The organism is Cronobacter condimenti 1330 (genome assembly GCF_001277255.1).
Taxonomy (GTDB): Bacteria; Pseudomonadota; Gammaproteobacteria; order Enterobacterales; family Enterobacteriaceae; genus Cronobacter; species Cronobacter condimenti.
The window spans coordinates 229,372-344,714 of sequence record NZ_CP012264.1 but is presented as its reverse complement, the minus strand read 5'-3'; the positions used below and the strand labels follow the sequence as shown (position 1 = coordinate 344,714).

93 protein-coding genes, 10 tRNA genes, 5 rRNA genes and 1 riboswitch (2 of these 109 only partly in view) are annotated in these 115,343 nt (G+C 56.0%); of the genes, 26 read left to right on the top strand and 82 right to left on the bottom strand.

What is annotated here, in order from left to right; all coding sequences use genetic code 11:
* From AFK62_RS01605 to pepQ, 8 genes are all read right to left on the bottom strand, one after another.
* Positions 1–2,467, bottom strand: a 23S ribosomal RNA gene (locus tag AFK62_RS01605) (it extends 438 nt beyond the left edge of the window).
* A 168-nt stretch (positions 2,468–2,635) separates the two neighbouring features.
* Positions 2,636–2,711, bottom strand: a tRNA-Ala gene (locus tag AFK62_RS01600).
* 34 nt (positions 2,712–2,745) lie between these two features.
* Positions 2,746–2,822: transfer RNA gene (locus tag AFK62_RS01595), tRNA-Ile, on the bottom strand.
* Between the two features lie 70 nt (positions 2,823–2,892).
* A 16S ribosomal RNA gene (locus AFK62_RS01590) occupies positions 2,893–4,434 on the bottom strand.
* Together the 16S and 23S rRNA genes with 2 tRNA genes alongside form the textbook arrangement of a ribosomal RNA operon.
* Positions 4,435–4,809: 375 nt before the next feature.
* Entirely contained in the window at positions 4,810–5,343 is a 534-nt protein-coding gene (gene hemG / locus AFK62_RS01585) for a menaquinone-dependent protoporphyrinogen IX dehydrogenase (RefSeq protein WP_007671188.1), read from the bottom strand.
* Positions 5,344–5,356: 13 nt separating this feature from the next.
* Positions 5,357–6,808, bottom strand: coding sequence for a Trk system potassium transporter TrkH (gene trkH / locus AFK62_RS01580; protein ID WP_007671185.1), 1,452 nt, complete (start codon positions 6,806–6,808; stop codon positions 5,357–5,359).
* Between the two features lie 39 nt (positions 6,809–6,847).
* Positions 6,848–7,459, bottom strand: coding sequence for an IMPACT family protein (locus AFK62_RS01575; protein WP_007671182.1), 612 nt, complete (start codon positions 7,457–7,459; stop codon positions 6,848–6,850).
* Positions 7,459–8,790 (bottom strand): Xaa-Pro dipeptidase, encoded by a 1,332-nt coding sequence (gene pepQ, locus AFK62_RS01570; RefSeq protein ID WP_007671180.1) that lies wholly within the window; start codon positions 8,788–8,790, stop codon positions 7,459–7,461. The genes AFK62_RS01575 and pepQ overlap by 1 nt, the downstream gene beginning before the upstream one ends.
* A gap of 189 nt (positions 8,791–8,979) precedes the next feature.
* Here pepQ and fadB point away from each other — a divergent pair, with 189 nt between their 5' ends.
* The 3 genes from fadB (at position 8,980) to AFK62_RS01555 (ending at position 12,989) form a co-directional block, all read left to right on the top strand.
* Positions 8,980–11,169, top strand: coding sequence for a fatty acid oxidation complex subunit alpha FadB (gene fadB, locus AFK62_RS01565; protein ID WP_053531681.1), 2,190 nt, complete (start codon positions 8,980–8,982; stop codon positions 11,167–11,169).
* A 10-nt stretch (positions 11,170–11,179) separates the two neighbouring features.
* Positions 11,180–12,343, top strand: a complete 1,164-nt coding sequence (gene fadA, locus AFK62_RS01560; RefSeq protein WP_007671174.1) for an acetyl-CoA C-acyltransferase FadA — start codon at positions 11,180–11,182, stop codon at positions 12,341–12,343.
* A gap of 298 nt (positions 12,344–12,641) precedes the next feature.
* A complete protein-coding gene (locus AFK62_RS01555; protein WP_007671171.1) occupies positions 12,642–12,989 on the top strand; it encodes a hypothetical protein in 348 nt (115 codons plus the stop codon).
* Positions 12,990–13,017: 28 nt separating this feature from the next.
* Here the strand turns inward: AFK62_RS01555 and fre are convergent, their stop codons facing one another.
* Positions 13,018–13,719, bottom strand: a complete 702-nt coding sequence (gene fre / locus AFK62_RS01550; protein ID WP_007671168.1) for an NAD(P)H-flavin reductase — start codon at positions 13,717–13,719, stop codon at positions 13,018–13,020.
* A gap of 45 nt (positions 13,720–13,764) precedes the next feature.
* Entirely contained in the window at positions 13,765–15,249 is a 1,485-nt protein-coding gene (ubiD, locus tag AFK62_RS01545; protein WP_053531680.1) for a 4-hydroxy-3-polyprenylbenzoate decarboxylase, read from the bottom strand.
* A 183-nt stretch (positions 15,250–15,432) separates the two neighbouring features.
* Here ubiD and rfaH point away from each other — a divergent pair, with 183 nt between their 5' ends.
* Complete coding sequence (rfaH, locus tag AFK62_RS01540; RefSeq protein WP_007671162.1) at positions 15,433–15,921, top strand: transcription/translation regulatory transformer protein RfaH; 489 nt, start codon at positions 15,433–15,435, stop codon at positions 15,919–15,921.
* 44 nt (positions 15,922–15,965) lie between these two features.
* On the opposite strand, the gene AFK62_RS01535 is transcribed toward rfaH, so the two are convergent.
* The 10 genes from AFK62_RS01535 to udp form a co-directional block, all read right to left on the bottom strand.
* On the bottom strand, positions 15,966–16,298 hold the full coding sequence (locus AFK62_RS01535; RefSeq protein WP_032984349.1) for a hypothetical protein: 333 nt from the start codon (positions 16,296–16,298) through the stop codon (positions 15,966–15,968).
* A gap of 122 nt (positions 16,299–16,420) precedes the next feature.
* A complete protein-coding gene (tatD, locus tag AFK62_RS01530; protein WP_226991895.1) occupies positions 16,421–17,212 on the bottom strand; it encodes a 3'-5' ssDNA/RNA exonuclease TatD in 792 nt (263 codons plus the stop codon).
* Positions 17,213–17,252: 40 nt separating this feature from the next.
* A complete protein-coding gene (gene tatC / locus AFK62_RS01525; protein WP_007671155.1) occupies positions 17,253–18,014 on the bottom strand; it encodes a Sec-independent protein translocase subunit TatC in 762 nt (253 codons plus the stop codon).
* A 1-nt stretch (position 18,015) separates the two neighbouring features.
* Positions 18,016–18,588: a Sec-independent protein translocase protein TatB gene (tatB, locus tag AFK62_RS01520; RefSeq protein ID WP_007671153.1), complete on the bottom strand. Its 573-nt coding sequence runs from the start codon at positions 18,586–18,588 to the stop codon at positions 18,016–18,018.
* 3 nt (positions 18,589–18,591) lie between these two features.
* Positions 18,592–18,855, bottom strand: a complete 264-nt coding sequence (locus AFK62_RS01515; RefSeq protein WP_007671151.1) for a Sec-independent protein translocase subunit TatA — start codon at positions 18,853–18,855, stop codon at positions 18,592–18,594.
* Between the two features lie 76 nt (positions 18,856–18,931).
* On the bottom strand, positions 18,932–20,572 hold the full coding sequence (ubiB, locus tag AFK62_RS01510; RefSeq protein WP_007671149.1) for a ubiquinone biosynthesis regulatory protein kinase UbiB: 1,641 nt from the start codon (positions 20,570–20,572) through the stop codon (positions 18,932–18,934).
* Positions 20,569–21,174 carry a ubiquinone biosynthesis protein UbiJ gene (ubiJ, locus tag AFK62_RS01505; protein WP_007671147.1) on the bottom strand — a complete coding sequence of 202 codons (606 nt, stop codon included), beginning with the start codon at positions 21,172–21,174 and terminating at the stop codon, positions 20,569–20,571. Before ubiJ ends, ubiB begins: the two co-directional genes overlap by 4 nt.
* A gap of 11 nt (positions 21,175–21,185) precedes the next feature.
* Positions 21,186–21,941, bottom strand: coding sequence for a bifunctional demethylmenaquinone methyltransferase/2-methoxy-6-polyprenyl-1,4-benzoquinol methylase UbiE (gene ubiE / locus AFK62_RS01500; RefSeq protein ID WP_004385518.1), 756 nt, complete (start codon positions 21,939–21,941; stop codon positions 21,186–21,188).
* Between the two features lie 89 nt (positions 21,942–22,030).
* Positions 22,031–23,464 (bottom strand): DNA recombination protein RmuC, encoded by a 1,434-nt coding sequence (rmuC, locus tag AFK62_RS01495; protein WP_007671143.1) that lies wholly within the window; start codon positions 23,462–23,464, stop codon positions 22,031–22,033.
* Between the two features lie 152 nt (positions 23,465–23,616).
* Entirely contained in the window at positions 23,617–24,372 is a 756-nt protein-coding gene (gene udp / locus AFK62_RS01490; RefSeq protein WP_007671135.1) for a uridine phosphorylase, read from the bottom strand.
* Positions 24,373–24,631: 259 nt separating this feature from the next.
* On the opposite strand from udp, the gene AFK62_RS01485 reads away from it, so the two are divergent.
* Positions 24,632–25,450, top strand: coding sequence for a dienelactone hydrolase family protein (locus AFK62_RS01485; protein ID WP_007671131.1), 819 nt, complete (start codon positions 24,632–24,634; stop codon positions 25,448–25,450).
* Between the two features lie 147 nt (positions 25,451–25,597).
* Here AFK62_RS01485 and metE read toward each other — a convergent pair whose 3' ends face one another.
* Positions 25,598–27,859: a 5-methyltetrahydropteroyltriglutamate--homocysteine S-methyltransferase gene (gene metE, locus AFK62_RS01480; protein WP_007671128.1), complete on the bottom strand. Its 2,262-nt coding sequence runs from the start codon at positions 27,857–27,859 to the stop codon at positions 25,598–25,600.
* A 323-nt stretch (positions 27,860–28,182) separates the two neighbouring features.
* On the opposite strand from metE, the gene metR reads away from it, so the two are divergent.
* A complete protein-coding gene (metR, locus tag AFK62_RS01475) occupies positions 28,183–29,136 on the top strand; it encodes an HTH-type transcriptional regulator MetR (protein WP_032984347.1) in 954 nt (317 codons plus the stop codon).
* Here metR and AFK62_RS01470 read toward each other — a convergent pair.
* The 3 genes from AFK62_RS01470 to pldB all read right to left on the bottom strand — a co-directional run bounded on the left by AFK62_RS01470 (position 29,024) and on the right by pldB (position 31,875).
* On the bottom strand, positions 29,024–29,923 hold the full coding sequence (locus tag AFK62_RS01470; RefSeq protein WP_032984351.1) for a carboxylate/amino acid/amine transporter: 900 nt from the start codon (positions 29,921–29,923) through the stop codon (positions 29,024–29,026). The two genes, metR and AFK62_RS01470, sit on opposite strands and share 113 nt — an antisense overlap.
* A gap of 109 nt (positions 29,924–30,032) precedes the next feature.
* Positions 30,033–30,833: a sugar/pyridoxal phosphate phosphatase YigL gene (gene yigL / locus AFK62_RS01465; RefSeq protein WP_007671119.1), complete on the bottom strand. Its 801-nt coding sequence runs from the start codon at positions 30,831–30,833 to the stop codon at positions 30,033–30,035.
* Between the two features lie 49 nt (positions 30,834–30,882).
* A complete protein-coding gene (pldB, locus tag AFK62_RS01460; protein ID WP_032984345.1) occupies positions 30,883–31,875 on the bottom strand; it encodes a lysophospholipase L2 in 993 nt (330 codons plus the stop codon).
* Positions 31,876–31,985: 110 nt separating this feature from the next.
* Here pldB and rhtB point away from each other — a divergent pair, with 110 nt between their 5' ends.
* Positions 31,986–32,606: a homoserine/homoserine lactone efflux protein gene (gene rhtB, locus AFK62_RS01455; protein WP_007671113.1), complete on the top strand. Its 621-nt coding sequence runs from the start codon at positions 31,986–31,988 to the stop codon at positions 32,604–32,606.
* Here the strand turns inward: rhtB and rhtC are convergent, their stop codons facing one another.
* The 3 genes from rhtC to pldA all read right to left on the bottom strand — a co-directional run bounded on the left by rhtC (position 32,607) and on the right by pldA (position 36,053).
* On the bottom strand, positions 32,607–33,227 hold the full coding sequence (rhtC, locus tag AFK62_RS01450; RefSeq protein ID WP_007671111.1) for a threonine export protein RhtC: 621 nt from the start codon (positions 33,225–33,227) through the stop codon (positions 32,607–32,609).
* 59 nt (positions 33,228–33,286) lie between these two features.
* Positions 33,287–35,116: an ATP-dependent DNA helicase RecQ gene (gene recQ, locus AFK62_RS01445; RefSeq protein WP_007671110.1), complete on the bottom strand. Its 1,830-nt coding sequence runs from the start codon at positions 35,114–35,116 to the stop codon at positions 33,287–33,289.
* Between the two features lie 67 nt (positions 35,117–35,183).
* Positions 35,184–36,053, bottom strand: coding sequence for a phospholipase A (pldA, locus tag AFK62_RS01440; protein ID WP_007671108.1), 870 nt, complete (start codon positions 36,051–36,053; stop codon positions 35,184–35,186).
* Positions 36,054–36,231: 178 nt separating this feature from the next.
* Between pldA and yigI the strand changes: the two genes are divergently transcribed.
* The 4 genes from yigI (at position 36,232) to AFK62_RS01420 (ending at position 38,682) form a co-directional block, all read left to right on the top strand.
* On the top strand, positions 36,232–36,702 hold the full coding sequence (gene yigI, locus AFK62_RS01435; protein ID WP_007671104.1) for an acyl-CoA thioesterase YigI: 471 nt from the start codon (positions 36,232–36,234) through the stop codon (positions 36,700–36,702).
* 52 nt (positions 36,703–36,754) lie between these two features.
* On the top strand, positions 36,755–37,648 hold the full coding sequence (gene rarD / locus AFK62_RS01430; RefSeq protein ID WP_007671102.1) for an EamA family transporter RarD: 894 nt from the start codon (positions 36,755–36,757) through the stop codon (positions 37,646–37,648).
* A 184-nt stretch (positions 37,649–37,832) separates the two neighbouring features.
* The gene (locus AFK62_RS01425; RefSeq protein ID WP_032984343.1) at positions 37,833–38,219 is read left to right on the top strand and encodes a hypothetical protein; all 387 of its coding nucleotides are present in this window, start codon (positions 37,833–37,835) and stop codon (positions 38,217–38,219) included.
* A 58-nt stretch (positions 38,220–38,277) separates the two neighbouring features.
* Entirely contained in the window at positions 38,278–38,682 is a 405-nt protein-coding gene (locus AFK62_RS01420; protein WP_007671096.1) for a DUF2628 domain-containing protein, read from the top strand.
* A 56-nt stretch (positions 38,683–38,738) separates the two neighbouring features.
* On the opposite strand, the gene corA is transcribed toward AFK62_RS01420, so the two are convergent.
* From corA to lptM, 8 genes are all read right to left on the bottom strand, one after another.
* Positions 38,739–39,689, bottom strand: coding sequence for a magnesium/cobalt transporter CorA (gene corA / locus AFK62_RS01415; RefSeq protein WP_007671093.1), 951 nt, complete (start codon positions 39,687–39,689; stop codon positions 38,739–38,741).
* A 152-nt stretch (positions 39,690–39,841) separates the two neighbouring features.
* Positions 39,842–39,898: a YsgD/CorL family protein gene (ysgD, locus tag AFK62_RS23040; RefSeq protein ID WP_366927576.1), complete on the bottom strand. Its 57-nt coding sequence runs from the start codon at positions 39,896–39,898 to the stop codon at positions 39,842–39,844.
* A gap of 278 nt (positions 39,899–40,176) precedes the next feature.
* Complete coding sequence (uvrD, locus tag AFK62_RS01410) at positions 40,177–42,339, bottom strand: DNA helicase II (protein ID WP_032984341.1); 2,163 nt, start codon at positions 42,337–42,339, stop codon at positions 40,177–40,179.
* Positions 42,340–42,475: 136 nt separating this feature from the next.
* Positions 42,476–43,192, bottom strand: coding sequence for a 5-amino-6-(5-phospho-D-ribitylamino)uracil phosphatase YigB (yigB, locus tag AFK62_RS01405; RefSeq protein ID WP_007671088.1), 717 nt, complete (start codon positions 43,190–43,192; stop codon positions 42,476–42,478).
* Positions 43,192–44,097: a tyrosine recombinase XerC gene (gene xerC, locus AFK62_RS01400; RefSeq protein WP_007671085.1), complete on the bottom strand. Its 906-nt coding sequence runs from the start codon at positions 44,095–44,097 to the stop codon at positions 43,192–43,194. The genes yigB and xerC overlap by 1 nt, the downstream gene beginning before the upstream one ends.
* Positions 44,094–44,798 (bottom strand): DUF484 domain-containing protein, encoded by a 705-nt coding sequence (locus AFK62_RS01395; protein WP_007671082.1) that lies wholly within the window; start codon positions 44,796–44,798, stop codon positions 44,094–44,096. Before AFK62_RS01395 ends, xerC begins: the two co-directional genes overlap by 4 nt.
* Positions 44,795–45,619 carry a diaminopimelate epimerase gene (gene dapF / locus AFK62_RS01390; protein WP_007671075.1) on the bottom strand — a complete coding sequence of 275 codons (825 nt, stop codon included), beginning with the start codon at positions 45,617–45,619 and terminating at the stop codon, positions 44,795–44,797. The genes AFK62_RS01395 and dapF overlap by 4 nt, the downstream gene beginning before the upstream one ends.
* A 33-nt stretch (positions 45,620–45,652) precedes the next feature.
* The gene (gene lptM, locus AFK62_RS01385; protein ID WP_007671070.1) at positions 45,653–45,856 is read right to left on the bottom strand and encodes an LPS translocon maturation chaperone LptM; all 204 of its coding nucleotides are present in this window, start codon (positions 45,854–45,856) and stop codon (positions 45,653–45,655) included.
* A 166-nt stretch (positions 45,857–46,022) separates the two neighbouring features.
* Between lptM and cyaY the strand changes: the two genes are divergently transcribed.
* Positions 46,023–46,343, top strand: a complete 321-nt coding sequence (gene cyaY, locus AFK62_RS01380; RefSeq protein WP_007671066.1) for an iron donor protein CyaY — start codon at positions 46,023–46,025, stop codon at positions 46,341–46,343.
* On the opposite strand, the gene cyaA is transcribed toward cyaY, so the two are convergent.
* A complete protein-coding gene (cyaA, locus tag AFK62_RS01375; RefSeq protein WP_007671063.1) occupies positions 46,344–48,890 on the bottom strand; it encodes a class I adenylate cyclase in 2,547 nt (848 codons plus the stop codon).
* A gap of 281 nt (positions 48,891–49,171) precedes the next feature.
* On the opposite strand from cyaA, the gene hemC reads away from it, so the two are divergent.
* From hemC to hemY, 4 genes are read left to right on the top strand one after another with little or no spacing between them, the layout of a single operon-like run.
* On the top strand, positions 49,172–50,113 hold the full coding sequence (gene hemC / locus AFK62_RS01370; protein ID WP_053531679.1) for a hydroxymethylbilane synthase: 942 nt from the start codon (positions 49,172–49,174) through the stop codon (positions 50,111–50,113).
* On the top strand, positions 50,110–50,850 hold the full coding sequence (hemD, locus tag AFK62_RS01365) for a uroporphyrinogen-III synthase (RefSeq protein ID WP_007671055.1): 741 nt from the start codon (positions 50,110–50,112) through the stop codon (positions 50,848–50,850). The genes hemC and hemD overlap by 4 nt, the downstream gene beginning before the upstream one ends.
* 20 nt (positions 50,851–50,870) lie before the next feature.
* Complete coding sequence (gene hemX / locus AFK62_RS01360) at positions 50,871–52,064, top strand: uroporphyrinogen-III C-methyltransferase (RefSeq protein WP_007671054.1); 1,194 nt, start codon at positions 50,871–50,873, stop codon at positions 52,062–52,064.
* Entirely contained in the window at positions 52,064–53,260 is a 1,197-nt protein-coding gene (gene hemY, locus AFK62_RS01355; protein ID WP_007671053.1) for a protoheme IX biogenesis protein HemY, read from the top strand. Before hemX ends, hemY begins: the two co-directional genes overlap by 1 nt.
* A gap of 754 nt (positions 53,261–54,014) precedes the next feature.
* Here the strand turns inward: hemY and AFK62_RS01350 are convergent.
* The 19 genes from AFK62_RS01350 to trxA all read right to left on the bottom strand — a co-directional run bounded on the left by AFK62_RS01350 (position 54,015) and on the right by trxA (position 71,159).
* Positions 54,015–54,091, bottom strand: a tRNA-Pro gene (locus tag AFK62_RS01350).
* Between the two features lie 36 nt (positions 54,092–54,127).
* Positions 54,128–54,213, bottom strand: a tRNA-Leu gene (locus AFK62_RS01345).
* Between the two features lie 15 nt (positions 54,214–54,228).
* Positions 54,229–54,304, bottom strand: a tRNA-His gene (locus AFK62_RS01340).
* Between the two features lie 55 nt (positions 54,305–54,359).
* A tRNA-Arg gene (locus AFK62_RS01335) sits at positions 54,360–54,436 on the bottom strand.
* Between the two features lie 102 nt (positions 54,437–54,538).
* Positions 54,539–55,924, bottom strand: coding sequence for a bifunctional threonine/serine APC transporter ThrP (thrP, locus tag AFK62_RS01330; RefSeq protein WP_007677457.1), 1,386 nt, complete (start codon positions 55,922–55,924; stop codon positions 54,539–54,541).
* Between the two features lie 223 nt (positions 55,925–56,147).
* On the bottom strand, positions 56,148–56,888 hold the full coding sequence (gene wecG, locus AFK62_RS01325) for a lipopolysaccharide N-acetylmannosaminouronosyltransferase (RefSeq protein ID WP_007677453.1): 741 nt from the start codon (positions 56,886–56,888) through the stop codon (positions 56,148–56,150).
* A gap of 13 nt (positions 56,889–56,901) precedes the next feature.
* Positions 56,902–58,266 (bottom strand): ECA oligosaccharide polymerase, encoded by a 1,365-nt coding sequence (gene wzyE, locus AFK62_RS01320; RefSeq protein ID WP_007677450.1) that lies wholly within the window; start codon positions 58,264–58,266, stop codon positions 56,902–56,904.
* Complete coding sequence (locus tag AFK62_RS01315) at positions 58,263–59,339, bottom strand: TDP-N-acetylfucosamine:lipid II N-acetylfucosaminyltransferase (protein ID WP_007677446.1); 1,077 nt, start codon at positions 59,337–59,339, stop codon at positions 58,263–58,265. Before AFK62_RS01315 ends, wzyE begins: the two co-directional genes overlap by 4 nt.
* A complete protein-coding gene (wzxE, locus tag AFK62_RS01310; RefSeq protein ID WP_007677443.1) occupies positions 59,336–60,586 on the bottom strand; it encodes a lipid III flippase WzxE in 1,251 nt (416 codons plus the stop codon). The genes AFK62_RS01315 and wzxE overlap by 4 nt, the downstream gene beginning before the upstream one ends.
* Position 60,587: 1 nt before the next feature.
* Positions 60,588–61,718 carry a dTDP-4-amino-4,6-dideoxygalactose transaminase gene (rffA, locus tag AFK62_RS01305; RefSeq protein WP_007677441.1) on the bottom strand — a complete coding sequence of 377 codons (1,131 nt, stop codon included), beginning with the start codon at positions 61,716–61,718 and terminating at the stop codon, positions 60,588–60,590.
* A gap of 5 nt (positions 61,719–61,723) precedes the next feature.
* Positions 61,724–62,407 (bottom strand): dTDP-4-amino-4,6-dideoxy-D-galactose acyltransferase, encoded by a 684-nt coding sequence (gene rffC / locus AFK62_RS01300; protein ID WP_007677439.1) that lies wholly within the window; start codon positions 62,405–62,407, stop codon positions 61,724–61,726.
* Positions 62,385–63,266, bottom strand: a complete 882-nt coding sequence (gene rfbA / locus AFK62_RS01295) for a glucose-1-phosphate thymidylyltransferase RfbA (RefSeq protein WP_007677437.1) — start codon at positions 63,264–63,266, stop codon at positions 62,385–62,387. Before rfbA ends, rffC begins: the two co-directional genes overlap by 23 nt.
* An 18-nt stretch (positions 63,267–63,284) precedes the next feature.
* Positions 63,285–64,352, bottom strand: coding sequence for a dTDP-glucose 4,6-dehydratase (rffG, locus tag AFK62_RS01290; RefSeq protein WP_007677435.1), 1,068 nt, complete (start codon positions 64,350–64,352; stop codon positions 63,285–63,287).
* Entirely contained in the window at positions 64,349–65,611 is a 1,263-nt protein-coding gene (wecC, locus tag AFK62_RS01285; RefSeq protein ID WP_007677433.1) for a UDP-N-acetyl-D-mannosamine dehydrogenase, read from the bottom strand. The genes rffG and wecC overlap by 4 nt, the downstream gene beginning before the upstream one ends.
* Entirely contained in the window at positions 65,608–66,738 is a 1,131-nt protein-coding gene (gene wecB / locus AFK62_RS01280) for a non-hydrolyzing UDP-N-acetylglucosamine 2-epimerase (RefSeq protein ID WP_032984697.1), read from the bottom strand. Before wecB ends, wecC begins: the two co-directional genes overlap by 4 nt.
* A gap of 57 nt (positions 66,739–66,795) precedes the next feature.
* Positions 66,796–67,845: an ECA polysaccharide chain length modulation protein gene (wzzE, locus tag AFK62_RS01275; protein WP_007677424.1), complete on the bottom strand. Its 1,050-nt coding sequence runs from the start codon at positions 67,843–67,845 to the stop codon at positions 66,796–66,798.
* A 17-nt stretch (positions 67,846–67,862) separates the two neighbouring features.
* The gene (gene wecA / locus AFK62_RS01270) at positions 67,863–68,963 is read right to left on the bottom strand and encodes a UDP-N-acetylglucosamine--undecaprenyl-phosphate N-acetylglucosaminephosphotransferase (protein ID WP_053531678.1); all 1,101 of its coding nucleotides are present in this window, start codon (positions 68,961–68,963) and stop codon (positions 67,863–67,865) included.
* A 250-nt stretch (positions 68,964–69,213) separates the two neighbouring features.
* Positions 69,214–70,473: a transcription termination factor Rho gene (gene rho, locus AFK62_RS01265; RefSeq protein WP_004386383.1), complete on the bottom strand. Its 1,260-nt coding sequence runs from the start codon at positions 70,471–70,473 to the stop codon at positions 69,214–69,216.
* A 356-nt stretch (positions 70,474–70,829) separates the two neighbouring features.
* Positions 70,830–71,159 carry a thioredoxin TrxA gene (gene trxA / locus AFK62_RS01260; protein ID WP_006179218.1) on the bottom strand — a complete coding sequence of 110 codons (330 nt, stop codon included), beginning with the start codon at positions 71,157–71,159 and terminating at the stop codon, positions 70,830–70,832.
* Between the two features lie 117 nt (positions 71,160–71,276).
* On the opposite strand from trxA, the gene rhlB reads away from it, so the two are divergent.
* Complete coding sequence (rhlB, locus tag AFK62_RS01255) at positions 71,277–72,542, top strand: ATP-dependent RNA helicase RhlB (RefSeq protein ID WP_053531677.1); 1,266 nt, start codon at positions 71,277–71,279, stop codon at positions 72,540–72,542.
* Between the two features lie 5 nt (positions 72,543–72,547).
* Positions 72,548–74,032: a guanosine-5'-triphosphate,3'-diphosphate diphosphatase gene (gene gppA, locus AFK62_RS01250; RefSeq protein ID WP_007677410.1), complete on the top strand. Its 1,485-nt coding sequence runs from the start codon at positions 72,548–72,550 to the stop codon at positions 74,030–74,032.
* Between the two features lie 61 nt (positions 74,033–74,093).
* On the opposite strand, the gene rep is transcribed toward gppA, so the two are convergent.
* On the bottom strand, positions 74,094–76,115 hold the full coding sequence (gene rep / locus AFK62_RS01245; RefSeq protein ID WP_032984692.1) for a DNA helicase Rep: 2,022 nt from the start codon (positions 76,113–76,115) through the stop codon (positions 74,094–74,096).
* A 118-nt stretch (positions 76,116–76,233) separates the two neighbouring features.
* Here rep and ppiC point away from each other — a divergent pair, with 118 nt between their 5' ends.
* The gene (ppiC, locus tag AFK62_RS01240; RefSeq protein ID WP_001140255.1) at positions 76,234–76,515 is read left to right on the top strand and encodes a peptidylprolyl isomerase PpiC; all 282 of its coding nucleotides are present in this window, start codon (positions 76,234–76,236) and stop codon (positions 76,513–76,515) included.
* Between the two features lie 245 nt (positions 76,516–76,760).
* Here ppiC and ilvC read toward each other — a convergent pair whose 3' ends face one another.
* Entirely contained in the window at positions 76,761–78,236 is a 1,476-nt protein-coding gene (gene ilvC, locus AFK62_RS01235; RefSeq protein ID WP_007677379.1) for a ketol-acid reductoisomerase, read from the bottom strand.
* Positions 78,237–78,460: 224 nt separating this feature from the next.
* Here ilvC and ilvY point away from each other — a divergent pair, with 224 nt between their 5' ends.
* On the top strand, positions 78,461–79,393 hold the full coding sequence (gene ilvY / locus AFK62_RS01230) for an HTH-type transcriptional activator IlvY (RefSeq protein ID WP_226991929.1): 933 nt from the start codon (positions 78,461–78,463) through the stop codon (positions 79,391–79,393).
* On the opposite strand, the gene ilvA is transcribed toward ilvY, so the two are convergent.
* From ilvA to ilvL, 6 genes are all read right to left on the bottom strand, one after another.
* Entirely contained in the window at positions 79,390–80,934 is a 1,545-nt protein-coding gene (gene ilvA / locus AFK62_RS01225) for a threonine ammonia-lyase, biosynthetic (protein ID WP_007677374.1), read from the bottom strand. The genes ilvY and ilvA overlap by 4 nt on opposite strands.
* A 2-nt stretch (positions 80,935–80,936) precedes the next feature.
* Entirely contained in the window at positions 80,937–82,787 is a 1,851-nt protein-coding gene (ilvD, locus tag AFK62_RS01220) for a dihydroxy-acid dehydratase (protein ID WP_007677372.1), read from the bottom strand.
* A 66-nt stretch (positions 82,788–82,853) separates the two neighbouring features.
* Entirely contained in the window at positions 82,854–83,783 is a 930-nt protein-coding gene (locus AFK62_RS01215; protein ID WP_007677369.1) for a branched-chain amino acid transaminase, read from the bottom strand.
* Between the two features lie 20 nt (positions 83,784–83,803).
* Entirely contained in the window at positions 83,804–84,067 is a 264-nt protein-coding gene (ilvM, locus tag AFK62_RS01210; protein WP_007677367.1) for an acetolactate synthase 2 small subunit, read from the bottom strand.
* A complete protein-coding gene (gene ilvG, locus AFK62_RS01205) occupies positions 84,064–85,710 on the bottom strand; it encodes an acetolactate synthase 2 catalytic subunit (RefSeq protein ID WP_032984691.1) in 1,647 nt (548 codons plus the stop codon). The genes ilvM and ilvG overlap by 4 nt, the downstream gene beginning before the upstream one ends.
* Before the next feature lie 138 nt (positions 85,711–85,848).
* On the bottom strand, positions 85,849–85,947 hold the full coding sequence (gene ilvL / locus AFK62_RS20690; protein WP_071601137.1) for an ilv operon leader peptide: 99 nt from the start codon (positions 85,945–85,947) through the stop codon (positions 85,849–85,851).
* A gap of 351 nt (positions 85,948–86,298) precedes the next feature.
* Between ilvL and AFK62_RS01200 the strand changes: the two genes are divergently transcribed.
* On the top strand, positions 86,299–87,819 hold the full coding sequence (locus tag AFK62_RS01200) for a YifB family Mg chelatase-like AAA ATPase (RefSeq protein ID WP_007677358.1): 1,521 nt from the start codon (positions 86,299–86,301) through the stop codon (positions 87,817–87,819).
* 79 nt (positions 87,820–87,898) lie between these two features.
* On the opposite strand, the gene AFK62_RS01195 is transcribed toward AFK62_RS01200, so the two are convergent.
* Positions 87,899–88,237, bottom strand: a complete 339-nt coding sequence (locus AFK62_RS01195; RefSeq protein WP_007677355.1) for a DUF413 domain-containing protein — start codon at positions 88,235–88,237, stop codon at positions 87,899–87,901.
* 119 nt (positions 88,238–88,356) lie between these two features.
* On the opposite strand from AFK62_RS01195, the gene hdfR reads away from it, so the two are divergent.
* On the top strand, positions 88,357–89,178 hold the full coding sequence (gene hdfR, locus AFK62_RS01190; protein ID WP_007677352.1) for an HTH-type transcriptional regulator HdfR: 822 nt from the start codon (positions 88,357–88,359) through the stop codon (positions 89,176–89,178).
* Between the two features lie 107 nt (positions 89,179–89,285).
* Here the strand turns inward: hdfR and AFK62_RS01185 are convergent.
* The 9 genes from AFK62_RS01185 to btuB all read right to left on the bottom strand — a co-directional run bounded on the left by AFK62_RS01185 (position 89,286) and on the right by btuB (position 97,589).
* Positions 89,286–89,361 (bottom strand) — tRNA-Trp (locus AFK62_RS01185).
* An 8-nt stretch (positions 89,362–89,369) separates the two neighbouring features.
* Positions 89,370–89,446, bottom strand: a tRNA-Asp gene (locus tag AFK62_RS01180).
* A 54-nt stretch (positions 89,447–89,500) separates the two neighbouring features.
* Positions 89,501–89,616, bottom strand: a 5S ribosomal RNA gene (gene rrf, locus AFK62_RS01175).
* 89 nt (positions 89,617–89,705) lie between these two features.
* Positions 89,706–92,610 (bottom strand): 23S ribosomal RNA (locus tag AFK62_RS01170).
* 168 nt (positions 92,611–92,778) lie between these two features.
* Positions 92,779–92,854 (bottom strand) — tRNA-Ala (locus AFK62_RS01165).
* 34 nt (positions 92,855–92,888) lie between these two features.
* Positions 92,889–92,965 (bottom strand) — tRNA-Ile (locus AFK62_RS01160).
* A 70-nt stretch (positions 92,966–93,035) separates the two neighbouring features.
* Positions 93,036–94,577 (bottom strand): 16S ribosomal RNA (locus AFK62_RS01155).
* A 365-nt stretch (positions 94,578–94,942) separates the two neighbouring features.
* Positions 94,943–95,794, bottom strand: a complete 852-nt coding sequence (gene murI, locus AFK62_RS01150) for a glutamate racemase (RefSeq protein ID WP_032984132.1) — start codon at positions 95,792–95,794, stop codon at positions 94,943–94,945.
* Positions 95,739–97,589 (bottom strand): TonB-dependent vitamin B12 receptor BtuB, encoded by a 1,851-nt coding sequence (btuB, locus tag AFK62_RS01145; protein ID WP_053532107.1) that lies wholly within the window; start codon positions 97,587–97,589, stop codon positions 95,739–95,741. Before btuB ends, murI begins: the two co-directional genes overlap by 56 nt.
* Before the next feature lie 70 nt (positions 97,590–97,659).
* Positions 97,660–97,843: riboswitch (cobalamin riboswitch) on the bottom strand.
* 118 nt (positions 97,844–97,961) lie between these two features.
* Here btuB and trmA point away from each other — a divergent pair.
* Complete coding sequence (trmA, locus tag AFK62_RS01140) at positions 97,962–99,065, top strand: tRNA (uridine(54)-C5)-methyltransferase TrmA (RefSeq protein ID WP_032984138.1); 1,104 nt, start codon at positions 97,962–97,964, stop codon at positions 99,063–99,065.
* 35 nt (positions 99,066–99,100) lie between these two features.
* Here the strand turns inward: trmA and AFK62_RS01135 are convergent, their stop codons facing one another.
* Both AFK62_RS01135 and fabR read right to left on the bottom strand, forming a co-directional pair.
* The gene (locus tag AFK62_RS01135; protein WP_007667878.1) at positions 99,101–99,460 is read right to left on the bottom strand and encodes a YijD family membrane protein; all 360 of its coding nucleotides are present in this window, start codon (positions 99,458–99,460) and stop codon (positions 99,101–99,103) included.
* 10 nt (positions 99,461–99,470) lie between these two features.
* Positions 99,471–100,109 carry an HTH-type transcriptional repressor FabR gene (fabR, locus tag AFK62_RS01130; protein WP_007667875.1) on the bottom strand — a complete coding sequence of 213 codons (639 nt, stop codon included), beginning with the start codon at positions 100,107–100,109 and terminating at the stop codon, positions 99,471–99,473.
* 193 nt (positions 100,110–100,302) lie between these two features.
* Here fabR and sthA point away from each other — a divergent pair, with 193 nt between their 5' ends.
* On the top strand, positions 100,303–101,703 hold the full coding sequence (gene sthA, locus AFK62_RS01125; protein ID WP_007667873.1) for a Si-specific NAD(P)(+) transhydrogenase: 1,401 nt from the start codon (positions 100,303–100,305) through the stop codon (positions 101,701–101,703).
* Here the strand turns inward: sthA and oxyR are convergent.
* The 5 genes from oxyR to argC all read right to left on the bottom strand — a co-directional run bounded on the left by oxyR (position 101,686) and on the right by argC (position 107,426).
* On the bottom strand, positions 101,686–102,603 hold the full coding sequence (gene oxyR, locus AFK62_RS01120; RefSeq protein WP_007667871.1) for a DNA-binding transcriptional regulator OxyR: 918 nt from the start codon (positions 102,601–102,603) through the stop codon (positions 101,686–101,688). The two genes, sthA and oxyR, sit on opposite strands and share 18 nt — an antisense overlap.
* A 284-nt stretch (positions 102,604–102,887) precedes the next feature.
* Entirely contained in the window at positions 102,888–104,261 is a 1,374-nt protein-coding gene (gene argH, locus AFK62_RS01115; protein ID WP_053531676.1) for an argininosuccinate lyase, read from the bottom strand.
* Between the two features lie 126 nt (positions 104,262–104,387).
* On the bottom strand, positions 104,388–105,605 hold the full coding sequence (locus tag AFK62_RS01110) for an argininosuccinate synthase (protein WP_007667865.1): 1,218 nt from the start codon (positions 105,603–105,605) through the stop codon (positions 104,388–104,390).
* Positions 105,606–105,630: 25 nt separating this feature from the next.
* Entirely contained in the window at positions 105,631–106,407 is a 777-nt protein-coding gene (gene argB, locus AFK62_RS01105) for an acetylglutamate kinase (protein WP_129232845.1), read from the bottom strand.
* A gap of 14 nt (positions 106,408–106,421) precedes the next feature.
* Positions 106,422–107,426, bottom strand: coding sequence for an N-acetyl-gamma-glutamyl-phosphate reductase (argC, locus tag AFK62_RS01100; protein ID WP_007667861.1), 1,005 nt, complete (start codon positions 107,424–107,426; stop codon positions 106,422–106,424).
* A 180-nt stretch (positions 107,427–107,606) separates the two neighbouring features.
* Here argC and argE point away from each other — a divergent pair, with 180 nt between their 5' ends.
* Together argE and ppc are read left to right on the top strand one after the other, a co-directional pair.
* Entirely contained in the window at positions 107,607–108,758 is a 1,152-nt protein-coding gene (gene argE / locus AFK62_RS01095) for an acetylornithine deacetylase (protein ID WP_007667859.1), read from the top strand.
* A gap of 561 nt (positions 108,759–109,319) precedes the next feature.
* Entirely contained in the window at positions 109,320–111,971 is a 2,652-nt protein-coding gene (ppc, locus tag AFK62_RS01090) for a phosphoenolpyruvate carboxylase (protein WP_007667857.1), read from the top strand.
* Positions 111,972–112,036: 65 nt separating this feature from the next.
* Here the strand turns inward: ppc and AFK62_RS01085 are convergent, their stop codons facing one another.
* Both AFK62_RS01085 and AFK62_RS01080 read right to left on the bottom strand, forming a co-directional pair.
* Complete coding sequence (locus tag AFK62_RS01085; RefSeq protein WP_081590325.1) at positions 112,037–113,167, bottom strand: fimbrial protein; 1,131 nt, start codon at positions 113,165–113,167, stop codon at positions 112,037–112,039.
* A 67-nt stretch (positions 113,168–113,234) separates the two neighbouring features.
* A protein-coding gene (locus tag AFK62_RS01080; protein ID WP_007667853.1) for a fimbria/pilus outer membrane usher protein crosses the window boundary here: on the bottom strand, positions 113,235–115,343 show its 3' portion. 561 nt of this gene lie beyond the right edge of the window; 2,109 of the gene's 2,670 nt are visible here — the last part of the coding sequence; the start codon falls outside the window, past its right edge — the gene reads right to left on this strand; the stop codon is at positions 113,235–113,237.

Sequence of the window (115,343 nt, the reverse complement as noted above, 5' to 3'; positions counted from 1 at the left end):
GGCGGTATCAGCCTGTTATCCCCGGAGTACCTTTTATCCGTTGAGCGATGGCCCTTCCATACAGAACCACCGGATCACTATGACCTGCTTTCGCACCTGCTCGAGCCGTCACTCTCGCAGTCAAGCCAGCTTATGCCATTGCACTAACCTCCTGATGTCCGACCAGGATTAGCTGACCTTCGTGCTCCTCCGTTACACTTTGGGAGGAGACCGCCCCAGTCAAACTACCCACCAGACACTGTCCCCACGCCGGATCACGGCGCCAGGTTAGAACATCAAACATTAAAGGGTGGTATTTCAAGGTTGGCTCCACGCAGACTGGCGTCCACGCTTCAAAGCCTCCCACCTATCCTACACATCAAGGCTCAATGTTCAGTGTCAAGCTGTAGTAAAGGTTCACGGGGTCTTTCCGTCTTGCCGCGGGTACACTGCATCTTCACAGCGAGTTCAATTTCACTGAGTCTCGGGTGGAGACAGCCTGGCCATCATTACGCCATTCGTGCAGGTCGGAACTTACCCGACAAGGAATTTCGCTACCTTAGGACCGTTATAGTTACGGCCGCCGTTTACCGGGGCTTCGATCAGGAGCTTCTCTTGCGATAACCCCATCAATTAACCTTCCGGCACCGGGCAGGCGTCACACCGTATACGTCCACTTTCGTGTTTGCACAGTGCTGTGTTTTTAATAAACAGTTGCAGCCAGCTGGTATCTTCGACTGACTTCAGCTCCACCCGCAGGGGCTTCACCTACATGTCAGCGTGCCTTCTCCCGAAGTTACGGCACCATTTTGCCTAGTTCCTTCACCCGAGTTCTCTCAAGCGCCTTGGTATTCTCTACCTGACCACCTGTGTCGGTTTGGGGTACGATTTCGTGTTACCTGATGCTTAGAGGCTTTTCCTGGAAGCAGGGCATTTGTTACTTCAGCACCGTAGTGCCTCGTCATCACGCCTCAGTGTTAAAGTGAACCGGATTTACCTGGAACACACACCTACACGCTTAAACCGGGACAACCGTCGCCCGGCCAACATAGCCTTCTCCGTCCCCCCTTCGCAGTAACACCAAGTACAGGAATATTAACCTGTTTCCCATCGACTACGCCTTTCGGCCTCGCCTTAGGGGTCGACTCACCCTGCCCCGATTAACGTTGGACAGGAACCCTTGGTCTTCCGGCGAGCGGGCTTTTCACCCGCTTTATCGTTACTTATGTCAGCATTCGCACTTCTGATACCTCCAGCATGCCTCACAGCACACCTTCGCAGGCTTACAGAACGCTCCCCTACCCAACAACACATAAGTGTCGCTGCCGCAGCTTCGGTGCATGGTTTAGCCCCGTTACATCTTCCGCGCAGGCCGACTCGACCAGTGAGCTATTACGCTTTCTTTAAATGATGGCTGCTTCTAAGCCAACATCCTGGCTGTCTGGGCCTTCCCACATCGTTTCCCACTTAACCATGACTTTGGGACCTTAGCTGGCGGTCTGGGTTGTTTCCCTCTTCACGACGGACGTTAGCACCCGCCGTGTGTCTCCCGTGATAACATTCTTCGGTATTCGCAGTTTGCATCGGGTTGGTAAGCCGGGATGGCCCCCTAGCCGAAACAGTGCTCTACCCCCGAAGATGAGTTCACGAGGCGCTACCTAAATAGCTTTCGGGGAGAACCAGCTATCTCCCGGTTTGATTGGCCTTTCACCCCCAGCCACAGGTCATCCGCTAATTTTTCAACATTAGTCGGTTCGGTCCTCCAGTTAGTGTTACCCAACCTTCAACCTGCCCATGGCTAGATCACCGGGTTTCGGGTCTATACCCTGCAACTTAACGCCCAATTAAGACTCGGTTTCCCTTCGGCTCCCCTATACGGTTAACCTTGCTACAGAATATAAGTCGCTGACCCATTATACAAAAGGTACGCAGTCACCCTCTTACGAAGGCTCCCACTGCTTGTACGTACACGGTTTCAGGTTCTGTTTCACTCCCCTCGCCGGGGTTCTTTTCGCCTTTCCCTCACGGTACTGGTTCACTATCGGTCAGTCAGGAGTATTTAGCCTTGGAGGATGGTCCCCCCATCTTCAGACAGGATATCACGTGTCCCGCCCTACTCATCGAGCTCACAACCTGTGTGCCTTCGTGTACGGGGCTGTCACCCTGTATCGCCGGCCTTTCCAGACCGTTCCACTGACACACAAACTGATTCAGGCTCTGGGCTGTTCCCCGTTCGCTCGCCGCTACTGGGGGAATCTCGGTTGATTTCTTTTCCTCGGGGTACTTAGATGTTTCAGTTCCCCCGGTTCGCTTCACAGCACTATGTATTCATGCTGAGATAGTGCAACGAATTGCACTGGGTTTCCCCATTCGGACATCGCCGGCTATAACGGTTCATATCACCTTACCGGCGCTTTTCGCAGATTAGCACGTCCTTCATCGCCTCTGACTGCCAGGGCATCCACCGTGTACGCTTGTTCGCTTAACCTCACAACCCGAAGAAGTCTTCGTGCTGCGAGTTTGAGAGACTCTGACACACCGCGCATTCCTGATTACGGAAGAATGCAACAGCGTGTCTGTTTCAATTTTCAGCTTGTTCCGGATTGTTAAAGAGCAAATACTTCGCAGTATACTCAGTGAGTACACTCTGAAGTGATGGTGGAGCTATGCGGGATCGAACCGCAGACCTCCTGCGTGCAAAGCAGGCGCTCTCCCAGCTGAGCTATAGCCCCATCGTAGTTAAACCTCAGCAACTCCGTGGGGAGTTGGTAGGCCTGAGTGGACTTGAACCACCGACCTCACCCTTATCAGGGGTGCGCTCTAACCACCTGAGCTACAAGCCTGTAGAGGTTTTGCTTCTTTACTTTCTATCAGACAATCTGTGTGAGCACTACGAGGTTGTATCTTTACAGGTAAGGAGGTGATCCAACCGCAGGTTCCCCTACGGTTACCTTGTTACGACTTCACCCCAGTCATGAATCACAAAGTGGTAAGCGCCCTCCCGAAGGTTAAGCTACCTACTTCTTTTGCAACCCACTCCCATGGTGTGACGGGCGGTGTGTACAAGGCCCGGGAACGTATTCACCGTGGCATTCTGATCCACGATTACTAGCGATTCCGACTTCATGGAGTCGAGTTGCAGACTCCAATCCGGACTACGACGCACTTTATGAGGTCCGCTTGCTCTCGCGAGGTCGCTTCTCTTTGTATGCGCCATTGTAGCACGTGTGTAGCCCTGGTCGTAAGGGCCATGATGACTTGACGTCATCCCCACCTTCCTCCGGTTTATCACCGGCAGTCTCCTTTGAGTTCCCGGCCGAACCGCTGGCAACAAAGGATAAGGGTTGCGCTCGTTGCGGGACTTAACCCAACATTTCACAACACGAGCTGACGACAGCCATGCAGCACCTGTCTCAGAGTTCCCGAAGGCACTCCCGCATCTCTGCAGGATTCTCTGGATGTCAAGACCAGGTAAGGTTCTTCGCGTTGCATCGAATTAAACCACATGCTCCACCGCTTGTGCGGGCCCCCGTCAATTCATTTGAGTTTTAACCTTGCGGCCGTACTCCCCAGGCGGTCGACTTAACGCGTTAGCTCCGGAAGCCACGCCTCAAGGGCACAACCTCCAAGTCGACATCGTTTACGGCGTGGACTACCAGGGTATCTAATCCTGTTTGCTCCCCACGCTTTCGCACCTGAGCGTCAGTCTTCGTCCAGGGGGCCGCCTTCGCCACCGGTATTCCTCCAGATCTCTACGCATTTCACCGCTACACCTGGAATTCTACCCCCCTCTACGAGACTCAAGCTTGCCAGTTTCAAATGCAGTTCCCAGGTTGAGCCCGGGGATTTCACATCTGACTTAACAAACCGCCTGCGTGCGCTTTACGCCCAGTAATTCCGATTAACGCTTGCACCCTCCGTATTACCGCGGCTGCTGGCACGGAGTTAGCCGGTGCTTCTTCTGCGAGTAACGTCAATGAATGAGCGTATTAAGCTCACTCCCTTCCTCCTCGCTGAAAGTACTTTACAACCCGAAGGCCTTCTTCATACACGCGGCATGGCTGCATCAGGCTTGCGCCCATTGTGCAATATTCCCCACTGCTGCCTCCCGTAGGAGTCTGGACCGTGTCTCAGTTCCAGTGTGGCTGGTCATCCTCTCAGACCAGCTAGGGATCGTCGCCTAGGTGAGCCTTTACCCCACCTACTAGCTAATCCCATCTGGGCACATCTGATGGCATGAGGCCCGAAGGTCCCCCACTTTGGTCTTGCGACGTTATGCGGTATTAGCTACCGTTTCCAGTAGTTATCCCCCTCCATCAGGCAGTTTCCCAGACATTACTCACCCGTCCGCCGCTCGTCAGCAGAGAAGCAAGCTTCTCCCTGTTACCGCTCGACTTGCATGTGTTAGGCCTGCCGCCAGCGTTCAATCTGAGCCATGATCAAACTCTTCAATTAAAGTTTGATGCTCAAAGAATTAAACTGTTAGTTCGTAATGAATTAACTGTTGTTCACTTGAGACTTGATATTCATTTATCGTCCGAAGACGTTAAGATATCAGTGCCCCGAGTGCCCACACAGATTGTCTGATAAATTGTTAAAGAGCGGTGCGACGCGGCTTACAGCCTGCTGTCGCGAGGTGGCGTATATTACGCTTTCCTCCTGCAGAGTCAAGCGTTTATTTTCGCTTTCGTCTGCCTGACGGGCCGGCTCGTTTGCCGTTGTGCCGTGTCAGTGGAGGCGCATTATAGGGCCTTCTTTCCTGCTGACAACCCCTAATTTCAAAAAAGTTTTTGTTCGCTTATTTTCCAGGCAAGACGCCTGGAAATGATACTAATTACGGGTCAGACGGGCCACTTCTTGTGCAAAAATGACCACCTGAGGCCAGTCCGTATAAACCACTTCTTTCGACGTATCGGTTTCCCCACCTGTCATTTTCATAATCAGGCGAATCATAAAGCGATCAAACCAGCGATAGCGCGGGTAACGGAGCGCGCCAGCAAACACCGCACAGTGATCGGGTCTCCACGGCGAGTTCAACAAGAACTTCCGCGTATAGCTATTTGTTTGTGGGGTCCGTTTTTCCGGTTTACGCGCGACAAGATTTACTGAGAAGAAAGCGCCAGGGATCGCATTGAGCGCCTGCTGATGCGTCTTCACAAACGCATCCAGCGTAGGATGGAAATGTCCGTAGCGAATCGAGGCGCCGATAACGACCTTATTATAGTGCGTCCAGTCTATTTCTTCGGCCCGCTGCAGGTTAACGACATCCGCCGCTTCCCCCATCTCCTGCAACTGTGAGGCAATATAAAAAGCGATTTCGCGCGTTTGCCCATCGCGAGTGGAAAACAGAATTAAGGTTTTCATTATTATCTCCCTGTTATTCACGCCAGAAGGTTGGCGTGAACAGCACCAGGAGGGTAAATACCTCCAGGCGCCCGAAAAGCATATTGCCGATCAATATCCACTTGGCGATGGGATTCATACTGGCAAAGTTATCCGCCACGACCCCAAGGCCCGGCCCCAGGTTATTGAGCGTTGCCACCACGGAGGCGAACGCGGAGAAGTCGTCCACGCCAGTTGCGATAATCGCCAGCATGCTGACGAGAAAAACCAGCGCATATGCCGAGAAAAAGCCCCATACCGCTTCAAGGATACGCTCCGGCAGCGCACGGTTACCAAGCTTAATGCTGTATACCGCGTTCGGATGCACCAGCCTTTTCAGTTCACGGTTGCCCTGTTTAAAGAGCAGCAGGATACGAATAACCTTCAGCCCGCCGCCGGTTGACCCGGCGCAGCCGCCAATAAAGGCCGAGCAAAGCAACAGCACTGGTAAAAACAGCGGCCACTTCGCAATACTGTCCGTGGTAAAGCCTGCCGTCGTCGCCATCGACACCACCTGAAAGAACGCCTGATTAAGCGTCGTCACCGCCGAGTCATACGTATCGTGGAACCACAGCACCAGCGTGCAGATAAATACCAGCGTCAATTGCACGCCGATAAACATGCGAAATTCCGGGTCGCGTGAATAAACCTTCAGGCTCCTCCCGCTGAGTAACGAGAAGTGCAGGCCGTAATTACAGCCTGAAATCAGCAGGAAGATAGCAATAATGGTATTAATGGTAGGGCTCGCAAAATACCCGACACTCGCGTCATGGGTAGAAAATCCGCCGATGGCAATGGTCGCGAAGCTGTGGCCTATCGCGTCAAACGCGGGCATTCCGGCAAACCAGAGCGCCAGCGCGCACGCGACCGTCAGCAACACATAAATCAGCCACAGCGTTTTGGCCGTTTCGGCAATACGCGGGCGCATCTTATTGTCTTTAAGCGGTCCTGGCATCTCGGCACGATAAAGCTGCATCCCGCCCACGCCCAGAATCGGCAGAATGGCTACCGCCAGCACAATGATCCCCATACCGCCGAACCATTGCAGCATCTGCCGGTAGAAAAGAATGGCGTGTGGTAGCGAGTCGAGCCCGACCAGCGTCGTGGCACCGGTCGTCGTCAGCCCCGAAAACGACTCGAAAAAGGCATCGGTAATAGTGAGGTTAGGCCGCTCGGAGAAAATAAAGGGCAAGGCCCCGACGCTGCCCAGCACGGTCCAGAACAGCACAACAATGAGAAACCCTTCCCGCGATTTCAGTTCGCGCTTCTGATGACGGTTCGGCCACCACAGCGCGGCACCTATGGCGAGGGCGACAAAAAAGGTTTGGGTAAAAGCGCGTCCCGCGCCGTCGCGGTATAACAAGGCCACCAGGCCGGGAATAATCATTGTCCCGGAAAACAGGATAACCAGTAGACCAACGATTCGGGTAATGGCGCGAAAATGCATCTGCCGTTTCCTTTGGAATCAAAATGAAGGGAGGGATTATTATTCAACCGACAACAAATGCAATGCGCCACGGCTAAAGTCGGCGAGCTTTGCCGAAAAAGCGGCCACCTGCGTATGTGGAAGCGCTACCCTTAGCGCCACACGTGCCTGAAACTCGCTCTGGACCACCTGCCCATTAAACTGGCCAAGCAGTGACTCCACACCCGCAAGCTGCGCGTAATCACACAGCAAAGTATATTCTGTTAGCGGCACCTTGAGGGTAGTTTCAAGCATCGTCAGCGCCTGTTGCACGCCGCCGCCGTAAGCCTTCACCAGCCCGCCGGTACCAAGCTTTATACCGCCGAAATAGCGCACCACCACAGCCGTCACTTCCCCGACACCGCTGCCCATCAGTTGCGCCAGCATCGGTTTTCCGGCCGTACCCGGCGGCTCGCCGTCATCAGAGAACCCTAATTGCTGAGCGTCGTCAGGCGCGCCCGCCACCCACGCCTGACAATAATGTCGGGCATCGGGATAGTCTGCACGCACCTGCGCGACAAACGCTTTTGCCGCCCCAATGCCCTCGGTATGTCCAAGCAGCGTAATGAAGCGGCTCTTTTTAATCTCTTGCGTAAACGTCACCGGTGCGACCGGAACAAGCCAGCTATCCATCAGGCCAGTTTCAGATCCCGGGTCATGTTCTCCACGCCATGCTCGTGGATCACCACGTTATCCTCAATGCGGATACCGCCAAACGGTTTCAGCGCTTCAATCTTCTGCCAGTTGAAGTGCTTGCTGAATTCTCCTTCGCGCCACGGCGCCAGCAGCGATTCGATAAAGTAAATCCCCGGCTCTATCGTCAGCACCATGCGCGGTTGCAGTACACGGGTACAGCGCAGATAGGGATATTTCCCCGGCGCCGCGAGATGCGTGCCTGTATCGTCCTGCATAAAGCCTGCGACATCGTGCACCTGCAAGCCCAGCGGATGCCCAATACCATGCGGCATAAACGGTCCGGTGATATCGGCTTCCACCATCGCTTCTTCACTGATATCCGTGACAATCTGATGGCGGCGCAGCAGCTTCGCAATGCGCTGATGAAACTGGATATGGTAATCAATGTAGCTGACGCCCGCTTTCATGGTGCTAATCAGCGCGAGCTGCTCTTCATTTACGTCCTTTATCAGCGCAGCGAAATCATTATCACTGTCGGCCGCCCAGGTACGGGTTAAATCTGCCGCATAGCCGTTATATTCCGCGCCAGCATCGAGTAAGAAGCTGCGCATCTCAGACGGCGCGCGGTGATCGAGAAGGGTGTAATGGAGCACGGCGGCGTGTTCGTTCAGCGCCACAATATTGCTGTAAGGCACGTCAGTATCACGATGGCCTGTCGCGGTCAGGTAAGCCAGATTGATATCGAACTCACTCATGCCGGAAAGAAACGCTTCGTGCGCGGCGCGATGCCCGTTAACCGCCGTCTTTTGCGCTTCGCGCATGCAGGCCAGTTCATAATCCGTCTTATAGGCGCGCCAGAAGTGCAGGTAGTCGATAACGCCCTTCGGATTCACCTTATCTGCGGGAATATCCAGCTTCAGCGCGCGTTCCGGCACCGGACCAATATACGCAATATTGCCGCGCGCAGCGGGCAACTGGCTGCCAATCTCATCGGCTTTCGGCAGCGCGATAATGTCTATCTCTTCCGTCCAGAAGGCGCTCGGCAGCGGCTCTACGTTATGCCAGTAATCTACCGGCAGATAAAACCACAGCTTCGGCTTATTCACGCCATCCACCAGCAGCCAGCAGTTAGGCACCTGCGTGACCGGCACCCAGGCCTTGAACTGCGGATTGACCTTAAACGGATAGGGATGATCGTCTAAAAAGACGTTAAACAGCTCGCCTGAGTGGATAAGCAGCGCGTCCACATTAAAGCGGGCGAGAACATTGCGGGTACGCTCCTGAAGCGTATCCAGATGATTTTTATAGAGGGTAGTCAGCGAATCCATACTTTACCTTTAAAGTTTGAGCTCTCAACGTCGGCATCTTAGCACACCGGTCTGGTGGCTGAGCGTTTTCCACCATCCGTGATCGTGTTTGCAAATTTTTAAACAGTAATTTGCATTTCATTAACATCAACTCCACACTCCGCTTCATCTGGTACGACCAGATCCCCTTGCTGGATTCAGGAGACCGACATGCTTTACAAAGGCGACACCCTGTACCTCAACTGGCTGGAAGACGGCATTGCCGAACTGGTGTTCGATGCCCCCGGCTCGGTGAATAAGCTTGATACCGCGACCGTGGCAAGCCTCGGTCATGCGCTGGATGTGCTGGAAAAAGAACCCCAGCTCAAAGCCCTGCTGCTGCGTTCGGAAAAAGCCGCGTTTATCGTCGGCGCCGACATTACTGAATTCCTTTCGCTGTTCCAGGTGCCCGCAGAGCAACTGAGTCAGTGGCTGCACTTCGCCAACAGCGTGTTTAATCGTCTTGAAGATCTGCCAGTACCAACACTTTCTGCGATTAACGGCTATGCGCTCGGCGGTGGCTGCGAATGCGTACTGGCGACCGATTTCCGTCTCGCCACGCCGGACGCCCGCATCGGTCTTCCGGAAACCAAGCTGGGTATCATGCCGGGCTTTGGCGGGTCGGTTCGTTTGCCGCGCCTGCTGGGCGCTGACAGCGCACTTGAGATTATCGCCGCCGGTAAAGACATCACCGCTGACGCCGCGCTGAAAGTAGGCCTGGTGGACGCCGTGGTGAAACAAGAACTCCTGGTCGAGGGCGCGCTGCGTATGCTACGTCAGGCTATCGACGGCGAGCTTGACTGGAAAGCCAGACGCCAGCCGAAGCTTGAACCGCTGCGCCTGAGCAAAATCGAAGCGGCCATGAGCTTTACTATCGCCAAAGGCATGGTGATGCAGACCGCTGGTAAACATTATCCGGCACCAATGATCGCGGTGAAAACCATTGAAGCCGCTGCTGGCCTTGGCCGTGATGAAGCGCTCGTGCTGGAGAATAACAGCTTCGTTCCGCTGGCACGCTCCACAGAAGCGCGTGCGCTGGTCGGTATCTTCTTAAACGACCAATATGTTAAAGGTCAGGCGAAAAAGCTGACCAAAGAGACGGAGACGCCAAAACAGGCCGCCGTGCTTGGCGCGGGCATTATGGGTGGCGGCATTGCCTACCAGTCAGCCTGGAAAGGCGTGCCGGTCATCATGAAAGACATTAACGAAAAATCGCTGGCGCTCGGCATCAGCGAAGCCAGCAAACTCCTTAATAAACAGCTGGAACGCGGCAAAATTAACGGAATGAAACTTGCCAGCGTTATCGCAACGATCCATCCAACGCTGGATTACGCCGGGTTTGAGCGCGCTGACGTGGTTGTTGAAGCTGTCGTTGAAAACCCGAAGGTGAAAAAGGCGGTGCTGGCCGAAACCGAAGACAAAGTACGCCCGGACACGGTTCTCGCCTCCAACACCTCGACCATTCCTATCAGCGAACTGGCGAGCGTACTAAAACGCCCGGAAAACTTCTGCGGCATGCACTTCTTTAATCCGGTGCACCGTATGCCGCTGGTCGAAGTGATCCGTGGTAAAAAAACCTCTGACGCGACTGTCGCGAAAGTCGTCGCCTGGGCCAGCAAAATGGGGAAAACCCCTATCGTCGTGAACGACTGCCCCGGCTTTTTCGTCAACCGCGTACTGTTCCCCTACTTTGCTGGTTTCAGCCAGTTGCTGCGTGACGGCGCTGATTTCCGTCAGATCGATAAAGTAATGGAAAAACAGTTCGGCTGGCCGATGGGCCCGGCATACCTGCTGGATGTCGTCGGTATCGATACCGCGCACCACGCGCAGGCAGTCATGGCGGCAGGCTTCCCGCAGCGTATGCAAAAAGATTATCGCGATGCTATCGACGCGCTGTTTGAGGCAGGCCGCTTCGGGCAGAAAAACGGTCAGGGCTTCTACCGTTATAAAGAAGACAGTAAAGGCAAACCACGCAAAGAGCAGGACGACGCCGTGGACAGCCTGCTGGCAGAGGTAAGCCAGCCGAAACGCGCGTTCAGTGATGAAGAAATTGTGGCGCGCATGATGATCCCCATGGTGAACGAAGTGGTGCGCTGCCTCGAAGAAGGCATTATCGCAAGCCCTGCCGAGGCAGATATGGCGCTGGTCTACGGCCTTGGCTTCCCGCCGTTCCATGGCGGTGCCTTCCGCTGGCTCGATACCCAGGGCAGCGCAAAATATCTTGAGATGGCGCAGCACTATCAGCACCTCGGGCCGCTCTATGAAGCGCCTGCCGGGCTTCGCGACAAAGCGACCCACAACGCACCTTATTATCCCCAGGTTGAACCCGCGCGCCCGGTGGGCGAACTGCAAACGGCTTAAGGAGTGACGAATGGAAAAGGTTGTAATTGTTGATGCTATCCGCACCCCGATGGGCCGTTCCAAAGGCGGCGCGTTTCGCCAGGTTCGCGCGGAAGATCTCTCCGCGCATCTGATGCGCAGCCTGCTGTCACGCAACCCGCAGCTCGAGGCGAGCGCGATCGATGACATCTACTGGGGCTGCGTACAGCAGACGCTCGAGCAGGGTTTTAACATCGCCCGTAACGCCGCACTGCTGGCGGAAATCCCGCACAGCGTGCCGGCAGTCACGGTAAACCGCCTGTGCGGCTCGTCGATGCAGGCGCTGCATGACGCTGCACGTATGATAATGACCGGCGATGCCAGCGTTTGTCTCGTGGGCGGCGTCGAGCATATGGGCCATGTGCCGATGAACCATGGTGTCGATTTTCACCCAGGTTTAAGCCGCAATGTGGCGAAAGCGGCGGGCATGATGGGGCTGACGGCGGAGATGCTCTCGCGTATGCATGGCATTAGCCGTGATATGCAGGACGCTTTCGCCGCCCGTTCGCACCAGCGTGCCTGGGCTGCCACGCAGGCCGGGCATTTTAAGCAGGAAATCATCCCGACCAGCGGACACGACGCTGACGGCGTGCTGAAGCGTTATGACTATGACGAAGTGATCCGCCCGGAAACTACCGTCGAAGGGCTGTCGCAGCTGAAACCGGCATTCGACCCGGCTAACGGCACCGTCACGGCAGGCACGTCCTCGGCGCTTTCCGACGGCGCGGCGGCGATGCTGGTGATGAGTGAATCGCGCGCCCGCGAACTTGGCCTGACGCCACGCGCCCGCATTCGCTCTATGGCAGTGGTCGGCTGCGACCCGTCCATCATGGGTTACGGCCCGGTACCGGCGTCAAAACTTGCGCTGAAAAAAGCCGGACTGACCGCAAGCGATATCGGTCTCTTTGAGATGAACGAAGCGTTCGCTGCACAGATCCTGCCGTGCATTAAAGATCTGGGGCTGATGGAGCAGATAGACGAGAAGATCAACCTGAACGGCGGTGCGATCGCGCTCGGCCATCCGCTCGGCTGCTCCGGCGCGCGCATCAGCACCACGCTTATCAATCTGATGGAGCGCCGCGACGTCGAACTGGGTCTTGCTACCATGTGTATCGGCCTCGGCCAGGGGATCGCGACGGTGTTTGAGCGAGTGTGAAACATTCACACGGCCGTTGCATCGCGGCGCGAAGGCAGCCAACGCCGCTATGGCATTAAGGGCCAAGAGAGCCTGATCTCACCGCCATTACTGTCAGAGCAAGGCGGCAACTGAGTGGATCCTCGGGCGTTGACGGGAGTCAACAACCGGGGTGAGCGAAGGCAGCCAACGCCGCTATGGCATTAAGGGCCAAGAGAGAAAAGTTTAGTTGCCGTTCTTCCCGCCTGTCAGGGGCGGGTTTTTTATTTTCCACGTTTGTGCCAGGCTCTTTTATCGCTATCACGCTGCAAGGAATACTATGAAAGGATGCCTTACTGTCGCGCCGCTTGCCGCTGCGCTGTTTTTTTCGTTTCCCGTGCAGTCGCAGTTATCTGAAGAGACGCTGGCGCAGCGCTGCCTGGCGTTGCTTATCAACACGTCGCAAAATCACGCGTATATTCAGCAGGTGCTGAACGAATCCCGGATTGTCCCGGAAAGCGTCGTGGTGGAACGGTATGACGGAAAGGTCGGCGAGCAGCATATTGCGACGCAGCTGACAGCAAAGCTTGACCATCCGGCGCGTAAAAATATCACGCTGCTTTGCCTGCTGGAAAACGATCAGCCTTTGTACGTCTGGTCAGGAAGGGAGATTGCCGCCAGCCCGTAATCGAGGGCTGGCGTCATAAGGGAACGTCTTAGATAAACGCGAACGCGTCGCCGAACAGGCGGTCTTCACGCGCGCTGCGCTCATTGCAGAACAGATCGCGGGCGATTTTCGCCATTTCAAAACGGCCAGCGATGTAGATATCGTGTCCGGCAAGCGTACCGAAATCCTGCATAACTGCGGTCAGCACCGTGCCGCTACGGCCACGCCACGATTCATCCGGCTGTTCAACCACCGGCACAATATTCAGGTTCGGGTGGTCAACCGACAGCGCTTCCAGCTCGGCCAGATCGTAGAGATGTTTCTCTTCGCGTCCGCCCCAGTAGATCGTGATATCACGATTCGGATTACGGGCCAGCGCCGTCAGCAGAATCGAGCGGGCATAAGAAAAGCCCGTCCCACCGGCAATGAGGATCAGCGGACGCTCTTCGTCATCACGCAGCCAGGCCTCGCCATGGGGAATATCGACCACGATTTCACGTTCTTTGAGAATGCGGTCCATCACCGCCATGGCATAGAGATTGAGTTCCGACGCGCCGATATGCAGTTCGATAAAACCCTGCTCATCCGGCGTGGAGGCCATCGAAAAAGGGCGCTTGTCCCGCTCGTCCATTACCACCATCAGGTACTGACCTGCGCGAAACGAAAAGGCCGCTTCCGGCACCAAACGAACGCGATAAACGGTATCCGTGATGGCTTCTACCGAGGTCACTTTACAGCTTAAGGTTGTCATGCGTTCCCTCTGTCGGGTCAATAATGCAACTGCAACGGCGGCGCGTCAGGCGCCTTTACCGTCATGAAAAATAGCGAGTTCATCCCAGATGGCGTCGATACGTGCCGTCACATCGGGATCTTTCTTGATGGGTCTGCCCCACTCGCGCTGTGTTTCGCCAGGCCATTTATTGGTCGCATCCAGCCCCATTTTGGAACCAAGGCCGGAAACCGGCGAGGCGAAATCCAGATAATCGATCGGCGTGTTTTCTACCATGACGGTGTCGCGCGCCGGATCCATTCGCGTAGTAATCGCCCAGATAACATCGTTCCAGTCGCGCGCGTTCACGTCATCATCGCAAACGATCACAAACTTGGTATACATAAACTGGCGCAGGAAAGACCAGACGCCCATCATCACGCGCTTTGCATGGCCCGCGTACTGCTTGCGCATTGTCACGACCGCGAGACGATAAGAACAGCCTTCCGGCGGCAGATAGAAATCCACGATTTCCGGGAACTGCTTTTGCAAAATGGGCACCAGGACTTCATTTAACGCCACGCCCAGCACGGCGGGTTCATCAGGCGGACGGCCCGTATACGTCGAGTGATAAATGGCGTCTTCACGCTGCGTCACATGGGTGACGGTGAAAACAGGGAAATTATCAATCTCATTATAGTAACCCGTGTGGTCGCCATACGGGCCTTCCGGCGCCATGTCGCCAGGCTCAATATAGCCCTCCAGCACAATTTCAGCGCTGGCCGGGATTTCAAGATCGTTAGAAAGGCACTTCACCACTTCGGTTTTGGTGCCGCGCAGCAGCCCTGCGAACGCATACTCAGACAGCGTGTCCGGCACTGGCGTTACCGCGCCCAGGATCGTGGCCGGGTCAGCGCCAAGCGCCACCGCCACCGGGAAACGCTCCCCCGGATGCGTCTGACACCACTCCTGGAAATCCAGCGCGCCGCCGCGATGCGACAGCCAGCGCATGATAAGTTTGTTTTTGCCGATTAACTGCTGGCGGTAAATGCCAAGATTTTGACGCTCTTTATGCGGCCCACGCGTTACCGTCAGGCCCCAGGTAATCAGCGGTGCGGCATCATCCGGCCAGCACTGCATGATGGGAATACGGTTCAGGTCGACCTCGTCGCCTTGCCATACTTTCTGCTGGCAAGGCGCATTGCGCAGCCGCTTTGTCGGCATGTTCAGCACTTGCTTAAACTGTGGCAGTTTGTCGAAGAGATCGCGAAAACCGCGCGGCGGCTCCGGCTCTTTCAAAAAAGCCAGTAGCTTGCCGACTTCACGCAGCGCAGACACGTCATCCTGCCCCATGCCCATCGCCACGCGTTTTGGCGTGCCGAACAGGTTGCAGAGCACCGGCATAGTATGGCCTTTCGGGTTTTCAAACAGCAGCGCCGGGCCGCCCGCGCGTAACGTGCGGTCAGCAATTTCCGTCATCTCCAGGTAAGGATCGACAGGCAATGTAATGCGCTTGAGTTCGCCTTGCTGCTCCAGCAGCGCCAGAAATTCGCGTAGGTCGTGGTATTTCATGCAGTTATTCGTGGCTTTAAAATAAGCTTTTTATTATACGGTGTTCGCCGCAGGCATGCCGTAATTTTGTTAAATTAACGTGAATCATCACCGTGGGCTATCGTATAGCGCAGTATAATGCCCTTAGCGATCCTGAGGTGGTTTTGTTATGCTGGCGCGTCCGGCCATGTAAGAAGAGTCATTATGCAATCCTGGTATTTACTGTACTGTAAACGCGGGCAACTTCAGCGCGCCAAAGAGCACCTTGAACGACAGTCGGTGAACTGCCTTACGCCAATGATTACACTTGAAAAAATGGTACGAGGCAGACGCACTTCCGTCAGCGAGCCGCTCTTCCCTAATTACCTTTTCGTCCGGTTCGATCCAGAGGATATTCACACCACCACGGTGAGTTCAACCCGCGGTGTTAGCCACTTTGTCCGCTTTGGTTCAAGCCCGGCCGTTGTGCCGCAAACGGTCATTGAACAGCTGCTCGACTGGCAGCCAGAAAACGTAACCGACCCGGATACGCCGTATACCGGCGACAGGGTGGTGATTACCGAAGGGGCGTTTGAAGGATTGCAGGCGATATTTACCGAGCCCGATGGTGAAGCCCGTTCGATGCTACTGTTGAATTTGTTGAATAAGCAGGTGTTACAAAGCATCAAAAATACCGAATTTCGTAAAATCTGACGTGCTATGACGCCAGTGCGGCGGCGCAAGGCCGCCGCCTGCGATTAGTGCGTCGCCTCGCCGATAACACCGCCCGCCCCTGCGCCGACAGCCGCACCTTTCAGTACGCTTTTACCGGTCGCCGCCGCAACACCCGCACCAACTACGGCACCCGCAACACCACCTTTACGAGCCGCTTTGCCTTTGCTGCCTTTCTTCAGCATCGCGCCCGTGCCAGCGCCTATCACCGCACCGCCCACCGCGCTTTTCACATCTTTGCCTGCAATAGCGCCTGCCGCGGCGCCAACCACCGCGCCGGTGGCGGTTTTATCCATTGCCATAACCGGCCCGCCTGCCAGCAGCATCAGTACCATTAATCCCGTTGTTCTCTTTTTCATCATCGTCCCTTCTATTCTGGAAACAGGGAAAATCCCCGCAGGAAGCATATCAGCGGGATTTACCGACGGGACAAACCAACAGCGTGCAAAAATCTACATAAGACGAGCCTCTGGCGGCCCACTTACACAAGCGACGCGTTTTTCAGAAACAGGCGTGTGGCATTGGCATCGGTCGTCGCCTCAAGCCATGCCGGATCCTCGCCGCGCCAGTGCGCAACCTGCGTGAGAATATGTGGCAGCAAGCAGGGCTCATTGCGACGCGACGCAGGCTTCGGCTGTAAATCACGCGGCAGCAGATACGGGGCGTCCGTTTCCAGTAGCAGACGTTCGGCTGGAATAAGGGGCAGTAGCGCGCGCAGTTCAAGCCCACGACGTTCGTCACACACCCAACCGGTAATCCCAAGATACAGGCCGCGCGCCAGACACTCTCGCGCCTCCTGTTCAGTACCGGTAAAGCAGTGCAGCACCGCACCAGGCAGTTTATCCAGCCACGGGTCGAGCAGCGTCATGAACCGCGCATGGGCATCTCGGCAGTGTAAAAATACCGGCATGTCGAGTTCCGCCGCCAGACGCAGTTGCGCGGTAAAGGCCTGCTCCTGTTGGGCAGGTGTTGAGAAGTTACGGTTGAAATCGAGCCCGCATTCGCCAATCGCAACAACCGCCGTCTCATCAGCCAGCGCCCGCAACCGCGCTTCACTGGCTTCATTCCAGGTGCTGGCCTCATGAGGATGCACACCTGCTGTCGCAAAGCAGCCATCATAGCGGCGGGCAAACGCGCAGGCGCGCTCGCTTTCATCAAGCGACGTGCCGGTAAACAGCATGTGATTGACGCCCGCCGCCTGAGCGCGTGCGATCATTTCGTCTCTGTCGTGATCAAACTGGGAACTGGTAATATTCAGGCCAATATCAAACATTGCGCTTTCCATATGAAAACCGCCCTGACGGGCGGTTTAGTTATTCTTCTGTCGCCTCTTCGGCGTCATCCTCACGTGGACGTCGTTTACCGACGTAAAAGCGTGAGAAGAAAATCCCGACTTCAAACAGGCAGTACATCGGTATCGCCAGCAGCGTCTGTGAGAACACATCCGGCGGGGTGAGCATCATCCCGACGACGAACGCCCCAACCAGCACATACGGACGTTTTGCACGCAGATCCTGCGGCGTCGTCACGCCCATCCAGCACAGTAAGACGATAGCGACCGGCACCTCAAACGACACGCCGAAGGCCATGAACAGCGCCATCACGAAATCCAGATAGCTGGTGATATCAGTCGACACCACCACCCCGACAGGCGCGGTCTTGGTTAAGAAGCCAAACGCCAGCGGAAACACGACGAAGTAGGCGAACGCCATACCGATATAAAACAGCAGCGTACTGGAGACCAGCAGAGGAATTATCAAGCGCCGCTCATGCTTGTACAGCGCTGGCGCGACAAACGCCCATACCTGATAAAGGATAACCGGCGCGGAGAGGATAACCGATACCATTATGGTCAGCTTAATCGGCGTAAAGAACGGCGAGGCCACATCAGTCGCTATCATGCTCGCGCCATGCGGCATCTGACTGATCAGCGGCGCAGCGACCAGCTGATAGATATCATTGGCGAAATAGACGAGCGCCAGAAAAATCACCAGCACCGCGATAATGCAGTTCAACAGACGCTTACGCAGTTCAATCAGGTGACTGATTAGGGGTTGGGTATCTTCAACAGCCATGTCAGGATTTATCACTCACGGTAGATGCAGCTTCAGGCTTGCGCGCGCCAGCAGGCGCTGCGGCGTCCGGCGACGGTTCAACAATTTTTCCGGCCTCAGCATGCGCAGACGCCGTATCAGACCCCGCTAAAGAAGATTCATTATCTTCTGGTGCCTGTACCGGCGACTGGGCCTGGTGTTCAGCTTTCGCCGGCGTCACGCCTTCATGACTGGCCTCGTTACCTTTCACCAGCGGGTTATGAATCGTGTGTGCTTCGTCGCTTGCTTTTTCCGGGTCGTTTACGTTGTAAGAACGTTTCATCGACTCCGCGGCTTCGCGCAGTTCGTCCATTGAGGCTTTCAGTTCCGGCGTCAGGTTGTCGATGCTCGCTTTTTCCACTTTCTTCAGGCTTTCCTGAAACTCCTGAATTTTCAGTTCCTGCGTCAGTTCATTCTGCACCGTAGTCGCAAGCGATCGCAGCGCGCGTACCCACCCTGCAACGGTTCTGACAGCCACAGGCAAACGCTGCGGCCCCAGAACGATAAGACCGATAACAAAAACCAGCAGCAGCTCGCCAAAACCAATATCAAACACGGATTACACCTGCTCTTTATCACGTTTTTTGGCGTCGTCAGGCGTAACCTCACTTTTGGTTTCGCTGATTCGTTTATCTGGCTCAGCAGGCGCGGTGAAATCCGCATCCTGGCTCTGTTTCTTTTTGTCCTCATCACCCATCGCTTTTTTAAAGCCTTTGATGGATTCACCGAGATCGGAGCCCAGCGAGCGTAACTTTTTGGTGCCGAAAAGCAGAACAACCAGAATAACGATAATGGCTAACTGCCAGATACTGATGCCACCCATACATTTCCTCAGTTACCAGTGATAATGGTATTCATCAGGCCACAGTATACCCGTGGCCGTTACATAACAATGCCAGCTAATCAGTACGCCGCCAGCCGATAAGCCAGACGAGTATCCCGCCTGCCATCAGCCATCCGGGCGACATACCCCAGTCAGGCCGGTTGATAAAGAGCAACGTGCCGCTCAGCATCAGCGTGGCGCCAATGCCGAACAGATAACGTGACTGCCCTTGCTTAACGCGGTGCTCCTGCAGCTCATGGGCAATCTTATCAACACTTTGTTGCAGTTGTTTGCCTTGACGTAAGCTGTTGTAAACCAGTTCAGGGATCTCAGGGATTTTCTCAGCCCAGAATGGTGCTTTTTCCTTAAAGGAACGCACCAGCGCCGGGAAGCCCACCTGCTCTTTGATCCAGCTTTCCAGAAAAGGTTTCGCCGTTTTCCATAAATCAAGCTGCGGATAGAGCTGGCGCCCCACGCCCTCGATATACAGCAACGTTTTTTGCAATAGCACCAGTTGCGGCTGCACTTCCATATTGAAGCGGCGCGCGGTGTTGAAAAGATTCAACAACACATGACCAAACGAGATATCCGCGAGCGGCTTTTCAAAAATGGGTTCGCAGACGGTACGAATCGCGGACTCGAACTCTTCAACGTTCGTGTCCGCCGGTACCCAGCCCGAATCAACGTGCAGTTCCGCCACACGGCGGTAGTCGCGGTTAAAGAAGGCAATAAAGTTTTCCGCCAGATAACGTTTATCTTCTTTATTCAGCGACCCCACAATACCGCAGTCAATGCCGATATATTGCGGGTCGTGCGGGTGTTCGTGGCTGACGAAAATGTTGCCCGGGTGCATGTCGCCATGAAAGAAGCTGTCGCGGAATACCTGAGTGAAAAACACCTGCACGCCACGTTCGGCCAGCAGTTTCATATCCGTTCCGTTGGCTTCTAGCGCCGCGACATCGTTAACCGGGATGCCATAAATGCGCTCCATCACCATCATCGCCGGGCTACAATAATCGGAGTAAACCTCCGGTACGTAGAGCATCGGGCTGTTTTCGAAATTGCGTCGCAGCTGAATGGCATTGGCCGCCTCGCGCAGCAGATCGAGCTCATCAAGCAGCGTTTTTTCATACTCACGCACAACTTCGAGCGGGCGCAGACGGCGACCTTCCGGCAGCAGACGCGGCACCCAGCGTGCAAGGCGGTATATCAGTTTCATGTCCGCTTTGATAACCGGCAGGATATCAGGGCGGATCACTTTAATGACCACCTCTTTGCCGTTCTCTTTCAGGCGCGCGGTATGCACCTGCGCAATAGACGCGGACGCGAGCGGAACAATATTGAAATCATCAAACCAGGCTTCAACAGGACGATCGCCCATCGCTTTTTCGATCTGCTGCTTCGCCAGCCTGCCATCAAAAGGAGCCACCCGATCCTGCAGCAGTGCCAGTTGATCGGCGATAACCGGCGGGAAAAGGTCGCGGCGTGTCGAGAGCATTTGCCCGAACTTAATCCATACCGGCCCGAGTTCCTGCAACGCCAGACGTAACCGTGCTCCAAGCTCAAGGTCTTTATGCCGGTTCGGCATCCAGAACAGCCCGCGTCGCCAGACCCGCAGCGGTAGCGTAAGACGCATCCGAGGAATGAGTTCATCCAGGCCGTAGCTCAGGAACGTTTTGATGATGAAATAAAGGCGCCGAATTTCACCTGGCGTCATTTGCCCTCCAGTTTATCCAACCGTTTGGTTAATTCTTCCAGGCTGCGCTCAATGGCCGCTATCTCCTCGGCAAACCAGGCGACTTCCAGCGCGCCCGGCGCAACGCGCCACTCTTCAGTAATAGCTTCCGCGAGATAGCGCTGGTTGCGCGAAAAGCCTTTTTGCAACAGTTGCCCGCCGCGACGCATGACGCGGCTTATGCCTTCCGCAGCGATATCACCAACCCATGGCGCGAGCACACCGGCAGGGTCAAATTCAGCCATATCCATCAACGCGACGAAGTTCTGCACGACCTGCAAATCGCCCTGCACTTCCAGCTCGCCGCTGCGAATAAGCGCGGTCAATTGCTGACGGTCCTGCAGTTTCGGCAGTACTGAAAGCCGCGTAATGACGGTACAGTCCGCCTCGCCTTCCCATTTACTGAGCACATCCAGCTGTTGCTCGCTGAAAACCAGCACCAGCGGTGTGGAAAGCTCTTCAAGCGTGACGCGCAACACTTTGCCCTGCAAACGCTGACGCGGCGCTTTCAGCGCGCTTTCGCGATACAGGAACGTGTTTAACGCACCTTCAATACCTGCCATCATTAGCGGTGTGAAAGGCATCCGGCACCTCCTCAGAATTTGTAGCCGCGATGCAGCGCTACGATCCCGCCGGTCATATTGTAGTAGTTGACGTTCTCAAAGCCCGCGTCGTTCATCATCGCTTTCAGGGTTTCCTGATCCGGATGCATGCGAATGGACTCGGCCAGATAACGGTAGCTGCCAGCGTCTTTCGCTACCAGCTCGCCGACGCGCGGCAGAATATGGAAGGAGTAGGCGTCGTAGGCTTTATTCAGCGGCTCGAATACCGGTTTAGAAAACTCCAGCACCAGCAAACGACCGCCCGGTTTCAGCACGCGAAACATAGAACGCAGCGCTTTTTCTTTATCAGTGACGTTGCGCAGGCCAAACGAGATAGTGATGCAGTCAAAGGTGTTGTCCGGGAAAGGCAGCGCCTCGGCGTTCGCCTGAACATATTCGACGTTGCCGACGATACCGATATTACGCAGCTTTTCACGGCCCATTTTCAGCATGGAGTCGTTAATGTCCGCCAGCACCACTTTGCCGCTCTCGCCGACCAGGCGGGAGAATTTCGCCGTTAAATCGCCGGTACCGCCCGCAAGGTCAAGGACCTTCTGGCCGCGACGCACGCCGCTGCAATCGATAGTGAAGCGCTTCCACAGACGATGAATGCCAAACGACATCAGGTCGTTCATGACATCATATTTCGCCGCCACGGAGTGGAAGACCTGCGCCACCATATCCGCTTTTTGCTCTTTCGCTACGGTCTGAAAGCCAAAGTGCGTTGTATCTTGTGAATCTTCAACCATCTCAGTGCCTGCTTATCAAGGAAATGTTTGTGAAGTGTAACAGATTGGCCGCAATTGCCCTACGATTCAAGGCGGCATTGCCGCGCCGCTCAGTGCTCGCTCGCCCGGCGAAACGCGGCTAAGTGACTGTTTTCATCAGAGGCCTTCGCAAGCGCTTCGGCATCGGAGAGCGCAAACGCCTCTTCCTCTTGCATCGCCTGTTCGACCAAATCCGGATTAATCTCGCGCTTCACTTCAACACCCATCCCGCGAAACGCCTCGGCCTGCGCAAGCAGGTTGCCGCGCCCGTTCGCGAGTTTTTTCATCGCCTGTCGGTAGCTGTCGCTGGCTTTATCGAGGTTCTGACCGATAGCGCTCATGTCGTCAACGAACAGCCGCATTTTGTCGTAAAGGCGGCCCGCACGCTCTGCGATGTGTTGGGCGTTGCGGCTTTGATGCTCATACCGCCAGAGGTTAGAGATAGTGCGCAGCGCCACCAGCAGCGTGGTCGGGCTAACCAGCATGATATTGTTTTTTAACGCCTCGCTGATGAGCTCCGGTTGCTTATCAATCGCCACCAGAAACGCAGGCTCGACCGGGATAAACATCAATACATAATCCAGCGTGCGCAGCCCCGGCAATTGCTGATAGTCCTTACGTCCGAGCAATCGAATATGGTTACGGACAGAGGCGATGTGCTCGTTGAGCGCCAGCTCGCGGTTATAGTCATCTTCGGCGTTGAAATAGCGCTCGTAAGCGACCAGCGTCATTTTGGCATCAATGACCACATCTTTACCCTGCGGCAGACGAACAATCACATCCGGCTGCATGCGGCTGCGGTCAGCCAGTTGAATATTGACCTGCGTTTCATACTCATGCCCTTCCCGCAGGCCCGAGGCCTCCAGCACACGGGTAAGCACCACCTCGCCCCAGTTGCCCTGCGCTTTATTATCGCCTTTCAATGCGCGAGTGAGGTTAACGGCCTCCTGCGCCATTTGCGCATTTAGCTGTTGTAGATTGCGGATTTCATGGGCGAGCGTATGACGCTCGCGCGCCTCCTGCCCAAAGCTTTCCTGAACCTGACGGCGAAACCCGTCGAGCTGCTCACGCAGCGGCGACAGCAGGCCATTAAGGCTCTGGCGATTTTGCTCGTCAACCTGGCGACGGCTCTGCTCAAAAATACGGTTGGCGAGGTTTTCAAACTGCTCGCTCAGGCGCTGTTCACTGCTCATCATCTGACGCAGCTTTTCTTCGGCATGCACCTGGGTGGCCTCAAGCCGTGTAGTTACTTCACGCAGATCAGATTCCAGCGAGCTGTTGATGTCCCGCAGGTTGCGCAGTTCGTTATTGAGTAGATCGCACTCATCACGCCAGTGCTGATTATGCGCCAGCGCCTCACGCGCCGCGCTGAGTTCGCCGTAGATATCGCGTTGTTCTGCAAGCAGATCCGCTTTTTGTTGAGCGGTCCGCAGGCCAGATACCAGCCAGCCCACCACCACACCCGCCAGCGCGACCACCGCTAACAATAGATATGAAATTTCCACCACGCCTCCTGCCTGAACGACTTACCACGCCAGAAGGGATTGTGCTGTACATAATTCCAGAGGAAAAGCGTTTTTCTGTAAGGGGGGTTATTCCTGCGAGGCATTACGCAAAAAGGCCGGCGAAACGCCGGCCTGAAGGGAGCAGGTAACGCTTAAAGAAGACGGCGCGCCGCTTCGACCACGATTTTTACCGCGTGGCTTTCGGTTTGCTTCATGGTTTCCGCGTTCGGGATCTCTTGCTGGGTACGGTTGACGATAACGCCCGCCACCATCCCGGCACGCAGACCCTGGCTTGAACACATGGTCAGCAGCGTAGCGGATTCCATTTCATAGTTCATAACGCCCATGGACTGCCACTCTTTCATGGAACCGTTAAAGCGGCTCACCACACGGCCAGAGTAGGTGTCGTAACGCTCCTGGCCTGGGTAGAAGGTGTCAGAAGACGCCGTTACGCCGATGTGCGTGGTCGCGCCAACTGCTTTGGCCGCTTCCACCAGCGCCGTGGTACAGGCGAAATCGGCAACCGCCGGGAATTCCATCGGCGCAAAGTGCAGGCTGGCACCGTCAAGACGCACCGAGGCCGTCGTGACCAGCACGTCGCCTACGTTGATGTGCGGCTGGATAGCGCCGGTGGTGCCAACACGCAGGAAGGTGCGCACGCCCAGCTGCGCCAGTTCTTCTACCGCGATAGATGTTGATGGACCGCCAATGCCGGTGGAGCAGATGATCACCGGTTTGCCGTCAATCTCGGCACGCCAGGAGGTAAATTCACGGTGAGAGGCCAGTTTAACCGGCTTGTCCATCAGCGCGGCGATCTTTTCCACGCGCTCCGGGTCGCCCGGGACAATCGCAAGCTCGGCGCCCTGAAGATCGCTTTTTTTAAGGCCGAGGTGAAAAACATCAGACATAGGTGACTCCTCTGTGGGTCGGTTTGTCAGGAGAAGCAAAACGGTACTTTACAGAACCTTTCCGGCGCTTTTCGTGACCGGATTCACTTCAAAAGAAAGGAGTTGCATTAATTTTCCATTATTTCGTGACAGCGGTCACATATACAACCTGAAAAGCGCGATCCTGCTCGAATGCCGCTGAGTTTTGCCATCCCCACTCCCGCCACGCGCAGACTATAGTTATGGATGCGCTAAAACTATAACGGGTACGGAGAATGCCATGAGCAACACAACTGACAATAAAGCGGGCTTTGCCGCTGCAGCCTCACCTGTCGCTTCAACGGTCGTTCATACGCCGCAGGATGCCATTATCGCAGGCGAAACGTCTATTCCTACGCAGGGCGAAAATATGCCGGCTTATCACGCCCGCCCGCGCGAGGCCGACGGTCCGCTGCCGGTGGTTATCGTGGTGCAGGAGATTTTCGGCGTACATGAACATATACGCGATATTTGCCGTCGGCTGGCGCTGGAGGGGTATCTTGCGGTAGCGCCTGAGCTCTATTTCCGGCAGGGCGATCCGAACGAGTATGACGATATTTCTTCATTGCTAAGCAATCTGGTGTCAAAAGTGCCGGACGCTCAGGTGCTGGCGGATCTCGACCATGTAGCGAGCTGGGCTGCGCGCAACGGCGGCGACGCGCATCGTCTGACGTTGACTGGCTTCTGCTGGGGCGGACGCATCGCCTGGTTATACGCCGCGCATAATCCGCAGCTGAAAGCGGCCGTCGCGTGGTATGGCAAGCTGCTGGGCGACAAGACATTGAATTCGCCAAAGCACCCGGTGGATATCGCAACCGAACTGACCGCGCCTGTGCTGGGGCTTTATGGCGCGCAGGATACCGGCATTTCGCTTGAGAGCGTGGAGACGATGCGGCAGGCGCTGCGCGCCGCCAACGCAAATGCCGAAATCATTGTTTACCCGGACGCGGGTCATGCGTTTAATGCCGATTACCGCCCGAGCTATCACGAGGCGTCCGCGAAAGATGGCTGGGAGCGGATGTTAGCGTGGTTCCAGACCTACGGTAGTAAGAAAGCATAAAAACATCGCCCGGTTCGCCGGGCGATGTTTTTGGCAGATAGGTAGTAGTAAACGGTGGGTCCGCGGTGCTTTCTCACCGACCTAAAATTTCCATATCTGCTGTAAGGCGGGTAAGCAAAGCGCCACCCGCCATCGCGCTACGTTAGCTTAGGCCTGACGTAAATTCTGCGCGGCTTTCACCATATTCGCGAGCGCGGCACGGGTTTCCGGCCAGCCGCGGGTTTTCAGACCGCAATCCGGGTTTACCCACAGACGTTCCTGCGGAATACGCTGCGCGGCTTTCTTCAGGAGTGCTTCGATCCACGCGACATCCGGCACGTTCGGCGAGTGAATATCGTACACGCCCGGCCCGATTTCATTGGGATATTCAAACTCTTCAAACGATTCCAGCAGTTCCATATCTGAGCGCGAAGTTTCAATCGTTATCACGTCTGCATCCAGCGCGGCGATGGAGTCCATGATGTCGTTAAACTCGCAATAACACATATGGGTGTGGATCTGGGTGTCATCCTTCGCCACGGCGGCGTTCAGGCGGAAAGCTTCCACACCCCAGGCGAGGTATGCGTCCCAGTCGCTGCGTTTCAGTGGCAGCCCTTCACGCAGCGCAGGCTCGTCAATCTGGATAATGCCAATGCCTGCGGCTTCGAGGTCCGCGACTTCGTCGCGCAGCGCCAGCGCAATCTGTTTCGCGATGGTTTCGCGGGAGACATCCTCACGCGGGAACGACCAGCAAAGAATCGTTACCGGGCCGGTCAACATGCCTTTTACCGGTTTGTCGGTGAGTGACTGCGCATACTTCGCCCACTCGACGGTGATCGGCGCCGGGCGGCTGATATCGCCGATAACTACCGGCGGTTTCACGCAACGGGAGCCGTAACTCTGCACCCAACCGTTTTGAGTAAAGACGAAACCATCAAGATGCTCACCGAAATACTCCACCATGTCGTTACGCTCGGCTTCGCCATGCACCAGCACGTCGAGGCCCAGACGCTCCTGCTCCACGATCGCCTGCTTGATGTGCTCCGCAATGCCAGTACGGTAGTGCGCCGCATCCAGATTGCCTTTTTTGAAATCCAGACGCAGGCCGCGAATTTCCGTTGTTTGCGGGAAAGAGCCAATCGTCGTGGTCGGCCAGGCCGGCAGGTTAAAGCGCGCGCGCTGCGCTTCGGCGCGCACCGGGTACGCATGGGCGCGCTGGCTGTCCTGCGGCGTAATCGCGTTAAGACGCTCCGCCACCGCCGGGTTGTGCACGCGGGATGAGTGCTGACGGGCCTGAACAGGCGCGCTCCACTGGCCAATTTTCGCGGTATCGCCGCTGTTCAGCGCATCGCGCAGCAGCGCCAGTTCCTCGCATTTTTGCAGTGCAAACGCAAACCAGCTCTTCACCTCTGGATCAAGACGGGTTTCAACGCTCAGATCGATGGGGCTGTGCAACAGCGAGCAGGATGAGCCCACCCACAGTTCGCGCTGGCCCGCGATGGCTTTCAGCTGCGCGTATTTTTGGGTGAGATCGGCGCGCCAGACGTTGCGGCCATTAATCACGCCCGCCGAGAGCAGCCACTCCTGCGGCAGACGGCGATGCAGTTCATTCAGGTCATCATGGCCATGGACCAGATCGACATGCAGACCTTGCACCGGCAGCGCGGTAATGGTGTCGAGGTTATCCGTCACGCCTTCAAAATAAGTGGTGAGCAGCAGTTTAGTCTGGCCTTTCAGCGCCTCGTAAGCCGGTTTGAACGCCTCCAGCCACGCTTGCGGCAACTCCAGCACCAGTGTAGGTTCATCGATTTGCACCCACTGAATGCCGCGCTTCGCCAGCTCCGCAATCACCTGCTGGTACACCGGCAGAATATCGTTTAACAGCGAGAGGCGGTCGAATTGCTCACCCTTCACTTTGCCAAGCCACAGATACGTGACCGGCCCCAGCAGTACTGGCTTGATGTGATGGCCGAGCGCCAGCGCTTCGTCCACTTCTTCTAAAAGCTGCGTCCAGGTAAGTTTGAACTGCTGGCCTTTGGTGAACTCCGGCACCATGTAGTGATAGTTCGTGTTGAACCATTTGGTCATTTCCGCTGCGGCTGCCGGTTCGCCAGTCGGCGCACGGCCACGGCCAATACGGAACAGGGTATCAATATCGACGGTGCCGTCGGCGTTCTGATGGCGCGCCGGCACGTTACCGAGCAACAGGCTGGTGGTCAGAACATGATCATACCAGGCGAAATCCCCCACCGGCAGCAGATCGATACCCGCCGCTTTTTGTTGTTCCCAGTGGCGGGCGCGTAGCTCGCGGCCTACCGCCAGTAACTCTTCACGCGTGCTCTTGCCCGCCCAGTAGCTCTCTTGCGCTTTTTTCAGTTCGCGATGCAGGCCGACGCGGGGAAAACCGAGGGTGTGATTATGGATAGTCATGATGTTCTGCCTCTCTTGAAGATGGATCCGCGTAGCCGCGAATTTCAGAAAATGAATCTGTTCGTCTTATTAATTAATCCGTACGTATTTCGGATCCTCCCCCTAAGGGGCTAACTCTAAATAATTCGGCTTGCAGAAAGGCGGCGACGCAGCGAGTCCCCAGGAGCTTACTCCAGTAAGTGACTGGGGTGAGCGAGGAAAGCCAACGCATCTGCAAGTCGAATTATGACGAGTTTGGACGTCCAGATGTTTACACATCCATAATTGGCAGTTACTGTATATTCCTCAAGCGCAAAATGTTCATGGCGAAGTGAAGGACTTTCATGATCGAGATAAAACACCTGCGAACGCTCCAGGCGCTGCGCAATTGCGGCTCGCTGGCAGCGGCGGCGGCATCGCTGCATCAGACCCAATCAGCTCTTTCACATCAGTTTAGCGATCTGGAGCAGCGTCTCGGCTTCCGGTTGTTTGTCCGTAAAAGCCAGCCGCTGCGCTTCACGCCGCAGGGTGAAATCCTCTTGCAACTGGCGGCGCAAGTATTGCCACAGATAAGCCGCGCGCTACAGGCCTGCAACGAACCGCAACAAACCCGGTTGCGTATTGCAATTGAGTGCCACAGTTGCATTCAGTGGCTGGCCCCGGCGCTGGAAGCCTTCCGAAAACGCTGGCCGCAGGTGGAGATGGATTTTAAATCGGGCGTCACATTCGACCCGCAGCCCGCGCTGCAGCAGGATGAACTCGATCTGGTGCTGACCTCGGACATCTTGCCGCGCAGCGGCCTGCACTATTCGCCGATGTTTGATTTTGAAGTGCGTCTGGTGGTCGCGCCGGATCATCCGCTCGCGACTAAAACGCAGGTGACGCCTGAAGATTTTGCCAGCGAAACGCTGCTGATTTACCCCGTGCAGCGCAGCCGCCTTGACGTGTGGCGTCACTTTTTACAGCCAGCTGGCGTAAGCCCTGCGCTGAAGAGCGTTGATAACTCGCTGTTGCTTATCCAGATGGTGTCGGCGCGCATGGGGATCGCCGCGCTGCCGCACTGGGTGGTGGAGAATTTCGAACGCCAGGGGCTGGTAGTGACGCGCGCGCTGGGCGAGGGATTATGGAGCCGGCTGTACGCTGCGGTGCGCGACGGCGAGCAGCGTCAGCCGGTGACGGAGGCGTTTATTCAGCAGGCGCGTCAGCACGCCTGTGATTCACTGCCGTTTGTGCGGAGTGCGGCGCGACCCAACGCCGGTGGACCCACAGAGAAGCCATTATCACCGCTCCCCCAATGATGAAGCTCGGCCAGTGGGGCTGCTCCTGCCAGATGGCAAGGTTAACCAGCAGCCCGGCGGGCACATGCACATTATTCATGATACCGAGCGTACCGGCGTCCACCTGCGTGGCGCCATAGTTCCACATAAAGTATCCAAGCCCGGACGCCGCAACGCCAAGCCATACCAGGATGCCCCATTGCAGATTTGTGGTCGGCAGTTTTTGCGGATTGCCAAGCGCAAACCAGGCGATGACCGCCACCACAAACGCCCCAAGATAGAACCACGAAAACGCGCTGTGCTGCGGCATCGGATGCGTCTCCATCAGGCGTTTATAACCCACCATGCCGATAGCGAAACTGATATTCGCCAGCTGCACCAGCATCAGCCCTGTCCAGAAATGGTCGCTGACTTTGTCATAGCGGATAATCGCCGCGCCGACCACCGCCAGCCCCGCGCTTAACACATAACCCCAGCGCAGCGGGCGCTTGCTCAGCAAATCGTAAATCAGCGTGATATAGAGCGGCGTCAGAACGGTAAAAAGCAGGAACTCCGAGACCGTCAGGTAGAGATAAGCCCGGAAGCTGAACAGATACATTACGCCCAGTTGCAACGCGCCCACCAGCATATAAAGCGCCAGCGTTTTCAGGCTCTGTCCACGGGTGCGTAAAAACGGCAGAAAAACCAGCGCTGCCAGCCCGACACGCATCAGGACCGAAAAATAGCTGTCCACATGGCCCGCGAGATATTCGCCGATCAGGCTAAACGAGAAGGCCCACAGGATCGTGGTGATGATAAGTAACGCCACAATAATCATCTCAACAAAAAAAGAGAGAGGCATTGTAGCGAAGGCGCTGGCGAAAAGTTGCACTATTTGGTTGACGAGTGGTTATCGATAAACCACTCGTCACCTGATATTACGCCAGGAAGAGGTTACGCAGGTAGTGCGGTACGGCATCTTCGGCGTTCGTGCCGATAACTTCCAGCTCCGGCAACAGGTCTTTGAGACGCTGATGGGCATTGCCCATAATGCAGCCTTTGCCTGCCATCGAGAGCATTTCCGCGTCGTTCATGCCGTCGCCAAACGCAATACAGGCGTCAAGCCCGTACCCCATCGCTTTCGCGACCGCTTCCAGCGCATGGCCTTTAGACACGCCGCCCGCCATGACTTCAAGACAAGTAAGCGTCGAAAAGCTGACATTGACGCGATCGCCCCAGCGGGCGTTGATAGCCTGCTCCAGCGGCAGCAGTTTTTCATGCACGTCGCAGGTGAAGAAGACTTTGCTGACGCCCTGAGGCTCCAGCAACGCCGGTTCAAACAGCGAATATTTAAAGACGGCCTCTTTAAAATATTTCAGCTCGTCCGGGCGTTCGCGGCTCATAAACCACTCGTCGTCGCGATAAACGTTGGTGATGATATCCGGGTTGTCGCGCACCACGCCGAACAGATCGGCGGCAATATCGGTGTCGAGATTATGAGTGAAGACCAGATTACCGTCGGTATCATGCACCCGCGCGCCGTTGGAGGTGATCATATAGGCCTTGATCTCAAGGCCGTCGCGGATCTGCCCAACGTCGATATGGTGGCGGCCCGTCGCGAAGACAAAATTCACGCCGCGGGCGGTGAGTAATTTGAGCGTTTGTTTGGCAAACGGCGTCAGTGCATGGTCAGGGGCTAAGAGTGTGCCGTCTAAATCAGACGCAACGACCTGATACATAATAAAGAAAACCTCTGGTGGAGCGACCAGACGCTCCGGTCGCGAGTAATCAGTTATGCTCGTCGAAGAAATCGACAATGACATTCAGCGCTTCGGCGCGCATAGCGTCCTGCTCGAACAGGATCTCATGGTACGCGCCTTTAATGACGTAAGGTTTACCCCCCCAACATGGGTGGCCCGCCGCGGCGCGAAGTTCACAGAAGCGGTCATGCGAGCGGTTATCCACCACCCTTTCCGCCTCCGCCTGGAGTAACAATAGCGGCGTAGTGCTGTCGGTGGCCCCCGCCAGCACCTGTTCTCCTGCCTGGATGCCTTCCCGCACCCAGTGATATGTCGGTCCGCCGACGCGCAGTTGCGGTTCGTCGGCGTAAAAGCGCAGATTGCGCCGGTAACGCGCGTGACTGTGAGTCAGTATGTTGAGGCTGAAGGGCAGCGGGCGCCAGCGTCCGGTCCCAATGGCATATCCATCGCGCAGCGACGGATACTCTTCTGCCCAGTCGAGAATCGAGCGCAGCATCCACTCCGGCAGGCGAATAATGATGCCAAACATGGGTGCGCACAGCGCGACAGCATCAAACGCCTTCGGGTTACGCAGTAAAAACAGCGTGCCGATAGCTCCGCCCATCGAATGGGCCAACAGATAGCGCTTACGCCACGGGCCTGTAGCCACTTCTTGTTGCCAGAAGCGTTCGAAATCATCGACATAATCGCTGAAGTTTACGACGTGACCGCGATGCGTATCTTCAAGCAGGCGCCCGGAGCGCCCCTGTCCGCGGTGGTCGATAATCAGTACGTCAAACCCACAGTGGAACAGATCGTAAGCCAGTTCCGCATATTTTACGTAGGATTCAATGCGGCCAGGGCAGACCACAATAACGCGATCGTGGTTTTCGGCACGAAAACGCACAAAGCGCACCGGGATATTATCCACGCCTAAAAATTCGTCTTCTTCGCGTTGTTGCCAGAAGTCCGTCAGCGGCCCCATGGTGAACGCCGCGAATCCCGTTTCTCGTGAAAACCAACGGTTCCTGTGTCTGGTCATGGTCCTTTTTGCTCCGCATCCACGCCTGTCTGGGCTTTTTTTGTGATTCGTAGCACACACCTCAACAATAGCGTATTGTGGCATAAAAGTGCGCAATCAGGGAGCTTCGCATGACCTTCGAGTGGTGGTGTACCTACCTTCTGACGACCCTTATTCTCAGCCTCTCGCCGGGTTCCGGTGCCATTAATACGATGAGTACTGCGCTCAGTCACGGCTATCGGGGTGCTGCGGCATCCATCGCCGGGCTGCAAACTGGCCTTGCGCTGCACATCATGCTGGTCGGCATTGGGTTAGGCGCGCTGTTTTCCCGCTCGCTGATGGCGTTTGAAGTGCTGAAATGGGCAGGCGCGGCTTATCTTATCTGGCTTGGCATTCAGCAGTGGCGCGCCGCAGGCGCCATTGATCTCAACGCGCTGGCGCAGAGCCAGCCACGCAGCCGCCTCTTTAAGCGCGCAATCTTCGTGAATCTTACTAACCCGAAAAGCATCGTGTTTCTCGCCGCGCTCTTTCCGCAATTTATCGTGCCGCATCAGCCGCAAATGATGCAGTACGTGGTGCTCGGGGTGACGACCGTCGTGGTGGATATCATCGTAATGATTGGCTATGCGACGCTTGCCACGCGCATTGGCGGCTGGATCAAAGGCCCGCATCAGATGAAGGCCTTAAATAAAGTGTTTGGTTCGCTGTTTATGCTGGTCGGCGCGCTGTTGGCCACTGCGCGCCGCGCCTGATTACCGGGAAAGGATCAGGTGGATGCCAAAGCCCGCGAACAGCGCCCCGGCCATCCCGTCTATCCATTTCGCCAGGCGCCGATAGCCCTGGCGCATTTTCGGCAGCGCGAAAACGCTCGCCACCAGCACAAACCACGCGAGCGTCTCAAGAGCGATCAGCACGAAAATACCCCAGCGCGCGCTGGTGCCGACGCTGTCGCCCACAAACAGTGAAAAGACGCTGCCGAAGTAGATAACGGCTTTCGGGTTCGCAAGGTTAGTCAGCAGGCCTTTGAGGAAACTGCGTCCGCGCGCCGCCAGCTCGACCTGCGACGCGTCAGCCGTCGGTACGGTTTTCTTCAGCGCGCTGCGCAGCATCTGGTAGCCCATCCAGCACAGATATAGCCCGCCGCCCACCACGATAATGTTATGCAGCCAGGCCATTTTTTCGAGGATCAGATGCAGGCCGAGGAGCGCCACGCCGGACCAGACCATAACGCCTGCGGTGATGCCGAACACCCCCATCAGCGCCTCTTTACGCGAGCGGCTGGCCGCCGTTTGCGAAACAAAAAAGAAATCGGGGCCAGGGCTTGCCAGCGCCACCAGATGCACCATCGCGACGGTAAAAAATAGCGTTAACATAGAGAGTTGCCAGGTAAGAATCAGAGAACATTTATCCTGGCATGTTTAGCGGGGGCTGACTACTCTTCGTCGTCGCCGTCGACATGCTCGCGGATGAGCGTCATAAAGGGACGCCCGAAGCGCTCCAGTTTCCGGGTGCCGACGCCGTTGATACCAAGCATTTCGCCCGGGCTTAGCGGCATCTGTTCGGCCATTTCAATCAGCGTCGCATCGTTAAAGACGACATAAGGCGGAATGTTCTCTTCGTCAGCGATGGCTTTACGTAACTTCCGAAGCTTCGCAAACAGCTTGCGGTCGTAATTGCCGCCATAAGATTTCTGCGCCACGCGCGGCTTTAGCGCTGCGACACGCGGCACTGCAAGCATCAACGGGGTTTCGCCGCGAAGGAACGGGCGCGCCGCCTCAGTGAGCTGTAACGCCGAATGCTGGGCGATATTTTGCATGACCACACCAAGATGAATCAGCTGGCGGATAACGCTTACCCAGTGCTCCTGGCTTTGATCGCGCCCGATACCATATACCTTGAGTTTGTCATGACCGAGTTCACGGATACGCTGGTTATTCGCCCCACGCAGCACGTCCACCACATAACCCATCCCGAAGCGCTGCTCCACGCGCGCAATAGCCGACAGCGCTTTTTGCGCGTCCACCAGGCCATCATAACGGCGCGGCGGATCGAGACAGATATCGCAGTTGCCGCACGGCGCCTGGCGCCCTTCGCCGAAATAGTTCAGCAATACCAGACGACGGCAGGTCTGCGCTTCGGCGAATGCCCCCATTGCGTTGAGCTTGTGGCGCTCAATGTCCTGTAATGGGCCAGGCGCTTTCTCTTCCAGACAACGACGCAGCCAGGCCATATCCGCCGGATCGTAAAACAGCATAGCTTCCGCAGGCAGGCCGTCGCGCCCGGCGCGGCCCGTTTCCTGGTAATAGGATTCAATGTTGCGGGGAATATCGAAGTGCACAACAAAGCGCACGTTGGGCTTGTTAATGCCCATGCCGAAGGCCACGGTCGCCACGACAATCTGCAAATCGTCGCGCTGGAATTTCTCCTGTACCGAGGCGCGTACCTCGTGCTCAAGCCCTGCGTGGTAGGCGGCGGCGCTAATGCCGCGGCTTTGCAGACGCGCGGCGGTGTCTTCCACTTTTGCGCGGCTGTTACAGTAGATGATGCCGGATTTGCCGCGTTGCTCCTGGACATAACGCATGAGCTGATCGAGCGGCTTGAATTTCTCCATCAGCATGTAACGGATGTTCGGGCGGTCGAAGCTGCTGATTTCAATCAGCGGATCGTCAAGCCCCAGCAGGCGCACGATGTCGCGCCGCGTTGTGTCATCTGCCGTGGCGGTCAGCGCCATAAAAGGCACCGCCGGGAAACGCGCGCGCAACTGCCCGAGCGCCGCATATTCGGGGCGGAAATCGTGCCCCCACTGGGAGATACAGTGCGCTTCGTCTACCGCAACCATGGTCAGATTCCAGTAGGTCAGGTTGTCGATGAAGTTATCCATCATCAACCTTTCAGGCGCGATATAAAGCAGACGTACCTGCCCGGTACGACAGCCCGCCATGACGGCCTGCTGCTCGTCGCGGCTTTGCGTGGAATTCAGACACGCCGCGGCCACGCCGTTCGCCAGAAGCTGATCGACCTGGTCTTTCATCAGGGAAATAAGCGGAGAAACCACCACGGTCAGGCCGGTTTTCACCAGTGCCGGGATTTGATAACACAGCGATTTGCCGCCGCCGGTGGGCATCACTACCAGGCAATCGCGCCCTTCAAGCACCGCATCGATAATGGTGGCCTGGCCTGGACGGAACTGCTGATAGCCAAAGGTTTCCTGTAAAACCTGCTTAGCCAGCGTTTCCTGACTGTAAACTTCCGCCTGCGCCACACTCACTCCAGATACTGAAAATAAAACAGGCGCTATTTTCAGCGCCTGCGTCGGAAACTGCAATGCCTCAGAAGAGATCGTTAAGCATAACCCCAAAGCCAAAGCGAGTCTGGTTAAAGTTGTAATCGATTAACGATTCGCCGTAACCGCTGTACAGTTGGGTGTAGAGGCGTACGTGACGGGTGATAGGATAGCTCAGACCAAGCTCCGCACCGCCGTAGCCGGTGTTCCAGTTGTACTGGCCTTTCAGGCTCCAGATGGCCTCGCCCCACTGATACCCTACCTTGAGCTGGTAGTAGCCCATGTATTTGGTGATATCACGGTTGTCGTCGGTGTCGCCAATTACGTACCACGGCTTCACTTCCATCAGCCAGTTGTCGTTTTGTGCCATCAGGCGGGTATACAGGCGGTTCCAGCTTCGGGATGTCGGGTCTGAGCGGCCATTCGACTGGTGGTTATAACCAAATTCCACGTCGCGCAGCGTCCAGCCCGCCAGTTCATAATCCGTCGCAAACCCTAAGAACAGCTGCGGTTCGTAGTTAGTTTCACGAAACGGCGATGACTGACCGCTGTTAGAGAGCTGCCACCAGGATTTTTGAGTATAAGACCCGCCCAGAACAGAATTCGGCCCCAGGATGCCACGCCAGAAAGGAAACGCCAGGCTCAGCTGGAATTTCACTTCATCTTTACGCGCGTTATCGGTCCAGTCGTAGGACTTAATCGCTTCTTTATTCAGATCGTCGGTGACGGTATAGAGCAGATAGTTACTCTCATAGGGATAGAGCGTAAACGGGTTATCGTGCTCCTGAAGCAGGTTGGCGATGATGCTGCCGCGAACGGCAGGCGCATCATGCACCTCTTTTATCGTGGCTTCCTGTGCTAATGCTGTGCATGGCAGCAAACTTGCCGCCATAAACCAACCCAGAAACGTGCGCATCGGCAATGTTCTCCTGAACGAATATTTCGATGATGAATTATTATCCGGCAGACATTCTACATATTTATTTCGCGTCTGCTTAGTCCTGCTTTCTTAAACTGGAAAGCAACAAATGGGAAGCATAAAATCAACAATCATTTAACCTAATGTGTCCTGTCTTTTGGTCGAGGAAACCATCATGTCCGCAACTCTGCTGACTCCGGAAGCAGCCCTGCAACTGGTCGGCGAAATTTTTGTTTATCACATGCCCTTTAACCGCGCCCTGGGGCTGGAGCTGGAACGCTACGAGAAAGAATATGCCCAGCTCGCGTTCAATAATCAGCCGACGCTTGTGGGCAACTGGGCGCAAAGCATTTTGCACGGCGGGGCTATTGCCTCAGCGCTGGATGTGGCGGCGGGTCTGGTGTGTGTCGGCAGTACGCTGACACGTCACGACAGCATCACCGAAGAGGAGCTACGCCAGCGTCTTTCCCGGATGGGCACCATTGACCTGCGTGTGGACTATTTGCGCCCCGGTCGAGGTCAACGCTTTACCGCCTCCAGCACGCTGCTGCGCGCCGGGAATAAAGTGGCTGTTGCCCGCGTAGAGTTACACAACGAAGAACAGGTTTATATCGCAAGCGCCACGGCCACCTATATGGTGGGGTAGCGGATGCAATACTGATAAACTGCTCACACTTTTTTCGCGATAAGAGTTTCACATGGATGCTAAACAGACGCGTCAGGGGGTGTTATTTGCTCTTGCCGCTTATTTTATCTGGGGCATTGCGCCCGCCTATTTCAAGCTTATTCATATTGTTCCCGCCGATGAAATCCTGACGCACCGCGTGATCTGGTCTTTCTTCTTTATGCTGGGGCTGATTAGCCTGAGCCGTCAGTGGGGATCGGTAAAACGGCTGTTCTCGACGCCCAAAAAGGTGTTCTGTCTGGCGCTTAGCGCGGTGCTGGTCGGCGGCAACTGGCTGCTGTTTATCTGGTCGGTGAATAATCATCACCTGCTGGAGGCGAGCCTGGGGTATTTCATTAACCCGCTGGTCAACGTGCTGTTGGGGATGATTTTCCTCGGCGAGCGTTTTCGCCGGATGCAGTGGTTGGCCGTGCTGCTGGCGGCCTGCGGCGTGCTGGTGCAGCTCTGGACGTTTGGCTCGTTGCCGGTCATCGCGCTTGGCCTGGCGTTCAGCTTCGCGTTCTATGGTCTGGTGCGTAAAAAAATCATGGTAGACGCGCAGACCGGGATGTTGATAGAAACCCTGTGGCTGCTGCCCGTCGCGGCGATTTATCTCTTCGGCATTGCCGACAGTCCGACCAGCCATATGGGCAGCAACCCGTGGTCGCTAAATCTGCTGCTGATGGCTGCAGGCGTGGTCACAACCATTCCGCTGCTCTGCTTTACGGCGGCGGCGACGCGTCTGCGTCTCTCCACGCTCGGTTTTTTCCAGTACATCGGCCCGACGCTCATGTTTTTACTGGCTGTCATCTTCTACGATGAAGTGCCAGGCCCGGATAAAATGGTCACCTTCGGGTTTATCTGGCTGGCGCTCGCGATTTTTATTATGGACGCTCTGTATACCCAGCGGCGCTCGCGTCGTAGTTAAGCACGTACTGCCACAGCAGGGCGTTAGTTCGCCTTGCTGTTAGCACTTACACCATATCCCCCCAACGCTCACCTACTGATATTTGCCGGTCTCGCGCCTTGCAACACAAGGGGTCGTGCTTATAATTCCGCTTTTACGCGTTGAGCCTTCTCTCCGGCAATCAGAAGGCGTGAAAGGTATTTTAATGTCAGCCCTGCTTGCTTTCTTTTTCCCGCCGCGTACGGCCAGAATGCGACGCCTGCCTTATCTGGCGTGGCTTATCGGTTTGCTGTTCGGCCTGTGCCTGATACTGGCGTTCGCGCCTGACGATGTGGCGCTGGCTCTCGTTTTAATTTCGCCCTTGCTGTATTACCGCGCTGGCGCATTGCGCGCGCGTGACGCCGGACTGAAAGCGCGCAATTATCTGTTCTATTCACTGGCAATGTGGATTGCCGGGATAGTCATCGCTTATCTGCGCGGTTTCGAGCCAGGCAGCACAGAATACCTGACGTTCGGCGGCAGTTTTCAGGTTGTGATGACGCTGCTGCTGCTGGCTGCACCGGCGCCTGGCGTCGCAAAAAAAGTGCAATAAAATCGGGCGGTAATGTCGCTCACCCCAGCAAAATTTCAGGCATTAAGGAGCCTTCAGGATGTCCAGCATGGAAAACAATAAAAACCACTACGACTTTATGGCAGACGAGAAGTTAAGCGATAAATGGAAAACGCGCTTTACGTTCATTGAGGAGCATGGTTATCCTGGCGTTCTTTTCCCGACCCCGGAGTGGAGTGGCGCGCTGAAAAAGATGGGCTTTATGGCACGCCTTAAGGTGATGATCAATTTCTTCACTTACTTTTTCTCCTTCATTTATCTGGCTATCCTTGGCCTGTGGAAGAAAAGTATTATTTGCGTGATAGCCTTTTTCATCGTCGGTTTTATTACCGTGCTGCTGGGGATAAAAGGACTGATCTATATCGTACCGATCTATTTTGCCTTACGTACCAACACCTGGTATTACGATCTGAAAGTCAAAGGCAAGCAGGACTGGAGCCTGTAAGGGTCTGCGCATTGCGCCATAAAAAAGCCTCTTCTGTTGAAGAGGCTTTTTCGCATTTACAGCCAGTTCTTGCGCTTGAAGTAGAGATACGGCGCGAGGCCAGCCAGCAGCATGGCGACAATCGCGGCGGGATAGCCATAGCTCCAGTGCAGTTCCGGCATAAACTCAAAGTTCATGCCGTAGCTGGACGCCACCAGCGTCGGCGGCAGGAAGACGACGGACACCACCGAGAAGATCTTGATGATGCGGTTCTGCTCGATATTGATAAAGCCCATCGCCGCCTGCATCAGGAAGTTCACCTTCTGGAACAGCGACTCATTGTGCGGCAGCAGAGATTCGATATCGCGCAGGATCTCACGCGCCTGCTCTAACTGGCCGCCCGGCAGGCGAGCTTTACGCACCAGGAAGTTCAGCGCGCGCTGGGTATCCATCAGACACAAACGCACTTTCCAGCCGGTATCTTCCAGCTCCGCAAGCGTTGAGAGCGCCTCGTCATACTCGTCACCCTGATGTCCTTCCATGATGACCCGGCTCAGGTTTTCAAGATCGCTGTAGATGTTTTCTATCTCGTCCGCCAGCTGTTCAATTTTCGTTTCGAACAGATCCAGCAGCAGTTCATAGGCGTTGCCGTCCATCATGGACTGGCTGCGTGCGCGCATACGATAGAGACGAAACGCAGGCAGCTCACGCTCGCGCAGGGTAAACAGACGGCCATTGCGGATAGTGAACGCCACGGTGGAGTTACCGCCGTGATCTTCCGCGTCTTCATAAAAGAAAAACGAGTGAATGTGCAGCCCATCTTCATCTTCGAAGAAACGCGCGGAGGCTTCGATATCCTCCAGTTCCGGGCGTGTCGCCAGGCTTTGGTCAAGTTCCGTTTGCACGCGCTGTCGTTCGCTCTCTTCCGGCTCCACCAGGTCAATCCAGATGGAATCTTTTAGCGAAACGGCCTCGTCAACTTCGAGGCGGGACAGTTTGTTGTTTTCCAGTTGAAATGCGCTCAGCATGACCGGGACTCCCAAAAAAACAAATTCTGGACAGTTCGGTTGGGCACACAGAAACAGATTGGGTTTCAGACCATTAAACAGCCTGACTCAGCGCGACGGGAGAGAAAACAGTCGCTGACAACCACTAAGGCCATCAGCGTAAGAGGATAGCCTTAGGAGTTGTTCCTGTTTGACAGGGTTTTGAGCCAGCATCTACTGGGTGTGTCCAAGGCGAATGTCCTCTTAGCGTAATCGTGGGCGCATGTTACGCCACCAAAAATTAGGCGTCAACACGTACACTTAAGATAAAACACCTCAATGATTCACGGGAATTATAGTGCCTGCGGGCACGTTTTGCCGGAGCGTTTTCGTTCCGAGTGGCGTCCCTTTTGGGGCGATTATCGCCGCGCGAGATGACAGAAAATCCGGCCTGCGGGTGAAGGAAAGAAAAAGGCCGCGGGCGCGACGCGCCAGCGGCCTGGTAACGGTGTTACGAAATGATGAGGCGTCAGACGGTTTCCAGCCGGGCGTAGGCCGCCACCAGCCATTTAATCCCTTGTCCGTTGAACGCTACCTGCAGGCGACTGTGTTCGCCGCTGCCTTCAAGGTTGACTATCGTGCCTTCGCCGAATTTCGGGTGGCGTACCCGCTGGCCAAGCTTATAACCAGAATCGTTCTGCGTAACCGGCGCGCCCAGCTGTTTATGGCTGACAGGACGGCTAATACTTGCGCGCAGGCGCACCTCTTCCACGCAGCCCTCCGGCAGTTCGGCAATAAAACGCGACGGGCGATGATAGGCCTCTTTACCATACAGACGACGGGTTTCCGCATAGGTCAGCGTCAGCTTCTGCATGGCGCGGGTAACGCCCACATAGGCCAGACGCCGTTCTTCCTCCAGACGGCCGCCTTCATCCAGCGCCATCTGGCTTGGGAACATCCCTTCTTCCATACCCACGATAAACACCTGCGGGAACTCCAGCCCTTTGGCGGAGTGCAGCGTCATCAGTTGCACCGCGTCCTGCCAGGCATCAGCCTGCCCTTCGCCCGCCTCAAGTGCTGCATGGGACAAAAATGCCTGCAGCGGCATTAAATCTTCGTCTTCTTCGTTGTAGCTGAACTGGCGCGTCGCGGTCACCAGTTCCTCTAAGTTTTCGATGCGGGCCTGGCCTTTCTCGCCTTTCTCTTGCTCATACATCAGCCACAAACCGGAATCTTTAATCACCCGATCGGTCTGGACATGTAGCGGCATATCGATGGTTTCATGGGCCAGCGCCTCGATAAGCTCAAGGAAACGCTGGAGCGCGCTCGCGGCGCGTCCGGCCAGCGCTTTCTCCTGCAACAGGTGGCGGCTCGCCTGCCAGAGCGTCATCTGACGGTCACGCGAGGTATGGCGCACGACATCCAGCGTGCGATCGCCAATGCCGCGTGTTGGCGTATTCACCACGCGCTCAAAGGCCGCATCGTCGTTGCGATTAGCGATAAGACGCAGATATGAGAGCGCGTCTTTGATTTCCTGGCGTTCGAAGAATCGCATACCGCCGTAAATACGATACGGCATGCTCGCCTGTAACAGCGCCTCTTCCAGCACGCGCGACTGGGCGTTGCTGCGATAGAGGATCGCGCAATCCTGTAGCGCGCCGCCGTTCTCCTGCCACACCTTGATGCGGTTCACGACAAAGCGCGCTTCGTCCAGTTCATTAAACGCACAGTACAAGGAGATCGGGTCCCCGTCGCTGCCGTCGGTCCACAGCTCTTTACCAAGACGCCCGGCGTTATTGGCGATAAGGGCGTTGGCGGCGTTCAGGATATTGTTGGTCGAGCGGTAGTTTTGCTCAAGACGGATGGTCTGCGCCCCCTGGAAATCGTTCAGGAAGCGCTGGATGTTTTCTACCTGCGCGCCGCGCCAGCCGTAAATCGACTGGTCATCGTCGCCCACGATCATCACTTTGCCCGTCTCGCCCGCCAGCATACGGATCCAGGCATACTGAATGCCGTTGGTGTCCTGGAACTCGTCCACCAGAATGTTGGTGAAGCGCTCGCGGTAGTGATTCAGAATGTGCGGTTTATTAAGCCATAACTCATGAGCGCGCAGCAGCAGCTCGGCGAAATCCACCAGGCCCGCGCGGTCACACGCCTCCTGATACGCCTGATAGACTTTCTGCCAGGTCTGCTCAACCGGGTTACCGTAGCTCTGAATATGGTGCGGGCGCAGGCCCTCGTCTTTTTTGCCGTTGATGTACCACATCGCCTGGCGCGGCGGCCACTGTTTCTCATCAAGGTTCATCGCCTTGATGAGACGTTTGAGCAGACGCAGTTGATCTTCGCTGTCGAGGATCTGGAAATCCTGCGGCAGACTGGCGTCCATATGGTGTGCGCGCAGCAGACGGTGGGCGAGCCCGTGAAACGTTCCGACCCACATGCCGCCCTGGCTGGTGCCCATGAGTTGACCGATACGGTGGCGCATTTCCGCCGCCGCTTTGTTGGTGAAGGTCACCGCCATAATGGAATACGGCGAACAGTTTTCTACCATGAGCAGCCAGGCGATACGATGCACCAGCACGCGCGTCTTTCCGCTGCCCGCGCCTGCCAGCACCAGCATATTGCTGCGCGGCGCGGCTACGGCTTCGCGCTGTTTATCGTTAAGGCTGTCGAGCAGGTAAGAAACGTCCATTGGCACCGCCGCGTTAAAAACATGAAAAACACAAAGCACCCGCAGGTGCCTCGCAGCCCAGGTTTATGTGATGACACGGCGGCGACGCATAACGACGCTCGCCAAAAACCTGGAATTATATACAGAGTGGTGATGATTATATCAGCGAGGTCAGGGATGCCAACCGCGAAATCTCCAGATGCGGCAACAAACGGCTGTCATCTATCTGCATCAGGTCGGCGTCCAGCAGGTTTATCCAGCACGCCTGGACACCCGCGCGGATAGCGCCCGCGACGTCAGTCGTGAGGTCGTCGCCCACATGCAGGATAGTCTGCGGCGCGATGCCGAGCTTTTGCGCGGCAAGATGATACATATCGCTGTAAGGCTTGGCGCGGCCATGCGGGCCGGCGCGCAGCACAAACTGGAACAGACCGCCCAGACCAAACTGCTCCGGTTCAGCGTTGCCGTTAGTGATGGCCACCAGCGGCCACTTTTTCGCAAGTTGTTGCAGCGCCGCCAGGTTTTCCGTTGGCACCTCAATGCGGCTGCGCCAGCGGGCGAAATTCAGCATCGCCTCGTTCGCGCCCTGTGATGCTTCGTGCGCGGAAAGCCCCGCTTCCAGCATCACCTGCTCAATCGCGCGTCGCCGCCACTCGGTCACATCGTGGTAAATCTCCGGCTCCTGCTGGCGCAAGGCCGTACGGGCGCGGTGGAGGTCAGCAGCGGTAAAAGCGTTGAGGCGCGGATGGTAGCGCTGCATAAACGTCAGCGTTTCCTGCTCGGTGCGGGCAATAACCGGACGGTTATCATAAAGTGTATCGTCAAGATCGAACGTCAGGGCAGCAATCTCGCCGAGCGGCCGGTAAAAGTACATTACGGTTTCCCCCGTCTGGCGCGTGGATGCGCCGCGTCGTATACCGAAGCTAAATGCTGAAAATCTAAATGGGTGTAGATCTGGGTGGTCGACAAATTCGCGTGGCCAAGCAGCTCCTGAACCGCACGCAGATCGCCGCTTGATTCCAGCATATGCGTAGCGAAGGAGTGGCGCAGCTTATGCGGATGCACATGGCTGTTCAGCCCCTGCTTGATGCCCCACTCCGCAAAACGTTTCTGCACGTTGCGCGCCGAAATACGCTTGCCCTGTTTTGATAAAAACAGCGCGTCATCGTCGGGGCCGAACAGCTCGCGCAGGTTGAGCCAGTGTTCAATCCAGGCTACCGCGCTGCGCCCTATCGGCAGACGTCGCTCTTTACTGCCTTTACCCATCACCCACACTTCGCCGCTGGCGAGGTCGAGATGGTTGCAATCGATATTCACAAGCTCGGAGAGACGCAACCCGGCGCCGTACATGATCTCCAGCATCGCGCGGTCGCGTACCGCCAGCGGATCGTTAAGATCAATATCCAGCAGCCGGTTCACGTCGTCTACGTCGATATTTTTCGGCAGATGGCGCGGCGTTTTTGGCGTGCTGATGCCTTTTGCCGGGTTGGCCTTAAGCTCTCCCTGGCTAACCTGCCAGTCAAAAAAACTGCGTAGCGCCGAGAGCCGCAGGGCAAGGCTTGATGGCCCAAGCCCCGTGCGACGACTGCGTACCGCCAGCGAACGAACCATCGCGGCATCGCACTGCGCCCAGCTTTTCAGCCCCGCCTCGCCGGCAAGCGTCACGAGCGCCGCCAGTTGCCTTTCATAATTAACGAGCGTCACCGGGCTTAGCTGGCGCTCTACTTTCAGGTAACGCAGAAAGCGCGCAACGGCGGGCTGTAAGGGCGAATCGGTCATAGGCGTTCTATCCAGCGCTCCAGCAGATCGGGCAGCATCAGCGACAATTCATGCAGGAGCTGCGTCCCCTGGCCTTGTTGATAATGCTGCGGGTCGCGGCTGCTGAACACCAGCACGCCGAGCTCGCCATGTTCGCCAAGCAGCGACATCGCCACCGACCCGACGGCTTTCGCGTCTGGCAAGACCACGAGCAGTTCTGGACCGTTCAACGGGCCGAGATAATGCGTTTGCTGGCCAAGACGCTGAATACGCACCGGCTCAAACGCCTGCCGCGACAGCGCCAGATGGGTAAAACCCGACGGCGCGCCGAGCCGCCAGCGTTCCGGGAAGAGGCGAATGCTCGCGCCCGCAAGGCCCATATCGCGCGCCCAGCGGTGCAGTCTGTCGAGCATCTCCTGCAAGCTGTTTGCACTGGCAAGCCGCCCCTGTAATTTCAGCAGGCGATAGAACAGCCCTTCGTTGGCGCTCGCCTGTTCCATCAGCAACGTCATGTTTTCTTCCAGTTCGTTGATGTGGTTGCGCGCGCGCGCCATGTGCCATTCCACAAGCGAAACGGAGCCGCGTACCGGATGCGGCACGCGGATCTGCTCAACCATTGTGGCGTTGCGGATAAAAAAATCGGGATGGCGCAGCAGATAGTCGAGCACCGCGTCATCGTCGAGCGCCGCCAGCGTCTCCTGCTGTTCTCCAGCCTTACTCATAAGTGAATAAATCCATCATAAACGTGGGTGGCTGGACCGGTCATAAAGAGCGGATTGCCGGGCCCTTTCCAGGCGATATCCAGCCGACCGCCGGGTAAATCAACGCGCACCTGTGCCGCCAGCAGCCCCTGTTGAATGCCGACCGCGACCGCGCCGCAGGCTCCGCTGCCACAGGCCTGAGTTTCACCAGCGCCGCGTTCAAACACGCGCAGCCGGATATGTTCCGGGTTCATCACCTGCATAAAACCGATATTCGCGCGCTCCGGGAACCGTTCGTGGCTTTCCATCAACGGCCCTAGCGTTTCCACCGGCGCAGTGCTGACGTCATCAACCTGAATCACACAGTGCGGGTTACCCATCGACACTACCCCGCACAGCACGGTCTGCTCGGCAGCGCGCATGATGTAGGTCTTTTCGGCTTTATTGGCGCGAAACGGCACCAGCGACGGGTCGAACACCGGCTCGCCCATGTTCACTCGCACCAGTTCGTCTTCGTTCACGGTTAACACCATCCGCCCATTCGCCGTGCTGACGCGAATATCGCGCTTGTTCGTAAGCCCTTTCAGGCGCACAAACCGGGCGAAACAGCGCGCACCGTTGCCGCACTGGGACACTTCGCTGCCGTCGGCGTTAAAAATGCGGTAGTGAAAATCGAGTTCGGGATCGTAAGGCGGCTCAACGATCAGCAGCTGATCAAACCCGACCCCATGATGTCTGTCCGCCAGACGACGGATCATTTCAGGGGAAAAGAAGACGTTTTGCGTCACCGCGTCCACGACCATAAAGTCGTTACCCAGGCCATGCATTTTAGAGAACTGCATTGTTGTACTCCGTTTGCGCGGTTACGAATAAGGTTACTGGGTGCTTACCTGCGTCGGGCCATCGGTATCGCCACGGTTGTTGGTGTCCGGGATCGTCGTCTGGGTTTCCTGCACTGGCGCTTTCTGCGGCTGGGCTTTGCTGTCTGCTGGCGGGAAGTAAAGCGGGCCTTTCAGACCGCAGCCGGTGAGGCTAAACAGCGCCAGCATCACGGCCAGAGAGCGAAAAATCGTTTTCATTTATCGGTGCCTGTTGTTCATTCATCTGTTTTCTATCATCGCAGGTGAACATGCAAAAGCAAGAGTTTGCGTAACGCGGGATGACACAAAAGCCGTTCCGGCCGCCGGTTTCTATTCCCCGCTATTGCTTTTATACTGCCGCCATTGCGTACAACAGGAAGCAGATATGAACGACAGTGAATTTCACCGCCTGGCCGATGGCCTGTGGATGACGATTGAAGAGCGTCTTGACGAGTGGGACGGCGACAGCGATATCGACTGTGAAATCAACGGTGGCGTGCTGACGCTCTCGTTTGAAAACGGCAGTAAAATCATTATTAACCGTCAGGAGCCGCTGCATCAGGTGTGGCTGGCGACCAAACAGGGCGGTTATCACTTTGATTATAAAAATGATGAGTGGATTTGCGATCGCAGCGGCGAGGAGTTCTGGTCTCTGCTGGAAACCGCCGCTACGCAGCAGGCGGGCGAGGCGGTCAGCTTTCGTTAATCAGGACTGATATTGCTGCAAAAGCGGCGTGGCGCTGTCATCATCTTTGAGCGGCGTCACGGCGTTGATGGTCTGACTGCGGAACGGGATCACCTGCTGGCGGCCATCGACCTTCACTATTTGATAGAACTGCGGCAGGTTGAAGTTTACGAAGCTTGAGCCGTAGGTAAAGCGGTCATGCGAAGACGAATAGAACCGGCTCACATCGCGCACCAGCTCCTCTTTACTGCCTTCACAGTGGTGATACACCTCGGCACGATTACTTTCATCGAGAATATAGATGTTAAAGCCGTCGTCATTCGTCTCTTCAAAGAAGAATTGAATAATCCCTTCGCTTGCAAAACCATCCACCACCGATGGCAGCTGAACATGGTCGGTTTCCACCTGAACGGAAAGCCCGTGCAGTTTGTTATGTGAAATCGCGCCGTAAAACTCAATGGCGTTTTCCAGCTTCTGTACCGAGACGTTGAGACGCTCAAAGAACAGCCCCCAGGTCTGCCCCGCCACGCGCAGCGCTTTGAAGCGGCCCGGTTCAAGGCGAGTGCTGGAGAGGCGGAACTCGATGCATTCGGACACCAGCTGCTGTACGCGCGTACGAATAAGCCCGCGCAGATGCTGGCTATAGCAGAACACTTCTACGCTGTCTGGCGGCGCGGCGTCCTGATGCATTTTGCCGAGGATGGTTTTCAGCGCTTCGATCATCGCCTGCTCACCATTAAAGTGCAGCGTACGCACTTCATTCCACGAGTTACGATAGAGCAGATCGATACTGCCGATAAGACACTGCTGCTGCTCGCCGAAGCTGAACACGTCGAGTTTACGGAAATCGAAATGCACAACCTGATTGCGAAACGCGGCCGTTGGGTCATATTCGAGGTTAACGATAATCGCCAGATGGCGAATTTCGCACGGACTGTAGAGCGCTTTCGGCGTCGGCGCGGGCAGACGCAGCGGGAAGTGGTGCGACACGTCGGCCACCAGTTCCTGCAATTTCGGCAAGTCGCAAATCCCGTTGCCCTTAATAAACAGACGGGTGCGTGACGTCAGCAGGCCGTTAAACCAGGCCCAGGCCACCAGTTTATTAAGATAACGGTTATATTCCAGCGGCTGATGGCTGATGATGGAATCCATGCTCGGCGCGCGGTTGTAGAGATACCAACCTGTACGGTTAGCGCGTCCCGGCGGCACGTGGATGAAAGTCAGCGTCGGCTCAGAGAGATCAGGCGAAATCTGCGGGTTCACCAGCGTCACTTTGCCCGGCAGCGCTTCAAACGCGGCGTAAAGCTTACGCGTCAACACGCCGATATCCTGCGGGCTTGCGCTCACGCTCAGGTTATTGCGGCGCGCAAAGCGAATCAGATTGCGGTAACTCTGCATCATCGCATCGAGCAATTCGTTATGCGCTTCACGTACCTGGTCGATTTTCCAGTTAGCGCGGTTGTCGAGCATCGTCAGGCGCGCCTCGTCCCAGCCCCACTCTTTCACGAGCTGGCTTAACACTTCACGACGCCAGCCCACGCAGGCGCGCTCGCGCGACAGTTTTTCGCACACTTTCAGGTAGAAGCAGCGGCGCACAAGATCCAGACGCGCGGTATCTTCAATTTGCGTCAGATAATGCGTGACGCGCTCCAGCATCATGCAATACGGATCGAGACCGAAAGAGACGATTTCGCCATCGTGAAGACGCTGTTTGATATCTTTCGCGAGCAGGCGAGTATTCGGATATTCCCAGGAATACGCTTCCAGCAGCAGCGTTTTGAGCACGGCTTTATAAGGGGAATCGATACTTTTATAGAGCTGCCAGAGGCTTGCGCCGAAATACTCTTCAGCTGACAGAGAGCTAAGGCCGCCCAGATCCAGCCACTCGTTCGGCGTCAGCACGCCCTGGGCGTAGAGCGTCATAACGTAATCGTCGTAATGCTCTTCTTCATCGCCCGGCACCATGTTCCACAGGATGCGCTTGCCGGCCATACGTACGGCGGTGCGGTAAAATTCATCCAGCAACAAAATGTGCTGCGTGGAACCGCAATCTTCGCCGCCCAGGCTGCCGCTTGCGTTATGGCGGAAGCGGTTTTCATCAATCAGGAAGAAAGAGACTTCGACACCCAGTGACGCCGCCCAGGTCTCCAGCAGACTGCATTTACGCTGCAGCAACTGACGCTCGTCGTTATCAAGCCAGGCCTGGTGACAGACCCAGATGTCGAGATCGGATGAACAACTCTGCCCTACGGAGGAGGTGCTGCCCATCGAATAGATAGCGGTAATCGGTAACTCGCCCTTCACGGTCTGCTGCGCAGGCATACCGCGCTGCGTTTCCAGCTCGTTCAGATAATGGCGTTGGGTTTCATCAGGCGTGTAGAGGCAAATGCCGTAGGGAACGTTACCTTCAAGGTATCCCGGCATTAGCGGATGGTGATAATGCAGCAATGTAGGCAGCAGACTGTAAACCTGTTGGAAAGCAGGTCCCATGGCAGCAAGCGCGCGATCCACACGCAATTGATTGATGGCATCCAGTCTCTGTTTCAGAGTCTCAATATAGAGGTACAAGACGTATCGCCTGATGGTTACAGAATGTAAACGATGTTCACCGTTGTATCGCCCTTGTGATTATGGTGTGACGGACGGACAAATGGTTTAAAACGTGATCAATCTAACACCTTGTAGATTGACCGTAAAGAAAGATGCGCTACAGATAATTATAGCACCGTTCCCCTGCCCTGACGTCTTTCCCGGTCGCGCCCGCGCGCCGCGTCTCGCCGCCGTTTGACCTGACAGCCTTCCGCTAACAGTGGTAGGATGATTAGCAGACGACTTTTACGGTATCAAGCATGTTAGACAATGTATTAAGAATTGCCACCCGGCAAAGTCCGCTGGCCCTCTGGCAGGCACAATATGTGAAGCAGCGGCTGGAAGCGTGCCATCCGGGACTGACGGTTGAACTCGTGCCGATGGTGACGCGCGGCGATGTGATCCTCGACACGCCGCTTGCGAAAGTGGGCGGTAAGGGCCTGTTCGTAAAGGAACTGGAACTCGCCATGCTGGATGGCCGCGCCGATATCGCGGTGCACTCCATGAAGGATGTGCCGGTCGAATTCCCGGAAGGGTTGGGCCTGGTGACGATTTGCGAGCGTGAAGATCCGCGCGACGCCTTTGTCTCTAATCACTATCAGAGCCTCGACGATATGCCTGCCGGCAGCATCGTCGGCACGTCCAGCCTGCGCCGCCAGTGCCAGATAGCCGCTCGTCGCCCGGATCTTATCATCCGCTCGCTGCGCGGTAACGTTGGCACACGGCTGAGCAAGCTCGACAACGGCGAGTACGATGCCATTATCCTGGCGGTCGCGGGACTCAAGCGCCTCCAGCTGGAAGCCCGTATCACCAGCCCGCTGGCGCCGGAAGTTTCTCTGCCCGCCGTGGGCCAGGGCGCTGTCGGCATTGAGTGCCGCCTTGACGATACGCGTACCCGCGAGCTGCTTGCGCCGCTCAACCATGCAGAAACCGCCGTGCGCGTACGTGCCGAGCGCGCGATGAACACGCGTCTTGAAGGCGGTTGCCAGGTGCCTATCGGCAGTTATGCGGAGCTTACTGACGGCGAACTCTGGCTGCGCGCGCTGGTCGGCGCGTCCGACGGTTCACGCATTGTGCGCGGTGAACGCCGTGGTGCGCCGCAAGACGCCCGTGAACTCGGCATTTCGCTTGCAGAAGAACTGTTAAACCACGGCGCGCGTGAAATCCTCGCTGAGGTCTACCAGGGAGACGGCCCCGCATGACAATTCTGGTCACCCGCCCCTCTCCTGACGGGGAAGTATTAGTGAGCCGTCTGCGCGCACTGGGGCAGGAGGCCTGGAGTTTTCCGCTGATCGAATTCTGTCCGGGCCAGCAGCTACCCCAGTTGCCTGCGTTGCTGGACGCGCTCGCACCGGACGACCTGCTGCTTGCCCTGTCGAAACACGCGGTCACTTTTGCGAACGCGCACTTACAGCGTCTGGGGCGCCGCTGGCCGCCTACGGTCGACGCGTTTGCCATTGGTCGCACAACAGCGCTGGCGCTGCATCAGGTCAGCGGTTTGCCTGTCCATTACCCGCGCGATCGGGAAATCAGCGAAGTCTTGCTACAATTACCTGAATTACAAAACGTTGCCGGTAAGCGTGCGCTGATCCTGCGGGGCAACGGCGGTCGCGAGCTGTTAGGCGAAGCCTTAACAGAGCGTGGCGCAGAGGTCACGTTTTGCGAATGCTATCAACGTAGCGCGAAGATTTACGACGGCACGCAGGAAGCGCATCGCTGGCATACGCGCGGCATCACAACGCTTGTGGTGACCAGCGGCGAAATGCTGCGTCAGCTGCATGACCTGATGCCGCCGTGGTATCGCGTAAACTGGTTGCTGCGCTGCCGGCTGGTGGTCGTCAGCGAGCGTCTGGCGACTCTCGCCCGGGAACTGGGCTGGCAGAACATTCTGGTCGCTGATAATGCCGATAACGACGCGCTATTGCGCGCGTTGCAATAACTCTTAAACGGGAAGCCACAATGACGGAACAACAACACACCCCTGCTACGGTTGAAGAAACCCCGCAGGTTGTGGAGAAAACGCCACAGCCGGAACCGACCGCGAAAAAAGACCGCTCCGGCAATATCGCGCTGGCGCTCAGCGCGGTGGCCATCGCCATTGCGCTGGCGACAGGCGCAGGCCTGTGGACCTGGAGTAAAAAGCAGGCCGACAGTCAAAGTGCCAATAGTGACACCCTCGCCACCCAGTTAACGTCGTTGCAAAATCAGCAGCAGGAACAAAAAGCGGCGCTGGAAAAAACCATCAAAGAGCAGGCGGATGCCCTTGCAGCGGCAAACCGCCAGCAGGAATCGATGGCTCGCGAGCTGGATGAAGTGCAGAAGAAAGTCGCGACGATTTCCGGCAGCGATGCCAAAACCTGGCAACTCGCTCAGGCAGATTTCCTGGTGAAACTTGCCGGGCGTAAACTCTGGAGCGATCAGGACGCGACGACCGCCGCGGCACTTCTGAAAAGTGCTGATGCGAGCCTCGCTGACATGAACGATCCGAGCCTTATTACCGCACGCCGTGCGTTGACGGATGATATCGCTGCGCTGGCAAGCGTCACGCAGGTCGATTACGACGGCATTATTCTCAAGCTGAATCAGCTCTCCAACCAGGTCGATAATCTGCGTCTTGCGGACAATGATAGCGATGACGCGCCAATGGACAGCGATGGCAGCGAGCTCTCCAGTTCGCTGGGCGAATGGCGTCAGAATCTCGTAAAAAGCTGGCACAATTTTATGGACAGCTTTATCACCATCCGCCGCCGCGACGACACCGCCGTACCGCTGCTGGCTCCGAATCAGGATATTTACCTGCGCGAGAATATCCGCTCGCGTCTGCTCGTCGCCGCGCAGGCTGTGCCGCGCCATCAGGATGAAATTTACAAGCAATCGCTTGATAACGTCTCCACATGGGTTCGTGCGTACTACGACACCAACGATGCGGGCACCAAAGCATTTCTGGAATCTATCGACAACTTAAGCCAGCAGAGTATCAGCATGGATGTGCCGGAAACCCTGCAAAGCCAGGCGATTCTGGAAAAATTAATGCAGACGCGCGTGCGCAACTTAATGGCCCAGCCTTCGGTAGCAGGCGAAGCCGTTCCGCAGGTCGACGATCCGCAAACACAAGCCCCGGCTGACGCGGCGCCGACGCAAGGAGAACAGTAATGCTCAAAGTCTTGTTGCTGTTCCTGTTGTTGATCGCCGGGATCGTGGTCGGCCCGATGGTGGCCGGTCATCAAGGTTATGTGCTTATCCAGACTGATACCTGGAATATTGAAACCAGCGTTACTGGCCTTGCGATCATTTTGATCCTCTCGCTGGTAGTGCTGTTCGCGCTTGAATGGCTGTTGCGCCGCCTGTTCCGCACCGGTGCACGCACCCGCGGCTGGTTCGCGGGCCGCAAACGCAGCCGCGCGCGCAAGCAAACCAAACTGGCGCTGCTGAAACTTGCCGAAGGCGACTATCAGCAGGTTGAAAAACTGATGTCGAAAAACGCCGATCACGCCGAACAGCCCGTAGTGAATTATCTGCTGGCCGCTGAAGCTGCTCAGCAGCGCGGCGATGAAGCACGTGCGAATCAGCACCTTGAGCGCGCGGCCGAGCTGGCGGACAGCGATCAAATCCCCGTTGAAATTACGCGTGTGCGTCTGCAACTGGCGCGTAATGAAAATCATGCTGCCCGTCATGGCGTTGATAAGCTGCTGGAAGTGACGCCGCGTCATCCGGAAGTGCTACGTCTGGCGGAGCAGGCGTATATCCGCACCGGCGCGTGGGGTTCGCTGCTCGACATCATCCCGTCAATGCAGAAAGCGGGCGTTGGCGATGATGAGCATCGCGACGCGCTGACGCGCCAGGCCTGGATCGGGCTGATGGATCAGGCGCGGGCTGATCAGGGCAGCGACGGTTTGAAAACCTGGTGGCGTAACCAGAGCCGCAAAACGCGCCATCAACCTGCGCTGCAGGTGGCGATGGCGGAGCACCTTATTGAGTGCGACGATCACCAGACCGCGCAGGCAATTATTCTTGATGGCCTGAAGCGTCAGTATGACGATCGCCTGGTGCTACTGATGCCGCGCCTTAAAGCCGGCAACCCGGAACAACTTGAAAAAGCGCTGCGCCAGCAGATTAAAACCTACGGCGATCGGCCGCTGCTCTGGAGTACGTTAGGTCAGTTGCTGATGTCGCATGGCGAATGGAAAGAAGCGAGCCTTGCGTTCCGTGCCGCCCTCAAGCAGCGCCCGGATGCATTCGACTACGCCTGGCTTGCCGATGTACTAGACCGCCTGCATCAGCCGGAAGAGGCAGCACTGATGCGCCGCGACGGCTTGCTGCTGACGCTGCAACAAAACAATCCGCAATAATCCCACCCCTCTTCGGAGGGGTTTTTTATGCCCGTCGTTTGAAGAAAGCATGTGGTGTGGCAAGTAGATGAATCTCCAGGCGCTTACAGGAGTAAGTGACCGGGGTGAGCGTCCGCCGCCAACGCTGCCACGCCGCAAAAGCTGACCCACAGGCAAAAAAATACCTGCCCGAAGGCAGGTATCAAAACAGGTCTGTTTGACAACAAATGTGGTGCTTCACTCAACGTTATGTCCATGGTGTTTGATGAGGCCGAAGCGACATCTGTCTGTGGACGATAAGCACCGTAAATGGCTCTGCGTCATTCCTGGGTTTATGAAGCCTGAGCAAACATAAGAAGTGGAATGAGCATCTACATTTCTATTGTAGCATTTATCGTGCCAGGTATGCAGAGTTTGTCTGTAACAGCTAAGTCGTTGTTTCATCACGGCTGTGATCGGGGCCATCTTTTTCTTTTTTCCGCGCTTATCGTTATCAGGTGTCTTCAAATAGCGACAACGTTTTTGGCTCTATCGTTATTAATAATTAAATCAACGCGTTAAATGTCTCCAGGTGACGACAATCATCTGCACAGGTGTCGCTAAAAAGCGTCATGCTGTTTTTCATGTAGTGACAGGTAATAAATGTCTTACGTAGAGAGTGTGTATGGCGTGTCAGACGGGAAGCAATCAGAGAACAAAGAGGACAGAATAAATATGGAAATGTCGGTGGAGAAAGGTAGAAAACAAAAAACCTCGCCGAAGCGAGGTTCAAAAGTGGTCGGCGAGAGAGGATTCGAACCTCCGACCCACTGGTCCCAAACCAGTTGCGCTACCAAGCTGCGCTACTCGCCGTATACTGCTTTTTGACTTTTTTGTTCAATCAAGTAGTGGTGCGAGGGGGGGGACTTGAACCCCCACGTCCGAAGGACACTAACACCTGAAGCTAGCGCGTCTACCAATTCCGCCACCTTCGCATCGCCACAAAATAATGGGGTGGCTAATGGGACTCGAACCCACGACAACTGGAATCACAATCCAGGGCTCTACCAACTGAGCTATAGCCACCACTGTAAATCTCTCACGCGGTATAAAACCACCGCAGCTCAAGCGCCGGGTTAAATGGCGCGCCCGACAGGATTCGAACCTGAGACCTCTGCCTCCGGAGGGCAGCGCTCTATCCAGCTGAGCTACGGGCGCGTAGCGCCGTTGCGGGTGGGGATACTACGGACTTCGCGCCCTGCTGTCTAGTGCTTTTTTGAAGAAAATGCGCGTTTGGTTATGCTTTGCGCACTCTGGCGTTTATCCGTCCACTTCAGGGGTCGAAACGTACCGATCGAACCCGAAAAGCTTATAAATTGCACTGACAAGCGCCAGGAAAATCGCACCGACGATAAGCGACATCCGCGTATCCTCGTTGAAGCCCATACCCACCAGTACGCAGACCAAAAACGCCATCGTCAGATAATTCGCCCACGGGAACAACACGGAGCGGAACGGATGCGCAGCGATAGCCGCCTCGTGCGTCTGACGAAAGCGCAGCTGGCTAATCAGGATCACGAACCACGGCACCATGCCCGGCAGCACACTCGCACTGTAGACATAAACGAAAACGCGCTGCGGATTCGGGATGATGTAGTTCAGGCATGAGCCCACCAGCAAGATAACAATCGAGAGCGCCACGCCCGCGACCGGCACGCCGTTACGCGAGACATTGCCCATCACCGCCGGCAACTGACGGTTCTTCGCAAGCGCATAGAGCATACGCCCACAGCTGTACATACCACTGTTGCAGCCGGAGAGCGCTGCCGTCAATACAACAAAGTTAATAATCCCTGCCGCGGCAGTAATACCGATTTTGGCGAAAGTCAGCACGAACGGGCTGCCGTTGCTGCCAATCTCATTCCACGGGAAAATCGTCACGATAACGAAAATGGCGCCTACGTAAAAAATCAGGATGCGCCACAGCACTTTGCCCACGGCGCTGCGCAACGTCACCTGCGGGTTTTTCGCTTCACCTGCGGTGATGCCGATAAGCTCAACCCCCTGATAAGACGCCACCACGATACAGAGCGCCGTCAGGAAGCCTTTCCAGCCGCCCGCGAAGAAGCCGCCATGCGAGGTGAGGTTACTGAAGCCAATCGCGTGGCCGCCATTGCCAAAGCCGAAGAAAATCACGCCCAGCCCAATGACTATCATGACAATAATGGTGGTGACTTTAATCATTGCGAACCAGAATTCGATCTCGCCATACAACCGCACCGCCGCCAGGTTTGCCAGCGCGACCAGGCCTACGGCAATCAATGCGGGTATCCATTGGGCCATCTCCGGGAACCAGAACTGGACGTAAACCCCAATGGCGGTAATTTCCGATATGCCCACCGCCATCCACATAAACCAGTAGGACCACGCGGTTAGATAGCCAAAGAACGGGCTCATGTAACGATGCGCGTAAACGGCAAATGAACCGGCAACCGGCTCAAGGAACAGCATTTCGCCCATTGAGCGCATAATGAAAAAGACAAACAGCCCGGCGATGATATAGGCCAGCAGCACTGACGGCCCCGCCCATTTCAGTGTACTGGCGGCGCCCATAAACAGCCCCACCCCGATAGTTCCGCCGAGCGCAATCAGCTCGATATGTCGGGCCTCCAGCCCACGCTGTAGTTCCGGTTTATTTTCAGCCATAGATCCTCTGTGTTGTGTTTCACGTGCGTCCAGGTGAACCTGGTTATTGTGATGATTGATACCTGCGCGCCTTTGCGGACAGCAAAAACACGCCGCGCCCTGGCAAAGGGCGGGCGAATGGTTCCGCAATTTTTGGTAAATGGCAAATAATGCGTGGGAAAAGGCGTTCACTGCTTAATAAGTCATCAGAAGGGACAGCGACGGCGTTAGCCGCCGCCGGGGATCACAGATTGCCGGTGTAGTGCCAGCTCAGGTAACGCAGCAGGCGCAGCTGGCGTTTCAGGCGGCTCGGCTGGGAGAACAAACGATAGAGCCATTCCAGCCCGAGGTTCTGCCAGATTTTCGGCGCGCGTTTCACATGGCCGGTGAACACGTCATAGGTACCGCCAACCCCCATATAGAGCGCATTCGGATGCACCTCGCGGCAGTCGCGCATAAATATTTCCTGACGCGGCGAGCCCATCGCTACCGTAACAATTTGCGCGCCGCTGTCGCGGATACGCGCAAACAGCGCCGCGCGCTCTTCCGGCTTAAAGTAGCCGTCCTGCGCGTCGACAACATTCACATTCCACTGGCGTTTAAGCTTATCGATAGTGTGTGTCAGCACCTGTGGTTTGCCGCCGACCAGAAAGACCGGCGTGCCCTCGCGGCCCGCGCGCGCCATCAGCGCCTCCCAGAGATCGGCGCCCGCCACGCGCGATACCTGCGCCTGCGGATACTTCTTACGCACCGAGCGCACGACGCTTATCCCGTCAGCGTATTTAAATTCTGCGGCCTCAATGAGATGGCGGACTTCCGTATCCGCTTCCAGCGTCAGCATTTTTTCGGCGTTAATAGCTACCAGCGTGCCGTGGCGCAGCGCGCCGTCGGCATAAAGATAATCAAGCGCGTGTTGCATATCGCGCCACCCCAGTAGCGGCAGACCGCGAAGCGTATACACCGGGGCGGTGACGTGTTCAGACATCATATTCCTTACCTTAAAGCGTTTCCGTCGGCGACAGCGGTGCCGTGCGGGCACGGCGCGGCTGGATCAGCCCCGCGTTATCCAGCAGCCAGTAAATCAGCTTTGCGAACACCAGACAGGCGCCAAATACCACCATAAAAAAGACCACGCGCGACACGAAAGCGTCCAGTCCTTCGCGGGCCAGCACAATCATGTTGAAAATGGCGCCAAAGCAAAAGCTATGCAAAATCGCCGCTTTGTACCGGTTCGGTTCGCGGTTGCCACGCTCATACAGCCAGTCGAACCATTTAATAATCAACCCGACCGCCACTGCGCCGAGCGGGATAAACCACACGCCGCCCATCACCACCAGCGAGCCCAGCAGCGTCGGGGAGATAGCCAGCCCCGAATGGTTATTTAGCACGTCCCAGGTGAAATAGTTGGCGGTGTTCAGCACGATGTGCGGTCTGTCCGGCCACACCCATGAGGGGATAAACACATAGAAGTCGCGCGCAATCGGCGCCAGGCCCTGGAACTCAATATTGCCGTAGTTTTGCAGCAACAGCGCCAGATTCTCCCACGGCGAGAATGTATCGCGCGTGAGATAAAGGAAGGTATAAAACGCTTCGTCGCCGCTCACGTTCAGACCATAGCGCTTCAGCGCCAGCCAGAACATCCCGACAATCCCCATCACACCTGCCGCCGCCAGCATCCCAAGCGAAATCCAGCCACGAATAATGCCGATGAACAGGAAAATAGCGAAAGCGATAATGATATTGGCGCGCGTGCCGCCGACAATCATATAGGTCAGCAGACCGAACCCGACGGTACTGATAAGGAAAAAAATCCATGCCCGGCTATTCTGACGCAGGAAGTACACCACCAGCATTGCCGGAATGAAGAAGTAGAAAAAGCGCTTCAGCGCGACGCCGGACACTTCGCTGGAGAAAATCTGGCTGTACGAGTGCAGCCGAAACAGCAGAAAGCCATTATGCATAAAGAAAATGCCGACGCTTACCAGCGCCACCGACATCATCATTATCCAGGCCAGATGCGTTTCGACGCGGTTCATCGTAAACAGCCCGCCGCCTGCCGTATTCTCCTGCGAGCGCGTCGCCCGTAACCGGGTTTTATACGTCACGTAATAGACCGCGTAGAAACAGCCCGCCGAGAGCAGCGCCTGCAACAGCACCTCTGCAGGCACCACCGCCACATCAAAGCGGAACACCAGAATGCTGGTCAGCGGAAAACCGAAAAAAAACGTCAGCAGAAACAGTAACGAGAAAAAGACGTTGAAGTTAAACCGCACCCGGCGGAACTCAAACCAAGTCAGCGTGCCGATAAACAGCGTCGCCAGCAGCCAGACGATAAACAGACCGCTAAATTGCAGTAAGCTCATGCCACTTCTCCTGAAGCGATTCGCAGCGCGCGGTGCCAGCCCGTCAGGTAATTGGGTTTAAAGAACGCGATTTGCGATTTATCGACCATCTGCAACTGACGCTGCGCTTCGCGCACCGTCACCTCATTAAGCTTATCGCCGGTAAACAGAACCGGCAGATTTTGTTCCACCATGTCCTGCCAGAAGGGGTTTTCGCGACTTAGCACGCACGGTACGCCCGCCTGGATCAGCAAACATAACGTGCCGATGCCCTGCTGGCGCGCAAAGATGAAATAGCCGAGATCGCACTGGCGCAGCAGCGTGAGATAAGCATCAAAATCGAGCTTATCGCGCAGTACATCCAGGTTTTCCGGGCTGAACAGCGCCTGCCCGGCTTTCGTCACCTCATCAATCCAGGCCTCATTATTGGCCGGATAGCCCATCGGCACGATCACTTTTACTGTGTCGCCGAACTGCTGATGCACGGCGTTCAGCGCCGCGATATGGTCGTTGCTTCGATCGCCGGAGTTGCCAACCAGAATCGTAAGTTTCCCGTCGCGTGCGGGCGGCGGCAGTTGATTAAGCCCTTCATCCATCCGGGTTGGGAAATAGAGGAGTTCGCCCGGCACGCCAGGATGGCGCTTCGCGAAGTGGCTAAGATCGCCGCGCGTGGCGAACACATGCCCCACCCGTCCCTGCGCCAGACGACGCAGACGGTAGAAAAGCTGGAACTTCAGACTGCGTGAGGCTTCGTAGAGATCGGCTCCCCAGATATGCCAGCTCACCTGCGCGGGCTTAAGCCCGCCGCTCAGCATCGCCAGCCACAGCGGAGCGTTAAACTGCCCGTGCAGGAAAAAGCGCTGGTCTCGGTTTTCGCGTGCCAGCGCTACAACCGCGCGGGCGAGCGATTTCTTATCGGGGTACACGCGAAGCGCAAGCGCCTCATACTGCTGGCCAAGATTCTCATCGGCGCACACCACCATAAAGCGGCGCGCCTGTTCATTTGTGCCGGCCAGTTCATCGTTAAAGAAACGCAGTACCGTTTGGTTATGATGGGGAATATCGGACCCCAGAACGTGAATCAATGCTGTCATGTCTGTCTGCGCCAGAGTAAAAATACGCCACAACAGAGGGCGAAATAGACAATATAGGTTGCCATATAGGCCTGTGCCGCGCCCGCCGCGCCATGCGCCGGGATCAGCCAGTATGAAAAACCGGTTAATAAAGCAAACTGGCTGATTTCCGTCAAAACATAAAAGCGCAGCGAGGCTTTCGCGATAATCAGATAACCGAAAACGTAAGCGCCCACTTTCAACACGTCACCCACCAGTTGCCAGGCAAAGAGATCGCGCATGGCGGTAAATTGCGGTGAAAACAGCAGCCAGATGGCGAAATCCCGCAACAGATAAACCGCAAGACTCGCCGCCGCCACGGCGGGCAGGACAAACTTCAGCGCGCGCCCGATTTCGCGGGTAATGTCGCGCTTCTCTTCAAGGCGAGAGAGCGTCGGCAGCAACCAGACGCTGAACGAGGCGGTGATAAATTGTAAATACGCATCAGAAATGCTGCTCACGCCCTGCCAGATGCCCACGGCATCCCACCCGTAACGGGCAGCCAGCAGATTTCGCATAATCACGTACGCGACCGGCAACGTCACCGCCGTCATCAGCGCCATCAGCGTAAACTTACCAAGGTGACGCGCCAGCGGGGCATCCCATGACGGTTTGAGGTAGCGAAGCGGCAGGTGCTCGCGCCGCATCAACATCCAGACCGCCGGAATCGCCACCAGCGCAGGCACCAGCGCCAGGCCAAGCAACGCGCCTTCGTAGCCGCCGAAACGAAAACAGACGTAGTACGCCGCCACGCCGATAAGGCTACCCGCAATCAGCGCCAGCGCGTTGCCCGCCGCGTCGCGAAAGCCTTTGATAATCGCAAGCGTCAGGTTGGCCCAGGCGATCCCCATCTGGATAAACGCCACCATGCGCACCACATTTTCATAGCGGTCATGACCAAACAGGCCAACGCTAATCGGCCCCGCCGCCAGCAGGAAAATCACCGCCAGCAGCGTGGAGAAGCCAAGGACCATGGCGGACGCCGTACCCGTGACGCGCTGAAGTCCCGCGGCATCACCCTGATGCTGCGCCACCAGTTTTGTCACGCCGTTGAAAATACCTGCCCCGGCCAGGACGCCCAGCACCGTAATGAGCTGTCGAAAATTCCCCGCCTGGCCTACGCCCGTCGGACCGAACGCGACCGCCAGCAATTTGACGACCACCAGGCCCGCGCCGATTTTGATAAGTGTGGATCCGGCGGTCCACACGGAAGCTTTAGCAAGCGACATATCAGCCGAAATAGCTCAGCAGCGTATTGATCACCGTGCGCTGATTTACCGGCGCGAGGTTGTAGAACAGCGGCAGGCGCAGCAGACGCTCGCTCTCAGCGGTGGTAAAGCGATCTTCACCGTGGAACTCGCCGAATTTTTCACCTGCCGGACAGCCGTGCAGCGGAATGTAGTGGAATACCGCCAGGATCTCGGCCTCTTTGAGGTACGCGATAAGCTTGCTGCGATCGTCGATATCGCGCAATTTGATATAAAACATATGCGCGTTATGGCGGCAGGATTCGGGGATCGACGGCAGCGTAATACGCCCGGCGCGCGCCAGCGGAGCAAGCGCATCATAGTAGGTTTGCCATAACGTCAGGCGCTGCTGATTAATACGGTCCGCCGCTTCGAGCTGCGCCCAGAGGTACGCCGCCTGCAAATCAGACATCAGGTAGCTTGAGCCGATATCTCGCCAGGTATATTTATCCACCTGACCGCGGAAGAACTGGCTGCGGTTGGTGCCTTTCTCGCGAATGATTTCCGCGCGCTCAATCAGCGACGGGTCGTTAATCAGCGTCGCACCGCCTTCACCACCCGCAGTATAGTTTTTGGTTTCGTGGAAGCTGAAGCAACCGATATGGCCAATGGTGCCGAGCGCACGGCCTTTATAGGTCGACATCACGCCCTGCGCGGCGTCTTCCACCACATAAAGCTGATGCTTCTGCGCGATCGCCATGATAGCGTCCATCTCACAGGCAACGCCCGCGTAATGCACCGGCACGATAGCGCGGGTTTTTTCGGTAATGGCCGCTTCGATCCGCGTTTCGTCGATATTCATCGTATCCGGGCGCACATCCACGAAGACAATCTTCGCGCCGCGCAGCACAAAGGCATTAGCGGTAGAGACGAACGTAAAGCTTGGCATAATCACTTCATCGCCCGGCTGGATGTTCAGCAGCAGCGCCGCCATCTCGAGCGACGCAGTGCAGGATGGCGTGAGTAATACTTTCGGGCTGCCGAAACGGTGCTCCATCCACTGCTGGCAACGACGCGTGAAACCGCCGTCGCCGCACAGTTTGCCGCTGCTCATCGCAGACTGCATGTAGTCGATTTCCGTGCCCACCACGGGCGGTGCGTTAAATGGAATCATGATTGTTACCTGTATAACCAATAAGCGGTGCTTTCGATGTTGCCACCGCTGGCAATATAGCGACGCAGCGCAGCGCGGTTGCCCGCCTGAGTTGCTACCCGCAAGGTGTAAAGCCCACGCGTGACGCACCACTGGCGCGCCGCCTGCATCAGGGCTTCTCCGGCGCCGCGACCGGCCAACAGGCCGATGCGGGCTTCTTGTTCGTTAAGCGCGCGCAGCGTGACAAAACCACGCAGCACGCCCTGCGGCGTGCGCAGGATGAGACATTCATGGTCGAACGCACCTTTCACCGCATTTTCCACCCACTGTGCATAGAACCGACCGCTCGCGTCCGGCATATACCAGGGCGCGCGAAAACGGCTCAGGGCGAAAGCCTGCGCCGCCGCATCACGCAGTAAAGGAATATCGTCAGTGGTCGCCGTCACTGCCTGCACATCGTCTGCGGGCGCGTCATGTGCGAGCGTCAGCGCGAAATCGACCTCGCCTTCGACCAGCTGGAAGCCGAGCGTCGAAAGGCCGTCCAGCAGATCGCTGCGCGCGGCCGGTACTTTCGCCTGCACGCGCGGCCAGACGGCTAATTGCGCCACGTCCAGCAGCGGTGCGGAATCGGAGAAACGGACAATCGCGCTGTCGAGACCGAAAAACTGGCTCTCCCACTCAAGGGGTTCAATACTGGCGTGGACGGGCACGAAGCAGCTCCAGCAGATACTGGCCGTAGCCGGTTTTGGCAAGCTGCTGCGCGACGCGTTTCACGCCGTCGTCATCCAGCCAGCCGTTGCGCCAGGCTATCTCTTCCAGACACGCGATTTTAAAGCCCTGACGTTTTTCGACGGTCTGCACAAAGGTGCTGGCCTCGATCAGGCTATCGTGTGTGCCGGTGTCGAGCCAGGCGAAACCACGCCCCAGCAGCTCAACGTTCAGCTTGCCCGCTTCCATATACATCTGATTAATGGAGGTGATTTCGAGCTCGCCGCGGCTGGAGGGTTTCACCTGTTTAGCGTATTCCACCACGTTGCTGTCGTAGAAATAGAGGCCAGTGACCGCCCAACGAGATTTCGGGTGCGTCGGTTTTTCTTCGATAGAAATCGCGCGGAAATCTTCATCGAACTCCACCACGCCAAAGCGCTCCGGATCCATCACCTGATAGCCAAATACCGTCGCCCCTTCGGTACGCGCCGCGACATGGCGCAGTTTCGGGCTGAAGCCCTGACCAAAGAAGATGTTATCACCCAGCACCAGGCACGAAGGGCCGCCCGCAAGGAAGCTTTCGCCAATGATAAACGCCTGCGCGAGGCCATCCGGACTCGGTTGCACAGCGTATTCCAGCGAAATGCCGAACGCGGAGCCGTCGCCCAGTAGACGCTGGAAGTAGCTCTGGTCTTCAGGCGTGGTGATAATAAGAACATCGCGGATCCCGGCCAGCATCAACACCGACAGCGGATAATAAATCATCGGCTTGTCGTAGATGGGCAGAAGCTGTTTGGAAACGCCACGTGTAATAGGATGAAGGCGGCTGCCAGAGCCGCCCGCCAGAATAATGCCTTTCATGCCGGTCTCCCGTCGTGTTTAACGCGCAAGCCCCAGACGCTGGCCCTGATAGCTGCCGTCCTGAACCTGCTTCCACCAGGTCTCGTTGTCGAGATACCACTGCACCGTTTTACGCATCCCGCTTTCAAAGGTTTCCTGCGGGCGCCAGCCGAGCTCGCGCTCAATTTTACTGGCATCGATGGCGTAGCGCAGATCGTGGCCGGGACGGTCCTGAACGAACGTGATAAGCGAGCCGTAGTCCTTAACGCCAGCGGGTTTCTGCGGTGCCAGCTCTTCCAGCAACGCGCAGATGGTTTTCACCACATCGAGGTTCTTCTGCTCGTTATGGCCGCCGATGTTGTAGGTTTCCCCCACCTCGCCTTTCGTCGCCACCAGGCAGAGCGCGCGCGCATGGTCTTCCACATACAACCAGTCGCGGATCTGCTGCCCGTTGCCATATACCGGCAGCGGTTTGCCCGCCAGCGCATTGAGGATGGTCAGCGGGATCAGTTTCTCCGGGAAGTGGTACGGTCCGTAGTTATTCGAACAGTTGGTCACAAGCGTCGGCAGACCGTAAGTACGGCGCCAGGCGCGCACCAGATGGTCGCTCCCCGCTTTTGACGCGGAGTACGGACTGCTTGGCGCGTAGGGCGTCGTTTCCGTAAAGAAATCGTCTAAGCCGTGCAGATCGCCATACACTTCGTCGGTCGAGATGTGATGAAAGCGAAATGCCGCTTTCTGCGCATCCTCAAGCGCGCTCCAGTAGCGGCGCGCCGCTTCTAAAAGCGTATAAGTGCCGACGATGTTGGTTTCAATAAACGCCGCCGGGCCATCAATGGAGCGGTCAACATGGCTTTCCGCGGCAAGATGCATGACGACATCGGGCTTAAACTGCGCAAACAGGCGATCCAGATTTTGCGCGTCGCAGATATCGACCTGTTCAAAGGTAAAACGCGGATCCTGCGCGACGGGTGCCAGCGAGGCCAGATTACCGGCGTAAGTCAGTTTATCGACCACCAGCACCGCATGGTCGGTATTCTGGATGAGGTGTCTGACCACGGCGGAGCCGATAAAGCCAGCGCCGCCCGTTACCAGAAAGCGTTTCATCGCCAGACTCCTTTGGTGTCGACTATCCAGGCATGGTTCAGCGTCGCACCGTCGATGGCTTTGAACTGCTGATGATCAACCAGCATCACCAGCACATCGGCCTGCGCCAGCGCGTCATCAAGCGAGGCCAGACGGCATTTGCCCTCAAGCCGTGCTGGCAGCGTGTGGATATTTGGCTCAACCACCAGCGTTTCGCCGCTATGCCAGTCGGCGATAAGCTCTGCAATTTCCATCGCCGGGCTTTCACGCAAATCGTCGATGTTAGGTTTAAACGCCAGACCAAAGCAGGCGATTTTTACGTCGCTGGCGCGGCGATCGGTTGCAGCGAGGCAATCCGCCAGCGTGCTTTTCACCTGCTGGATCACCCAGTGCGGTTTGTGATCGTTTACTTCGCGCGCGGTGCGGATAAGCCGCGCCTGCTGCGGGTTCTGCGCCACGATAAACCACGGATCGACCGCGATGCAGTGGCCGCCAACACCTGGCCCCGGCTGCAGAATATTCACACGCGGATGGCGGTTCGCAAGGCGAATAAGCTCCCAGACATTGATGCCCTGGTCGGCGCAGATAAGCGAGAGCTCGTTGGCGAACGCGATATTGACGTCACGGAAGCTGTTTTCCGTCAGCTTGCACATTTCGGCGGTGCGGGAGTTAGTTACTACACACTCACCTTCAAGGAAAATGTTATAGAGTTCGCTGGCGCGCGCCGAACACACCGGCGTCATGCCGCCTATCACCCGGTCGTTCTTAATCAGTTCAACCATGACCTGCCCCGGCAGTACGCGCTCCGGGCAATACGCAATATTGATATCCGCTGCATCGCCTGCCTGCTGCGGGAAGGAGAGATCCGGGCGCAGCGCGGCCAGCCATTGCGCCATCTGTTCAGTAGCGCCGACCGGCGACGTGGATTCGAGAATAACCAGCGCGCCTTTACGCAGCACCGGCGCGATAGATTCCGCCGCCGACTGTACGTAAGCCATATCCGGCTCGTGATCGCCCTTAAACGGCGTAGGAACCGCGATGAGATACGCGTCTGCCTCGACCGGTTGCGTGCTTGCGCGCAGGAAACCACCTTCTACGGCAGCTTTCACGATCTTATCCAGCTCCGGCTCGACGATATGAATTTCACCCCGGTTGATGGTATCGACCGCATGCTGATTGATGTCGATGCCGATGACCTGTTTTTCTCGCGAGGCAAATGCAGCCGCGGTGGGTAAACCGATATAACCCAGACCAATCACCGAAATGGTATTAAAACTCATAGTGATACCCGATTATTTTTAAGTGCATGTAATATCCGTTCGCATGCCTGCCCGTCGCCATAAGGGTTATGGGCGTGGCTCATGGCCTGGTACGCCGCCTCGTCGTTCAGCAGTCGCGTCACTTCGGCAACAATACGCCGCGTATCTGTGCCCACCAGCCGCACCGTCCCCGCCTCGACTGCCTCTGGCCGTTCGGTGGTTTCACGCATCACCAGCACCGGTTTGCCAAGCGACGGCGCCTCTTCCTGAATCCCACCGGAATCGGTCAGGATCAGCCAGGCGTGATTCATCAGCCAGACAAATGGCAAGTACTCCTGCGGCTCTATGAGCACCACGTTTTCAACGTGGCCCAGAATGCGGTTTACCGGCTCGGTCACATTAGGGTTGAGATGGACCGGGTAGACAATCTGTACGTCGCGGTTTTGCGCGGCGATATCCGCCAGCGCCCGACAAATCTGTTCAAATCCTTCCCCGAAACTTTCGCGACGATGGCCCGTAACCAGAATCAGTTTCTTGTCGACATCCAGGAAGGGGTACTGCGTTTCAAGACGCAGGCGCAACGCCTCGTCCGCCATCACGCGGTCGCGCACGGAGATCAGCGCGTCGATAACGGTGTTGCCGGTCACAAAAATACGGGTGTCAGGAATGTTTTCGCGCAGCAGGTTCTGGCGTGACAATTCCGTCGGGGCGAAGTGGTACATCGCAAGATGACCCGTAAGCGTGCGGTTGGCTTCTTCCGGCCACGGCGAATAGAGATCGCCGGTGCGCAGACCCGCTTCGACGTGGCCCACAGGAATACGCTGATAAAACGCCGCGAGACTTGTCGCAATCGTCGTCGTCGTATCGCCATGCACCAGCACAACGTCGGGGCGGAATTCGGTCAGAATCGGTTTCAGCCCTTCCAGAATACGGCAGGTGATTTCAGTCAATCCCTGCCCGGGCTTCATGATGTTCAGGTCGTAATCCGGCACAATGGAAAAAAGATGCAGCACCTGGTCCAGCATCTCACGATGCTGGGCCGTGACGCATACTCGTGTGTCAAACGCGGGATCTTGTGCCAGCGCATGTACCAGCGGCGCCATTTTGATGGCTTCTGGTCGCGTGCCAAAAACGGTTAGTACTCTCACAACGATTCTCTTCAGTTGACGATGAAGGTGGCGTGCGCCTTCATCCAGGACGCGTGCTTATGCGGTGCGACGGCGGCGGACCAGAGCCACGCCAGCGCCAGTCAACGCCCCAACGGCTCCCCACATGATCATCAGGAATGCGCGACGTGGGCTGTCGCGTTTAACCGGCTCTTCTGGCGTACGCAGATAGCGATAGGTCTGAAAGCGTGGGTCCAGTGTCGGTCCGACGTTCAGCGTCGCCAGCATCGCCCGATTCTGATCGTAGTCGATGTCGTAGGTTGGCCCGACCGCCTGGAGATTTTCCAGACGCGCCTGTAACAGTGGCCGCCCCAGCATAAACAGTTCAGAATCCGGCAGCTCGTCTGCGGGAACGTCTGTTTCGCTGCGAGAAATATTGTGTTGTTCCGCCACCTGCAACGCCTGCTGAACGCTATGCACGCGACGATCGTAAATAGATTTTGCTACCGCTTCCTGGCGCTTGACCTGCGCCTTCATCTGCACGGTGCGCGCACTCCAGGCACCTTTCAGCTCATCATTGAGATGGCTCGCGGCACGCTGGCTGGCGAAGGCAATGTACTGACGCAACAGGTTATTAGCATCGGGCGCGGTCTCTGCCACAAGCTTAATGCTGTCGTTCTGGTTGCGCGTAATGTCGCCTGCGGTGAACTGAATATTATCGATGAATTCATCAAGCAGGGCGGCATCCGCCTTACTGTTGCCGACTTTACGCTGCTTGTAGTAATCCGTCTGCGACCAGAAATCGCGGCGGGTATCCCAGGCAGAGAGCTGCATGATGAATTCTTTATAGGCATCGTCCATCACCGAGGGTTGATCCACCGGCACCAGGTTGGCTTTCACATCCAGATTGCGCAGGAACTGCTGCTGCGAGTAGTACCCGCCCAGCATATTGACAGTCGGGCGATCGGTAATCGCCATCGCGCTCCACTCCTGGCGTGCAAAGAACGTGTACGTGAGCGCCACCAGCGCAAACAGTACGGCCATTCCCGCTATCCAGAATTTACCTGCCCACAGCGTTCGAAACAGACCGCGAATATCCAGTTCATTATCTGCCACTCCTGGCGGAGTGCCCGGCACTTTTTGATTCATCACGTCCCCGATTTACTTTAATTAGCGGTGGGCTTGTTGCTTCCGCGCTTCATACGACGCTTAACGCGTTTGATAAAGCGCGCCACTTTCCATGCCCGTTTAATACAGTAGCCGTAGAAGAAAAATGCTAGCAAGAATAATGCCAACATTACCCATTCAGGAATAATGTGTGCGGCATATTCGGACGCTACGCCAATGCCTGCCAACAGCGCGGCGGCGAGCGTGATAAGGACAAACGCCTGACGAGAAGTAAAGCCTGCGCGCATGATCAGATGATGAATGTGCTGGCGGTCTGGCGAGAAAGGACTCATGCCCTTACGCAGACGGCGGTACATGATGGCAATCATGTCCATCAACGGAATCGCGATGATCCACAGCGCCGTCACCGGGCTAATCGGATGCCTTTTCCCCTGGGTCGTTTCGAGGAGGATCCAAATAACGGTAAAGCCGATAAGCGTACTGCCGGCGTCGCCCATAAAGACTTTATAGCGACGACCGAACGCGCCCAGATTCAGCAGGATATAAGGAAGGATGGCGGCTATCATGGCGAAGCACCACATCGACAGGCTGGTCTGCCCGTCAAACCACAGGATCATCCCAATGGCCGCAAAAGAAACGCACGACAATCCGCCGAGCAAACCATCGATGCCGTCGACCATGTTAAAGGCATTAATTGCCGCCCAGACGGCAAAGAGCGTAAGGAAATAGCCAAACGGCCCCAGCACCATCTCCCACGAGCCGAAAATATACCCGAGGCTTCGCAGATAGAGCCCGCCGACCGTCATCATCACGACGCCGATAACCGCCTGGATCACCGCGCGGATTTTCACGCTGATGTCATAACGGTCATCCAGCGCGCCGACGAAAACCAGTACCCCGGCGCTTGCCAGGTATAACGCCGCATGGGGGATATAGTAGTCCGCTATGGAGAAGGTAAAGCAGATGCCTGCGTAGACGGAGATGCCGCCCACCAGCGGGATGAGCCCCTGATGGCGCTTACGGAAATTGGGCTTATCGACAAGGCCAATTCTTTTGCCCAGCTTTCGTGCAAAAAAAAGAAAAACAAATGTGAATAAAAAAATACTGATTAGCTCAGCACCAACGGTAACTAAATTCACAGTGTGCGCTCTCTGCAAACGTTAAGTCCGGAGGAAGTATAACTGCGGCAGTCAGGCTTTCTCAGCACTCCTCCGCCCCTCATCCCTGAACAGACTAATTATTATTCAGTAAGATAAACATAGCTCAGGCCAGATAAAAACTGGCGCACCTTTACTGAAATTCGTGTAAAGATCACGCCTGTTGCCTATCGTATAGAGCAACAAAGAAAAACGCCACGTCGTGACGTGGCGTTCCCCGAGTTCCCGCTGACTACGAACGTTTCATCATGTCGAAGAATTCGTCGTTAGTTTTGGTCATCGCCAGTTTATTAATGAGGAATTCCATCGCGTCAATCTCACCCATCGGGTGAATGATTTTACGCAGGATCCACATTTTCTGCAGTTCTTCCTGCGTCGTCAGCAGTTCTTCTTTACGGGTACCGGAACGGTTGTAATCAATCGCCGGGAAGACGCGTTTTTCCGCGATCTTACGAGACAAGTGAAGTTCCATGTTACCGGTGCCTTTAAACTCTTCGTAGATAACTTCATCCATTTTAGAGCCGGTATCAATCAGAGCAGTCGCAATGATGGTCAGGCTGCCGCCCTCTTCCACATTACGCGCAGCGCCGAAGAAACGCTTCGGACGGTGCAGGGCGTTCGCATCCACACCACCGGTCAGCACTTTGCCAGACGCCGGTACCACGGTGTTGTATGCACGCGCCAGACGGGTGATGGAGTCGAGCAGGATAATAACGTCTTTTTTGTGCTCAACCAGGCGCTTCGCCTTCTCGATCACCATTTCAGCAACCTGAACGTGGCGGGAAGCCGGTTCGTCGAACGTCGACGCAACGACTTCGCCTTTAACCAGACGCTGCATCTCGGTCACTTCTTCAGGACGTTCGTCAATCAGCAGCACCATCAGCACGCAATCAGGATGGTTGTACGCGATGCTCTGCGCAATGTTCTGCAGCAGCATGGTTTTACCCGCTTTGGGCGGCGCGACGATAAGACCACGCTGACCACGACCTATTGGCGAGGCCAGATCCAGTACGCGCGCAGTCAAATCTTCAGTAGAACCGTTTCCTCGCTCCATGCGCAGACGAGAATTCGCGTGCAGCGGCGTTAAGTTTTCAAACAGGATCTTATTACGTGCGTTTTCCGGTTTATCGAAGTTAACTTCGTTAACTTTCAACAGCGCAAAGTAGCGCTCGCCTTCTTTCGGCGGACGAATCTTACCGGAGATAGTATCCCCTGTGCGGAGGTTGAAACGGCGGATTTGGCTGGGAGAAACGTAGATGTCGTCGGGACCGGCGAGGTAGGAGCTGTCTGCAGAACGGAGGAAGCCGAAACCATCCTGCAATATCTCCAGCACACCGTCGCCAAAGATATCTTCGCCACTCTTCGCGTGCTGCTTCAGGATGGCGAAAATAATATCCTGTTTGCGCATGCGGGCCAGGTTTTCCAGCCCCATATTTTCGCCGAGAGTAATCAGCTCAGAAACCGGCGTATTCTTTAATTCGGTAAGATTCATAGTGGTGGGTTCTTAAACTCGGGGTAAATCTCGAACGTAATGTTGTGAATGGTATGGCAGGGTCATCCATGCCTGTTAACGGGCTTCATCTCATGTCTGTTCGTTGCCTGGTTGCAGGTAAGGAACGCAGAACTGAAACGACAAGACGGAATGAGTGATAAGTCCCGGAGTTAATGCTCTTCTCGCCTACCGGTCTCGGTATTGACATTGTCACGGGCGGGAAGCGTCGGGTATTACAAGATTCAAACTAAAAGGTAAGTTTAAATTGAAGTCAAAAATTAAGTTAGCATGACTGAAGCCGGGCGTCCAGCGGTCGTGAGTTTTTCACAACCGTGATCGCCCCGGCGGGGAACCATTTACGCCAGGTTGGCGTCGAGGAACTCTTTCAGTTGGCCTTTAGACAGCGCGCCCACTTTGGTCGCCGCCACTTCACCATTCTTAAACAGCAGCAGAGTCGGAATGCCGCGGATGCCGTATTTCGGCGCAGTGCCCGGGTTCTGGTCGATGTTCAGCTTGGCAACCGTCAGTTTGCCCTGATATTCATCAGCGATTTCATCAAGGATAGGGGCGATCATTTTGCACGGACCACACCATTCTGCCCAGAAATCAACCAGAATCAACCCGTCCGCCTTAAGTACATCCGTGTCGAAACTGTCGTCAGTCAGGTGAATAATTTTATCGCTCATGTTTTACTCCAAAGATTAGGCCTGTCATGTTGGTGTAGCATTAACCAACATAAGGTTGACTTTATTTCACCGGATACGCTTTCGTAAAGCAATAGTTAGCTGATATTCTACCACACTATGAGCAAAACACACTTGACTGAACAGAAGTTTTCCGACTTCGCCCTGCACCCTGTCGTAGTTCAAGCCCTTGAAAAAAAAGGGTTTCATAACTGCACACCTATCCAGGCTCTGGCACTCCCGTTAACGCTCACGGGCCGTGACGTTGCAGGGCAGGCGCAAACCGGTACCGGCAAAACGATGGCGTTTTTAACGTCAACGTTTCACTATTTACTCTCTCACCCTGCTGCGGAAAGTCGCCAGGTGAATCAGCCGCGCGCCCTGATTATGGCGCCGACCCGCGAACTGGCGGTGCAGATTCACTCCGACGCGGAGCCGCTGGCGGAAGCTACCGGCCTTAAGCTTGGTCTCGCCTACGGCGGCGACGGCTACGACAAGCAGTTGAAAGTGCTGGAAAGCGGCGTCGATATCCTGATCGGCACCACTGGCCGTCTCATTGATTACACCAAACAAAACCACGTCAATCTGGGCGCGATTCAGGTCGTCGTACTCGATGAAGCCGATCGCATGTACGACCTGGGCTTCATCAAAGATATTCGCTGGCTGTTCCGCCGTATGCCGGCTGCCGCGCAACGTCTCAATATGCTCTTCTCCGCTACCCTGTCTTACCGTGTGCGTGAACTGGCGTTTGAACAGATGAACAACGCGGAGTATGTCGAGGTTGAGCCGGAGCAGAAAACGGGCCACCGTATCAAAGAAGAGCTTTTCTATCCGTCTAACGAAGAAAAAATGCGCCTGCTCCAGACGCTCATTGAAGAAGAGTGGCCGGACCGCGCCATTATTTTCGCGAATACCAAACACCGCTGTGAAGACATCTGGGGTCATCTGGCCGCAGACGGTCATCGCGTAGGTCTGCTGACCGGCGACGTAGCCCAGAAAAAACGCCTGCGTATTCTTGATGAATTTACCCGCGGCGATCTCGACATTCTGGTGGCAACGGACGTAGCGGCACGCGGCCTGCATATCCCGGCCGTGACGCACGTCTTCAACTACGATCTGCCGGACGACTGCGAAGATTATGTTCACCGTATTGGCCGTACCGGTCGCGCGGGCGCCAGTGGTCACTCTATCAGCCTTGCTTGTGAAGAGTACGCGCTGAACCTGCCGGCTATTGAGACGTATATCGGCCATACCATTCCGGTAAGTAAATACAACCCGGATGCGCTGTTAAACGAGCTGCCGCCGCCGAAACGCCTGTCGCGTCCGCGTACCGGCAATGGCCCGCGTCGCTCCGGCGCGCCGCGCAACCGTCGTCGTACAGGATAAGCGCTATGCCCGGAACCTCCTCACTGTATGCGGCGATCGACCTCGGTTCGAACAGCTTCCATATGCTGGTGGTACGTGAGGTAGCCGGGAGCATTCAGACGCTCACGCGTGTGAAACGCAAGGTCCGCCTCGCGGCGGGCCTCGGCGCTGACAATGCGCTCTCGGCGGATGCCATGGAGCGCGGCTGGCAATGCCTGCGCCTGTTCGCCGAACGCCTTCAGGATATTTCCCCTTCGCAAATCCGCGTGGTCGCCACCGCGACGCTACGTCTTGCCACCAATGCCGATGTTTTTGTCGCCCGCGCCCAGGAAATCCTTGGTTGCCCGGTACAGGTCATTGCAGGCGAAGAAGAGGCGCGGCTTATCTATCAGGGCGTCGCGCATACAACCGGGGGTGATGACCGCCGCCTGGTCGTGGATATTGGCGGTGCCAGTACGGAGCTTGTGACCGGCACCGGTGCCAGAGCCACATCGCTGTTTAGCCTGCCGATGGGCTGCGTCACTTTTCTGGAGCGTTTTTTCACTGACCGAAGCCTGACACAAGAGCATTTCGCCAGCGCTGAACAGGCCGCGCGCGACGTGCTACAGCCCGTCATCGCGCAGTTGCGTGGCCAGGGCTGGAAAATCTGTGTTGGCGCGTCAGGCACCGTGCAGGCGCTGCAAGAAATCATGATGGCGCAGGGTATGGACGAGCGCATTACGCTTGCGAAACTCCAGCAGCTAAAAACGCGCGCCATTCACTGTGGTCGTCTGGAAGAGCTTGAAATTGAAGGCCTGACGCTGGAACGCGCGCTGGTGTTCCCAAGCGGCCTTGCCATTCTTATCGCGGTTTTCAGTGAACTTGAAATCGAATGCATGACCCTTGCCGGCGGCGCACTGCGTGAAGGGCTGGTGTATGGGATGCTACATCTGGCGGTCGATCAGGACATTCGCAACCGCACCCTGAAAAATATCCAGCGCCGTTTTATGGTGGATATCAGCCAGGCCGGGCGCGTGGCGCAGCTGGCTGAACGCTTCGTTACGAGCGTGGAGAGCGAATGGGCGCTGGACGATCTCAGCCGCACACTGTTGCATAGCGCAAGCTTGCTGCATGAAGTCGGCCTGGCGATTGATTTCAAGCGAGCGCCTCATCACGCCGCGTATCTGGTGAATAATCTGGATTTGCCGGGCTTCACGCCTGCGCAGAAAAAGCTGCTGGCGACGCTGTTACTGAACCAGACCGGCACGGTCGATCTCTCTGCGCTGCAACAGCAAAATGCAGTGCCGCTGCGGGTCGCTGAACGTCTGTGTCGACTGCTACGACTGGCTATTATTTTTGCCAGCCGTCGGCGCGACGATATGCTGCCTGAAGTAAGCCTCAGCGTACACGGCGAGACGCTGACCGCGACGCTTCCGCAGGACTGGCTGTCTGTGCATCCGCTGGGCGCCGAGATGTTAGGGCAAGAACAGCTCTGGCAGAGTTACGTGCACTGGCAACTTGACGTGCAATAAGCACGACGAGCATAAAAAAACCGCCTGCATGGGCGGTTTTTTATTAGGCTGTGCGCCGTCGTTACCCGCCGCGCGCTTTCGCGAGCATCGCCTTGATATTCGCCACATTGGCCTGCCCTTTTTCCATGCGCTCCTGTGCCGTCACAACTTTACGCTCGGTTTCCCACTGCAAATCATCCTGCGGCAGCTCGAGCAAAAAGCGACTTGGCTCCGGGCGCATCAGCTCGCCGTACTGGCGGCGCTCTTTGCAAAGCGTGAAAATAAGCTCTTTCTGCGCACGCGTGATACCCACATAAGCGAGACGTCGTTCTTCATCGATGTTGTCTTCATCAATGCTGCTCTGGTGCGGCAGTAGCCCTTCCTCCATGCCGACCAGAAACACATACGGAAACTCAAGGCCCTTGGATGCATGCAACGTCATCAACTGCACCTGGTCGAGCTCTTCGTCGCTTTCGCCGCGCTCCATCATGTCGCGCAGCGTAAAGCGCGTCACGACCTGTGTCAGCGTCATCGGCTCATCGAGATCGGTTCCTTCCAGCATCTCGGTCATCCAGCTGAAGAGCTGATTGACGTTTTTCATGCGCATTTCAGCCGCTTTCGGGCTGGGCGAAGTTTCAAACAACCATGCTTCGTAATCAATGCCGCGAATAAGATCGCGTACCGCCGCGACAGGTTCACGCTCAGACAGCACCGCGACTTCCTGCAACCATTGCGTAAAGCGCGTCAGCGATTCATAACCGCGCCCGGTCAGCGTCTGGGCAAGGCCCATATCAAAACTCGCCATGAACAAACTTTTATTACGCTGGGTCGCCCATTCGCCAAGCTTCTGCAACGTCGCGGGGCCGATTTCACGCTTGGGCGTATTTACAATGCGCAGAAACGCGCTGTCGTCGTCCGGGTTAGTCAGGACGCGCAGATAAGCCAGCAAATCTTTAATCTCCGGGCGCGAGAAGAACGACGTGCCGCCGGAAATTCGGTACGGGATGCGGTTTTGCATCAACATCTTTTCAAAGACTCGCGACTGGTGATTACCGCGATAAAGGATCGCGTAATCCTTGTACTGGGTCTTGTTGATAAAGTGATGCGCGATAAGCTCACCGGTGACGCGCTCCGCCTCATGATCTTCATGATTGGCGGTCAATACTTTCAGTTCCGTGCCGTAACCCAGTTCGGAAAAGAGCTTTTTCTCGAAAACGTGCGGGTTATTGGCGATAAGAATGTTGGCCGCTTTAAGGATACGTCCCGAAGAGCGGTAGTTCTGCTCAAGTTTAATCACCTGCAGCGCCGGGAAATCCTGGCTTAACAGCACCAGGTTTTGCGGACGTGCGCCGCGCCAGGAGTAGATGGATTGATCGTCATCGCCGACTACGGTGAAACGCGCGCGATTGCCCACCAGCAATTTCACCAGTTCATACTGGCTGGTGTTCGTATCCTGGTATTCATCCACCAGCAGATAACGAATGCGGTTTTGCCAGCGCTCACGCACTTCTTCATTGCGCTGTAACAACAGGGTCGGCAGCAGAATCAGATCGTCGAAATCCAGCACATTGCAGGCTTTCAGATGGGCGTCATAGAGACTGTAGCAATGTGCAAAAATACGCTCGCGCTCGCCAGTCGCGCGCGCTGCCGCCTGCGGGGGACTAAGCAGGTCGTTTTTCCAGTTCGAAATCGTAGAGATAAGCTGTTGTAACAACACCTTATCGTTTTCAATCAGCCCTTCGGTCAGCTCTTTGATAAGCGCCATTTGGTCGGTATCGTCGAACAACGAAAAATTGGACTTCATGCCCAGGGCCGCATATTCGCGCTTGATAATCTCAAGACCCAGCGTATGGAACGTAGAAATCATCAGGCCGCGCGACTCCTTGCGCCCGAGGGTCTGGGCGACACGCTCTTTCATTTCCCGCGCGGCTTTGTTAGTAAAAGTGACCGCCGCGATATGACGAGCCTGATACCCGCAGCCGCGGATCAAATGTGCAATTTTATTGGTGATCACGCGAGTTTTACCGGAGCCAGCACCCGCCAGCACCAGGCAGGGTCCAGTGACGAATTCGACGGCTTGTTGTTGGGCGGGGTTCAGACGCATAAGTTACTCAGTGAAAGTCAGAGGAGAAGGCGGCTCCCCACAGCAGGTACAGCAGTACGAAGGGAGAAAAACGCGTGGTAGTATAGCCAGCGTTATCAACCCCACTCAAGGCACGATCATGGCAAAAACAGCAGCAGCACTGCATATCCTTGTTAAAGAAGAAAAACTGGCACTGGATCTGCTGGAACAAATTAAAAATGGCGGCGATTTTGAGAAGCTTGCCAAGAAGCACTCCATTTGCCCGTCGGGCAAAAAAGGCGGTCATTTAGGCGAATTCCGTCAGGGTCAGATGGTGCCGGCATTCGATAAAGTCGTGTTCTCCTGTCCGGTACTGGAGCCGACCGGCCCGCTGCACACCCAGTTCGGTTACCACATTATTAAAGTGCTCTACCGCAACTAAGAAAAAGGCCTTCTCTGTGAGAAGGCCTTTTTCTTTGGGGTTCGAGTGACGCGTTAAGGCGGGTGCGCTGCGTTTACCCGCCCTACGCTAGCTTCAACTCAAAAGAGGGTGGATAACACATTCCCCTAAGGATTTTGGCTTGCAGCAAGGTGGCAAGCGAGTACATCCCCAGGAGCATAGAAAACTATGTGACTGGGGTGTACGAACGCCGCCAACGCCGCTGCGGGTAAAAAGACGGCGGGGAATCAGCCGGCGACCGCGATACGCTTCATATCGGTCATATAACCGCGCAGTTTCTGGCCCACTTTTTCGATCTCGTGGCTGCGAATTGCGTCATTCACGTCACGCAACTGCGCGTTATCAACGGCGGAACCCTTAATGGCGTTACCCAGATCGCCTGGCTGCAGCGTGGTCATAAATTCTTTCAGCAGCGGTACGGCAGCATTGGCGAACAGATAGTTGCCATATTCTGCGGTGTCCGAGATAACCACGTTCATTTCATACAGACGCTTACGGGCGATTGTGTTTGCGATAAGCGGCAGCTCGTGCAGCGATTCATAGTAAGCGGATTCCTCGATGATGCCTGCATCTACCATCGTTTCGAATGCCAGCTCAACGCCTGCTTTGACCATCGCTATCATCAGCACGCCGTTATCGAAATATTCCTGCTCGCTGATTTTGCCTTCAAACTGCGGCGCGTTTTCAAACGCGGTTTTGCCGGTCTCTTCACGCCATGTCAGCAGCTTTTTATCGTCGTTCGCCCAGTCCGCCATCATACCGGAGGAGAATTCACCGGAAATAATGTCGTCCATGTGTTTCTGGAACAGCGGCGCCATGATGGTTTTCAGCTGCTCAGACAGTGCATAAGCACGCAGTTTCGCCGGGTTGGACAGACGATCCATCATTAGCGTGATACCGCCCTGCTTCAGCGCTTCGGTGATGGTTTCCCAGCCGAACTGAATCAGTTTTTCGGCATAGGCCGGGTCAGTGCCTTCTTCCACCAGCTTGTCAAAGCACAGCAGAGAACCTGCCTGCAACATGCCGCAAAGAATGGTCTGCTCGCCCATCAGGTCCGATTTCACTTCAGCGACAAAAGATGATTCCAGCACGCCTGCGCGATGACCGCCGGTCGCCGCTGCCCACGCTTTGGCAATCGCCATACCTTCGCCTTTCGGATCGTTTTCCGGGTGAACGGCGATAAGCGTCGGCACACCGAAACCGCGTTTGTATTCTTCACGCACTTCAGTACCCGGGCACTTCGGCGCTACCATCACAACGGTAATGTCTTTACGGATCTGCTCGCCCACTTCGACAATGTTAAAACCGTGGGAATAGCCCAGCGCGGCGCCGTCTTTCATCAGCGGCTGTACGGCGCGCACTACATCAGAGTGCTGTTTGTCTGGCGTCAGGTTAACGACCAGATCCGCTTGTGGGATAAGATCTTCATACGTGCCGACCTGAAAACCGTTTTCTGTGGCCTTACGCCAGGAGGCGCGCTTCTCAGCGATGGCTTCTTTACGCAGGGCATAGGAAACGTCCAGCCCGGAATCACGCATGTTCAGGCCCTGGTTGAGGCCCTGAGCGCCGCAACCCACGATGACTACTTTTTTCCCTTTGAGGTAACCGGCCTCGTCGGCGAATTCATCGCGCGCCATGAAGCGGCATTTACCCAGCTGCGCCAGCTGCTGGCGCAAGTTCAAAGTGTTGAAGTAGTTAGCCATTGTGATACCTCGTGATGTTGTATTGTCTTATTGTTCGGTTTTCGACGTCGTCAAAAGCGACGGTACAAATTTCAGGTTACAGGAAGGCGGCGATTACGCGAGCCTGACTGCGCATCGTTGAGAGCACGGTCAGAGAAACACCGACACACCGGTGACCTGAAACAGGTTAAGACCACTATATGACAGGAAATCCGTTGCGGAAATTGATATATTGACAACATCACATTGCGTTTTATGCAACAAGAAATCAAGGAGATGCCGCTGTGGATCTGCGCGATCTGAAAATGTTTCTGCATCTGGCGGAAAGCCGTCATTTTGGCCGCAGCGCGCGCGCCATGCATGTAAGCCCCTCCACGCTTTCGCGCCAGATCCAGCGGCTGGAAGAGGATCTGGCTCAGCCGCTTTTTATACGCGATAACCGCACCGTCACGCTGACAGAAGCGGGCGAAGCGCTACGCCAGTTTGCTCAACAGACGTTATTGCAATACCAACAGCTGCGCCATGCAATTGACCAACAGGGGCCTGCGCTCTCCGGCGAGTTACATCTGTTTTGCTCTGTAACGGCGGCTTACAGTCATCTGCCGCCGATCCTCGATCGCTTCCGCGCCGAACACCCGTCAGTAGAAATTAAGCTGACCACTGGCGACGCCGCCGACGCGGTAGAAAAGGTCAATTCCGGAGAGGCCGATCTTGCCATCGCGGGCAAACCAGAAATCCTGCCTGCCGCCGTCGCGTTTTCGATGCTGGAAAACCTCAGCGTGGTGCTGATTGCGCCTGCCCTGCCCTGCCCGGTACGCGCGCAGGTAACCGCCTCAGAGCCAGACTGGACGCAGGTGCCGTTCATCATGCCGGACCAGGGGCCGGTCCGGCGACGCATTGAGCTGTGGTTTCGTCGCCATAAAATCAGTAACCCATTTATTTATGCGACGGTGGCGGGTCATGAGGCGATGGTATCGATGGTCGCGCTGGGCTGCGGCGTAGCGCTGATCCCGGAAGTGGTGCTCGAAAATAGCCCCGAACCAGTGCGCAACCGCGTGCTGATTCTGGAGCGCAGCGATGAAAAAACGCCGTTTGAACTCGGCGTTTGTGTACAAAAAAAGCGGCTGCATGAGCCGCTTGTTGAAGCCTTCTGGAAACTGCTACCGGGCTACCGCTAGCCTGCAAGGAAGAACCGGAACGCCGGGTTGCCGGTCTCATCATGGCATTCGTAGCCAAGTTCGTTGAGCCGGGTTTCGAAATCCGGTTCATGTTCGCCAAGCTCAAAGGCTGCCAGGACACGCCCGTAATCCGTTCCATGGCTGCGGTAGTGGAACAGCGAGATATTCCAGTGTGTACCCAGCGTGTGCAGAAAGCGCAACAGCGCGCCTGGCGCCTCCGGAAACTCGAAGCTGTAGAGCCGCTCGCGCAGCGGTCTTGAGGGCCGTCCGCCGACCATGTAGCGCACATGCAATTTCGCCATTTCATCATCAGAGAGATCCACCACACCGTAGCCGTCGCCGGTTAACTGCGCGATGATTTCATGACGCTCTTCCAGCCCGCGGCTTATCCGCACGCCGACAAAGATGCAGGCATCCTGGGCATCGGCAAAACGGTAGTTAAACTCCGTGACTGCACGCCCGCCCAACAGCTGACAAAACTTCAGAAAGCTGCCTTTTTCTTCCGGGATCGTCACGGCCAGCAGTGCTTCGCGCTGCTCACCCAGCTCACAGCGCTCGGACACATAGCGCAGACCGTGGAAATTGACATTAGCGCCAGACAGCACATGCGCCAGGCGCTCGCCGCGAATATTATGCTGCGCCACATACTTTTTCATGCCCGCCAGCGCCAGCGCGCCAGATGGCTCCGCCACCGCGCGAACATCCTCAAAGAGATCTTTCATGGCCGCGCAAATAGCATCACTGTCTACGGTGATGATGTCGTCGAGATACTCCTGGCAGACACGGAACGTCTCATCGCCGATACGTTTAACCGCCACCCCTTCAGCAAACAGCCCTACGCGCGGTAAATCGACAGGATGACCAGCCTCCAGCGCCGCTTTAAGGCAGGCGGAATCGGCTGCTTCGACGGCGATCACTTTGATCTGCGGCATCAATTGCTTGATCAATACCGCGACACCCGCAGCCAACCCGCCACCGCCCACCGGCACAAACACACGATCGATATGCGCGTCCTGCTGAAGCAGCTCCAGCGCCAGCGTGCCCTGGCCCGCAATGACGGCCGGATGGTCGAAGGGCGGCACATAGGTAAAGCCTTGTTGCTGCGAAAGCGCAATGGCATGTGCTTTCGCCTCGTCGAAATTGGCACCGTGAAGCAGCACTTCACCACCAAAGCCGCGCACCGCATCCACTTTGATATCTGCTGTCGTCACCGGCATCACAATGAGCGATTTCATGCCCAGCCGGGATGAGGAGAGCGCTACGCCCTGCGCATGGTTGCCCGCGGAAGCCGTAATAACACCCCGTGCTTTCTGCTGTTCCGTGAGATTCGCCATCATCGCGTACGCACCGCGTAGCTTAAAGCTGTGCACAGGTTGTCTGTCTTCACGCTTTACGAGGATGACGTTATCAAGCCGTGCCGACAGTTTTTCCATCTTCTGAAGCGGCGTCACCTGCGCCACCTCGTAGACTGGCGCGCGCAGTACGGCCCGCAGATATTCCGCCCCACAGGGGGCGGCGGACAGGGATTGCGACTCGGCCATGGTTAGCCTCCCAGCTTCGATTTATCGCGTACGGCGCCCTTATCGGCGCTAGTGGCGAGGCTTGCATAAGCACGCAGCGCGAAAGAAACCTGACGCTCACGGTTACGCGGCGTCCAGGCATCGGCCCCGCGTGCTTCCTGGGCTTCACGGCGCGCAGCAAGCTGCTGATCGCTGACCTCCAGCTGAATACCTCGATTCGGGATATCAATAGCAATCATGTCGCCGTCTTCAATCAATGCGATATTGCCACCGCTGGCTGCCTCTGGCGAAACGTGGCCAATCGAAAGCCCGGATGTACCGCCGGAAAAACGGCCATCCGTGATAAGCGCGCACGCTTTACCAAGCCCCATCGATTTCAGGAAGCTGGTCGGGTAGAGCATTTCTTGCATCCCCGGCCCGCCTTTCGGCCCTTCGTAGCGGATAACCACGACATCACCTGCGACCACTTTACCGCCGAGAATGGCTTCTACCGCGTCGTCCTGGCTTTCATAAACCTTGGCCGGGCCGCGGAAGACCAGACTGCCTTCATCCACCCCAGCCGTTTTGACGATACAGCCATTTTCAGCGAAATTACCGTACAGCACGGCCAGGCCACCATCCTGACTGTACGCATGTTCCAGCGAGCGAATACAGCCTTCCTGACGATCGTCATCCAGTGTGTCCCAGCGGCAGGATTGCGAAAATGCCTGCGTGGTGCGAATGCCGGCCGGGCCTGCGCGGAACATCTCTTTCACCGCGCTATCCTGGGTGAGCATGACGTCATATTGCTCAAGCGTCTGTGGCAGCGTCAGGCCAAGCACGTTATTGACGTCGCGATTCATCAGCCCTGCCCGATCCAGTTCACCGAGAATGCCGATAACCCCGCCTGCGCGGTGAACATCTTCCATATGGTATTTCTGAGTACTGGGTGCCACCTTACACAGCTGCGGCACTTTACGGGAAAGGCGGTCGATGTCGCTCATCGTGAAGTCAATTTCCGCCTCCTGCGCCGCTGCCAGCAAATGAAGAACGGTATTGGTGGAGCCGCCCATAGCAATATCGAGCGTCATGGCGTTTTCAAACGCCGCTTTGCTCGCGATGTTACGCGGCAGCGCACTGACGTCATCCTGTTCGTAATAGCGTTTGGTGAGCGACACAATGCGTTTACCCGCATTGATAAAAAGATCTTTGCGGTCAGCGTGGGTCGCCAGCAGCGAGCCATTGCCCGGCTGAGACAGGCCCAGCGCCTCGGTCAGACAGTTCATGGAGTTAGCCGTGAACATGCCGGAACAGGAACCGCAGGTGGGGCAGGCGGAGCGTTCAACCTGATCGCTCTGTTCATCACTCACGTGTGGGTTTGCGCCCTGAATCATGGCATCGACCAGATCGAGCTTAATAATTTGATCAGACAGTTTGGTTTTACCGGCTTCCATCGGACCGCCGGATACAAAAATCACCGGGATATTCAGACGCAGAGAAGCCATCAGCATCCCTGGGGTGATTTTGTCGCAGTTGGAAATGCAGACCATTGCATCGGCGCAGTGGGCGTTCACCATGTATTCCACCGAGTCGGCAATCAGCTCGCGAGACGGCAGTGAATAAAGCATACCGCCGTGTCCCATGGCGATGCCGTCATCCACCGCGATGGTATTGAACTCTTTCGCCACGCCGCCGGCTGCCTCAATCTGCTCCGCAACCAGTTTGCCCAGATCGCGCAGATGAACATGTCCCGGCACGAACTGGGTAAAAGAGTTTACAACCGCGATAATGGGCTTGCCGAAATCGGCGTCGGTCATTCCCGTGGCACGCCATAAGGCGCGGGCACCCGCCATATTGCGGCCGTGCGTGGTAGTGGCAGAACGGTACTTAGGCATGCTTTTTTCACTCCAGTCTCTACAAAAACCGGGCGGCTCAAGCCGCCCGTGCAGGTGTTATTGTGCTTAAGGGTTAACTTGATCCAACCAGCCCCACTTATCTTCGGTCTCGCCGGTAAACAGGCCAAAGAATGCCTGCTGAACGCGCTTGGTGACCGGGCCGCAGCGACCTTCGCCAACCTGAATACCATCAACGCTACGTACCGGCGTGATTTCCGCAGCCGTACCAGACATAAAGACTTCATCTGCCAGGTACAGTGACTCACGGGACAGCACCTGTTCACGGACTTCAATGCCCATATCTTTGGCAAGCTTGATGATCGCGTCACGGGTAATACCCGGCAGCGCGGAAGAGGTGAATGGCGGAGTGAAGATGACCCCGTCTTTTACTTCAAACAGGTTTTCGCCAGCGCCTTCGGAGATATAACCGTTGACATCCAGCGCGATACCTTCCTGATAACCATGACGGCGCGCTTCACTGCCGACCAGCAGAGAGGAAAGATAGTTGCCGCCTGCTTTTGCTGCGGTAGGAATCGTGTTCGGTGCCGCGCGGTTCCAGGAGGAAACCATGGCGTCGATACCCTGATCCAGCGCTTCAGCGCCCAGGTACGCGCCCCACGGGAACGCTGCGATGATGACATCGGTGGTGTAACCTGGAGGCGGGTTCACGCCCATGCCCACATCACCGACAAACACCAGCGGACGGATGTACGCGCTGGTGAGTTTATTTTCGCGGATCACCTGACGGCAGGCTTCCATTAATTCGTCCACAGACTGGCTCACCGGGAAACGGTAAATTTTGGCGGAATCATGCAGACGTTGCATATGTTCACGATGGCGGAACACGACCGGCCCTTTGTGCGAATCGTAGCAGCGGATCCCTTCAAAGACTGATGTACCGTAGTGCAACGCATGTGACATGACGTGTACCTTCGCCTCGCCCCATGGAACCATTTCGCCGTTGAACCAAATGTAATCAGCTTTTTTCGTCGTCATTTTTCTTCTTCCTTTTGCGCTCAGGCGCGGATTTGTTGTGATGTAGGTTGCTGAATCTCGACACAGGCGACATCGACCAGCTTGCTTAATTGACTAAACAGTAATTCGACTGGACGAGGGCTGGCAACGGTCAGCTCAATATTTATATTTTCCGCATTAGCGCCGGCCGCCATATTCATATTCATGGCGCAAATTTGAAAACCACGGTGACGCACCACGCGCAGCACACGTTCCAGGGTTTCCGGGCGAAAGCGAGCCTGTACGGCGAGTTGATGTTGCATCATGATGTTTTCTCCAGCATTTGTGAGTTGCTGGCGCCCGGAGGCACCAGAGGCCAGACATTTTCGGCTTCGTCGATTGAAACGTGCAGCAGATATGGACCTTCGCTGTTCAGCATGGTCTCCAGCGCCGCTTCCACCTGGTCTTTACGGGTGATGCGTTGACCGGCAATGCCGAAGGCACTGGCCAGCGTCAGAAAATCGGGGTTATCGGAAAGATTCGTTTCGCTATAGCGCTCAGAGAAAAAAAGTTGCTGCCACTGACGCACCATGCCAAGACGCTGGTTATCCAGCAATACGATTTTCAATGGCAATTGCTTACGCTTCACGGTGCCCAGTTCCTGAATATTCATCATGAACGAGCCGTCGCCAGTCACGCAGATAACGGTATCCTCCGGACGCGCCACTTGAGCGCCTACCGCCGCCGGAAGCCCAAAGCCCATCGTGCCGAGGCCGCTTGAAGTAATGAAGTTCTCAGGGCGGTTAAAGCTCATATGCTGCGCCGTCCACATCTGATGCTGGCCTACATCGGTCGTAACGACACTGTTTGCTGGCTTGCGATCTGAAAGTTGTTTTAACAACAGCGGCGCGAAAATGCCTTCTCCGGGATGCGAATAACACCATTCATGTTCACGACGCATCTGCGCGACATGCTCGCGCCATGGGTCGATGGCCATTGGGCGTTGTAATGCAGGGAGCAAGGCATTGAGATCGCCCGGCAGCGCGACATGCGCCTGGCGCAGCTTGTTCAGTTCCGCCGGATCGATATCCATATGGATAACTTTGGCATGCGGAGCAAAAGTGTTGAGTTTGCCTGTCACACGATCATCAAAGCGGGCACCAACCGCTATCAGTAAATCGCACTCCTGCACCGCCAGGTTTGCAGCTTTGGTGCCGTGCATACCCAGCATGCCAAGGTACCAGGGGTAGCTTGCTTCTACCGCACCGAGGCCTTTAAGCGTAACCGTGCAAGGGATTTGCGTTTGTGCCATGAATTCACGCAGCGCGGGTACCGCCTGCGCCATCCCCACACCGCCGCCCACATAGAGCATCGGTTTTTCTGCCTGGCTCAGCAATGTGCGGGCTTTCTCCAGCTCCGCATGAGGAAGAACAAACGTATCTTCAACGCTTGAAAGCCACGGTTCGAGCTCCGCACTGGCCAGCTGGATATCTTTAGGAATATCGATTAATACCGGCCCTGGACGGCCTGAGCATGCCAGGTGAAAAGCATGGGCCATAATTTCCGGCAGCTCTTCTAACGATTCCACAAGAAAACTGTGCTTGGTGCACGCAAGCGATAAACCGAGGACATCCACTTCCTGAAAAGCGTCCGTGCCGATAAGCGGCGCGGCTACCTGACCTGTAATAGCAACCACAGGCACTGAGTCCAGTAGCGCATCCGCCAGCCCCGTGATGAGATTGGTCGCGCCCGGTCCGGAAGTCGCGATACAAACGCCTGTTTTACCTGTTGCGCGGGCATAACCTATGGCTGCCATTGCTGCGCCTTGTTCGTGCCGACACAGTAGGTGTTCCACGCCGCCGTCATATAACGCATCGTAAACCGGCATAATTGCTCCGCCCGGATAGCCAAATGCCGTATCCACTCCCTGAGCTCGCAAAGCATGTACCACCCACTGTGCACCATTCATAGTTAGTTCCCCGCCTTACAATGCGGATAACAGAATTTTATGCTACTACTCATTTTCTGTTCCTCGCTTAATTTTTAGGTCATAAAAAAACCCCCGGACCTTTCGGTGCGGGGGTTTTCGATGATTCGGGCTTGATTTCTAAGCCTTTCTTCTTCCGAGTGCAGCCCCGCACGGTGGGTTAATAATCACCACCACGCTAATCACGACCAGGCTAATCACTAGTAGAAGGGTTGTCATTTCTGTATGTACTTACGTCATTTTCGAAGGAATACCTAAAGAGTTATCACAGAGAACAAAGCTGTGACAAGAAATATTTATGACGCGAGCCTGTAATACATTCATAAAATCAATGAAAAACCAACGTAATCAACCATTAGCGTTAAATGAAATTTTTTCAGGATTTTTAGCGTTAACAGATCTTTAAGCAATCACCTTCCGGAAACTTATTATGCTTATTCGAGACGCCTCGGGAAGATTTTCTGGCGTTGTTTACTTGCAGCAAAAAATTGCTATCTGCGCCGAAAAAACAACAATTTGCTGTCGATTTGCTCCTTTAACCTGGCGATCCTACAGGCAAGAGGAGGTGTTATGTCGTTGTCTGTTATCCATACCCGTGCGGCGCTAGGGGTGAAAGCGCCACTTGTTACGGTCGAAGTGCATATCAGTGCTGGCCTGCCTGGACTGACTATAGTTGGTCTGCCTGAAACGACAGTAAAAGAAGCAAGAGACCGCGTTCGCAGTGCGTTAATCAATAGCGGGTATGAATTTCCGGCCAGGAAAATCACAATTAACCTGGCACCGGCTGATCTGCCTAAGGAAGGGGGACGATATGATTTACCAATCGCTATCGCGCTTCTCGCTGCCTCTGAGCAGCTTAGCGCTTTACGGCTTGAGGAATATGAATTCGTGGGTGAACTTGCCCTAACGGGCGCGCTGAGGGGCGTGCCGGGCGCAATATCAGCAGCGATGGAAGCGCTGAGATGTAAAAGGAAGATTATCGTCGCACACGATAATACTTCAGAAGTAGGGTTGATCAATAAAGAGGGCTGTTTTGTTGCTCGTCACTTACAAGAGGTGTGCGCTTTTCTGGAAGGCAAACTGATGCTGGAACAAGCGCTGCCTTCAGAAGAGCAGTTTAAAGGACCCGCAGGTGATCTCAGTGAAGTTATCGGTCAGCCACAGGGTAAACGTGCGCTTGAGCTAACCGCAGCAGGGGGTCATAACTTGCTGTTTATAGGTCCTCCGGGCACTGGCAAGACTATGCTGGCGAGCAGACTTAACGGATTACTGCCGCCTCTGAGCAATCAGGAGGCACTGGAGAGCGCGGCGATACTTAGCCTGGTCAATCCCGTCTCTTTACATAACCAATGGCGCCAGCGACCTTTCAGAGCCCCTCACCATAGCGCCTCCCTGAATGCAATGGTCGGTGGTGGGGCTATACCCGCGCCTGGGGAGATATCACTCGCCCATAATGGCGTACTTTTTTTAGATGAATTGCCTGAATTCGAACGCCGTGTGCTGGATGCCCTTCGTGAACCTATAGAATCAGGCCACATTCACCTTTCTCGTACCCGCGCCAAGCTAACTTACCCGGCACGCTTTCAACTTATTGCCGCCATGAACCCCAGCCCGACAGGACACTATAAGGGAAGTCATAACCGCTGTTCTCCGGAACAAACGCTACGTTACCTCGGGCGCCTTTCAGGGCCTTTCCTCGACAGGTTTGATATCTCCCTGGAGATCCCCCTGCCCCCTCCCGGAATGCTTAGCCAGGCAGGAAAATCCGGCGAAAATAGCGCGCAGGTACGTGAGCGCGTTATTCAAAGCAGAGCACGGCAGATTGCAAGACAAGGAAAGCTTAATGCAATGCTGGACAATAAAGAGATACAGCAATTTTGTACGCTTAGCGCTGAAGACGCGCAATGGCTTGAGTCCGCGTTAATCAAGCTAGGGCTTTCTGTGCGTGCATGGCAGCGTTTATTGAAAGTAGCACGCACCATTGCGGACAGTGAGCAGAAAGAAGAGATTAGTCGTGCACATCTGCAAGAGGCGTTGGGCTATCGAGCAATAGATAGAATGCTGGCGCACCTGCAAAGTCTCATGGCATGACCTTTTGAAGTGCTTGCCATTAAAGGCAGGAAAATGTCAGGGCTTAAGATAAAAGAATGGGGCTTTCGCCCCATTGTAATTATTCATCCGTTTCTGCGTAATCGTCCATTCCTTCCATCTGCGGCTTGCCGCCAGAAAGGGTATGAAAACGCTTGGGACGCTTAATACGCGTCATGTACTTAGACCAGACGCGCTCAGCTTCGGTAGCTGGTTCACGAATGCCGCGACAGACTTCAACAAACTGCTTTTCTTCAGCAGTCGTAGGCTCACGCTTACCGAGATCCAGTTCATTAAAAGCATAGCCATGACGCTCAAGCAGCTGTGCTTCTTTTATGGTGAAATCACCATGGCGAGAGAACCCGCGCGGATAATATTTGTTGTCGAAAAATCGATTAGTCGTCGTAAAGCTTTCCGCCATCCTACACGCTCCTAATTCTCTTGGCCGAGCTATTTATGGCGCGGAGTATTAGTTACGCTTGACAGAGTGTAAAACAAAACATTTAAATCATTACGACAAATTTTTTTGTGGAGTGAGATGTGGATACCGACTTGCTGAAAACCTTTCTTGAAGTCAGCCGAACGCGCCATTTTGGCAGAGCGGCTGAAGCGCTTTATCTGACGCAATCAGCGGTAAGCTTTCGTATCCGTCAGCTTGAAAATCAATTAGGCGTGAATCTTTTTACACGTCATCGCAATAACATACGTCTGACGGCGGCTGGCGAAAGGCTACTACCATATGCGGAAAACCTGATGAATATCTGGCAGACCGCACGTAAAGATGTGGCACAAACGTCGCGCCATAATCTTTTTTCAATCGGCGCGAGTGCTTCGCTTTGGGAGTGCATGCTTTCCGGCTGGTTGACGAAGCTCTATCACGAAAAAAACGGCATGCAGTTTGAGGCACGAATAGCCCAGCGCCAGTCGTTGGTCAAACAATTACATGAACGTCAACTCGACCTGCTTATTACCACTGAAGCCCCTAAGATGGATGAGTTTTCAAGTCAATTACTAGGGCATTTCGCTCTTGGCCTTTATTGTTCGGCACCTGAGCGCAGCAAAGCTAGTCTCAACTATTTGCGACTTGAATGGGGGCCAGATTTCCAACAGCACGAGGCAGGACTGATTATGCCTGAAGATATACCGGTACTCACAACCAGCTCGGCGGATGTTGCCAGTAGAATGCTGGCAAATCTGGAAGGATGCACATGGTTGCCAGTTAACTGGGCTAAGGGAAAAGAAGATTTATATGCTGTCATCGATAGCGGAACACTCTCTCGACCGCTTTATGCTATCTGGCTGCAGAATAGCGATAAAAACAACAGCATAAAAGATCTCCTAAAGATCCCGGTCATCAGTTAGTTTTTACTTCATAGAAGATTGTGAGAAGGGCTCTGATAAAAGATGGGGTTCTTCGGGAAGGGAATAACAGATAAAAAAAATCCTTAGCCGAAGCTAAGGATAATTTCTGGCAGGGGCGGAGGGACTCGAACCCCCAACACCCGGTTTTGGAGACCGGTGCTCTACCAATTGAACTACGCCCCTAAGTAGGGTGGCGGAACGGACGGGACTCGAACCCGCGACCCCCTGCGTGACAGGCAGGTATTCTAACCGACTGAACTACCGCTCCACCGAATTTCTTCACACCACCGGATTATTGTTCCGGCTTACTGCTTAATTTGATGCCTGGCAGTTCCCTACTCTCGCATGGGGAGACCCCACACTACCATCGGCGCTACGGCGTTTCACTTCTGAGTTCGGCATGGGGTCAGGTGGGACCACCGCGCTACAGCCGCCAGGCAAATTCTGTTTCCCGCCGCCTTCCGGCCACAGGATTTATCCGTCACAAGCTGAATGTCTCTCAACACGCCAGACTTCTTTGGCGTTGTAAGGTTAAGCCTCACGGTTCATTAGTACCGGTTAGCTCAACGCATCGCTGCGCTTACACACCCGGCCTATCAACGTCGTCGTCTTCAACGTTCCTTCAGGAGACTTATAGTCTCAGGGAGAACTCATCTCGGGGCAAGTTTCGTGCTTAGATGCTTTCAGCACTTATCTCTTCCGCATTTAGCTACCGGGCAGTGCCATTGGCATGACAACCCGAACACCAGTGATGCGTCCACTCCGGTCCTCTCGTACTGGGAGCAGCCCCCCTCAATTCTCCAGCGCCCACGGCAGATAGGGACCGAACTGTCTCACGACGTTCTAAACCCAGCTCGCGTACCACTTTAAATGGCGAACAGCCATACCCTTGGGACCTACTTCAGCCCCAGGATGTGATGAGCCGACATCGAGGTGCCAAACACCGCCGTCGATATGAACTCTTGGGCGGTATCAGCCTGTTATCCCCGGAGTACCTTTTATCCGTTGAGCGATGGCCCTTCCATACAGAACCACCGGATCACTATGACCTGCTTTCGCACCTGCTCGAGCCGTCACTCTCGCAGTCAAGCCAGCTTATGCCATTGCACTAACCTCCTGATGTCCGACCAGGATTAGCTGACCTTCGTGCTCCTCCGTTACACTTTGGGAGGAGACCGCCCCAGTCAAACTACCCACCAGACACTGTCCCCACGCCGGATCACGGCGCCAGGTTAGAACATCAAACATTAAAGGGTGGTATTTCAAGGTTGGCTCCACGCAGACTGGCGTCCACGCTTCAAAGCCTCCCACCTATCCTACACATCAAGGCTCAATGTTCAGTGTCAAGCTGTAGTAAAGGTTCACGGGGTCTTTCCGTCTTGCCGCGGGTACACTGCATCTTCACAGCGAGTTCAATTTCACTGAGTCTCGGGTGGAGACAGCCTGGCCATCATTACGCCATTCGTGCAGGTCGGAACTTACCCGACAAGGAATTTCGCTACCTTAGGACCGTTATAGTTACGGCCGCCGTTTACCGGGGCTTCGATCAGGAGCTTCTCTTGCGATAACCCCATCAATTAACCTTCCGGCACCGGGCAGGCGTCACACCGTATACGTCCACTTTCGTGTTTGCACAGTGCTGTGTTTTTAATAAACAGTTGCAGCCAGCTGGTATCTTCGACTGACTTCAGCTCCACCCGCAGGGGCTTCACCTACATGTCAGCGTGCCTTCTCCCGAAGTTACGGCACCATTTTGCCTAGTTCCTTCACCCGAGTTCTCTCAAGCGCCTTGGTATTCTCTACCTGACCACCTGTGTCGGTTTGGGGTACGATTTCGTGTTACCTGATGCTTAGAGGCTTTTCCTGGAAGCAGGGCATTTGTTACTTCAGCACCGTAGTGCCTCGTCATCACGCCTCAGTGTTAAAGTGAACCGGATTTACCTGGAACACACACCTACACGCTTAAACCGGGACAACCGTCGCCCGGCCAACATAGCCTTCTCCGTCCCCCCTTCGCAGTAACACCAAGTACAGGAATATTAACCTGTTTCCCATCGACTACGCCTTTCGGCCTCGCCTTAGGGGTCGACTCACCCTGCCCCGATTAACGTTGGACAGGAACCCTTGGTCTTCCGGCGAGCGGGCTTTTCACCCGCTTTATCGTTACTTATGTCAGCATTCGCACTTCTGATACCTCCAGCATGCCTCACAGCACACCTTCGCAGGCTTACAGAACGCTCCCCTACCCAACAACACATAAGTGTCGCTGCCGCAGCTTCGGTGCATGGTTTAGCCCCGTTACATCTTCCGCGCAGGCCGACTCGACCAGTGAGCTATTACGCTTTCTTTAAATGATGGCTGCTTCTAAGCCAACATCCTGGCTGTCTGGGCCTTCCCACATCGTTTCCCACTTAACCATGACTTTGGGACCTTAGCTGGCGGTCTGGGTTGTTTCCCTCTTCACGACGGACGTTAGCACCCGCCGTGTGTCTCCCGTGATAACATTCTTCGGTATTCGCAGTTTGCATCGGGTTGGTAAGCCGGGATGGCCCCCTAGCCGAAACAGTGCTCTACCCCCGAAGATGAGTTCACGAGGCGCTACCTAAATAGCTTTCGGGGAGAACCAGCTATCTCCCGGTTTGATTGGCCTTTCACCCCCAGCCACAGGTCATCCGCTAATTTTTCAACATTAGTCGGTTCGGTCCTCCAGTTAGTGTTACCCAACCTTCAACCTGCCCATGGCTAGATCACCGGGTTTCGGGTCTATACCCTGCAACTTAACGCCCAATTAAGACTCGGTTTCCCTTCGGCTCCCCTATACGGTTAACCTTGCTACAGAATATAAGTCGCTGACCCATTATACAAAAGGTACGCAGTCACCCTCTTACGAAGGCTCCCACTGCTTGTACGTACACGGTTTCAGGTTCTGTTTCACTCCCCTCGCCGGGGTTCTTTTCGCCTTTCCCTCACGGTACTGGTTCACTATCGGTCAGTCAGGAGTATTTAGCCTTGGAGGATGGTCCCCCCATCTTCAGACAGGATATCACGTGTCCCGCCCTACTCATCGAGCTCACAACCTGTGTGCCTTCGTGTACGGGGCTGTCACCCTGTATCGCCGGCCTTTCCAGACCGTTCCACTGACACACAAACTGATTCAGGCTCTGGGCTGTTCCCCGTTCGCTCGCCGCTACTGGGGGAATCTCGGTTGATTTCTTTTCCTCGGGGTACTTAGATGTTTCAGTTCCCCCGGTTCGCTTCACAGCACTATGTATTCATGCTGAGATAGTGCAACGAATTGCACTGGGTTTCCCCATTCGGACATCGCCGGCTATAACGGTTCATATCACCTTACCGGCGCTTTTCGCAGATTAGCACGTCCTTCATCGCCTCTGACTGCCAGGGCATCCACCGTGTACGCTTGTTCGCTTAACCTCACAACCCGAAGAAGTCTTCGTGCTGCGAGTTTGAGAGACTCTGACACACCGCGCATTCCTGATTACGGAAGAATGCAACAGCGTGTCTGTTTCAATTTTCAGCTTGTTCCGGATTGTTAAAGAGCAAATACTTCGCAGTATACTCAGTGAGTACACTCTGAAGTGATGGTGGAGCTATGCGGGATCGAACCGCAGACCTCCTGCGTGCAAAGCAGGCGCTCTCCCAGCTGAGCTATAGCCCCATCGTAGTTAAACCTCAGCAACTCCGTGGGGAGTTGGTAGGCCTGAGTGGACTTGAACCACCGACCTCACCCTTATCAGGGGTGCGCTCTAACCACCTGAGCTACAAGCCTGTAGAGGTTTTGCTTCTTTACTTTCTATCAGACAATCTGTGTGAGCACTACGAGGTTGTATCTTTACAGGTAAGGAGGTGATCCAACCGCAGGTTCCCCTACGGTTACCTTGTTACGACTTCACCCCAGTCATGAATCACAAAGTGGTAAGCGCCCTCCCGAAGGTTAAGCTACCTACTTCTTTTGCAACCCACTCCCATGGTGTGACGGGCGGTGTGTACAAGGCCCGGGAACGTATTCACCGTGGCATTCTGATCCACGATTACTAGCGATTCCGACTTCATGGAGTCGAGTTGCAGACTCCAATCCGGACTACGACGCACTTTATGAGGTCCGCTTGCTCTCGCGAGGTCGCTTCTCTTTGTATGCGCCATTGTAGCACGTGTGTAGCCCTGGTCGTAAGGGCCATGATGACTTGACGTCATCCCCACCTTCCTCCGGTTTATCACCGGCAGTCTCCTTTGAGTTCCCGGCCGAACCGCTGGCAACAAAGGATAAGGGTTGCGCTCGTTGCGGGACTTAACCCAACATTTCACAACACGAGCTGACGACAGCCATGCAGCACCTGTCTCAGAGTTCCCGAAGGCACTCCCGCATCTCTGCAGGATTCTCTGGATGTCAAGACCAGGTAAGGTTCTTCGCGTTGCATCGAATTAAACCACATGCTCCACCGCTTGTGCGGGCCCCCGTCAATTCATTTGAGTTTTAACCTTGCGGCCGTACTCCCCAGGCGGTCGACTTAACGCGTTAGCTCCGGAAGCCACGCCTCAAGGGCACAACCTCCAAGTCGACATCGTTTACGGCGTGGACTACCAGGGTATCTAATCCTGTTTGCTCCCCACGCTTTCGCACCTGAGCGTCAGTCTTCGTCCAGGGGGCCGCCTTCGCCACCGGTATTCCTCCAGATCTCTACGCATTTCACCGCTACACCTGGAATTCTACCCCCCTCTACGAGACTCAAGCTTGCCAGTTTCAAATGCAGTTCCCAGGTTGAGCCCGGGGATTTCACATCTGACTTAACAAACCGCCTGCGTGCGCTTTACGCCCAGTAATTCCGATTAACGCTTGCACCCTCCGTATTACCGCGGCTGCTGGCACGGAGTTAGCCGGTGCTTCTTCTGCGAGTAACGTCAATGAATGAGCGTATTAAGCTCACTCCCTTCCTCCTCGCTGAAAGTACTTTACAACCCGAAGGCCTTCTTCATACACGCGGCATGGCTGCATCAGGCTTGCGCCCATTGTGCAATATTCCCCACTGCTGCCTCCCGTAGGAGTCTGGACCGTGTCTCAGTTCCAGTGTGGCTGGTCATCCTCTCAGACCAGCTAGGGATCGTCGCCTAGGTGAGCCTTTACCCCACCTACTAGCTAATCCCATCTGGGCACATCTGATGGCATGAGGCCCGAAGGTCCCCCACTTTGGTCTTGCGACGTTATGCGGTATTAGCTACCGTTTCCAGTAGTTATCCCCCTCCATCAGGCAGTTTCCCAGACATTACTCACCCGTCCGCCGCTCGTCAGCAGAGAAGCAAGCTTCTCCCTGTTACCGCTCGACTTGCATGTGTTAGGCCTGCCGCCAGCGTTCAATCTGAGCCATGATCAAACTCTTCAATTAAAGTTTGATGCTCAAAGAATTAAACTGTTAGTTCGTAATGAATTAACTGTTGTTCACTTGAGACTTGATATTCATTTATCGTCCGAAGACGTTAAGATATCAGTGCCCCGAGTGCCCACACAGATTGTCTGATAAATTGTTAAAGAGCGGTGCGACGCGGCTTACAGCCTGCTGTCGCGAGGTCACGTATATTACGTTTTCCTCCTGCAGAGTCAAGCATTTATTTTCGCTTTCGTCTGCCTGACGGGCCGGTTTGTTTGCCGTTGTGCCGTGTCAGTGGAGGCGCATTATAGGGCCTTCTTTCCTGCTGACAACCCCTAATTTCAAAAAATTTTTCAACCGTCTCTTTTTTGTGCAAAACACCGTTAAACGGGCAACTTTTCGAGCTTCTGGAAGCCATAACGTTGCAAAACGGGCATTAATTGTGCAACTTCCGGCGTCAGTGCCATACAGTACGCGATATTGTCATCCGTAGAACGTGCATCCGGCGCTTCGTGTTCCAGAAGCCAGGCCGTGCGTCTTGCAATCGCCGCACCGGAATCCACCAGACGCGTCCCTTCCGGCAATACGTTTAACAGTTCATCGGCTAGCAACGGGAAATGCGTACAGCCGAGCACAACCGTATCCGGCGGCTCAGCCATACGCAGCCACGGACGCAGCACCCGACGCAGCGCTTCCAGCGACACCGGCTCGCCATGTAGTTTCGCCTCTGCAATCTCCACCAGCTCCGCCGACCCCAGCATCTCTATCTGACATTCATTGGCGAAACGGGCGATGAGTTCATGCGTATAAGGACGTTTTACCGTCCCGCGGGTCGCCAGTAGCCCTACCACGCCGTTGGCGGTCAGCCGCGCAGCGGGTTTAATCGCAGGCACAACCCCAACAACCGGGAAGGCGAATTTTTCACGAAGCGCAGGAAGCGAAACCGTACTGGCAGAGTTGCAGGCAATCACGGCAAGCGCGAGTGGGTAGCGCGCCTGGACGGCGGTGACGATTTCAACGACGCGCTCAACAATGAACGCTTCGCTTTTCTCGCCATAAGGAAAGGCAACGTTGTCGAAAGTGTAGATGTAATGCAGATCCGGCAGGAGATGCCGGATCTCATCATAAACAGAGAGCCCCCCCACCCCGGAGTCAAACACCAGGATAGTAGGGCGGGCCTCAGAAGGTGTAGCTGCCTGACAAGTTGTATTCCCGTCCTGCAGTTTGGTAGCCATAAACCGTCTCGTAATCTTTATCGAACAGGTTAGCTATTTTACCACGAACTGTAAGGTGAGAGGTGACCGGATACGAAACCGCGACATCCCACAGGCTAACGCCGCCCATTTTGACGCGTTTTGCTGGAAATGACGTAAAGTCATTGTCGTAACGCGTACCTAAGTAGTGGTACGCCACATTCCAGTCCAGGTCATACATCTGCCAGTCGAGTTGATATTTCACCTGCTGCTTAGCACGGCGGTTCAGAATGGCATTGGTTCTGGCGTTACGCGGATCGGTATAATCATAGGAAATTTGATGACTCAGCGGGCCGGTATCAAACTGTGCTGTCGCTTCGATGCCTTTAATACGCGCTTGATCAATATTATAAAAGCGGTTCTGCGCGTTATAACCGATAAGGTTATCGATATCGTTGCGATACCCCGTCACGCGCCAGTTCACCGGCCCGGTTAATCCTTCGACGCCACCTTCCCATTGCTTGCTTTCTTCAGGCTGCAGGTCAGGATTGCCGTAATTTTGGCTATGGATTTGGCTCATGGTCGGCGCTTTATAGGCCGTTCCGTAAGAGCCGATGAGCCGGTAACCCTCGGTAAACTCCCAGGCTGCGCTGGTCTGCCAGGTAGCGTGGCTGCCAAAGTTAGCATCGTCGTCACGACGTGCGGCAGCTTCCAGCGTCACGCTCTCAATTTGCTGTACCCCGGAAACAAACACGCCAGTGTTGTGCTGTTTATATCCATCTTTCATGGTTCCCGTACCGGCTTGCGTCGTCTGTTTTTTCCAGTCCACGCCAGCACCGATATTTCCTTGCCCCACGTTAAAGGTGTTCAGCCATTGTGCCGTGTATTGTTTGACATCATCTATCGAAGTAGCGGCAGCGTAACGGCCTTTCTTCGGATCGTAATTCATGTCTTTGCTGCGACCATAGCCTGCAACCAGCTGCGACTGCCACCCCCCCTGCTGATAGCGCAAGCCGGTGTCCCAGTTCTGGGCATAGAGCTGGCGCGTATCCGCGCGTCCGAGAAGCACCGTATAAGCGTCGTTATAAGTGTCGTAACCGTCATAGGCGGTGCGGTTATCGTAACCAAACCCACGGAAAAAGCCGCTCAGGTTATCGGTCATCTGCTGTTCTACTGAGCCATACAGCGATTTACTCATAAACCCATCACGATCAGGCTGACGCGGCGCGTCCAGCGCGGCAATGTCAAATCCTTTGGTATAAGTGTAATTGCCCGCCAGGGTTATTTTGGTTTGATCCAACGTTTGTTGTACCGCGCCATCATAAGTTTGATAGCCGTGCGAGCCCCAGCCTGCGGAAATCGCCCCACCGGGCTTGCTGCGCCCCGTAATAATGTTAATGACGCCGCCAATTGCGTCAGAGCCATATAAAGCAGAGCGCGGGCCACGGATATATTCGATGCGCTGTACCAGCGAAAGCGGAATCTGGCTGATATCCGGCGCATTGCTAATGCCTGCGTTATTTAACGGAATACCATCAATTAACAGCAAAACATGACGGGTTTCAGTCCCACGAATATGTAAATTAGAGAGTGTCCCCAGGCCGCCGCTCTGCTCTATATCCACACCCGGTAAACGTCCTAATACGTCGGTCAGGCTTTTCGACTGCCATCGCACAATTTCGTCACGGGTGACGACAGACGTCGGCGCCAGTACCGTATTAACCGGCTGCTGAAAACGGTTTGCCGTGACCACCAGAGCATCTGAGTCGCTATCTTGCGCCCAGCCAGAAAACGCCGTGACGGAAAGCGCCGTCAGCAGCGAGATTTTTTTTATCATCATTAACGTAAGCATCCGCTTAACTTTTAGGATGCCGCAGGCGCACTTGATAGAACGCGATAAGTGCGCGAGATGCGACGTGACTCCGGCAGGTCTTCGGGCTTGGAGGTGTGTAATGGATGAAAACTTCCCACCGGCTTACCGGCAGTGTTTGCGTATGCGTTCATCCCACCTGTCTTTACCGCTGCGCGTCAGCTCCAGATTTGCACTGGATTCCCTTTTCACTCAAGGAGACCGGAAACGGCATGCTACATGGTGCGCCTGATAGAAGTCCAGACTTCCATTCATGATGATGCAAAAACAATCAAAGCTGGACATCACGCCCGCATTCCCTACAATCCCGGCGTAAATTTTTATCACCCAGGACGCATGATGACCCCTGAACATCTCCCCATCGATCACTACGACGCCCAGTTGGCCGAAAAGGTAGAACGCCTGCAAAGCATGATGGCGCCTTTCGCCGCGCCCGCGCCGGAGGTGTTTCGCTCACCGGTCAGCCACTACCGCATGCGCGCCGAGTTTCGTCTCTGGCATGACGGCGACGACCTCTACCACATCATTTTCGATCAAGACACCCGCAGCCGTATTCGTGTTGACCGCTTTCCGGCGGCCAGCGAACTGATTAATGCCCTCATGCCGCGCATGATTGACGGTATCCGCGGCAACCGCACGCTGCGCCATAAGCTGTTCCAGATTGACTACCTGACCACCCGCAGCCAGCAGGCGGTCGTGTCGCTGCTTTACCATCGCGCGCTGGACGACGCCTGGCGCGAAGAAGCCACGCGCCTTCGCGATGCGCTGCGCCAGGACGGCTTTGACGTGCACTTTATTGGCCGTGCGACGAAAACCAAAATCATGCTCGATCAGGATTACATCGACGAGCGCCTGCCGGTAGCGGGCAAAGAGATGATTTATCGTCAGGTGGAAAACAGCTTTACCCAGCCGAACGCGGCAATGAACATCCATATGCTGGAGTGGGCGCTGGACGTCACCCAGGGTTCACGCGGCGATCTGCTCGAGCTTTATTGCGGCAACGGCAACTTCTCGCTGGCGCTGGCGCGCAATTTTAACCGCGTGCTGGCGACGGAAATCGCCAAGCCGTCGGTTGCTGCCGCGCAATACAACATCGCCGCCAATGGCATTGATAACGTGCAAATCATCCGCATGGCGGCGGAAGAGTTCACCCAGGCGATGAACGGCGTGCGGGAATTTAACCGTCTGCAAGGGATCGACCTGAAAAGCTACCAGTGTGAAACGATCTTCGTTGATCCGCCGCGCAGCGGGCTTGATCAGGAGACGGTGAAAATGGTGCAGGCGTATCCGCGAATCCTTTATATCTCCTGCAACCCGCAGACGCTGTGCGACAACCTCGCGACGCTAAGCGAAACGCATCGCGTCGAGCGCCTGGCGCTCTTCGACCAGTTCCCCTACACCCATCATATGGAGTGCGGTGTCCTGTTAACACGCCGCGACTAACTCACATAAGAAAGGGCGCCGCGGCGCCCTTTTCTTCACTCTTCGTAGCGCGCTTTGCGCCGACGCAGGCGAAACCCAATCCAGAACAGCAAAATGACTGACAGCACCGACGGCAGGAAATTAGAGCCAATCGCCGGGTATTCCGCACGCACCACGGCGCTGTAGAGCAACACGCCAAGAATAAAACAGGCGGCGGCGATGCCCGGTAGCCCCACCGGCATGGTGCGGTTCAGGTAACGCTGATGCAGGCAATAAACGGTCAGTACCAGCGAAATAATCGGGAAAATCGAGAAAGGCACAATGGAGCTAAACAGCGCCGCACAGGTGCCGTTAATCGATAAACCGGCGATCAGCGCCAGCAGCAGCGTACCCTTTTCTTGTGTCGTCGTTCTCATTGCTCGTCCTTCACTTATCGGAATGTTGCGCCATCTTTTCTTGTTCGCGACGGTACCAATAGTAAGCGCCTTTGGAAATCATGCGCAGTTGCAATACCAGTCGCTCTTCTAATTGACCGCGCTGTTCAGGGCTCACGTCCAGCGCCTCGGCGCCGGCGCTAAAAACGATAGTCACCATCGCCTCTGCCTGAGCCTCGGTAAACGCGCGCGGCATGTGATTTTCGATTTCCAGATAATCGGCAAGTTCCGCAATAAAATGCTGGATTTCACGCGCCACAGCGGCACGAAACGCCGCCGAGGTGCCGGAGCGTTCGCGCAGCAGCAGCCGGAAGGCGTTCGGGTTATTACCGATAAATTCCATAAAGGTAGAAACCGAGGTGCGGATCACGCTGCCGCCTTTAGCAATGCGCTGGCGCGCCTGGCGCATAAGCTGGCGCAGCATCAGGCCGCTCTCGTCCACCATCGTCAGACCCAGCTCATCCACATCCCGGAAATGCCGGTAAAACGAGGTCGGCGCAATACCGGCCTCGCGCGCGACTTCTCGCAGGCTCAGGCTGGCAAAACTTCTTTCCGCGCTTAGCTGACTAAACGCGGCTTCCACCAGCGACCGCCGGGTTCGTTCTTTCTGTTGCGCTCTGACGCCCATCACGTTGCCTGATTCCTTCCTGTTGAAACGGCACTATACCAGTTTTAAAACTACCGGGTTTATAACGGATTGTGAATGATTGTTTACGAAGCAGGGCCAGACGCAGATTGCAAAACGCACAGGGAGAATTGGGTTATTCTTTGGGTGATGTTACTATTCTGTTGCTTTTATGTATAAGAACAAGGTAAGCCTTACCATGCCACAAACCTACGATTATGATGTAATAGTGATTGGCTCTGGCCCTGGCGGCGAAGGCGCTGCAATGGGCCTGGTGAAACAGGGCGCCACGGTAGCGGTGATAGAGCGCTACCATAATGTCGGCGGCGGTTGCACCCACTGGGGCACTATCCCGTCGAAGGCGTTACGCCACGCTGTCAGCCGTATCATTGAATTTAACCAGAACCCGTTATACAGCGCCCACGCCCGCCCTCTTCGTTCTTCTTTCGCCGACATCCTTAACCACGCCGACAACGTGATCAACCAGCAGACCAACATGCGCCAGGGTTTTTATGAGCGCAACCGCTGCCAGATCCTGCAAGGCGACGCGCGTTTCATCGACGAGCACACCATTGAGCTCACCTGTCCGGACAGCTCAATTGAAACCCTGACCGCCGAGAAATTCGTTATCGCCTGCGGCTCGCGTCCTTATCACCCGGCGGACGTCGATTTCAACCACTCGCGTATCTACGACAGCGACTCGATTCTTAGCATGCATCACGAGCCACGCCACGTCATCATCTACGGCGCAGGCGTTATCGGCTGTGAATACGCATCGATTTTCCGCGGGATGAACGTCAAGGTGGATCTCATCAACACCCGTGACCGCCTGCTGGCATTTCTCGATCAAGAGATGTCAGACTCACTCTCGTATCACTTCTGGAACAGCGGCGTGGTCATTCGCCATAACGAAGAGTACGAGCAGATTGAAGGCGTTGACGATGGCGTTATCGTGCACCTGAAATCAGGCAAGAAGGTAAAAGCCGACTGCCTGCTGTATGCGAACGGGCGCACCGGTAATACCGACTCGCTGGCGCTGGAAAACATCGGGCTTGAAGCCGATGGTCGCGGGCTGCTGAAAGTAAACAGCATGTACCAGACCGCGCTGCCACACATCTATGCGGTGGGCGATGTTATCGGTTATCCAAGTCTCGCCTCGGCGGCCTACGATCAAGGTCGCATCGCGGCGCAGGCGCTGGTGAAAGGCGTCGCCTCAGCGCATCTGGTGGAAGATATCCCGACCGGCATTTATACCATTCCGGAAATCAGCTCCGTCGGCAAAACCGAACAGCAGCTCACCTCAATGAAAGTGCCTTATGAAGTAGGTCGCGCGCAGTTTAAACACTTAGCGCGTGCGCAAATCGTGGGCATGAACGTGGGAACGCTGAAGATCCTGTTCCATCGCGAAACCAAAGAGATTCTGGGGATCCACTGCTTTGGAGAGCGCGCGGCCGAAATTATTCATATCGGCCAGGCGATTATGGAGCAGAAAGGTGGCGGTAACACCATTGAGTACTTCGTTAACACCACCTTTAACTACCCGACCATGGCCGAAGCCTATCGGGTTGCCGCGCTGAACGGCTTAAACCGCCTGTTTTAACGCGCTGTCGAAGCGGCCATCCATCTGTTTGCGGATGGCCTCTGCCAGCTGCTCATAGCGGCTGCGCAGCGGCGAGCCCGGACGGTACACCAGACCAATAGTGCGGCGCGGCTCAGGCTTCACGCAAGGCAAATAAACCACGCCGTCGCGATGGCGTTCCGGCGGCACGGCGAGTGCGGGTAGCAGCGTAATGCCGCTGCCTGCCGCCACCATATTGCGCAGCGTTTCAAGGCTGGTCGCACGGAAGTGCGTATCTTCATCCGCGCCCGCTTCAAAGCAAAAGCCCATCGCCTGATCGCGCAGGCAGTGGCCATCTTCCAGCATCAGCAGTTTTTCGCCCGCCAGTTCGCCCATCGGCACGCGGTCGCGGCTGGCCCACGGGTGATCTTCATAGACTGCCAGCAGCATCGGCTCATCAAACAGCGGCACTTCGATAAAAGCTTCGCTCTCTTTCACCAGCGCCAGAATGGCGCAGTCGAGCTTGCCGCTGTCGAGCTGTGCCAGCAGTTGATGGGTTTGCGCCTCGTGCAGATACATTTCCAGTTTCGGGAAGGTCTGGTGCAGCATCGGAATAATTTGCGGCAGCAGATAAGGGCTGATGGTCGGAATAAGGCCGATATGCAGCGGCCCGGACATCGTTTCGCCCTGCTGACTCGCCATCTCTTTAAGCACTTTGACTTCACGTAATACGGTACGCGCCTGGTCTACCAGCAGCAGCCCCGCCTGCGTGAACAGCACTTTGCGGCTGGTGCGTTCCAGCAACATCACGCCCAGCTCATCTTCAAGCTTACGGATTTGGCCGCTCAGGGTAGGCTGACTCACGTGGCAGGCATCGGCCGCACGCCGAAAATGACGATGTTCAGCAAGCGCCACCAGGTACTCAAGATCACGAATATTCATTCTTTATCCTCCGCCACCATGATAGTTCATGGCGATAGATAGCATAGCAACCAACGATTATCCCTATCAAGCAAGATTGTGAATAATAGCCTCAGCCGCGGAGAACATCACTCGTTACCCTCACTGAGTGATAACCCGCACACAGAGTCTCTCTCTGTTAGCCAAATAACTAAAGCCAACGTGAACTATTTAGCGGACAGTAAGTCCGCTTTTTTTTTGCCTGTCTGCCAGAACACAATAAAAAAGCCCGACATCTGCCGGGCTTTCATCACTTCAGTTCACCGTTACGCCAGACGCGCCTTCGCCCCGGCAATCGCCTGTGCAACCTGCGTCGGCGACACGCCGCCTTTCGCCGCGCGCTTATCAAGGCACGACTGTAGCGAGAGGATCGGATAGACGTCATCACCGATCACCGGGCTGAATTTTTGCAAGTCACCCAGCGCCAGGTCTTCCAGCGGTTTACCCTGACGAATTGCCTCTACCACCGCCTCGCCCACAATGTGGTGCGCTTCGCGGAACGGCACGCCTTTGGCGACCAGATAATCCGCCAGTTCCGTGGCGTTGGCGTAGCCCTGCTGCGCCGCATCCTGACAACGTGGACGTTTCACCTGAATGCCGTCCAGCACCAGCGCGGCCATATGCAGGCAGTCAAGCCAGGTGTCGAGCGCGTCGAACAGCCCTTCTTTGTCTTCCTGCATATCTTTATTGTACGCAAGCGGCAGGCCTTTCAGCGTCATCATCATGCCGGTAAGCGCGCCCTGCACGCGGCCGCACTTACCACGAATAAGCTCCAGCGCATCCGGGTTTTTCTTCTGTGGCATCAGCGACGAGCCAGACGTCACGCGGTCAGACAACTCCACAAAGCCCGCTTCACCAGAATTAAAGAAAATCAGGTCTTCGGCGAAACGCGACAGATGCACCATGCTGATGGCAGCGTTGGACAGCAGCTCCAGCACATGGTCGCGATCGGAGACGCTGTCGAGGCTGTTGCGTGTCGCGCTGGCAAAGCCGAGCCAGCCCGCCAGTTGCTCGCGGTCAATCTCATACGCGGTGCCAGCGAGCGCTCCGCAGCCCAGCGGGCTGACGTCGAGACGCTTAAGGGTATCCTGCAAGCGGCTTTCGTCGCGCGCCAGCATCTCCACATACGCCATGCACCAGTGCGCGAAGGTTACCGGCTGGGCGCGTTGCAGATGGGTATAACCCGGCATGACGGCGTCCTGGTTTTCTTCGGCGGTCGCGACCAGCGCTTCCTGCAACTGGCGCGTCGCGCTCAGCAACGCGTGAACCTCGGTTTTGCACCAGAGTTTCAGGTCGGTCGCGACCTGATCGTTACGGCTACGTCCGGTGTGCAGCTTTTTGCCAAGCGGCCCGACTTTATCGATAAGCTTGCCTTCCACCCAGCTGTGAATGTCTTCCGCGTCGCTGTCGAGGATGGCATGCGGGTTTTCCAGCACTTCTTCCAGCAGCGTATTCAGCGCGCCTTCAAGCTGGCTTTGCTCATCGGCGCTCAGAACGCCTACGGTCACCAGCGCTTTAGACCAGGCCACGGAACCGATAATGTCCTGTTCGGCGAGTCGGTAATCAAAGCGCAGTGAGTCATTGAATTGTTTAAACCGCCCATCTGCCGCCTGAGTAAAACGTCCGCCCCAAAGTGCCATAATCCGCTCCGTCAATCCTGTTCTGTTTACCTGTAATGGCGGGTGCTCGCCGCTATCCCGCCTGACAACACTGTTCTGTTTTTGATAGGCGGGATAGCGAAGCGCCACCCGCCATCCATGCAAAAATTACTTCTTCAGCTCGTTCAGCGCACGGATACGTGAAGAGAGCGAGAACAGACGGATAAAGCCGCCCGCGTGGCTGTGGTCGTACACGTCGTCTTCGCCGAAGGTCGCGAACTCTTCGTTATAGAGGCTGTTCGGCGATTTTTTCTGGATAGCGGTGACCTGGCCTTTATAGAGCTGCAATACCACTTCGCCATTGACCTGCTCAGCGAGCGACTGTGCGGCCGCCTGCAGAGACTGACGCAGCGGAGCGAACCAGCGACCGTCGTACACGACGTAAGACATCTCAAGGCCCACCTGCTCGCGCCATTTAAAGCTATCGCGATCCAGCACCAGTTGCTCAACGCCGCGCAGCGCCGCCATCATGATGGTGCCCCCTGGAGTTTCGTAGCAGCCGCGAGATTTAATCCCCACCAGACGGTTTTCCACGATGTCGATACGGCCCACGCCATGTTTCGCGCCAATCTTGTTCAGCACTTCCAGGCAGCCAAACGGAGAGAGATGCTCGCCGTTTACGGCAACGACGTTGCCTTTCTCTACGGTCACGGTCACCTGCTCCGGCTGATCCGGCGCATCCAGCGGGTCGACGGTCCACACCCAGCAATCTTTGTTCGGGGCATTCCACGGGCTTTCCAGCACGCCGCCTTCGGTGGAGATGTGCCACGCGTTCTCGTCGCGGCTGTAAATCTTCTCGAGTGAGGCGGTGGTCGGGATATCGCACGCTTTCAGGTAATCCAGCAGCGCTTCACGGGAACGCAGGTCCCACTCACGCCATGGCGCAATGACTTTCAGATGCGGGGCCAGCGCCGCCCAGGCGGATTCGAAACGCACCTGGTCGTTGCCTTTACCAGTCGCGCCGTGGCACAGCGCGTCGGCGCCCACTTTATTAGCCACATCGACCAGCGCTTTTGCGATAAGCGGACGCGCCATCGAGGTGCCCAGCAGATAGCTGCCTTCATACAGTGCGCCAGTTTGCAGCACCGGATAAACGTAATCTTTGATGAACTCTTCACGCGCATCGACGACATAGCACTCAGACGCGCCAGAGCGCAGCGCCTTCTGCTCAACGCCTTTCAGGTCGTCACGATCCTGGCCGATATCCACCACGCACGCGACCACGTCGCAGCCTGCGTAGTTTTCTTTCAGCCACGGAATAATGGCAGAGGTATCGAGGCCGCCAGAGTAAGCGAGAACAACTTTTTTGATGCCGTGATTTTGCATTGTCTTTTCCTTTAAAAACTTGTAATTAGGCCAAAATGCGCGTGCCGATAGACACACCATTAAATAAAGCGGGCAATTGCTCCGCGTGGCGCCAGGAGGCGATATCCACCGGACGGCCCAGCGTACGGGCGGCATCCAGCGCCGCGTGTACTTTCACAATCATGCCGTCGGTGATAATGCCCTGGGCTATCAACTGCTCGGCTTTGGTAGCCGTCATTTCAGCGATACGCTGGCCTTTGCCATCCAGAATGCCGCTCACGTCGGAGAGCAGAATCAGGTCCGCGCCAAGGGTCGCGGCGAGCGCCGTGGCCGCCTGGTCGGCATTCACATTCATCAGCTTGCCGTCGTCTGTCACACCAATAGAGCTGATGACCGGCATAAAGCCGTTTTCCAGAAGCGTCGTAATCAGCTTCGGCGAGCCTGGCTGCGCCTGGCCGACATGACCGAGTTCTTCATCAAGCGGCGTCACACTGACGCTGTCACCGTCGCCAAGGAACAGGCCGACAGAGGCGATGTGATGTTTCTTCGCCCAGGCGAGCAGCGTTTTGTTGGCCGTGCCAGCCAGCGCGCCGGTAATAATGTCAATCTGGTCGGCAGGCGTAACGCGCAGGCCATTTTTCTTTTTCACCGGCAGGTTGAGCTGTTTCATCAGGTCGTCCACCAGGCAGCCGCCGCCATGCACGATGACCAGCGGGCGCTGATGTTCCTTGCGGTAGTTAACGAGGGCGGTAAACAGACGCTCCAGCGCCTCTTCGCTATCAAGTAACACGCCGCCTAACTTAATGATTAACGGGTTCATCATCACACCTGACTCGGTTAAATAAGGGACTGCGTTTCGGCAAAGCCAAAACGAATATTCATACACTGCACTGCCTGCGCGGCGGCGCCTTTCAGCAGGTTATCTTCCGTGGCAACCACAATCAGATGTTCACCCTGCACGGCGAAGCCGATATCGCAGAACGGCAGGCCCACCACGTTTTTCAGCGCGGGCACGCCGGTGTCATAGAGACGCACCAGCGGTTTATCGCCATAGGCGTCCTGGAATGTTGCCGCGACTTGCTGCGCGCTCACGCCGGGTTTCAGGCGGCAGGTGATGGTTTCCAGAATGCCGCGCGGGAAGCTCCCCAGATGCGGCGTGAAAATCACCTCAGCGCCCAAATGATTGGCTATCTCCGGCTGATGCCGATGATTAAATATGCCGTAAGGCTGAAGGCTCACTTCGCAGAAGCTGTTAGAAAGCGCTGCTTTGCGCCCGGCACCGCTCACGCCACTGGTGGCGTTGATAACCGGCCACTGGCTGAGATCCAGCATATCCGCGTCGATAAGCGGTTTTAATGACAGCTGCGCGGCAGTCGGGTAGCAACCCGGCACCGCCACCAGCGTCGCGTCTTTCAGTGATTGCGCATTCCACTCCGCCAGGCCATAGACCGCCTGCGCCAGTAATTCCGGGTACTGGTGCGTGAAACCGTAGAATTTTTCGTAGAACGCGGCATCGTTGACGCGAAAGGCACCGGAGAGGTCGAACACTACACAGCCTGCATCAAGAAACTGCGGCGCGAGATCATGGCTGACCTCATGGGCGGTCGCGAGAAACACCACGTCTACGCCGTCAGTGAACTCACGAATGTCGCTCATCGGTTGCAGTGGCAGGTCAAGCACGCCTTTAAGCTGTGGGTGCAGGGAGGAGATTAACTTTCCCGCATCATTGCTTTGCGCTGAGACCGTCAATGCGGTTATGTTCATATGCGGATGGCGATTCACGTAGGCCGCGAGCTCTGCGCCGGCATAACCGCTGGCGCCAACAATCAGCGTGTTCAACATCGGGACTGGATACCTTTTACCGTCATGTATTTCAGGCGCGGGCCTCCGGGCCGTTGCCGCGTCCGCGAGCGTATCGTCTTCACCGGAACCCGGCGGTTCCCTTACGCTCAACGTTAATGTATTTTTATTCACAAATACTGCATGAATATTGATACTATCACGACCTGAGGTCTGTCAACAGTGAAAATGAAATTACCGCCTTTTATCGAGATTTACCGCACGCTTATCGCTACGCCTTCCATCAGCGCCACCGACAGCGCGCTCGATCAGAGCAATGCGACTTTAATCAATCTGCTGGCGGGATGGTTTGGCGACCTGGGATTCAATGTTGAAGTGCAACCCGTGCCTGGCACTCGCAATAAATTCAATATGCTGGCAAGCATCGGCAGCGGCGCGGGCGGCTTGTTACTCGCCGGGCATACCGATACCGTTCCCTTCGACGACGGGCGCTGGACGCGCGACCCGTTCACGCTGACCGAGCATGACAACAAACTGTTCGGGCTTGGCACCGCCGACATGAAAGGGTTTTTTGCCTTTATTCTTGATGCTCTGCGTGACGTGGATGTGACGCAGCTGAAAAAGCCGCTCTATATTCTGGCGACGGCTGATGAAGAGACGAGCATGGCAGGCGCGCGCTATTTTGCTGAAACCACGGCGCTTCGCCCGGACTGCGCGATTATCGGCGAGCCGACCTCGTTACAACCGATTCGTGCCCACAAAGGCCATATCTCCAGCGCGATTCGCGTGCAGGGACAATCCGGCCACTCCAGCGACCCGGAGCGCGGCGTAAACGCCATTGAGCTTATGCATGACGCCATCGGGCGCATTATGCAATTGCGCGACTCGCTAAAAGAACGCTACCACTACGACGCGTTTACCGTCCCCTACCCGACGCTTAACCTCGGGCATATTCACGGCGGCGACGCCTCGAACCGTATCTGCGCCTGCTGCGAGCTGCATATGGATATTCGTCCGCTGCCGGGCATGACGCTTGATGACTTAAGCGGGCTGCTGAACGAAGCTCTGGAGCCGGTAAGCCTGCGCTGGCCGGGCCGTCTGACGGTATATGATCTGCATCCGCCGATCCCCGGTTACGAATGCCCGCCGGATCATAAACTGGTGCAGGTGGTGGAGAACCTGCTCGGCGCGCAGACGGATGTGGTGAACTACTGCACCGAAGCGCCGTTTATCCAGACACTTTGCCCGACGCTGGTATTAGGCCCAGGCTCTATCAATCAGGCCCACCAGCCGGACGAATATCTGGAGACGCGCTTTATTAAGCCGACCCGCGCGTTGATTTCGCAGGTTGTGCATCATTTTTGTTGGCATTAAGCATCCCCAGTGGACGCGCAGCGCTGAGGCTGCGAAAAATGCTTTTCCTGTAGGGCGGGTAAGCGAAGCGCACCCGCCAGTCCGCGACACCCGCCGACATTGCTGATGAACCCCTTTGCTACCCGATAAACGCAGCCCATTCCACTGCGTTTACGTCCTCCCGCAGCGCGTGCGACTGAACATTGCCCGCATAAAGGCACGCCGTTTTTATAAGCGTTACTTATCTGCGATAACGTGAATTAACTTTCATAAATTGCCGCACTTTATTCACCTGCTGAAGCGATTTCGCAGCAATTGACGAACGGGGTTTCACGTGGCTTTATAAAGTAAGAAGTCATTCAAGCCTGAACTTTCGGACGTAAGTAAAAGCTATCGCTTTTCGGTGTCCTGATTTTTTGCAGAACCTATACCCAAGGATGTCGTGTTGCAGGAAGGCGGCAAGCCTGATGAGCCTGGTAGCTTACTTCGGTGAGTGACCGGGGTCGCAGGCGCGGCCTGCGCGCCTGCGACGTGAGAGACGGCGGGTATTAAACATAATTGAGATGGGGTGTCTGGGGTTATATGAACGAACAATATTCCGCTTTGCGAAGCAATGTCAGTATGCTCGGCAAGTTGCTCGGGGATACCATCAAGGATGCGCTGGGAGAAAACATCCTTGACCGCGTAGAAACAATCCGCAAATTGTCGAAGTCTTCCCGTGCTGGCAATGAAGCAGACCGGCAGGCGCTGTTAACAACACTGCAAAACCTTTCCAATGACGAGCTGCTGCCGGTGGCCCGCGCGTTCAGCCAGTTTCTGAACCTGGCCAATACCGCTGAGCAATACCACAGCATTTCGCCGAAAGGTGAAGCCGCCAGCAATCCGGAAATTATTGCCCGCACCCTGCGTAAACTCAAAGATCAGCCTGATATCAACGAAACCGCCATCCGCCAGGCCGTGGAAGCACTGTCGCTGGAACTGGTGCTCACCGCACACCCGACCGAGATCACCCGCCGCACGCTGATCCATAAAATGGTCGAGGTGAATAACTGCTTAAAACAGCTCGATCATAAAGACATCGCCGATTACGAGCGCAACCAGATCACACGCCGCCTGCGCCAGCTTATCGCGCAGTCCTGGCACACTGACGAAATTCGCAAAAACCGGCCAAGCCCGGTGGATGAGGCCAAATGGGGCTTCGCCGTTGTTGAAAACAGCCTCTGGGAAGGCGTACCAAACTATTTGCGCGAACTGAACGAACAGCTCGAAGCGCATCTCGATTACAAACTGCCGGTGGATTTCGTGCCGGTGCGCTTCACCTCCTGGATGGGCGGCGACCGCGACGGCAACCCGAACGTCACCGCCGATATCACCCGTCACGTTCTGCTGTTGAGCCGCTGGAAAGCCACCGATCTGTTCCTGAAAGATATCCAGGTGCTCATTTCTGAGTTGTCGATGGTCGAGTGCAGCGACGCGCTGCGCGAATATGTCGGCACCGAAGGCGCGCAGGAGCCGTACCGTTATCTGCTCAAAGGGCTGCGCGCGCAGCTGCTCGCCACCCAGGGCTGGCTGGAAGCCCGACTGAAGGGCCAGAAGCTGCCGAAACCGCAAGGCCTGCTGACCCAGAACGAACAGCTCTGGGAGCCGCTTTACGCGTGTTATGAGTCGCTGGTCTCCTGTGGTCTTGGCATTATCGCCAACGGCGAACTGCTCGACACTCTGCGCCGCGTCAAAGCGTTCGGCGTGCCGCTGGTGCGTATCGATATCCGTCAGGAAAGCACCCGCCACACCGAAGCGCTCGGCGAGCTGACCCGCTATCTTGGCATCGGCGACTACGAAAGCTGGTCGGAAGCCGATAAACAGGCGTTCCTGATCCGCGAGCTTAACTCCAAACGTCCGCTGCTGCCGCGCCAGTGGGAGCCGAGCGACAACACCCGCGAAGTGCTGGAAACCTGCAAAGTCATCGCCGAAGCGCCGAAAGGCTCGATCGCCGCGTATGTCATCTCCATGGCGAAAACGCCTTCTGACGTCCTGGCCGTTCACCTGCTGCTCAAAGAAGCGGGTATCGGCTTTGCGCTGCCGGTCGCGCCGCTGTTTGAAACCCTCGATGACCTGAATAACGCTAACGACGTTATGACGCAGCTGCTGAATATCGACTGGTATCGCGGCTTTATTCAGGGCAAACAGATGGTGATGATTGGCTATTCCGACTCCGCGAAAGATGCGGGCGTGATGGCCGCCTCCTGGGCGCAATACCAGGCGCAGGACGCACTGATCAAAACTTGCGAGAAAGCGGGTATCGCGCTGACGCTGTTCCACGGACGCGGCGGCTCTATTGGTCGCGGCGGCGCGCCAGCCCACGCAGCACTGCTCTCTCAGCCGCCGGGCAGCCTGAAAGGTGGCCTGCGTGTAACCGAGCAAGGCGAAATGATCCGCTTCAAATATGGCCTGCCGGAAGTGACCATCAGCAGCCTGTCGCTCTACACCAGCGCTATCCTTGAAGCTAACCTGTTGCCGCCGCCGGAGCCGGAAGCCGCCTGGCGTCACATCATGGATGAGCTGTCTGACATCTCCTGCACCATGTACCGCGGCTACGTGCGCGAAAACCAAGATTTCGTGCCCTATTTCCGCTCCGCCACGCCGGAGCAGGAACTTGGCAAACTGCCGCTCGGCTCGCGTCCGGCGAAACGTCGCCCGACCGGCGGCGTTGAATCGCTGCGCGCCATTCCGTGGATCTTCGCCTGGACGCAGAACCGCCTGATGCTGCCCGCCTGGCTTGGCGCGGGTGCCGCGCTGCAAAAAGTAGTGGAAGACGGCAAACAGGACGAACTGGAAACCATGTGCCGCGACTGGCCGTTCTTCTCCACCCGTCTTGGCATGCTGGAGATGGTTTTCGCCAAAGCGGATTTGTGGCTTGCGGAGTACTACGATCAGCGTCTGGTGAAAAAGGAACTCTGGCCGCTGGGCCAGGAGCTGCGCCAGTTGCTGGACGCGGATATCAAAGTGGTGCTGGATATCGCTAACGACTCGCACCTGATGGCGGATCTGCCGTGGATTGCCGAGTCCATCCAGCTACGTAACATCTACACCGACCCGCTAAACGTGCTTCAGGCAGAGCTGCTGCACCGCTCGCGTCAGGCCGAAGAAGAAGGTAAACCGGCAGATGCGTGCGTTGAGCAGGCGCTGATGGTCACCATCGCAGGCGTAGCGGCAGGCATGCGCAACACCGGCTAATCTCACACATCACGCAGCAAAAAGCCCCGATATGTCGGGGCTTTTTTATGGGCGCGGCGCACCCGTCAATAATACAGCACGGTAAAGGTAATCGCGCCGTTCGCTTTACCGGGGCGCATATGTTCTTCCGTCTGGACATAACGCGCCACGAACGGGATGCGGTGCGTGGAAACATTGTCGGTGCTCAGGTCCCAGTAATTATCGCTGTACGTGTTCAGCGCCATGGGCTTGTGTGTCGCATCCGTCACGCTGCCTTTGGCTATCTGAATACCAATACCGCTGGCGCTGTCGTTACCCGGCGTCACGGAGAAAATACCGTTACTGCCGTCAATAACCGCCGTGGAGGGCTTCATGCTGATCCACACCGGGTTTGGCGTAGGGTTGCCCATCGATGTAATGCCACTGTCGTTGGCGTTGATGTTGGTGCGAATGCCCCAGGCGCGCGGACAGTTGGTTAAGGTAATTGAAGCGTCGCGCCATTCCGTGCCGCTGCCGACACCGCTAAAGTCATTATCCGCGCTCCAGGTGCCAAGCTTCACGTTAACGTCGGGCGTCGTACAGGAGAGCGCGGCAATATTCACCGAGCCGCTAAAGTTAATCTTAAGCGTCGTGATTGGGCTGCCCGCCGCGCCCGATGCCACAAAATCGATCGCCATTGACGGCAGGTCCTGCCCGTTGACATAACCCGGCTGAACCGCGCCCGTTTTGATGAGATAGAGCCAGAACTCCGCGTTCATCGTGTGGTTCACGTTCTGGTTCGGCTGAGGGTGAATCGTGTCGATGTAGTACGTCCCGGGTATTGCGACGTCACTCTTGCCCTGCGCCCAGACCGCGACCCCAACGCCCGGCAGGTTGGTATCCCAGACTTTGTTAGGGAACGGCGGTCCGTTCCAGGGCGACAGCCCGTGCGGTGTGCTGGTCCAGCGATAGTCATAGGAGACGTCATAAGGCACGCTGTCCGTTGAAAGACAGTCAATCTTCACCGGTGAGCTTGGCAGATAATGCAGCCGGTACAGGGTGCGCCCGTTCCCGGCATCCGAACCGACGGAAATCACGCCGTCGATGGGCAGCGTCACGTTAACCGTGTGCGAGCCTGGGTGAAAGCCGCACTGCGTCGAAGCCAGCGCGTATCCGCCGGACGACAACAGCAGGAACGCGCCCGCCCCGAAAGATAATAGTGTTTTCCTTGCAGCCATGATCCCCTCTTTACAGTGCATCGTTCCCGTCACAGGAATAGGTTGTTAACCGGCCCGCGAGCTGGCGTTATCCGGCCGGCAATGGTGCCTGACGCCGCCGGTCGGTGGAGAGCTGTAGCGACGGCGACGTTGCCGCGACACCCGCAGGCGGCAAGCACGGCGTATCAAAGCGCTGAATAGACTGGCGCTGTCCTTCCGCCTGCGGCATCAGCAGATAACTGATGAGGCACTGCATACCCACGCTTTCGCCCCACTTAACCGTCAGTTGCCCCTGGGTCGCGCTGACACGCGCGTAAACCAGCCCGCCCTGCCCGACAGAACCAACCTGATTACCCTCGGCGTCAAAGACCATCGAGCCAAACGGCACGGGCCCATCCTGATAATGCGAGGCGATAAGCACAGGCGTACCCGTTGTGGCCTTGTAGGTCAGTTTCACGACCGCGCCCAGATACGGCGCGACTTTCTGCGAGGTGTTATCCAGCTCCACGTTCACCGGCGCGGTTTTCGGGTCAATGGTGATGTCGTTGAACTGGTAAGGGTCGAGATACGGCACCGCGGCGTAACCGCGGCCATCAACAAAAACGCCAGGATAAGACGATACGGCCGCGCCGCGCGCGCCTTTCGCCTCGACCAGCGCAAAGGTATCCGAGGTGTACGGGGTAAAGGTCAGCCCGCCCGCGTGCCCGAGGATCGTGCCGCTCGCGCCGAGCGACACGCTGCTGTAGTGATCGCCCACGCTGTAGCCGCCGCTCAGTGACGTCGCCTGGCTGCGATAATCGGCATTAATGGAGCCACTGGAGCCTTGCCCCTGATCGCCGTTCATCGCCGTCACGCTGTAGCTCATCTGGTTATATTCACCAAGCGAGCCGGATACGCCGAGCTGTTGCGCGTCATGGCCGTTACTGTCGCGCGTCAGGTCGATATGCGCATGCGGTGTATGTTCCTCAAAGGCCCTACCCATCGGAAAGCTCATCGTCAGCAGGTAGTTGGTCTGGCCTTCATTTTCTTTGCTGTAGGTGCGGCTCACCGTCAGGCCATACGTCACGCTCTTGTAGGTGTTGTTGTAGCCAATCTGGAACTGCTTATCGGTGCCCGACTTGTTCCAGTAATCCTGCAGCGATCCGCTGAGATAAAATTGTCCCCAGCCGTCATCCAGCCCCTGGCTTGCCGTCGCGACAAACTGATTTTTCATGCGCAAAATGCTATCCGGCGATTCGCCGCGATCGACCGCGTCACGCGCCAGCATCGCGGTCTGAAAATCCATGTATTCGCGGGTGGTGAATCGGTACGCGGCGAGCGAAATATTGCTGCGTGTCTCGCTGATGGCTTTGCTGAAGCTGAGTTTGTAACTCTGCCCGCTCAGGCTGTCGGCCTGACGGCGGCCCAGCGCGTTAATGCCATTCTCAAGATGCGTACGCGCCTGGGTCACATCGAGTGCCAGCGAGCCCAGCGGTGTGCCGAACGCCATGCCAAGCAGCAGCGCGTAGTAGCCCTGGCTTGCCTGAAGGCCGCCGTAAGTGGTCAGGCGGTTGGACACCCCGTACTGGTAGGTGGCCTGGTAGAGTGCCGGTTTCGTGCGTAGCGAATCGTCATGATATTCCCCTGCGACCACCGAATAGCGCAGCGCGCCGGGGCGAAGCTGCTGCGCGACCGAGGCGTAAGGCACCTGGAAATGCTGCTCGCTACCGTCCGCTTCATACACGGTGACATCCAGGTTGCCGCCGTAGCCGGTCGGGTAAAGATCGTTAATGGCAAATTCGCCCGGTGCGACGGTAGTTTCATAGATGGTCTGTCCGCTCTGGCGTACCGTCACGCGCGCGTTGGTACGGGCGATGCCGCGAATATCCGGCGCGTAGCCGCGTTGTGATTCTGGCAACATGCGCTCGTCGCTCGCGACCTGCACGCCTTTGAAGGGCAGCGTGTCGAACACCTGCCCCTGGGTGTTGGTCTCGCCGACCAGCGCACGTCCTTTGATGGCGGGAATATCGCGTTGCAGATAGGTGCTGATGCTGTTGTATTGCCGCTCGCCTTCTTCCATATAGCTGTAGTAGCCGTTATGGCGAAGATACCAGGCACCGACATTCAGCCCGCCCTCAATACCGGAATAAAAGGAGTCCAGCGTCTTGCCATTAGCATGGCTGGAGTAGCCGCTCATGTTATAGCCGAGCATCAGCGC

Coding starts and splice junctions, on each gene's coding strand:
- hemG (WP_007671188.1), bottom strand. CDS start 5,343: ATGAAAACCTTAATTCTGTTTTCCACTCGCGATGGGCAAACGCGCGAA.
- trkH (WP_007671185.1), bottom strand. CDS start 6,808: ATGCATTTTCGCGCCATTACCCGAATCGTTGGTCTACTGGTTATCCTG.
- AFK62_RS01575 (WP_007671182.1), bottom strand. CDS start 7,459: ATGGATAGCTGGCTTGTTCCGGTCGCACCGGTGACGTTTACGCAAGAG.
- pepQ (WP_007671180.1), bottom strand. CDS start 8,790: ATGGATTCGCTGACTACCCTCTATAAAAATCATCTGGATACGCTTCAG.
- fadB (WP_053531681.1), top strand. CDS start 8,980: ATGCTTTACAAAGGCGACACCCTGTACCTCAACTGGCTGGAAGACGGC.
- fadA (WP_007671174.1), top strand. CDS start 11,180: ATGGAAAAGGTTGTAATTGTTGATGCTATCCGCACCCCGATGGGCCGT.
- AFK62_RS01555 (WP_007671171.1), top strand. CDS start 12,642: ATGAAAGGATGCCTTACTGTCGCGCCGCTTGCCGCTGCGCTGTTTTTT.
- fre (WP_007671168.1), bottom strand. CDS start 13,719: ATGACAACCTTAAGCTGTAAAGTGACCTCGGTAGAAGCCATCACGGAT.
- ubiD (WP_053531680.1), bottom strand. CDS start 15,249: ATGAAATACCACGACCTACGCGAATTTCTGGCGCTGCTGGAGCAGCAA.
- rfaH (WP_007671162.1), top strand. CDS start 15,433: ATGCAATCCTGGTATTTACTGTACTGTAAACGCGGGCAACTTCAGCGC.
- AFK62_RS01535 (WP_032984349.1), bottom strand. CDS start 16,298: ATGAAAAAGAGAACAACGGGATTAATGGTACTGATGCTGCTGGCAGGC.
- tatD (WP_226991895.1), bottom strand. CDS start 17,212: ATGTTTGATATTGGCCTGAATATTACCAGTTCCCAGTTTGATCACGAC.
- tatC (WP_007671155.1), bottom strand. CDS start 18,014: ATGGCTGTTGAAGATACCCAACCCCTAATCAGTCACCTGATTGAACTG.
- AFK62_RS01515 (WP_007671151.1), bottom strand. CDS start 18,855: ATGGGTGGCATCAGTATCTGGCAGTTAGCCATTATCGTTATTCTGGTT.
- ubiB (WP_007671149.1), bottom strand. CDS start 20,572: ATGACGCCAGGTGAAATTCGGCGCCTTTATTTCATCATCAAAACGTTC.
- ubiJ (WP_007671147.1), bottom strand. CDS start 21,174: ATGCCTTTCACACCGCTAATGATGGCAGGTATTGAAGGTGCGTTAAAC.
- ubiE (WP_004385518.1), bottom strand. CDS start 21,941: ATGGTTGAAGATTCACAAGATACAACGCACTTTGGCTTTCAGACCGTA.
- udp (WP_007671135.1), bottom strand. CDS start 24,372: ATGTCTGATGTTTTTCACCTCGGCCTTAAAAAAAGCGATCTTCAGGGC.
- AFK62_RS01485 (WP_007671131.1), top strand. CDS start 24,632: ATGAGCAACACAACTGACAATAAAGCGGGCTTTGCCGCTGCAGCCTCA.
- metE (WP_007671128.1), bottom strand. CDS start 27,859: ATGACTATCCATAATCACACCCTCGGTTTTCCCCGCGTCGGCCTGCAT.
- metR (WP_032984347.1), top strand. CDS start 28,183: ATGATCGAGATAAAACACCTGCGAACGCTCCAGGCGCTGCGCAATTGC.
- yigL (WP_007671119.1), bottom strand. CDS start 30,833: ATGTATCAGGTCGTTGCGTCTGATTTAGACGGCACACTCTTAGCCCCT.
- pldB (WP_032984345.1), bottom strand. CDS start 31,875: ATGACCAGACACAGGAACCGTTGGTTTTCACGAGAAACGGGATTCGCG.
- rhtB (WP_007671113.1), top strand. CDS start 31,986: ATGACCTTCGAGTGGTGGTGTACCTACCTTCTGACGACCCTTATTCTC.
- rhtC (WP_007671111.1), bottom strand. CDS start 33,227: ATGTTAACGCTATTTTTTACCGTCGCGATGGTGCATCTGGTGGCGCTG.
- pldA (WP_007671108.1), bottom strand. CDS start 36,053: ATGCGCACGTTTCTGGGTTGGTTTATGGCGGCAAGTTTGCTGCCATGC.
- yigI (WP_007671104.1), top strand. CDS start 36,232: ATGTCCGCAACTCTGCTGACTCCGGAAGCAGCCCTGCAACTGGTCGGC.
- rarD (WP_007671102.1), top strand. CDS start 36,755: ATGGATGCTAAACAGACGCGTCAGGGGGTGTTATTTGCTCTTGCCGCT.
- AFK62_RS01425 (WP_032984343.1), top strand. CDS start 37,833: ATGTCAGCCCTGCTTGCTTTCTTTTTCCCGCCGCGTACGGCCAGAATG.
- AFK62_RS01420 (WP_007671096.1), top strand. CDS start 38,278: ATGTCCAGCATGGAAAACAATAAAAACCACTACGACTTTATGGCAGAC.
- corA (WP_007671093.1), bottom strand. CDS start 39,689: ATGCTGAGCGCATTTCAACTGGAAAACAACAAACTGTCCCGCCTCGAA.
- uvrD (WP_032984341.1), bottom strand. CDS start 42,339: ATGGACGTTTCTTACCTGCTCGACAGCCTTAACGATAAACAGCGCGAA.
- yigB (WP_007671088.1), bottom strand. CDS start 43,192: ATGTACTTTTACCGGCCGCTCGGCGAGATTGCTGCCCTGACGTTCGAT.
- xerC (WP_007671085.1), bottom strand. CDS start 44,097: ATGACCGATTCGCCCTTACAGCCCGCCGTTGCGCGCTTTCTGCGTTAC.
- AFK62_RS01395 (WP_007671082.1), bottom strand. CDS start 44,798: ATGAGTAAGGCTGGAGAACAGCAGGAGACGCTGGCGGCGCTCGACGAT.
- dapF (WP_007671075.1), bottom strand. CDS start 45,619: ATGCAGTTCTCTAAAATGCATGGCCTGGGTAACGACTTTATGGTCGTG.
- lptM (WP_007671070.1), bottom strand. CDS start 45,856: ATGAAAACGATTTTTCGCTCTCTGGCCGTGATGCTGGCGCTGTTTAGC.
- cyaY (WP_007671066.1), top strand. CDS start 46,023: ATGAACGACAGTGAATTTCACCGCCTGGCCGATGGCCTGTGGATGACG.
- hemC (WP_053531679.1), top strand. CDS start 49,172: ATGTTAGACAATGTATTAAGAATTGCCACCCGGCAAAGTCCGCTGGCC.
- hemD (WP_007671055.1), top strand. CDS start 50,110: ATGACAATTCTGGTCACCCGCCCCTCTCCTGACGGGGAAGTATTAGTG.
- hemX (WP_007671054.1), top strand. CDS start 50,871: ATGACGGAACAACAACACACCCCTGCTACGGTTGAAGAAACCCCGCAG.
- hemY (WP_007671053.1), top strand. CDS start 52,064: ATGCTCAAAGTCTTGTTGCTGTTCCTGTTGTTGATCGCCGGGATCGTG.
- thrP (WP_007677457.1), bottom strand. CDS start 55,924: ATGGCTGAAAATAAACCGGAACTACAGCGTGGGCTGGAGGCCCGACAT.
- wecG (WP_007677453.1), bottom strand. CDS start 56,888: ATGTCTGAACACGTCACCGCCCCGGTGTATACGCTTCGCGGTCTGCCG.
- wzyE (WP_007677450.1), bottom strand. CDS start 58,266: ATGAGCTTACTGCAATTTAGCGGTCTGTTTATCGTCTGGCTGCTGGCG.
- AFK62_RS01315 (WP_007677446.1), bottom strand. CDS start 59,339: ATGACAGCATTGATTCACGTTCTGGGGTCCGATATTCCCCATCATAAC.
- wzxE (WP_007677443.1), bottom strand. CDS start 60,586: ATGTCGCTTGCTAAAGCTTCCGTGTGGACCGCCGGATCCACACTTATC.
- rffA (WP_007677441.1), bottom strand. CDS start 61,718: ATGATTCCATTTAACGCACCGCCCGTGGTGGGCACGGAAATCGACTAC.
- rfbA (WP_007677437.1), bottom strand. CDS start 63,266: ATGAAAGGCATTATTCTGGCGGGCGGCTCTGGCAGCCGCCTTCATCCT.
- rffG (WP_007677435.1), bottom strand. CDS start 64,352: ATGAAACGCTTTCTGGTAACGGGCGGCGCTGGCTTTATCGGCTCCGCC.
- wecC (WP_007677433.1), bottom strand. CDS start 65,611: ATGAGTTTTAATACCATTTCGGTGATTGGTCTGGGTTATATCGGTTTA.
- wzzE (WP_007677424.1), bottom strand. CDS start 67,845: ATGAATCAAAAAGTGCCGGGCACTCCGCCAGGAGTGGCAGATAATGAA.
- rho (WP_004386383.1), bottom strand. CDS start 70,473: ATGAATCTTACCGAATTAAAGAATACGCCGGTTTCTGAGCTGATTACT.
- trxA (WP_006179218.1), bottom strand. CDS start 71,159: ATGAGCGATAAAATTATTCACCTGACTGACGACAGTTTCGACACGGAT.
- rhlB (WP_053531677.1), top strand. CDS start 71,277: ATGAGCAAAACACACTTGACTGAACAGAAGTTTTCCGACTTCGCCCTG.
- gppA (WP_007677410.1), top strand. CDS start 72,548: ATGCCCGGAACCTCCTCACTGTATGCGGCGATCGACCTCGGTTCGAAC.
- rep (WP_032984692.1), bottom strand. CDS start 76,115: ATGCGTCTGAACCCCGCCCAACAACAAGCCGTCGAATTCGTCACTGGA.
- ppiC (WP_001140255.1), top strand. CDS start 76,234: ATGGCAAAAACAGCAGCAGCACTGCATATCCTTGTTAAAGAAGAAAAA.
- ilvC (WP_007677379.1), bottom strand. CDS start 78,236: ATGGCTAACTACTTCAACACTTTGAACTTGCGCCAGCAGCTGGCGCAG.
- ilvA (WP_007677374.1), bottom strand. CDS start 80,934: ATGGCCGAGTCGCAATCCCTGTCCGCCGCCCCCTGTGGGGCGGAATAT.
- ilvD (WP_007677372.1), bottom strand. CDS start 82,787: ATGCCTAAGTACCGTTCTGCCACTACCACGCACGGCCGCAATATGGCG.
- AFK62_RS01215 (WP_007677369.1), bottom strand. CDS start 83,783: ATGACGACGAAAAAAGCTGATTACATTTGGTTCAACGGCGAAATGGTT.
- ilvM (WP_007677367.1), bottom strand. CDS start 84,067: ATGATGCAACATCAACTCGCCGTACAGGCTCGCTTTCGCCCGGAAACC.
- ilvG (WP_032984691.1), bottom strand. CDS start 85,710: ATGAATGGTGCACAGTGGGTGGTACATGCTTTGCGAGCTCAGGGAGTG.
- ilvL (WP_071601137.1), bottom strand. CDS start 85,947: ATGACAACCCTTCTACTAGTGATTAGCCTGGTCGTGATTAGCGTGGTG.
- AFK62_RS01200 (WP_007677358.1), top strand. CDS start 86,299: ATGTCGTTGTCTGTTATCCATACCCGTGCGGCGCTAGGGGTGAAAGCG.
- AFK62_RS01195 (WP_007677355.1), bottom strand. CDS start 88,237: ATGGCGGAAAGCTTTACGACGACTAATCGATTTTTCGACAACAAATAT.
- murI (WP_032984132.1), bottom strand. CDS start 95,794: ATGGCTACCAAACTGCAGGACGGGAATACAACTTGTCAGGCAGCTACA.
- btuB (WP_053532107.1), bottom strand. CDS start 97,589: ATGATAAAAAAAATCTCGCTGCTGACGGCGCTTTCCGTCACGGCGTTT.
- trmA (WP_032984138.1), top strand. CDS start 97,962: ATGACCCCTGAACATCTCCCCATCGATCACTACGACGCCCAGTTGGCC.
- AFK62_RS01135 (WP_007667878.1), bottom strand. CDS start 99,460: ATGAGAACGACGACACAAGAAAAGGGTACGCTGCTGCTGGCGCTGATC.
- sthA (WP_007667873.1), top strand. CDS start 100,303: ATGCCACAAACCTACGATTATGATGTAATAGTGATTGGCTCTGGCCCT.
- oxyR (WP_007667871.1), bottom strand. CDS start 102,603: ATGAATATTCGTGATCTTGAGTACCTGGTGGCGCTTGCTGAACATCGT.
- argH (WP_053531676.1), bottom strand. CDS start 104,261: ATGGCACTTTGGGGCGGACGTTTTACTCAGGCGGCAGATGGGCGGTTT.
- AFK62_RS01110 (WP_007667865.1), bottom strand. CDS start 105,605: ATGCAAAATCACGGCATCAAAAAAGTTGTTCTCGCTTACTCTGGCGGC.
- argB (WP_129232845.1), bottom strand. CDS start 106,407: ATGATGAACCCGTTAATCATTAAGTTAGGCGGCGTGTTACTTGATAGC.
- argC (WP_007667861.1), bottom strand. CDS start 107,426: ATGTTGAACACGCTGATTGTTGGCGCCAGCGGTTATGCCGGCGCAGAG.
- ppc (WP_007667857.1), top strand. CDS start 109,320: ATGAACGAACAATATTCCGCTTTGCGAAGCAATGTCAGTATGCTCGGC.
- AFK62_RS01085 (WP_081590325.1), bottom strand. CDS start 113,167: ATGGCTGCAAGGAAAACACTATTATCTTTCGGGGCGGGCGCGTTCCTG.